Origin of the sequence: Lentisphaera araneosa HTCC2155 (assembly GCF_000170755.1) — a bacterium.
In the GTDB taxonomy this organism is placed as follows: domain Bacteria; phylum Verrucomicrobiota; class Lentisphaeria; order Lentisphaerales; family Lentisphaeraceae; genus Lentisphaera; species Lentisphaera araneosa.
The window spans coordinates 1-115,343 of the sequence record NZ_ABCK01000004.1 but is presented as its reverse complement, the minus strand read 5'-3'; the positions used below and the strand labels follow the sequence as shown (position 1 = coordinate 115,343).

The window sequence follows — 115,343 nt, the reverse complement described above, 5'->3', positions numbered from 1 at the left end:
TCGTTGCAAACCCAAGCGTGCTGCACTCAAAGCCTTTAAGGCTTGCAAAGCTTTATTGCTTTCGACTTCGTTTTTCATGAACGTATATCCTCCAAACCTTTATATAAAAAAGCGCTGTTTTTTAAAGGTAACAAATAGCCCTGCTCATCACATAAATTCATTTTAATTAACCATTGCTCAAACTCTGGCGCACGTTTAAGCCCCAAAACCTGCCTCAGGTAATTTGCATCGTGAAATGAAGTACTCTGATAATTGAGCATTATATCATCAGCACCTGGAACACCGATAATGAAATTAGTTCCCGCAAGTCCCAAGAGGCTCAAGAGATTATCCATATCATTTTGATCTGCCTCGGCATGATTCGTGTAACAAATGTCACAGCCCATTGGTAGCCCTAAGAGCTTCCCACAAAAATTATCCTCAAGTCCGGCACGTATAATTTGTTTACCATCATAGAGGTATTCGGGACCGATAAAACCCACTACGGTATTAACTAGTAAAGGTTTGAATTCACGCGCAAGTGCATAGGCTCGGGCTTCTACTGTCTGTTGATCTACACCATGATGAGCATTGGCTGACAGAGCACTGCCCTGCCCAGTTTCGAAATACATCACATTTTCACCAATGCTTCCACGTTTCAAACTTAGAGCGGCTTCGTAGGCCTCGCGCAATAAATTAATATTGATACCAAAACTCGAATTAGCTACTTCAGTCCCCGCAATTGATTGGAACACCAAATCTACAGGTCCATTTTTCTCCATTATCATCATCGCATTCGTGATGTGAGTCAATACACAGGATTGCATGGGGATCTGGTAGGCTTGGCGTAATTCATCTAATAGATTGAGTAGCATTGTCGCGGACTGAACATTATCAGTCGCTGGGTTAATGCCAATGACAGCATCCCCACTACCGTTGAGTAAACCATCTAAAACACCTGCTGCAATTGAACGTGGGTCATCTGTCGGATCATTTGGCTGAAGGCGTGTGGCCAAATGACCCTTTAAGCCAATACTAGTCCTGAAGCGACTAATGACTTCAATTTTTGAAGCAACTAAAACCAAGTCCTGGTTTCTCATTAGTTTTGAAACTGCGGCGGCCATTTCTGGAGTCAGTCCTCTAGAAACTTTCTTTAAGTCTTCCGCCCCCACTTCATACGACAAGAGCCAATCGCGAAAGCCTCCAACAGTCAGGTGACTTATAGTTTCAAAAGCAATTTCGTCATGTTGCTCCGCTATTAAGCGACTCACTTCATCTTCTTCAAAAGGAATGAGTTCTTCCTTTAAGAAAGTTTTTAAAGGTAAGTCTGCCAAAGCAAAGCGCGCCGCCATTCGTTCCTCTTCTGAACTCGCTCCCACGCCTGCTAAGTAATCCCCCGATTTAACAGCACTTGCCTTTGCCAAGAGTTCTTTTAAATCAGAAAAACAGTAAATGTGATTCGCTAAAGTGAACTTATATTGACTCAAAAGAAGCCCAGTGCTTTAGTTGAATAAGAAGTCAATATATTTTTAGTTTGTTGATAATGATCGAGCATCATTCTATGAGTTTCTCTACCAATACCTGACTTTTTATAACCACCGAAAGCCGCATGTGCTGGGTACAAATGATAACAATTGGTCCATACTCGTCCCGCTTGAATTGACGTCCGAAACGATAGGCACGATTCATATCCATTGTCCAAATACCTGCGCCTAAACCATATTCCGTATCATTGGCAATTCCCAAAGCTTCTTCTTCACTTTTAAATGTTGTTACTGAAAGAACTGGGCCAAAGATCTCGTCCTTAAAAATGCGCATGGAATTATCGCCTTTATAAAGAGTTGGTTTTATATAGAAGCCCTTGGCTAATTCATCATCCATATTGCGCTCACCTCCGATGAGGCACTGAGCCCCCTCTTCTTCCGCGACATTGGCGTAAAAGAGAATTTTATCCAACTGTTGCTGTGATGCCTGAGCACCCAACATGGTCTCTGTATCTAAGGGGTTTCCTTGAACAATTTTTCTAGCTCTAAGTATGACGCGTTGAATAAATTCATCATAAATACTTTCCTGTATTAGAATACGGGACGGACAAGTACAGACTTCGCCCTGATTAAAGAATCCTAAGAGCATACCTTCTATAGCTTTGTCAATAAAATCATCGCCATGATCCATAATGTCCTCAAAGAATATATTTGGGGATTTACCTCCCAATTCGAGAGTTATGGGGATAATATTTTCACTGGCATAAGACATAATTTGCTTGCCTACGGGGGTCGAACCCGTAAAGGCGACTTTGGCAATGCGTGAATTACTTGCTAGACTTTTTCCTGCTTCAGTACCAAAGCCATGCACCAAATTAAGGACTCCTGGGGGAATTAAATCTTCTATTAATTCAATGAGGACTGAAATCGATAAAGGCGTTTGCTCTGCAGGTTTTAGAACCACACAATTACCTGCGGCTAAAGCCGGCGCCAATTTCCACGCAGCCATCAACAAGGGGAAATTCCAAGGGATAATTTGGGCCACTACACCGATGGGTTCATGAAAATGATAAGCTACCGTATCGTGATCGATTTCCGAGATGCCGCCTTCTTGCGCTCGAATACAGCCAGCAAAATAGCGAAAATGATCGGCAGCCAAAGGGACATCTGCTGCTAGAGTTTCTCTGATGGGTTTGCCATTATCCCAAGTTTCTACGAGAGCCAACTTCTCTAGATTATCTTCTATACGATCAGCGATCTTTAGCAATATATTGGCTCTTTCGGTCACGGAACTTTGCTCCCAGGATGGGAAGGCATTATGCGCTGCGTCAAGAGCTTTCTCAACGTCTTTGTCAGATGAGCGTGCCACCTGGCAAAAAACTTCTCCATTGACGGGAGAGACATTATCAAAGTATTTTCCTTCTACTGGAGGTAAGTGCTCACCTCCGATAAAGTTTTCATATTGACTTTTGAGGCTTACAATGGAACTATCCTGTGTCGGTGCTGAATAAATCATTTTTCTACCTTTATTTGTATTAATATACTTCTTTAAATCGTACTCATTGATGAAAACTGGCTGAGGCAAGTTAAAACCAAATCGGCATGAGAAAGATCTTGGGGATTATCCTCATTTTTGAAGGCCACACAAAACATTTCCGAACTCTTAGCTGCGCTCACTCCTGCAGTGGAATCTTCAAAAACCACACAGTCTTTGGTATCTACTTTCATTTTAAGTGCTGCTTTCAAGTAACATTCTGGGTGGGGCTTACCTATTTTATAATCTTCATTCCCCAGATAAAAGTCTACCTCGTTTTTTATCTCAAGCTTATCAATAAAATGAGCTATGTGCTGGCGAGATGAACCCGAAACAATGCAAACTGGATTATCTTGAGCAAGCTCTTTGAGTAAAGACACTGAACTTGCTATAGCGGGGGTATAATTTTTTATATATTCATCAAAGTAAATTGCGCAATCTTTTTCCAATTCTTTACTCGATTCAAATAAATTGGGTTTTAATCCATCTACATCCTCAAATACACTGGTCCATGCCTTACCATAAACCATTTTACTTGATGAACTTAGATCAAGTTTAAAACCTCGAGCTCCACAGGCCTTCATGAGTGATTTCATATATAATCTCTCAGTATCAACTAAGGTTCCATCCATGTCGAAAATAAAAAGTTTAGTTTTGTCTATCAATTCGAGTTCCTTTTTTTTGAGTACAAACCGAGAGTAAAACCCCAGCGAAAATTGTTGAGAAAATTAAAAAATAAAATAGTGCTGACCAACCAAATCTTTGCGTAATCAAAGCTGGGATTACACCACCACAGACACCTCCTAATGAACCTATACCATTCACTATACCAACTGCCGATGCCGTCGCTTCTTTACCGCCAATATCCTGTGTCGCCGACGCCGAAAGAACCGAATCTCCACCAAAAAGCATAAAGCCAATAAGGGCGAGTAAAAGTACGTTGAGTAGCATGTCTGCCCCACCAAAAAGCTGATACAAGTAAAGCGCCCCTGCCATGGCCATAATGCATATCACAACAATCTTGGCACGGTTTTTACTGAAGTATTTATCTGATAGGACCCCTATTCCAATAACCCCAAAAAATCCGCCCATTTCGAACGCCACCGACACATAACCCGAATCACCTTTAGAAAAGCCTAAACGCTCGTATAAATACCAAGGAAGCCAAAAAGTGAAGCTGTAGCGCACGAACTTAATAAAGGCATAGGCAATGCCGTAAACAATCACTGTTGGATGAGTAATCATCTGCATAAATGGCGTTTTTGACTTCTCATTAATTTCCCTCGAAGGGGTCACTTCACTTGATTCAAACCCCGCTTTTTCTGGAGAATCGATCAGAAAGAAAAATACTAATGCCCCTACTGCCATAACCAAAATCCCAGGAATAATAAAGGCTGTTTGCCAACTGTAATTGACCAGCAAATAAGTTGCTGTTGCAGTGGCAATAATGGGACCTGCTGTATAACAAGTACACCAAAAACCGGTAACCTTCCCCCTACTTTCTTGATTAAACCAAGGAGTCATTGCCTTTAAATTATTAGCCCAACCCGTCGATTGAAAAAGCCCATTAAAAACCAAAGAAAAGGCAAAAATGCTATAGGCGACGCTTAGCCCCATGATAATTGAAGTAATGGCAGAGCCGAACATTCCAAAGGTTAATAATTTTCGCGGCCCCAACTTATCTCCTAAAGCTCCGGAAATAAATTGTCCTAACATATAGCTTCCCGCATAGAGGGTTTCTATTGTCCCTAATTGTACCATTGAGAAGCCGAGGTCCTCGTGAAGAGTTGACTTAACAACTGAAAAGTTTTTGCGACTCACATAGTAAAAAGCATAGGATAGCCAACTTAATGTAAAGATGCGAATTTGTAGTTTTTTGTAATTCATTAATAATCCATAATTAGTGATGTGAGTAAAATTAGTGCTTCACGTATAATCGACAAGGGTGTAAAGTGTTAGATATTTTCGACAGTAATTAATCTTACTGAAGGCTGCGATGCAAATTTTTCTTTTTATGTTCATGGAAGCCCAGTAGGCCCATGCATGAAATTAAATTTTTCATCACATAGGTCTTATTTATCGCGCCATGAACAAGGTGTGTACTGCAGTGTGTTCGTCATCAAAAGATATCGATGACTTCCTCGCCCTGATCTTTCCCTGGAGCTTCATGACTGACTTGACTCGCAATCGTAGACTTTTTCACAACTGAGGAAGGTAAATAACGATAATAAACGGTGAGCTACAGAGCGGAGAGTGTGGTCGAGTATATTTTATTATCTACATCAGACATGTCACAGCCGTGAGTTTCAACCCCTTGAATCGCTAGAGTTAACCAGTAGCCATCCGGATGCTGATTTTTCATGAGTAGGGATTGAAACTTTTTATTCCAAACTTTCCACTCTCTACCACCGCGCTGAAACATGACCTGAGTAGCATAATACATCCAGTACATAACAAAACGTGCATCACCTTTTTTATCACTCGTCCATTCTAAGAGTTTCAAATCATACTGAGCCGTAAGGTCGCCAAGCTTTTGAGCTGCGGCACTTGCTGCCGCTACTCGAGCTTTGCCTTTAAAAAGGCTCGCAATTATAATAAAAATGATATGTACAGTCGTCGAAATTATAGGACCTAATAGAGACTCCTTAAGTTTCTTTTTACGGTATTCACTCTGTATTCGAAGTAGCTCTTCATTTGGTGAAATTCCAAATTCATACGCCACTGCCTGATCGCCACATCCTTTATAGTCTATCATAAAATCTGAGTCTAATTATTTATAATTGTAAGCAAGCATACTATTAAGAACTAAAGCTAACAACGCCTAAGAATGTGGGTATATTTCAATACTTTATACTGAGGAAAGTTATTACAGCTATTCAAGTCAGATATAAAAACCAACACTAAAACTTTCTAAGTTCATTTAAATCTAACAAAAAACAACCCCACCCTCAGAACACGCAATGATGTATCAAAAAAACAAAGATAGGATCCTCCATACCCTAAAAGAAGATAAAATGGTGAAATACCCCCCATTTTTAAGAATTGTCAGATCATTAGCTTAAGCCTATTTTACTAAGGATCAACAATCATTAAAAAGCTCAAAGGAGATATGAAAACATGAAAAAATTCACCTTGTTAGAACTTTTAGCAGTCATAGCAATCATAGGCATTTTAGCATCACTTTTATTGCCAGCTTTAGGAAAAGCACGCAAAACTACCCTTAATGCGGACTGCATAAATAAACAGCGACAAAACGGCTATGCCTTAAAATGTATTTATGTCGATAACGATAATGATAATGATAATGATAACATCTACCCCCTACACAATAGTAGTCAAACACTTTGGGTCGGACAAAAAGGCACTGGTAGATACAATGCCGATAAATCTAGTATCTTAATCAAAGCACTTAATCAATACTTGGGCACTTTTCAAGAAGGCGACATAGTGGTCAGCTCTAAATGCAGTGCACCCAAAACGGATGATCCCTATCTCCTGAAAGACGGGACTGATTTCATGGCTAAGAAGTCATAATCGGAGCTCAAATCCTCTACAATATGACGACTTACAAAGCTTCGTCAAAGTGACATTTATAACCTTCAAGAATACTTACTTTTCATATAAATATTCATAAAAAAAAGACTCACATTCGTGAGCCCTATAAATCAGGATTTATTTTCGCCTAGCTATATATCGGCTCCAGACCGCTTCTCTTAAAATAAGCCGCTCGTGCCTTTTCAAAATTAAGCCTTAATCGTGAAAAGCTAAGCATAAGAAATAGTTCTAATCCTCTGCTACAGCCCAAATGATGTTCCAAACTGTTTTCATCAAAGACACCAGTTCAAAACTTTCAATAATAATACTATAACCTTCATTGAGAGATGAGATTATAAATACATGGCTATCAGTCACATATAAAGCAGCCAAATCTTCACTTATCGAACGAGGAAAGTACTTTACCCGCCGCAAATTTTTATCGTCCCCCTGCATAAAGTCTAGATCTGTTTCTTTACCGCGAATCCGAACCGCATTCGACCAAATCCCTAAAGAGACCCGCTTTTTCACAAATTTCTCTAAATAACGAGAACCAATAAGTCGAGTCATCTCTTCTACAGAACCAAAGTAATAATATTCTTTCTCTGTCACTTCCAAGAGCTTATCGTTGGCATAAACTATCCCCTCATAGCCCTCATGATACTCAATGCGGGACTTATGCATAGCTTTGTTATAGAGGCAGTTGAGTTCGGGCATAATCTCACCAATGACATCCAAAGCTTTGCGCGGCATTAAATTTAAACTCTCTGGGTGCTGAACCATAAAGACACGACGCTTGCCTTTATATGTTTGAGTCACTAAGCCCATCTTCTTTAGAGATTCTAAAATATCGTATACCGTGCAGCGATTCACTCCACTTTCATAAGAAAGTTCCATCACCGTTGATGAGCCCATTTTTAAAATGCTCAAATAGACTTCAACTTCCTTAGAGGATAAGCCCACTTCCATTAATTGCTTTTTTATTTCAATCATAACAAAGGTCCTATGAACAGTTATTTATTTTTTTTGAGCAAAAACATAGTCGATAATACCAAGACGAAAGCAAAGACTCCGATTGTGATCCACAAGGACTTAAAGGTAACTGGCTTTAAGACTTCTTGCTTTGTCACTGGTGATGTGACTTGAGGATCTAAGTCTTGACTTTCATTCGAAGTTTTAGAATCGAGTTCTTGCTTCTCCGGAGAATCATCTAACTCTAAGACACCACTTAGAGGAGGCAATATTTCACGTACCTGCATACTCCCCTCTGCAACATACTGATCCCAAGAAATATTCATCAAAAGATCCATGCCAGGGTTTTCAGATTTCACTGTACAAGAGCATCGACCACAGAGGTACTGGCACATCTCAACAACCCCTGCCTCATTTAATTTTGACTCAGGCACTCCATTAATGACTCGCCCTCGACCAAAAACGGGAAAGGCAAAAGCTTCATTGAGTCTTTCAGAGGGTGGCATTTTGGCAAATAGCATGCTCAAGAAAACTTCCTCTGCAGGATCGTCTTTGGAAATTCGGAGATAAGAAAAATCAATTTTTAAAGGTATTGATGACTTTATCATATTATCCAACTCTTTTTTGGTCGAAGCGGAGTCTATCTTTTCCTGATCATCCATCAAAATTATTTCATCGGATAAACTCAAAGCTTTTTGTGCCTTAGCAACATGAGCTCTTAATTGCTTTTCAAACTCAGCATCCCTCTCGCTATCACCCGACTCAACAATGACCCAAACAACTGAAGCTCCCGACAATAAATAGTCTGCTAACTTTTGCCTCGCAGGTGATTCGACCAAATGATTTAAGTTCTCATGATTAAAAAAACCTTCCCAAACTGCCTTAGCTTGTAACATTCCTTTATTTGGTTCATATAAGCTAAGAGAAGAAAACTGCTGATTAGATTTTTGACGAAGAATTTTTATGTTAGCTTTACTTTCGCCCAAGCTATTTAATTTATCGATAAGCTCAAGCCTTTTAGGATCTGTAGCTAGAGCTAAACCTTCATCAAATTGCAAAGTGTATTTATCCGCAGCCCAACGCTCTAGAGCAAAACGAAAAACAGGAACTTCACATGCATTCGAACTTAATACAATAAGGAAACATAGCCATATTTTTTTCATCATCATTCTTTTTTCCTAAACTTTTCTTTTTCAAACGATTATGTTTATAGCATTATTCAGACATCCGCTGAATGCAAACCCAAAAGACAAATAAAACTTCGTTAATATGTTGAAAAAAACCCACACTTTGCAAGCTTGAAGCGGTGTCTTCCAACAGCTAATATCTATATCAAATAACATTAAATAACAAATATCACCTAAGCCCTTGCTTGAATCAGCCTTATACAAACCAGGAATTTTCATGAAAATAAGCTACAAGTTTCTCACCCTCCTCCTCATTCCCTTAGCGGCTCAACTTCACTCGGAGGTAATTGAAGAGTTCTCCGTAAAGTTCAATAAAGAAATGATCAAAGGGAAAAGCATTATTTCTTCAAGCGCTAAGGAACAAGGAAAATTTGAAGAACTTCCCAATATTGATGGATATGGTTGGCAAGCTAGTGGGAATGTACTGAGTTTCCCGAAAATAACTCTTGAACGACTACCTAGGGAGAAAGTCAGTGCTCAAGCCATTGTCTCTTTAAAAGAAGGGACAAAGTGGGGTTCCATCATTGGCCATTTCCAAGATAACGGAAGTTACGAAAAAGGTTGGTTACTGGGTTATAACGAAGGCAACTTCAACTTTGCCGTGGCGACTTCAGGGCGACTCAGCTATGTACAAAGTAGTGAGAAGTTTAAGAAAAACACTCTTTATCATGTAGCGGGTGTCTATGATGGAAAAGAAATTAAAATCTATATCAATGGTAAGCTCACTGGTCGCAGAGACCTATCGGGTAGCATTCTCTATGCTGATTTTGGTGAGCTCATTGTAGGTGCTTATAAAGACAAAGATGAAAGAACTCCTCTAAATGGCTTAATGATCAGTGCTGGTTTTCAAAATAAAGCTTTAAATCAATCACAAATCCAGTCCCTTTCAGACGCATCTATCAAGGCTCTCCCCAAGGAACTTCCGTTTGACAGAACGCCCATTTTACAATTCCTTTCACCAAGTAGTGCCGAACTTAACTTCCACCTTTTTGAGCCAATGAATTGTCATGTCGAACTTTACCATCACTCCGGAACTAAGGAAATATATAAAGGCTCAAGCTCTAAGCAACAAAAATTCATTTTAAAAAACTTGAATAAAGGCTACAAATACAAATATAAAATCATTGCTAGCAACAAATCTGGCCAAGAGTTCAAAAACCCTTTATTCGAATTGGAGAGCAATGTTAATTACGCCCCTATTCCCCTAGAAACGAAAAGTTCTCTTGCACTTCAATCAGCTCAAGAAATCCTTAAGCTCAGTAAAAACTCCCATGGTCACCTAGCCATTTTTGGAAAAACCTCTGAGTCATTACTGCTGGCTCTTGCGGCGCAAAGCAAGATGCAGATCTCTTATTTCCACGATAATGATGCTCTAGTCAACAAACTGCGTCTCTCACTATACAAGAATAAACTTTATGGCTCACGTATAAACGCCTATTATTATAAAGACTTAAAAAACTTAAGTTTAAGCCAAAACATTTTCAACACCCTTTTACTGAGCGGCGTAAAATCATCCACCATTGAAAAGCTTGTGAAACATGTGAAACCATCTGGAGTCCTTATAAGCACGAGTAAAATCCCCCCTCATGCCGATTTCAAAACTATTGCCCATAAAAAGTTTTCAATTGCCAAGAAAATGGAACTTAAGGGCCAAGGGCAATGGCTTTCGCAATATGGATCAGGAAACAACAGTACATACTCTGGGGAAAGCTTAAATAATATGAGTAGTAGTGAAAACCTGAAACTGCAATGGATCGGACGACCTGGTGGCGATTTCGGAATTGATCGCAACCCGAGAATGCCCGCCCCCCTATCTGCCAATGGCCGACTATTCCACCAAGGCATGAATCGCATGGCCGCACTTGATGCCCATAACGGAAGTATTTTATGGACCCTAGAAATCCCCAAACTCCGTCGTGTCAACATCCCTCGCGATGCGTCAAACTGGTGTACGGATGGCGAAATCGTATACACCGCTATCAATGATCATATCTTATTAATTAATGCCAAAGATGGCAAGGTCATCAATCACTATAGCCTTGAGATGAAAGAGCGTATGAAGAACTACGAATGGGGCTTCATCGGTCAAGATAAAGATCGAATTTATGGCTCCTCTGTACGTCCTGAATCCATTTACAAAGAGTATTACGGCAACAATCAATGGTATGATAATCTCAATGATAAAAGCACTGGTAAAGTATGCAGTGAAAGCTTCTTTGCTTTAAGTAAAAAAGGAGAAAGGCTATGGACCTACAAGTTGGGTCTCATTATTAACACGAGTATCTGCTACCAAAATGAACTCATTTATTTTGTCGAGACTCGAAACCCTGAAGTCCTTCAGCTCGAAGATTCCAGAATTACTGAAGAACAACTTTGGAACAATCAATTCCTCGTTTGTCTCAACGCCAAAAGTGGTAAAGTTGTCTGGGAGAAGGACATTGACACCGTTGATGGAGATATTGTTTTTTACATGCAAAGCACAGATAAAAGTCTACTCATTAGTTTAAGTAACAGCAAAAATAAAAAGTATTATATCTATAATTTTGACATTAAAAACGGCAAGCCAGTATGGGAGGTGAATCACAATTGGCCAAGTAGTCACCATTCCGGTCATATGCTCCACCCCGTTATTGTCGATAATACTATTTACCAAGAGCCCATGGCCTATAATATCATTTCTGGTAAACAAATCCGCAAAGGAATCGGCAAACGAGAAGGCTGCCACAATTATGTGGGAATCAAACAGGGCCTTGTCTTTCGGGGCACTAGCCGCCAGATCTCTATATGGTCAAAAGAAACAGGTAAAACAAGTACCTGGTCTAGACTCAGACCGAGTTGCTGGTTAAGCATGATTCCGGCTTCTGGCATGCTTTTAGTACCGGAAGGTGGTGCTGGCTGCTCTTGCGGTGGATGGATTGAAACATCTTTGGGCTTTAGCCCTTGGGAGACAAAATAATGAAACTTTTATTCACCTTACTCTGCATCAGTAGCTTCATTCAAGCAAAAGACTGGCCTACCTACAAACACGATTATAGACGAAGTGGCGTGAGCTCCGACATAATATCCTCTCAACTCAAACCCATGTGGAAACGACTTTCAGAAACACGCCCACAAACAGCTTGGAGTGCTCCGGCAAAATGGGATGCCTGGGCGGCAAACACAGGGCTTCAATCACTACGTAATTTTGATCCCGCTTTTTTTGTCACGGGTCAAAATGGTAAAGTTTACTTTTCATCTTCCATTGATAATGCCGTACACTGCCTCGACCTTAAAACGGGAATAGAAGATTGGCTTTTCTTCACCAATGCCCCTGTTCGCTTCCCCCCTACTATTAGTCAAAACAAACTTTATTTTGGTTCTGATGATGGTTTTGTCTACTGCATCAATCTAAAGGGTGAACTGCTGTGGAAATATGCGGCTGTCAACAATGGACGTACCATCCCCAGCAATGGCAAATTCATCTCCATGTGGCCTTGCCGTACGGGAGTCATTGTGGAAAATGGCAAAGCATATTTTGCGAATTCCTTAGTCCCTTGGGAGACCTCTTATATATGCTGTGTAAACGCCGAAGATGGCTCTGAAATTTATAAAACAGAATATAGCAAGGCCACCCTCGAGGGCGCTATATTATCAGCCTCAGATCAACTCATCATCCCCCAGGGGAGAGCCTCCGCCCTTCTATTTAAACAAAATACGGGTCAACGCAATGGCTCCTTGGGAAATGCAGGTTCCACTTTCCTACTCGTGAGTGAAGATGACATGTTAATTTCTGGGCCCAGAAACCAAAAAAACAAAAATGATGTCGTGCTGATGACCAATACAAAGTCAAAAACCAATATGGTGACCTTAGATGGCACTGACCGCATGATCATTGATAAAGAAAAAGCCTTTTATCACAAGAATGGGCAACTGCATTGCATCAACCGAATAAACTATTCAAAACACACCATGCAGCGAGATAAATTAATCAAAGAAAAGAATTCATTTACGGCTAAAAAGCGCAAGCCTACTGCCGAAGATTTAGTACGCACAAAGGAAATTGATAAAGAACTTGTTGTCATTAATAAGAATATTCAGTCGACTACCCTCTGGAAAGTCGATGCAGAAACACCCATTTCATGGATTAAGGCCGGAGACTCCTTAATCGGTGGCAGTGATAACGCCGTCTTGATTATGGATGCACACAATGGGAAGCTCAAACAAAAACTACAAGTCAATGGTAGAGCTTACGGTTTAGCCATTATTGATCAGTCCTTGGTGGTTAGTACTGATGCAGGTCATATCTACTGCTTTAAATAAGCCCCTGTATCATGTCTTGTTTTAAAATCATTATTAGGGAAGTCATGTATCGTAAACTTGCCTTCCTAAGCTCAACTTTGCTCATGGCAACAGGATTATTCAGTCTGTTAATCAGTATCATTTCTTTAAGAAGCTTTGATAGCGAGACCAATTCGACACTGAGAATCAATGAAGAAACTTGGTACCAAACTAACAAAAAGCACCAAGAGGAAACTCAAGCCATCATTACAAAGCTCGAGGATCAAATACGCAAAAACATGAAAGGCTTGGGCTTTAACATTTTCATTTTTCCCGAAGGGCAAAACTTAGCTGATGTTCACGACCGTGGCTTCGCTAGTAAAACCATGCCTGAAAATTATGTGAATAAGTTAGCGCAAACAAAAAGCTTGGCCAAAATCAACCACCTACTGCCACGCCTGGTCAGAAAAATTGATTGGACTGAGCAAAAAAGAAATATCATTGTCATTGGTACACGTGGCGAAGTTCCCATTGCCCATCGCGGTTTAGTCACTGATGACAAGGGTAGGATCAAAGGAGCCTTGCTCGACCCAGTCACAAGTGGCGAAATTGTTTTAGGATACGAACTTCATCGACAGATCGGATTAAAAGTCAATTCAAAGATTAAGTTACAAGGGAAGGAGTTCACCATTGTAAAATGCCATGAGCAACGTGGATCAAAAGATGATATTTCTGTCTGGATCAACCTCAAAGATTGCCAAGAGCTCTTCAATCTCGAAGGTAGAATCAGTTCCATTCTCGCTCTGAACTGCAATTGTGCAAGCCTCGACCGTCTCGGTGAAGTACGGGCGGAAGTTCAAGCTATTTTACCTGGCACCAAGGTCATAGAAAAACAAAGTTCTGCATTGGCTCGAGCCGAAGCGCGCGTCAATGCCGCCAAGGCCCGTCAGGAACAATTAAGTTTATTAAAAGTGCAAGCAAGCGATGAGCTTAAGGGAATAAAAAACCAACGCCAAGTTTTACGTTCAGGCCTTAGAAAAAATTCTCTTATCATTATGAGTTCCTCGCTTTCTTTAGCTATTTTAACTATCCTTATCCTATCTATGCACAACCTTAGGGAACGGAGAAATGAGCTGGGAATTTACTCAGCCAACGGCTTTTCAAAGAGCAAGGTTTTTCTCATCTTCCTCAGTCGAAGTTGCCTATCAGGCCTTTTAGCCTCCTGCCTTTGCCTCTTCTTAGTCCTGAGCTGTTTCAACACTCCTTTCGATCCTGTACTCAATAGCCAGCATCCCCCGGTTTTATTCTTCCAAGAAATACTGTCTGTTTTTATCTTTGGTCCTCTTATCGCTTTAGTGGCCGCATTTCCGGCTAGTGCCAAAGCATTATCCACTGACCCCGCCACACTCTTAAAACAGGATTAATTATTATGATTGAAATCAAACAAATAAGTAAATCCTATGATGGGCAAAGTTCTTCAGTAAAGGCCGTTAAAGAGCTCAACCTCCATGCTCAATCTGGTGATTTTCTTTCTATCCACGGCCCTAGTGGTTGTGGCAAATCGACTTTGCTCATGATGGGTGCTGGCCTACTCACTCCCGATAGTGGTGAAGTCATCATCCAAAATCAAAACCTCTACGAAATGAACTCTGGTCAACGGACCCGCTTCCGAGCACTGCACTTAAACTTCATTTTCCAACAATTTCATTTAGTTCCCTATCTCAATATTTTAGAGAACATCACCCTACCTTCAGCTAATATTCAGATACCCAATATCAAGGCAAAGGCACTCAAACTCATTGATAGCTTTCAACTCAGCCATCGCCTCAAACATAAACCGTCTCAGCTCAGTGTTGGCGAGCAACAACGCGTCGCTGCAGCACGAGCTCTAGTGACTTCTCCATCACTTATTTTTGCAGATGAACCCACGGGCAATCTCGATGATGAAAACACCAAAATCCTTATGGATAACCTCAGTCAATTTTGTCAATCTGGCGGGGCGGTTCTCATGGTTACCCACGACCAGAGAATTCACTCATATAGTAATAAACAATACTCAATGAAAAACGGAGAACTCGTATAAGTTATGGCTAAAAAAATCAACACAGATAAAAATTTATTTCAACATTCTCAACAACATGGCTTACGAAACTTTTTCATCTCGGTAATCGTGGTCTTTGTTCTTGGTCTCGCCATTTTTAAAATGAATGATGAGAACACGGTTTCTCAAGATGATGAATTACTCGTTTACTGCGCAGCAGGGATACGAATGCCCATCAAAGAAATATGTCAAAACTATGAAAATGAGACCGGAGTGAAAGTTCAGATCGAGTATGGCTCTAGCGGGGAGCTAGAGAGTAAAATCCAACAAGATGCCCAATTCAACAAAAGCAGAACTGACCTCTACATCCCTGCTGACAATTCATTTACCGACAGGACTTTAGCCAAAAAACTAAGTGCTGAGCAGCTCCCCCTCGCGAGTTTTCGTCTCGTTCTTGCCCTTAAAAAAGATGACCCTATAAAGATCAATTCTTTTGATGATTTATTCAAAAAAAACATCAAGCTAGCTATTTGCAATGAACGCGCTGGAGCCGGAAAAAAAACGAAAGACACCCTCATGCCCCACGAGCTATGGGATAAGCTCAAAGCTAATGCCAAAGTTATTCATTCAAAAGTTACTGAATGCGCTGCCTCAATAAAAAGTTCCCAGGATATTCGTGCTGGCATTATATGGGATACCACCGCTAAACAATTTGATCTAAGAATCATTGACTTAGAGGAATTAAATAATTCACGCGCCGAGATTTCAGTAAATTTAATTAGTAATAATGCCAAACCCTCCACTGCCTTACACCTAGCTCGTTACCTATCTGCACCTGAGTCAGCACATATTTTCGAAAAGTATGCTTTCACTCCTAATTCGGGTGATTCATGGGCCAGTCAGCCGGCCCTGAACCTATATTGTGGAGGCGTTAATAAAAATGCCGTCAGTAAAACCATTAAAGAATTTGAAGAACGAGAGGGCGTAAAGATCAGTACTTCATATGCTGGTTGCGGCACCTTAGTCGCCTCTATCAAAGCCGACTCCCTGCAAGGGCCAGATGGGTTCATGACTTGTGATGCGAGCTATTACGACAAAGTCAAAAATGATTTCATCGCAGCCAAAGATGTTTCTTCCACAGAGATTGTCATCCTCGTTCGAAAAGGCAATCCAAAAAACATTAAAGCTTTAAGTGACCTACAAAATGAAGGGATAAAATTTGGCACCACTAATCCCAAAAAAAGTACTCTTGGCTACCTCAGCTGGAAAATGCTTAGAGAACTAAAAATAGAAGAACAAGCTAAACAAAATGCTATTGTCACGACTCCCACAGCACACGAGTTATTAACCGCATTTTCTGCCCACGACAAATTGGATGCTGCACTAGTTTATACCGCCAACTGTGCCCTACTCAACCAAGAATATGAGCTTATCCCCATTCAACATCCTTTAGCAACTGCAATACAAAATATTAGCATAAATAAAAAATCAAAATACCCCCTTCTCATGGGACGCTTAATAAGAACATTAAAGTCCGATAAGTCACGTCAGCGCTTTCTCAAAGCGGGCTTTCAATGGCAGGGTGAGCTTTGATCAATAAGCAACAAGTTGATAAAGTATTTAGGCTCAGTTTATGGACGATAAGTACTTTTTATTTTCTCATGCTTATCTTATTTATTGCTGCAGATTTCCTCTACCTTGTGAAAGAACCTCAAGGAAAAGCTGGCTTGATCAGTCGCCATGGAGGAAAGGTCACACTCAACTGGCTACATGGGGGAGATAATTCCATAGGTATCGAAAGCGAGGATAATCAAGAAACTTTTTTTATTGAGCGAAATCCTGAATCCCTACATTATGAAACAGTCATTGTTGAAGATGGCGACATGATAAGAAAGGGTGAGAGGTTGACGATGGCGGAACTTAGTGGAACCGACGCCTTTCTCAACATTTTTTATTCCCCGGAGATTCGCTATTCACTCATTTTGAGTCTCCTGAGCTGCTCGCTATCTTCTATCCTTTCTATTTGGGTTGCCATTCCCATTGCTTACATCATGTCGCACCATAAGTTCCCCGCTAAAAAGTTTGTTGATGCAGTCCTGGACATCCCCATTATCCTTCCGCCTTTGGTTATTGGTATCAGTCTATTAGCACTCTTTAATTTAGCGCCCTTCTCCTGGGTCAGTCAATGGATTGTTTTCGAGATCCCAGCCGTCATAATTGCTCAATTTACTGTAGCCTGCGCCTTTGCGGTCAGAACATTACGTGTCACATTTGAACGCATTCCAACTCGTTTTGAAAATGTCGCACTCACTCTAGGCTGTAATCGAACTCAAGCTTTTTTTCTCGTCATTTTACCCCAAGCTCGCTATGGTATAATCACCGCACTCACTTTAGCCTGGGCTAGGTCACTTGGAGAATTTGGCCCTATTCTCGTCTTTGCTGGTTCCACCTCATTTCGTACAGAAGTACTGCCCACTTCTGTCTTTCTCGAGCTCCAATCAGGTAGTTTAAAAGGGACTTTGGTCATCTCGCTAATGATGATTTTCTTATCCATTATTATATTGATCATTACACGCCTATTTGCTTCCGGGGAGAGTATTCGCAAATGATTAAAATGGAAGCAATACATATCCAACAAGGTGACTTTTCATTAGAGGACATCAACCTCACCATTCCATCACAAGCCTATGCGGTTCTGATGGGGGGCAGTGGAACGGGAAAAACATCTTTAATGGAAGCGCTTTGCGGACTGCGCAAAATAAGTTCAGGGGCCATTTTCATCAATGACAAAAATATAAGCCACATGGATCCCTGGGATCGAAAAATTGGCTATGTCCCCCAAGATGGGGCACTTTTTCCCCACTTAAGTGCTGGTGAACAAATTGCTTTTCCCCTCACCATTAAAAAAACACTTCGCAATGAAATCAATAAAACTGTTACTGAACTTGCCGAACTAATGGAAATCACTTCAGTCCTCAACTCTTATCCCAATACTTTAAGTGGTGGAGAGAAGCAACGCGTTGCCTTAGCTCGAGCTCTAGCTATGGGACCCGAAGTTTTATGTTTTGATGAACCCTTATCAGCTTTAGATGAAGAACTTCATGATGAAATCAGCCAGCTTCTTGCCAAATTAGTTAAGTTAAAAAAACTAACTGTCTTACACATCACTCATAGTATGCGAGAAGCGCAAAGTTTGGGCTCAATCATTTTTAAATTATCAAAAGGGAGAATTATTAATATCCCTAAGGAGAGTCATAAATCATATGAATTATAAAATTAAGTTATGGGGCCAGCTCAAGCAAAAAGCTGGGAAAGAATTTATTCATATGGAATCCATTGAAGAACTCAATATACAAGATATCGTCCTCCGTATATGTGAAATGGAGCCATCTCTCAGTGAAGTCCTTCTCAAGTCGTCCAGCTCTATCCATCCCTCGATATTAATTTTTGTGAATGATAATCAGTATGAACATGACAAGCAAAGCCCTATCAAGAAATCGGACCCGATCACTTTCATGAGCCCTATTGCTGGTGGCTAAGAAAGCTATGTTTTTTTAATTTTATTCCGACCATTAAATAATAACAAAGTAAAGCTTATAATCTTTATACTTGTTGAGATTTTCTTTCTTAAACTTAGTTAATAAGTAAATCAAAACTCAGCTTATTTTTAACCCTCACTGTGATAACTCGGTAAATCTATGAAACAATTTTCAGCTTTTCTCATTTTATGCTTAATTCTGAGCTCCTGTTCAAGCACGAACACAAAAAAACTCACTTTTGGTGCCGTGGCTGACTGCCAGTACTGTGATCAAAAAAGTCGCGGAGTTCGCAAATACTCGAGCTCTCATAAAAAGCTTGCTCAATGTGTAGAACACTTCAACAAAGAGGACTTAGATTTTGTCATTCATCTAGGCGATCTCATTGATAAAGATTTTAAAAGTTTTGACGTGGTCTTACCCATTTATAATAGTCTGAAAGCTGATCATTATCATGCCCTAGGCAATCACGACTTTGATGTTGCCGATGAACTCAAAAAAGATGTGCCCACAAAAATGGGGATGGACTCAAAATATCATTACTTCGATAAAGCGAACTGGCGCTTTATCATACTCGATGGTAACGATGTGAGCTTTCATGCCTACCCCAAAGAGAGTCCTGAATACAAATATGCCGCTGAGTATTACAAAACAAAAAAGATCACTAGCCCAAAATGGAATGGTGCGGTAGGTGAAGAACAAATGAAGTGGTTAGAAACCCTGCTTCAAGAATCACAAGAAGGCAATCAACAAGTCATTCTCTTTTCTCATTTCCCCGTTTATCCAAAAGACCCACATAATTTATGGAATGCAAAAGAACTCGTCGCTCTGTTAGAAGATTATCCTTGCGTCAAAGCTTATATCAACGGTCACAACCACAAGGGGAATTACGCAGAGAAACAAGGCATACATTACCTCACACTCAAGGGCATGGTGGATACTCCCGAGAATACCTACGCCATAATAAAATTGAATCAAGAAAGCATTCTGGTCCAAGGTTTTGGCAGAGAAAAGCAGCGTTCACTCTTTATAAAGTAAAGTTGGCAGAGTAAATAGTTTTTTGCTGGGAGCGCAGGCATCTTGCCTGCATTAATAACTTCCTTCTTATTCTGCCGGTCGATGGCTGGCAAGCCTCGTAGGGTCGGTGACGGCGTCCCTATATTTCCTATTTGAGTTCTTCGAGTTAGCCTTAGATTTTTCTCACGAAGGCGCCAAGACACTAAGTTTTTGATCCGTACTTATGTTTTAAGAAAAATTTTACCACGGAGTGCACAGAGAACACCGAGAAGTTAGAGGGTTAAGGGTTTGTTGTTGTAGGGCTTCGTAGGAATCTTGCCTATGGTATATTTCATATCACGCAGAGTCGCTGGGGCGCAGAGTTAAAACATCGCTTTTGACTTGTTTCATTCTGAAATAATTCAAATTGTCCTTCTTGGCGACTTAGCGTCTTGGCGTGATAATAATGTTTTTTGTGAACTAGCACATGGGAGTTATTCTTAGGTTTCCCTCGCGAAGGCGCCAAGACACTAAGTTTTTGATTAGTACTTATGTTTCAAGAAAAATTTCACCACAGATTGCACAGAGAACACCGAGAAGTTACAGGCTTAAGGGCTTGCTGTTTTAGGGCTCGTAGGAATCTTGCCTATGGTATATTTCATATCACACAGAGTCGCTGGGGCGCAGAGGATTAAAACTTTTAGTCTTGTTTTGAGTGCTGAAGGCACGCCATAACTAAGCCTAGTTCGTGAGAACTAGGTAAAAAAATCAATGAAAACATGAGTTCTGGAGGAACGACATAGGGCTCTATATCATACCTTCGGCATTCACAAAATATCATTATCCATTTCCACCAAGGCTTACGCCATTGGGCTATGTTATACCATGCCTTCGGCACTCAAAGACTCTTTTGTAGGCTCACTGCAGTTTAAAGAAGTTGCTAGAAACTATTTGGGTTGAACTAAACTCCAATCACGGTCGTAGAGTTTGAGCTGCTCCTTTTTCCAACGTGCACCTTCCATAAAAATCGGGTGTGGGAGTCGAACATCCCAATCACCTAATTCTTTCAGCATGCTTTCAAGACGGTCTCTTTCTTCAAACGCAAGGTTATTCTGTTCGGCAAGGTCATCTTTTAAATTGTAGAGCACGGGCAAACGATCAGGTAAGCGTACGAGTTTCCAGTCGCCACTCACCATGGCCGCACTGATGGTAAAACGCCATTTAAGCGATTCATGGGGCTGACCAGGTTTTTCTCCAGTGATATAGGGAATTAAGTTCACACCATCCATCTCTTCTGCTCTAAATTTAGCGCCTGCAAGCTCAGTGAAACTAGCGGCTAAATCTATTGAGCTCACAGCCTTATTGAAACTTGAACCCGCTTGGATTTTTGCTGGCCAGGTCATGGTAAAAGGAACGCGAATCCCTCCTTCTAACAAAATGCCTTTTCCACCGCGAAGAGGCGCATTCAAGGAAGCGTTGTTGGGCGTGGGCCCACCATTATCACTGAGAAAAACCACGACTGTATTATCATAAATATTCTGAGCTTTTAATTCCGCAACGATCTTACCGACATTCAGATCCAGATTATGAGTCATGGCACAATAAGCACGACGCTTCTCACCCTCTATATGTGAATAAAGCTTTAAATCTTCTTCCTTAGCGTGCATGGGGGCGTGGGGAGCATTGAAAGAGGCGAAAAGAAAAAAGGGCTCGTCCTTATGACGACGAATGAAGTCTACACACTCATCACCCTTATCGTCAGTGATATAGCTTATAGGCTGTGGAGTTTTATAATTGCATTCAATTGGACAATCATAGCCTTTGCCATTGGGTTTTGATCTAAAGTAATGGTGCCCACCTCCGAGGTAGCCCCAAAACTCATGAAAGCCACGCTTAAGTGGGTGATACTGCTCTTTATCTCCTAAGTGCCACTTACCTACTAAACCATTGACGTAACCCTTTTCTGCTAAACGTGTAGCGAGTGTTTTTTCACTTATAGGCAAACCGTGAAACTCATCTTTAAACTGCGGTAAATAGTTAGTTAAATTATTATCGAAACCAAAGCGAACTTGGTTCTTCCCCGTCATCAAACCTGCGCGTGAGGGACCACAAACTGACGAAGAAACATAGCCTTGAGAAAAAATCACTCCATCTTTTGCTAATCTATCAATATGAGGAGTCTTGATTTGACTACTTCCCGTAAATCCCACGTCTCCGTAGCCCAGGTCATCTGCCAAAATCAAAACAAAATTGAGACGGTTACTCGCCCACAGGCTCATATTGAAGAATAGACATAGGGTGAAATATAAAAAATTGCTTTTCCTTAACATAGAGAATCTCTTTTATTGTTTGTAAATAAAAAACCTTATCAGCTTTCATTACTAAACAGAACTGCAGTGGATGACATTAATGACAAATAAAAAAGATATTTATTATTTTAGACGATAATCTAATTTCACTGATTCCCCTCCATGCACAAAGTTAGCTCTCAAATATAAATACGTTTGTCTGTCTTTTTGATTTTTTGAACTTCAGGTTTTTGATGCTTTTCTAATTTAGGCGCAACATTTCCCGGTACTTTTATCGGAGAACTTGTAGAAGACACAACTTCGCTTGTGACCGAATCAGAATAAAGTTCAGTAAAGAATTTACAATTGAACTTAAGCTCATAGATAGAGGCCCCGTAACGAGTTCCTTTTTTCTATAAAATCAAAACGTAGGTACTTCACGGCTAGCGCCTCATTAAGTTCAATGAGTTTAGCATCTTTACTAGTTTTATTTTTCTCAACAAGAATGGTCTCCCAGTCTTTTCCATTTTCTGAGACTTTAACCGTGTAATACTTAGCAATAGCCCCTTCCCAAATTATCTCAAGACTCTTCAAATCTATATTTTGCGAGAGTTTAATATCCAAATTTTGGGGAAATTCAAATTTGGAACTCCAGCGTGAATTTAACTTTCCATCTAGTACATTGGCAGGATTAAATTTAGCAATTTCTCGCTGCATTGAACTCGCAGTTACAACAACTCCCTCAGCCAGCGCCCCCATAGCTAAAAGTGATAATAACCTAATAAAAAACTTCATATCAACAAACATATTTCATAATTTCCGACTGAGCGAAATCAAAACTTTTGTTGAACTCAAGCTAAGTAATGAAACGCTATACAAGTATAATTACGCAAACAGATGAAGTGCCTTAACGGTAGATTGATAAAAGAGTTTCAATTTTAAATTGATACCCTTATCGAAACATAAAAAAGCACGAAGACTCTTCTTCGTGCTTAGGATTTTTTTGATTATCTCTAAGAAATTTAACTCTGTAACTATTCAGGCAGATTCTTTAGCTTTACGGGGTTCGCGCGAATCTTTTGCTTTGCGAACGCGCTCTTTACCGACTTTAGCCTTATTTTCTTTCGCTGATTTTTCTTTCTTCGGCTTCTTTGTTTGACCGTTCTCGACAATATCCTTCATCTGGATATAGCTCTTCATGAATGATTTTTGCACATGCTTTTGTTTTTCTTCCCAGGCAAGTGTGCGATCAAGGAGTTTGCCGTATTCCGTGTAGCTGCGATCAGCCATGGCATGATCGCGAATGTGCTGAACCTGAGCATCAAAGAGCTGACGCATTTCTTCCAGTTTGAGAGCCATTTCAGGATTATTCACCAAGTTATTCATTTCTGCAGAGTCTTTATGACGGTGGTACAACTCTTCAGCCGCAACCATACCATCACCCTCAAAGTACCAATAAATATACTTGTAATCTTCCGTCACCATAGTCATTTCATGAGTTGCTGCTGAACCCCAAAAGTTAAATACCGGCATGGCTTTTCGAACCCGTATTTCACTATCTTTTAAAACGGGAAGCAAACTCTTGCCATCTACTTTTGCGGGTATCGCAATTCCTGCTAAGTCACAAATAGTTGGATGAATATCGACGTTGCCACTCACACCTTTTGAACGTTTTCCAGTTTGATCACTACGTGGATCCATAATAATCATGGGGCCTCGAGCCGGTCCTTCGTAAGGAAGAACTTTCCCTCCAAAACCGTGAGAACCACAGCTATAGCCATTATCAGTGGCATAGATTATTACCGTATTTTTTGAAAGTCCTGTTTGATCGAGTTTCTCAACTATTTTGCCCACTGCCTGATCAATACCGTAAATCAGTTGGTTATATTTGCGCATGGATTCTTGATACTTTTCTGGAGCGAAATCATCGATTGTCAGATACTGTCGGCCGAGCTTGGCTTGCGGTGGAAGCTTACGTGCGCCACCCTCATCGTAATTCGCACGCTTTTTCCAAACCGTATCTTTGTAAACATCATCATAAGCGGGGTCAGGACTGAAGGGTTTATGCGAAGCTTTAAAACTCAAAGAAAGACAAAAAGGCTTATCCTGTTTTTGCGCCTCATCAATAAACTCACAAGCCGCCTCTGCTGTTGCCAGCGTGACGTGAGGGTATTCTTTTGCAAATTTCACCATGTACTTATTTTTACTTGTATCAAAATATCCTTGACCAGTCCAACCATACCAACGGTCAAAACTATCGATAGGTAAATTTTCATACTCATGATAATTTTTAGCATTGACCGGAAAACCAAACTTCCCGATAAAACCCGTAAAGTAGCCATTGTTTCTCAGAATAACCGGGTAAGACATTTCATCCCAAAGTTCTTGACTCAAAAAGCCATGAGAAAAATTACAGCCGTTCGTATACTCATACATTCCCGTCATGGTACTCGCACGGCTGCCCAGACAAATCGGCGTATTAGTATAATGCGAGTCAAAAGTCACACCGCGTTCACTTAATTTATCAATATGGGGTGTTTTTACCTGATCATTGCCCATGCATCCCAAAGTATCGTAACGCTGATCATCCGTTAAGAGCATAATAATATTGGGGCGATCATCCGCTTTCGTATTTATGAGAAAAGCTAATACTAAAAGGCTAAAAATTCTTTTCATAATTGAGTTCCTGTTTTTAAATTATTTAATGAAACAAGTCAAAAGTTTATTTCTTTGATTAAATGTCTATACGCTCATTTTGAGCTAAGGGCTTATGCTTTTCACTCACTTGAGTCTCATTCGAATTCTTCTTGTTTTTCTTATTACGCTTCTTGCTTTTATCGGCACGTTTTTTGAGCTTATCTGACTTAGAATTCTCTACCGTCGCCTCCGCAATTCCTTTGACGCCTGACCAAGGATCTAAAGCCTTGTACTTAGCAAGACCATAATCAGCTCCCGCATGACTCTCTTTCATACTCAAGACAAAAGCCTCGAGTTCTTTGCTCATCTCTGCTACGATTTCCGGGTACTGCGAAGCAATATTATTTTCTTCCGACCAATCATTACTGAGTGCATAGAGTTCTTTCGGATAAACCAGCTTATAATCGCCGCGATTAAGCACTGCTTTACCACGATGGATAAAAGGAATTCCACGTTTTCTTTGTGACTCTTCACCCGTCAACAAAGCTAAGATATTCTCACCATCTAAAGGACGTTCATCGGGCATTTGATGATTTTGTAGAGCGATTACCGTGGGCAGGTAATCTAAAGTCGACATGGCCGCATCAATGACTGAACCAGCTTGAATTTTTCCTGGCCATTCGGCTAAAGCAGGAACGCGAACACCTCCGTCATAGAGACTGCGTTTACGGCCGCGAAGACCACTCGTTGTCCCCGCTTTGGCCCCTTTCGCTTTCTTGCCTTCTGGACCATTATCAGAACAAAAAAACAGAACTGTATTTTTCTCGACGCCCATTTCTCGAAGTTTGGCACGAATGCGTCCGACTTGCTCATCCATTTCTGTGAGGCAACCATAATAATGTGCTGCTTCACCATGTTCTTTATACATTTCTAAATACTTAGGTCCCGCTTTAATCGGTTCGTGAGGAGCATTAAACCACACTACGGCCAAAAAAGGATTGCCTTCACTGACGGCTCGTTCCATGAAGGGAATCGCCTTGTCCACGACCACGCGAGCCGCACCACCATAAAGGCTCTCCTCTGTGCCCTTCATCGGCACCCCATTGATATAAAAAGGATTTTTCTCACTAGCGGGATCCCAAGTCGAGACCGAGGACTCAACAACAAAACTTTCATCGTAATCACGTTCCCAAGGTGGAGCAAAGTTCTCCGTAGGCTTACGACTTTCACCTTTTGTCGAGTAGTCTTTATTAAGTGTACCCAAATGCCATTTACCGAAGTGCCCCGTAACATAGCCCTGTTGTTTTAAGACGCTTGCTAAAGTGATTTCCTCTTTGGGTAAATGACCCACATTGGCACCCCAAATACCATAACGATAATAATGACGACCAGTCAAGTAAGTGCCTCGTGTGGGGGAGCATACCGGCCCGCCGGCGTAAAACTGAGTGAGTTTTGCCCCCTCTTTGGCCATTTGATCAAGATGAGGTGTTTTAATGATTTTATGACCATTAAAGCCTGTGTCGCCATAGCCCTGATCATCTGTCATCATAAAAACGTAATTGAGTTTTTCTGAGCCATGGCAGATAAAAGCCAAGACAAGTATAAAGATAAATTGTTTCATAAATGTTTTCCTTAATTCATTCTAATCAGTTAAACAGTCAAAAACGAACAATCTTTGGCGCACACTAAAGAAATTTAAGTTTCAATAAATAAGTCCACCATTTCTATATTTTTTGGAAATTTCTGCGTAAGAATTTAAGTCTAATTCTATCATTTCGGTATTAAATGAGTTAAACTTTTAATGATTTATCGGTAGTACTTTAAAATTCATCATGATTTATTATCTTTCGGGGCTTACATGAACTCAAAAATCGACTTCAGCGATTTAGAAAACCAACTCATTGATTTGAGTCGTGAAGTCGATGACGAAGAACTTGCTCTTGAAGAAGTTTTTGCGGAAGTCGCCAACTTATTAAAAAATAGCGAGCGCTATGAACTCCTCGAAAAAATTGATACTGGTGGAGTTAAAAACATCTATAAGATGCTCGATAAGCATACTGGGCGTGAGTTGGCCATGGCTGAACTTAAAGTTGATGAGAGCTCCGCACTTGATCGAGCAAAAGTTATTAATGAAGCTCGTCTAACAGCTCGATTGGAGCACCCCAATATCGTGCCCATACACGACATAAGTTGTAGTCCCTCTGACGAACCTTTTTTCACCATGAAGTTACTCAAAGGTGAAAACCTCGCTGATATTTTGGCAAAGTTGAGCCAAGGCGATTCTCAGTATAAAAAATCCTACCCCCTCTTTCGTTTACTCGATATTTTCAGTAAAATTTGTTACGCTGTCGAATACGCTCACACTCAAAATGTTTTACATTTAGACCTCAAGCCCGAAAATATTCATATTGGAGAATTTGGCGAAGTCTTTGTCGTTGACTGGGGCTTAGCCGCTGAATTAAAAGATGGCAAGGAAGAACATGCTTTTGAGCAGTTAAACAAAATGCTCAAGCTCAGTGAAACCACACTTTGTGGAACTCCAGGTTACATGGCTCCCGAGCAAATCAGCGCAGGTCGAACTGAACTTAGGGCTTCATCCGATATCTATGCCCTTGGTGCCATCCTTTACTCAATGCTCACTTTAAAGCGTCCATGCTTAGCTACTGAGAGTGCAGAGATCATTAAAGAAACCCTGCTCCCTGCTTTTGTTTCACCACTTGAACGCTGCCCTAAGCTCCCTATTCCACTCGCACTTAACGCCGTTGTTTGTAAAGCCATGGCTAAAGATAAACAGCAACGTTATCCGAGTGTGCACAGTTTAATCAAGGAGATCCAGGCCTTTTTAGCGGGCTATGCCACTGAAGCTGAGCAAGCAAACCTTCTACAAAATCTCTACCTACTCTACAAGCGTAATCGTGGACGTTTTCAATTGGCTGGATTCTTCCTATTACTGATCATTGTCTTAAGTAGTCTTTTCATCATTCAGCTACAGGATAGTGAACAACAAGCTCGTGCCCATGAGCAAGAAGCTCGGGAACACGAAAAAGAGGCTGTGGGCAACTTAAAACGCTTTGAATCTGCCCGTGAGGAACGTCAGCAAGTACGTCGTGAAAAAAACAAACTCCTGCGAGAATCCGCTCCTATCATCCTCAATGGCCAGCACCTCTACCAAGTCGACTTGCAATATGAGACTGCACGTAAACTGCTCCACACTTTCTTGGAACTCACCCCAGAAGATCCCAAGGGCAATATGGAATTAGCTCGCTTATATATGAGTGAACTGCGTTTTGAAGAAGCCATTAAACATTTTGAAAAAAGCAAAGAATTTGGCTACCCCTTTCTCGAGCGCGAAAATGAGCTTTTAGAAGCTTCGAAAAGACTTCATGCTGATTTCAAACTTGAAAAGGCTAACATGGCAAAAAAGACTCAGCGCCTGATTGACTACGTCCCCTACGAACACATCATTGCTTATGCCAGTTTACGCTTCAATACGGGAGAAATAACTGGTTTTAATAAGCTACGTTTTGTGAATAAAGCTTTGGCTAAGATGAATGATTTAGAGCTCAATGATTCCCTCAAAGTTTTAGCCGATGGAACGTATGCAGCCGACTTCTCCCATACGAAGATCAAACGCTTGAGCCCCTTTACCGGCTTTCCCCTAAGTGAAATGAATTTGAACTCTAGTCAGGTCTTACATATTCGCTACCTTCGTCGCTGCCCTCTAAGGAAACTCGATATTTCGAATACTTTAGTCAATGACCTCACACCCCTGTATAATATTGGTTTGCAGCAACTCCGTATGAAGAATCTCTTTGTTATCGCTGACTTCAGAAAGCTCTCCACTCTGACTCATTTGGATATGGAAGGTTCGCAACTCAATAAAAAACACTTCCTCTCGAAAATGCCCAAACTAAAAGAGCTCAATATTGCCTTTTCAAATATCAATGATTTTCAGGCCATTAATAAACTCAAAAAACTAGAGGCACTCACTTTATCCCCAAAGACTTTTACTCAGGGGCAAATTAATCAACTCAGATCTCGAAATATCGAAGTTAAAGTACTGGAGCCTTCCCATGAATGAAGAATTTAATACCTGGTCAACACGCCACACACTCCTCCACCGCCTCAAGGATCAGCACGATGAAAAATCTTGGGAGGAATTTATGCTAACCTACCAAAAGTATATCTATAACATCTGTAAACGCAGTAAGCTTCAGCATAACGAAGCCGAGGAGTTCACCCAGGAAATTTTAGTTAAACTCTGGAAAAAGCTTCCTGATCTCGATATTCGCACTGTTAAAGGTTCCTTTCGTGCCTGGCTCAAAACCATGATCAAAAATCATATCACCAATTACTTTAATCGTCAAAAAATGATTCGAGAGAAACTTACGGTCAATAACAAAGAGAGCCTCCTGCCCTACATCGATAAAATCAGCAAATCAGACATCGATGAAATCATTGATAATGAATGGCATCTGCATATCACCAACCTCGCTTTAGACAAAGTAAAAGAGAGTCTGAGCTCTAGCACGGTCAACGCTTTCCTTATGAGCCTCGAGGGCCGCAGTACCGAAGAAATTGCCAAAGAACTCAGCATCACGGAATCCACCGTCTACGTCCACAAAAAAGCAGTTAAAGATGCCCTCCAAAAACATATCCGTCAGCTAAAAATCACTTTGTGATTTTTAGCTAGACCACTCACTGCGTTCATTGTACGATCGCTTCGCTTAAAGATCGGACTTCGTCCGGAAAGATTGCTTCGCTTAAAGATCGCTCATTTCATTCGCTGCAGATCGTTCGCAAGCTCACTGCAGTTAAGGGCTTTTTTTATGGGAGCGCATGGGGTAATTATCCCCTCTCATCAGCGTGCGTCCATAACTCCTTATCCGGGGAGCACCTGTGTACTCTGAGTTTTTACCTACCCTCAAAGCGACACGCGATGCTGATCTCATGAGTATTTGGTGAAAGCTGCCTGAACAAACTGAATTCATTTCTACGCAATTTATATGCAGAGTCCGCACATAGGCGTTGCCCTCATAGCCGCGATTATTGCCCTGATCATCGGTCATCATTATAATCACATTAGCTTATCGACAAATAAGCTTGTTCCTAAGAGGGTTTATCGAATATAGAGATAAAAGCTTGACGAGTAAATTCTTTGTTTAATGATTAAAATGGATATAAAATAAATAAACAGAAAAGTATTATTATTATATTATTTGATTTACCTATAAATATTTTGACGGTGTTATGTCTTTTCTGAAATAGAATTTTTTCACTTAAAAATGAATAAACCTTTGCCTTAAGTTAAATTTCCGAGAAATAAATGAAATATTTATTTAATTAATTGTATCAAGACTATTTTTTCTTTGTATATATATTTCTAATCATATATTAAATGATTATTTGAAGCGTGATTTTAATAAATCACATCAATACTACTTGGAGGATAAAACTGTGTATGGCTTAATTGGTGTAGGAATAAAAAAATTAGTAGAAATAGAGTTAGGTTCAAGTGCTTGGGATCGTATAAGCCAAAGAGCTGATTTTTCTGAAAGAGATTTCATAAAAACGGATTGCTATGACGACAGTATGATTTTTAAATTAGTTCATGAAATAAGTAATGAATTAGGAGTGAGTGTAGCGGATGTACTTATAAAATTCGGTCATTATTGGGTGGATTTTGCCATTTCTGAAGGATATGGCAATGCCTATAAATTAGGTGGGACTTCATTTGTAGATTTTCTTAAAAATTTAAACAAGCTGCATATGTATGTCGCAAGTTCTTTCCCAAAATTACAACCTCCTCATTTTCAAGTAGTCAATGATACCGGAGAAGAATTAGATTTAATTTACAGGTCTGCCAGAAGTGATTTAGAACCTATGGTTATTGGTTTAATTGAGGCATTAGGAATTAAATTTAACAAAAAAATTAGTATAACTGTTTTAAGTAAAGATGCTGAAAAAACCATTTTTAAAACTATCTACTCATAAATGATATGCAAAAAGATAAATATATTTCAACCTATGGTATAAGTTCCGAATGGTTAAATAAAATCTTTCCTTTTTACTTAATCATTTCTAAGGAAAATACAATTTTAGATATGGGTCCTGGTTTTGCTTGGATGCAGGTTTCAATTTCAAAAGGAGACATACCAGAAGCGTACTTTAAACCCTTGTACGTTTTTAAAAAGTTGACTTTTGAGTTCATCCAGAATGACTGCGATGATGAAACCATTTTTAAAGAAAAAAATGATTCTTTTACATTAAAGGGGAAGTCATATTTTTTTTCTGAACCAAGTCAACTACTTTTTTGTCCAAGTATTTCTGTTCATGACCCTGAAGTTGCTGAAAAAATAAAATTACAGAACTTTGAACCTTTCGATCAAACCCTAGATATGATTTTTTTAAAGGCTATACAGGAAGCCGATTCAAAGAAGAATTTAAATTTAATAAGAGCCTTACAAAAAGAAGCTAAAGAATTAGCAGAAGAAAACAAAATTATAACTAATGGAAGAGTGTATCTTGATGGAAATAAGATAAAAAAATTGAGAAATTCACATCTTATGAGTATGGATATGTTTGTGAGTAAAAGCCAAGACTCTAAATGTTATATTTCTAAATCGACCATCAAAAGAGCTGAAGCGGGTGTTAAAGTTTACTTTAGAACGGCTTTAGATATTGCTAAAATATTACAAGTTAATGTTAAGGAAATACTTGATCTGGAGAAGCAAGATTTTTGAATAATAAATATGCCTATACTTAATCCAGTCTATTTAATGGCAATAAAATATTTTTTATCTGCCATCTGAAACCTGATAACTGTCCACTTTCTTCTCACTGCAGTGAGCCTGCGAACGATCTGCAGGAGAATGAAATGAGCGATCTGATAACTACCAACTTTAATGATCATGCAGGCAGGATGCCTGCGCTCCCAGCAACAAAAATATTTTTTATCTGCCAACTGAAACCTGATAACTGTCCACTTTCTTCTCACTGCAGTGAGCCTGCGAACGATCTGCAGGCGAATGAAATGAGCGATCTGATAACTGCCAACTTTAATGATTATGCAGGCAGGATGCCTGCGCTCCCAGCAACAAAAACATTTTTTATCTGCCAACTGAAACCTGATAACTGTCCACTTTCACCTCACTGCAGTGAACCTGCGGACGATCTGCAGGCGAAGCAGGCCTACAGGCGAATGAAATAAGCGATCTGATAACTCTGAACCTAATAAAACTTGAAACTTCGTAAAAATAACGTACTTTAAAACGTACGCATTAGACAGGGGTTAAAAAACATGAAAACAATTTCAGTAACAAAAGCGAGAACTAATCTATATAAATTAGTTGATGCCGTTCACGAGTCACATGATCCCATTCATATAACGGGAAAAAGGCATTCCGCCGTATTAATTTCAGAAGAAGATTGGAGCTCAATTCAGGAAACATTAATGCTGACATCTATTGCGGGCATTACTGAATCCATAAAAGATGGTTTAGAAACTTCAGTCGCCGAGTGCAGCGAGGAACTTGATTGGTGAGCTGGGAAATTGTTTACACAAAACATGCTCAAAAAGACGCTAAAAAGGCCGCTAGCTCTGGACTAAAAGATAAAATTTTAAAACTCATTGATCTCATTAAAGAAGATCCCTATAAAACTCCCCCACCCTATGAAAAACTAATTGGGGATTTGAGTGGTGCTTATTCACGACGAATCAATATTCAACATCGCTTGGTCTACGAAGTCATCGAAAATCAACACACAATCAAAGTCCTACGTATGTGGACTCATTACGAATGAAAACATTTCAGATGATCTAGGAATCAAAAGAAATCTCTGATCAGAAGTCTAGGGACGCAGTCCCCTTCCCTGCGAGGCTTGCCAGCCATCGACGGGCATACTTAATTTGAATTATAAATTTTAAATTTTGAATGCTTTCAAAACTTCCCTTAACTGCAGTGAGCCTGCGAACGATCTGCAGGCGAAGCCGATCTGCAGCGAATGAAATGAGCGATCTTGTAACTTCCTTTCCTCTGCGCCCCAGCGACTCTGCGTGATAAACACCCACAAAATCCAAACAAAAACTTAATGTCTTGGCGCCTTAGCGAGAAAAGTTAGACTTAGACATAAATCTGAACTCTAAGGACGCAGTCCCCTTCCCTGCGAGGCTTGCCAGCCATCGCCGGGCATACTTAATTTTGAATTATAAACTTTAAATGGTTTCAAAACTTCCCTTAACTGCAGTGAGCCTGCGAACGATCTGCAGCAAATGAAATGAGCGATCTGATAACTGCCAACTTTAATGATTATGCAGGCAGGATGCCTGCGCTCCCAGCAACAAAAACATTTTTTATCTGCCAACTGAAACCTGATAACTGTCCACTTTCATCTCACTGCAGTGAGCTTGCGAACGATCTGCAGGCGTAGCCGATCTTACAAGGAACGAAGTGACTGGTCTTTCAGCGTAGCGATCTTGATAAAATTACAAATAAAAATTATTAGAATGTCTAATCCGAGTTAAAAGCTCCGTCTTTGCTTTGTATTGATTCATACATTAATCAAAATAAGGATTCACATGACAAAAAGTAAACTCAATCGTTTAGCTTTTGGCTTAATGGGGCTCGGCCTTTCAATTGGCCTACAAGCTAAAGACTACTTCATCTCGCCGCAGGGTTCAGATAGCAACCCAGGTACTTTAGCCAAACCTTTTGCCAGTTTAGAGCAAGCTCGAGATTCAATTCGCTCACTATCTCTCCAAGAAAAACAAGAGGATATCAATGTCTACCTGCGTGGGGGTCATTATAAGCTCTCCAAGACTTTTGTACTCAACACACAAGACAGTGCTTTGGATGGCTTCAAAACGACTTATGCCGCCTATAAAAACGAAGTCCCTGTACTGAGTTCAGCTACTGCAATCAGTGCATGGAAAAAAGCTTCCAATATTCCTCACCTCAATAAAAAGGCTCAGGGTAAAGTTTGGGTGGCAGATATTCCTGCAGGAATTAAAAACCCGCGCGTGCTCTTTGATGGTGATGTTTGGCAGCCGCGTTCCAATTCTGAGAGCTTCTTGGGTGAGCCTTATGATCACGAACGTGCCGATTCACTGGGTCCACTCCATGAAAAAGATCTTTGGACCTGCAAAAAAGTTCCTTGGGATGCCAAGTACGATCATATCTTCCGTCAATGGGAGAATGTTGAGGATATTGAATGTGCACTGGTTCCCGTGCCTTGGACCATGTCGCTGATTCAACTCAAAGAAATCAACGTCAAAGAACGCTACTTAACTATGACTTTCCATGCCAACGCAGCGGCCTACGGCAAAAAGAATTTCTGTACCAACTGGCTAGAAAATAGCGTCGACTTCATTTCCGAGCCAGGCAATTGGGCGACAAACACCAAGACGGGCAAAGTTTATTATTGGCCTAAGGGTGATAAGCCGGGCAAAATGACTTTCCCCTCACTCGATGTTCTCGTTAAAGTCGAGGGTGATATTGACTATGAAGGTCCGGTTGATACACCCGTTCGCAATATTGCTTTTAAAGGTATCACTTTTAAACACGCCAAGCGCGGAGATTGGTACAAAGATCGTAAGGGCTGGGGCATTCAACACGACTGGGATACTTTCGACTTCGATAATGCTCTCGTACGCTTCCGCGGCACAGAGAATTGCGATGTGAGCGAATGTCATTTCACTGCAACGGGTGGTTCAGCCCTGCGCCTCGACCTCCACGCGCAAAACAACGACATCAATAATAACCTTATTTCCTACACGGGTCACATGGGCATCCTACTCTGTGGTTACGGTCCCGGAACTAAAGATGTGAATCGCAACAACCTCATTCGCAATAATATCATTCATCACGTTGGCGAAATCATTTGGAATGGCCACGGCATTTTTGCTTGGCAATCAGGTAATAATAAAATTATTAATAACACCATTCACGATGTCCCACGCAAGGGTATTGGCCTCTGTGGTGTGCGCTGTCAAATGTTCATGGCTCCCGAAAAATGGTGGGATGAAGGCTGCCAAACAATTCGTTGGCATGAGATTAAAGACTTCCTCGGTGAAGATCTTAATCTAAATGATAATCGCGTCTATGCTGAACGCTGTGCGCCTTTCCTCCACGCTCGCAATAACCTCGTTGAAGATAACCTCATCATCAATGCACTCCGTCGCCTCAATGATGGCTCAGCACTCAATATATCTGGCGCGGGAAAAGGCAATATCGTTCGTCACAACATGGTTCGTGATCTCGTTCGTCACAATCTCGTGGGTATTCGTACTGATGACTGGCAACGCGATACACTGATCATGAATAACATTGTGATGAATAATGTTCACGGTCGTGCCTTCGTTCTTAAGGATCGCAATAACTTCATCAACAACATCGTTTATAATGTTGGGCAAATGATCACTAACCGTCCTTACCCCAAGCAAGAGAGCTTTGTAGACGCGCAGTTTATCCGCAATATTGTCGTCGATGCCAAACGCTATGGCGGTATTCTCGAGGAATCCACTTTTAAAGATAATGTCTACTTCTTTGCTGATGCTGAAAAAGGTATTGCGCGCCACAAAAAGAAGGGCGCCAATGATGAGAGCCTCATCGCCGACCCACTTTTTGCGGACCCCGCAAATGGCGACTTCACCCTCAGCCCAGATTCACCGGCACTCAAGTTGGGCTTCAAGCCCTTCGATACCCGCCGCGAGAGTTTTGGTATTCGCAAAGATAGCTACCCAGCTCGTTTGATGGAACTTGATTCAGATAAAGACCTAAACCTCATTCACGACCCTGCAGGTAAAATGATCCAAACCAAGAACCCACATAAACCCACAGACATTAAAAAGAAGTGATTCTTTAGATATAATTTAACGAGCATACGCTAGTTCATACGAGCGGGACACTGCCCCCTCGAGTTCCCCTGTAAGGATTTGCCAATCCTTAACCAGGCGACTCAATACCTTGCTATTTCATCAAAGCTTCAAAAGGCTGCCTTAATTGGCAGTCTTTTTTTATGCAACTTTTCTATGAAATAAAATAATGTATTTATTCAAATATGTTCTTTAATGGTAAATCCGCCAATTATATTTCTCGTCTCATCCCAGCTTAATTTTAAATATTTGTTAAAATTTTCGTGAAATACATTTGTTTTTTTATTGCATGCAAATATAATTAATTATTGCACGCAATAAATAACGAATAAGGATTGCACAAATGTCTCAGAAAGATCTCAGTAAATTATGCATTCATACCATGACCAATAAGCCATGGACTTTAGATGAATGTCTTAGCAATTATGAACAAGCTGGCATTGGTGGTATATCCGTCTGGCGCAACGTAATTGAAGGTAAAGATTTACAGCAAGTGAATCGCGACATCAAGAACTCGGGCTTAAAACCAGTTTCCTTAGTACGTGGTGGCTTTTTCACTGGTGAAAGTCAAGGTGATCGTCAAGCGGCGATTGATGAAAACAAAATCATTATTGATGAAGCGCAAGCAATTGACGCCCCACTCGTCGTTTTAGTCTGTGGTGCAAGTCCAGGCCAAACTGTTGAACAAAACATCCAACAAATTCGCGATGGAATTGCCGCCCTACTACCTCATGCTGAACAAGCTGGGGTCAAACTTGGTATTGAACCCCTTCACCCCATGTATGCAGATACGCGCTCCTCAATTAGTTCGATGCGTTCAGCTAATGAACTCGCTGAAGGCCTTAATCACTCTCACGTAGGCGTTACAGTCGATGTCTTTCACCTCTATTGGGAAGAGCACTTGAGAAGCGAATTATTGCGCTGTGGAAAAAACGGCAATCTCTTTTCTTACCATATCTGTGATTGGAAAACGAATGCCGAAGATATGCTCAATGACCGTGGGCTAATGGGAGAAGGCATTATTCCCGTTGATCGCATAAGTGAATGGGTTGGCGAAGCCGGATTTGATGGCTTCCACGAAGTCGAAATTTTCTCTAATCGCTATTGGGCAATGGATCAAAAAGAATATCTCAATAAGATCATCGAATCCTACAAGCAACTTAAATATTAAGAAAAGGTGACAGGTAAAAGCTTTCAGGTAACAGGTGAAAATTTCAGGTCATCTAATTAACTCACAGCTAAAATGGGAACGAAAACCCGGGAACGCCAAGCTCCTGCTTGGCACTCAAAAAGCAAAACTCACACTGAAATGTGAACTACATACAATTTTACTAAAGAATAAATAAAAAACTACAAGGATAACACCATGGAAATCAGAAAAATCGGAATCATCATGAACGGCGTCACTGGCCGTATGGGTACTAACCAACACTTAGAGCGTTCTATTCACGCTATTATGCAGGAAGGTGGTATCAAGATCAATAACGATCTCACTCTTATGCCTGATCCCGTTCTTACAGGTCGTAACGAAAACAAAATCAAAGCTCTAGCTGAAAAGTACGGCGTCGAAAAGTTCACAACTGATCTTCAGTCCGTTCTCGATGATCCCTACTACAAAATTTTCTTTGACTCTTCAGGAACTCAATTCCGTCGTAAGTTCGTTGAAATGGCTGTGAAAGCTGGCAAAGCAATCTACTGCGAAAAGCCAACGGCAATCACTACTGATGAAGCACTCTACCTCTACACACTTTGTACTGAAGCAGGACTTAAAAATGGCGTTGTTCAAGATAAACTTTGGTTGCCTGGACTCCGTAAGTTCTCTATGCTCAAAGAACAAGGTTTCTTTGGCGACATCCTCTCTATCAAAGGTGACTTCGGTTACTGGGTATTTGATGGTAAAGTAGAAGATCAGCCTGTTCAGCGTCCAAGCTGGAACTACCGCGAAGAAGATGGTGGTGGTATGATCATCGATATGCACTGTCATTGGCGTTATGTTTTCGACAATCTCTTTGGCGAAGTTAAATCAGTATCTTGTCGCGCAGCTACCATTCTTGACGAGCGTGTGGATGAAAATGGTGAGACCTACAAATGTACGGCGGATGATACTGCTTATGCAACTTTCGAACTCGAAAATGGCATGCACATTCAAATGATCTCGAGCTGGAACACTCGCGTTCGCAAAGACGACTTACTCACGATCCAAGTCGATGGCACACACGGCTCAGCAATTGTTGGTCTTCGTAAATGTCTCGTTCAGCCTCACTCAATCACTCCTAAAGCCGTTTGGAACCCAGATATTGATTCTCCAATTAACTACCTCGACCAATGGCATGAAGTCCCTGACGCAGGTTTCTACGATAACGCTTTCAAAATCCAATGGGAAAAATTCATCCGTCACGTTGAACTCGACGAAGATTTCCGCTGGTCACTTCTCGAAGGTGCCAAAGGTGTTCAACTCGCTGAGCTCAGCCTTGATTCCCACAAAGAAAGACGTTGGGTTGACGTCCCAGAGTTAGGTTAAGGTCAGAAGATGAGCGAAGCAGCTGTTGTATTAGTAACTGGTGCAAGCCGTGGCCTCGGCCGCGGTATAGCCATCGAACTCGCCGCTAGTGGTTACTCAGTAGCCATTAACTACGCAGGCAATCAGGTCGCAGCCGAAGAGGCTGCTGAGCTCTGTCGCCAAGCGGCGCCAAACGATAATCAAGAATTCTTCCCTGTACGTGGTGATATTTCCTGTTCAGAATCGCGTTCGGCGATGCTTAAAGCCGTCCTCGATAAATTTGGACGCTTGGATTCACTGGTAAATAATGCGGGGATCGCACCAAGTGTACGCGCCGATATTACTGAGGCGAGTGAAGAATCTTTCGAATCATTGATCAAAACTAACCTTATGGGGCCCTACTTCTTGACTCAGGAAGTTGCCAATTACTGGCTCAAGGAAAAGCCAGAAGCACTCAAAGGTGGTTTCCGCATCGTATTTGTTACCTCAATATCTTCTCACACCGCTTCCATTAGTCGAGGCGATTATTGTATCTCGAAAGCGGGTCTCTCGATGGCCGTCCAGCTTTGGGCTCAGCGCTTAGCAGATGAGAATATCCAAGTGTACGAATTGCGCCCTGGTATCATGAAGACAGATATGACTGCAGGCGTTACTTCGAAGTATGACGCTTTAATTGAAGATGGCCTCGTGCCTCAAAAACGCTGGGGTACGGCAAAAGACCTCGGCCTCGCCACTAGATCACTCATCGACGGAGATTTCCCCTTCTCTACTGGTACCGTCATTGATGTTGATGGTGGCTTCCAAATCAGACACCTCTAGGAGAATTTTATGAGCCAAAGTATCCCACAACACATCCTCGATTCACTCACACGGGTCAAAATGCCTGGTGGCGCCAGTGAACGTCAGAGTCATCAAATTATTGAAATTGCTGGCATGCAAGTTCCCGTTTACACGACAAGTTCACTTGTACTTGGTAGTGGTGCTGCCGGCTTGCGAGCTGCCGTAGAACTCAAACGCAAAAATGTTGATGTCACGGTAGCTAGTAGTGCAATGTTTGGTGGTACTTCGGCATGTTCTGGCTCAGATAAACAAACTCTCCATACAGCTGGAACGAGTAATCGCGGCGATGACTTTGTTAAGCTCGGGCAAGATATTAGTTCTGGCGGTGGCATGGACAAAGATACCGCCTATATCGAGGGGGTGGATTCACTCCGCGCTTTCAATAGCCTGCAATACATGGGTCTCCCGCTTCCTCAGGACCGTTTTGGTGCGGTTTTGCGTTATCAAACGGATCACGATGAAGTGGGTCGTGCGACGAGTTGCGGACCTCGCACATCGCGTCTCATGGTTAAAGTTCTCTGTGAGGAAGCGATTCGTTTAGGTGTCGACTTTCTCAAAGGCACCACGGGTGTGCAAATTCTCAAGAGTCAGAAAAATGGTGAAGAAGTCTGCTCAGGCTTAATTGCGATTAATCGTACTGATGAGACGAATGAATTTGGTCTCATTGTTATTCTCTGTGACAAACTCATTCTCGCCACTGGCGGGCCTGGTGAACTCTATCGCGATAGCGTTTACCCAAAAAACTGTTTTGGTTCTTTAGGCATGGCTTTAGAAGCCGGTGTCGAAGCTACTAACCTTACTGAGAGTCAATTCGGTATTGGCACGAGACGAACTGAGTTTCCTTGGAATCTTTCAGGCACTTACGTTCAAGTCTTGCCCTACATCTATTCTTTAGATAAAGATGGCAATGAACATAATTTCTTAGCTGAGTACTACCGTACGACTCAAGAACTCGTGTCAAATGTTTTCCGCAAGGGTTATCAATGGCCCTTCCATGCAACGCGCATGTTAGATTATGGCTCCAGCTTAGTTGACTTAGCCATTTATATCGAGAGTCAAAAGGGGCGTACAATCCTCATGGACTTCAATAGAAATCCTGAAGCCGTTCCCAATGAACAAGATTTTAGTCTCGAAAGGCTCGATGATGATGTTCGTGATTACCTCGTAAATAATGAAGCTCTACAGGAACTCCCAATTGACCGCTTGCGTCAAATGAATCCACTTGCAATTGAACTCTATAAAATGCATGGTCACGACATTGGCAAAGATCCCCTTCCCTTCAATGTTTCTAACCAACACATGAATGGCGGCGTTGACGTAGATATTTGGTCACAAAGTTCACTCAATTCTTGTTATGCTATAGGTGAGGTTGCCGGCACACATGGTGTCACTCGTCCAGGTGGCGCGGCTCTCAACGCAGGTCAAGTTTTTGGCACGCGGTGTGCAGAACATATTGCGAGCCAAGGTGCGGAAACACCTGAGATCAGCAACTTAGATCAACACCAAGAAACAATTACTAGTGTCTTTGCTGAACTTAAAAAAGCTGTCGAAGATGATTCACAACCGAGTTGCGAAGAAGTTCGCGATATCATTCAAAATAGAATGAGTGATAAAGCCGGATTCATTTGTCAGCGCGATGATGTTCTCAAAGCTTTGCTCGATACGCAAACTCTCAATCGCAAGCTCGAAAAGGGATTAAGTATCAAAACTTCACGTCACGCTGCAAGTTATTTCCAATGGCGCCAAACGGCACTCTCTGCAGAAGCAGTATTGAACTGTCTCACACTTTACATCAAAAATGGTGGCGGCAGTCGCGGTGCGCGTGCACTCTGTGCCAAGGATGGACAAGATGTACCTGAAACACGCCTCGGCGAGCTCAATGAATACCGTTTCATCACTGAAAAGGAAGAGCACAAAGAGGAGAAAATTGTCATTGGTCTCGATCCAAAAACTAATGACTTTGTAACGCGTATTGATGCCCTTCGTGAGATGGAAGACCCTGGAAAAATTTTCTTTGAAAAGAACTGGGCGCCTTACCTAACAGAAGCCATCTACCAAGACGGTTTTAAACACTAATTTATTACCCTGGCTCAGTCTTTCGAACTTAGTTTTAGTTATCTGAGTCAGGGTTTTAATAATCACGATTAACTAGAAAAAGGACATGATGTACTCCATCATACGAGAGGGACGCTGTCCCCTCGAACTCCCCTGCTAGGAAATGCCTTTCCTTGACCAGGCGATAAAGAGCTCCTCCCTCTTTACGAATAATCCATATAACATTTGAAGGTGAATTCATGCATCCCATCAAAGAAATGACGCGAAGCAATAAAACTAATCTCAATCATCACATGTGGAATAATAATGGTGTTTGGTTTTTACAATACACAGTTTATCCCACTCCAGTGACAAAAGAACGTGTCCGTCGCTCGCTTCGAACTCGTTCATTCACAGAAGCCAGAAAATTACGAGATGAAATTTTGAAAGACTACTTTAACGATCTATATAGATCAACAAGTTAATTTGAACTGAATAAAATAGGAATATGAATCATGAAAAAACTCGATACGAAAAGCGAAATTGATTTCCTAAATGAATTACATTCCGACCCCAAGCTAGAAAAAACATACGCCCTCCTGCGCGAGAGCTTTAATGTCTTACAAACTCGTTCACAAATGCTCATTGGTCTGGTTACCATTTGTTTGACTATAACAGGTTTTTCTGGCATCAAGATCGCCGAATCCGGTTTAGCTGCTAAAATTAGTATTTTCCTTGGAGTTTTCTCCACCCTTATTACCGCCCTCTTACTCATTTCTGGCCCTCTGAATTTACAGTGGTTGAGCCAATACCGAGCCGACACCCTTGAAGAAACACTTCAAGAACTCATTCGACGTCGCGATCAAAGAACCAAGACCTACCACTATGCCTCCATTTGCCTCATCATTGGCCTCGGCGGCTACACAATGAGCTTAGCCTTCTACCTGCTTTTAGGCAAGTAATGAGCTAAGCAGTAGATTTTGTAGCTCTTAGTCGACCATCATCAAGATGGGGCTAATGAGATCTTTTACGAAACTTATATTGCTTCTACTGTTTAGATCTCCCCACTATGATTGAGTTTAAAACATACAGAATCAATCATTAATGAAAGAGCCCTTCTATGTATAAATTACTTCTTTTTCTCTTAATCAGTCTAAGTCTTTGCGCACAAGATAAGCCTAATATTATTATCATTCTCGCCGATGACTTAGGTTATGCCGATGTGGGTTTTCATGACTATACTGAAGCTGATGTCAAAACTCCTGAGCTCGATAAATTAGCCAGCAGTGGCACATGGTTTAGCAATGCTTACTCAACTTCACCAATTTGTAGCGCATCGCGCTTGGGCCTTTCTACTGGGCGCTATCAGCAACGCTGGGGAGCCTATTATTATGGCGAGGGAGGTTTACCCAAAGAAGAACAAACTATTGCCGAAGCTTTAAAATCTATTGGCTATAAAACCATGAAAGTCGGTAAAACACATATGAATAAGGGTTTTAAACAACACCCTATGGATCACGGCTTTGATGATTTTCTTGGATTTATTGATCATTCTTGGGATTTCTTTATGTTGAGCCAAGAACATTTGGATGCTTACAAAAAAAGAGCGAAAAAGGCTGGTCATAAAGGCAATATAAAATTCCTTGGACCTCTCATGCGTGGATATGAGAAGAATGCTTCATTTAAAGACACAAATATCACCGACGTTTTCACCGTGGAAGCTCAGAAGTTTATTGTTGAAAATAAGGATGAGCCTTTTTATCTGAGGCTTTCTTTCAATGCCGTTCATACACCACTGCATTTAGTTCCCGAAGAGCTGGCGAAAAAGCACGGTATTAAGCAGCCCAAATGGGATCCCAATGCCAGCACCTGGGAGTATCCTTTGTGGGATCCTAAAACTTTGAAGTATAATGAGTGGTACAAACAAGTTTGCCATTTACAAAATCCTGACCCCTATGGTCGTCTCAAGTACTTAATCCATTTAGAAATGATAGATCAAGCCATTGGCAAGATTTTGAAGACTTTAGATGAACAGCAAATTAGAGATAATACCTTGATTTTCTTTTCTTCAGACAATGGTGGCTCTCATCAATCCTACGCTAACAATGGTCATTTAAATGCCTTTAAGTATTCGGTGATGGATGGAGCTCTTCATGTGCCTTTCCTTGTTTCTTATCCCGCTAAGCTCCCTAAGGCCAACAAATCTGATGCGCTCGTATCTCACATGGATATCTTTGCGACTATCGCAGATCTTACTGGCTTGAGTCCTAAGAATAAACTCGATGGGCTCTCCCTCATACCGCATCTCAAAGGTGCGCAAGCCGACGTTCACGATTATCTGATTTGGGATATGGGAAAAAAGAAAAGTTGGGCCATTCGTCAAAAAGATCATAAACTCGTTCTCCCCGAAGCCAAGCAATATCAAAAATATCAACTTGATGAACAAGGACTCGTTAAAGATCAGTTTCAACTGCTTACTCTAAAGAATAAACTCCAACTCTTCGACCTCGTGAATGATTCAGGTGAAACTAAAGACCTAATTTCGCAAATGCCAGAAAAAGCCGAGGCGATGAAACAAGTCTACGCAAAGTGGCGTTCTCAAATGAAAGAACCCGTGAAAGGTGCGACACCAAAATATTATTCAACAACCAAGAAATAAGTTAGCTTTAAGCATGATTTTTTGCTTATTCATCTTTATCAGAATCATGCACATTGAACTTACAGAACCTAAGATATAAACTTCCTCAAGAAAATTTAGCAAATCCATACTTTCACGAAGTTTCATAACAATCATAGGTTTCACGATAATGACAGACCCATTAACATCGTCTAGCAAAGAAAATATCACATCCTTCGACGACTTTATTCGTTTAGCAGACTACTCCCTCATGGATAAGTTAAATGCCGATCCTGATGCCAAGCCAAATGGCGAAAACCACCATGCTCGTGAAGTCTTTTCAGGACACTATGTACCGGTCACTCCTACCCCACTCCCAAACCCCGAATATATAAGTCATAGCTCTACTTTGTTTGAAGAACTCGGACTCAGTAATGACATGGCCCACAATAAAGAGTTCTGTCAAATGTTTTCTGGTGATCTATCTGTAGCTCGAGCACCTATGCGCCCATATGGTTGGGCAACGGGCTATGCCCTTTCGATCTATGGCAGAGAATACACACATCAATGCCCCTTTCGTACTGGCAATGGCTATGGTGATGGGCGAGCCACCTCAATCATTGAGTTAGTTTCTAAGGGCAAGCGCTGGAAAATGCAGTTAAAAGGCAGTGGAACGACACCTTATTGCCGTGGTGGTGATGGTCGTGCGGTCTTGCGTTCAAGTGTACGCGAGTTCCTCGCCCAAGAATACATGCATGCACTAGGCATTCCCACATCCCGTTCTTTAAGCCTCTATGTATCGAAATCAGAAACGGTTAGTCGTCCCTGGTATTCCGAGGATTCTGGTTCCGTCAACCCAGATATACATGTGGATAATCCAGTGGCAATTTCTACTCGTGTGGCACCCTCTTTTCTGCGCGTTGGTCAAGTGGAACTCTTTGCTCGCCGTGCTCGAAGCCATGCCCATCCCGAGGTCCTCGAAGAGTTACGCATGATTGTCACTCATTTGATTGACAGAGAATATAAGCAAGAAATCGATCAATCAGACCCCTTGGCAGATCAAGTCCTTGAATTAGCCAAACTCTTTAGCCTTCGTCTCAGCTCCTTAGTAGCCAATTGGCTCCGCGTTGGTTTTTGCCAGGGCAATTTCAATAGTGATAACTGCCCCGTAGGTGGCTACACACTCGACTATGGCCCCTTTGGTTTTTGTGAAGTTTTTGATCCCGAATTCCAGCCGTGGACTGGTGGGGGTAATCACTTTGAATTCTTCAACCAACACGCAGCTGCAGAAAAGAACTTCCACATGTTTTACACAGCTCTTTGTACCCTTCTTGGAGATGATCCCCAAGCACTCGAGAAACTCGAACAAGTCCGTGCCGACTTCTCGGAACTCATTAAAAATGAGATCAAGAAGATGTGGGAAGCCAAACTCGGCCTTAAGACCTTCAATGCCGAATTATTTAGTCAGTTAATGGCACTGATGATGAATACTAAAGTCGATTACACAATCTTTTTCAGAGAACTCTGCCACATCCCCGAGGACGTTTCTACCTTAGAAAAAAGTTTTTATATTCCCGCATCGAAAGACCTTCTTGAGCAATGGCAAACTTGGCTCAAAACTTGGCGTAAACTTGTTTCTGAGAATGGTGAGCTGAGTGAAATCTCCGAACAAATGAAAGGAGTGAACCCCAAGTACGCTTGGCGTGAATGGTTAGTGGTTCCAGCCTACGAACAAGCGGCAAAAGGTGATTACTCCTTAGTTAAAGAGCTTCAAGAAGTCTTGCTCAAACCATATGAAGAGCAATCCAAAGAAATTGAAGATAAGTACTACCGCCTCAAACCTAAAGAATTCTTCAATACCGGTGGAGTCTCGCACTACAGCTGCTCATCGTAAAAGACCGGTGAACAACCCTGTCTATTTAGAAAGTGCGGGGAATTAAACTCCCCCCTTAATCATAGCTACGCAAGAACTTTCTTAATCAGGTGAGCTTCTTCCACACCTGTGAGGCGATTATCGAGACCTTGGAAACGTACCGTGAGCTTTTTGTGGTTGATACCGAGTAGATGAAGCATTGTGGCATGCATATCGCGAATATGATGAGCATCCTCAACTGGCTTGTAACCGAGTTCATCTGTTTCACCAACAGAAACCCCGCCTTTAATCCCGCCACCACACATAAAGTATGACATTGATTTCATGTGGTGATCACGACCAGCATGACCCGTCTTTTTTGTCGTTTGCGACATGGGCGTACGCCCAAATTCTCCCGCAAAGACAATGAGTGTATCTTTCAACATATCTCTCTGTTTGAGGTCTTTAATTAATGCGGCTGTACCCTGATCCACTGCTTCTGCACAAATTGGCATATACTTGCGAATGCCATCATGATGATCCCAACCACGGTGGTTTAGCTGCTAAAATTAGTATTTTCCTTGGAGTTTTCTCCACCCTTATTACCGCCCTCTTACTCATTTCTGGCCCTCTGAATTTGCTAGTGTTAGAAAAAAATATTTATACGTCTAAATCAAAGAATCTCTAAGCATATAACATAAATTTAAATACATTCTTTATTAATAAGGGTGTTTCATTGTTCAGACAAACCTGTAAAGTAATCCGCACAACAGGATCATTGAAAAAATATATAAAAAATTTAAATCATTATAATTTATATGTTTATATAAAATCATACCAATAATATCCTCAATATTGCTTTAGACTTTCTAACTTAAAATATATAGAAATCGAGTGGTGTGATGATAAAGAAAAAATATTTAGTGATTGTATCAATAAGTTTAGTAGCTATGTGCTGCTATTTGGTTCACAGTCAATTAAAACAAAAAGAAATTCAAAAACCAAAAACTTTTGAAGACCATGTTAATGATTATGATAAATTTACTGATTTGGGTCATTATCATCATGCACACAGAGCAATAAAAGCAGCCATTAAAATCAAACCGGATGACTCAAAATTATTATGGCAAGCTAGTTCCACTGCTCAAATAATTTCTAATAATGCCGAAAGCATATCGTTTGCTAAAAAAGCTTGGGATAATGGTCTAAAGACTCGAGATATCATACTCAGGATTTACTCATTAAGAAAGAGCTATGCTCGTTCAAATTTTAGTGAACAAGATAAACTACTAAAAATGGCTTATCAGCTAAGTTCAAATGAAGACAGAGTTTTGACTCATGGCGATCTACTAATTCAATTTAATAAATTCAATGAAGCGTGGGATTTATGGAGAAAATATTTTGAAAACAAACCAAGCTCTATAATCGCTCAACGAATTGCCAACTGTTACATTATAAAAAAAGATTATTTAGGAGGTATTAATTTCCTGGCGGATTGTTATCGCAAAGAACTACTAAAAGAGAAAGGTCTTCTCACATACTCTAGGTTATATTTTTTAGCCGGACGCTACGATGCTGCTAAAATCGTTTTATCAAAAGCAAGAATCATTTATCCTGAATCAAAAAACGTATTACTTGAAAGTGCATACTGTGATTTTTTAATGAATAATTATGCTCAAAGTCTCAAGACATTAAAGTTAATGGATGATTTTAACCTACAGGATAATGATAATCACTTAATAAACAAAAGGTTATTACAAGCAAATATTTATTACATTCAAAAAGATTTAAAATCCATCGAACAATTAATTGACGAAGTTTATTCAGATGACCCAAAAATAGAGGGCGAAATTTTACTCTATAATTATTTATCAAACAATATCCTCAAACACGATCTTCCAGTAAATAAAATCTCGCGGTTATTGCCTAAGTTACCTTTAAGTCAATTACTCATAGTACAGTTTTATCACTCTCAAAATAAACATAACAAGGTATTAGAGTATTCTAATACCATTGCAGATTCTACAATAAAACTGAGTCCCCTACTTACTAAACTTTGGATAAGTTCCGCACTAATTGAGAACCAGCACCTCATTGCTGAGGAGTTGATCAAGAGACAATTTGCAAGAGGATTATACACAAAAGCTTATTTCGATCAGTTAGCCATGATTTACACTCTCAATAAAAAACCTCAGAGCCTTAGGAGGATTAAGGAACTAAAAATAAAATATTTCCCCTCAGATAAAAATGCTTTAGAAGACCTTATCCTTGTGCATTTAAAAGCTAAAGATTTTGAATTAGCAAAAAAACTTTTAGATGAGAAAACAAGTTATTTTAATCCACAAGAAGTAAACCTCTATGAGGAAATAATTAATCAAAATTTTTCGAAGGTATTAAAATTATTTGAAGTAGTGGAATTAAATACAAATAGACTTGATCAACTAAAACTTTTGGTCATTGATCAGATTGAAGTAAATGACATAAGCTCAGAGTTCAAAAAAGCCTGTCTAGAAAATAATCTACTTGCCATTGCAATTGCCTATCGTTATTTGGATTCTAATAACATAAATGTTGCATCAGAAATCTTTAAAAACTTAAGTCAAAACAAAGATTTATTTGAAGAAGCGACTATTGGACTTTGCATAGCAAAATTACAAAGTGATAAATTTGCTGACGCAAAAGTTTTGTATGAAAAAATTAAATATAATGACCCAAAATCAATTAACTTTAATATTCTTAAAATTACATTTGCCTTAAATGATGAAGGTGGTGATAAAGCCATGAGCCTTATAAATTCGCTCCCATTATATTTTAGGTCCAATCGAGACATCAACATACTCACTATAAAAGCATTGATGTTACAAAAAAAATGGACTCAAGCGACAAACCTTCTTCATTACAATAATAATCAACTTTGCAAGACCAGGCGAGAAAAACTTCTACTTGCAGAATGCTATATCCGCTTAAAACAATTTAATATGGCGATGTCCTATATTGAGGACAATGAACTCGAGTTTAATTCTCCACCAATAGTAAGCTACATGGCCATACAAAATTCCATAAAAAATAATAAGCCCAGTAAAGCCAAAGCAATAATTAAATCTAGTCTAGGGAGTAGTGATGATATTCAGTTGCTTCTTGCCCAAGTTGCCATTGATAGACATTTAGAAAAGCATTCAAATATCATAAAAATCTTAAATAATAAACTAGATAATCCTAATGCTCTCTACTATTGGTCAGAGGCTATGATAAAAACTGGACGTTTTGATGATTTTGAGAAAAAAATAAATCTATTAAATATTGACGTAAATGACCTTACTCGTTTAGCCATAATTTGTGAATCTTTAAAACTTCATAGTGAAGCAGTAAAACTTTACAGAATTACACTTAATAAGCAAGAAAAAAACGCTCAAATTCATAATAATATCGCATGGAATTTATATCTAGACGGTCAATTTGATGCTGCCATCAAAGATGCTCGAATAGCCTATGATATATCACCTCATAATGATAAAATATTACATACCTACAGTTCAATTTTAAATGCTAATAAACTTTACGAGCAAACTATTAGTTTGTTGAAACAAAATGAGTTTTTTAAAAAATCAAATAGTCCTAAATTACTATTTAATTTAGCTGAAAGTTATAGAAACTTAAATCGTAATGATGAAGCACTCTCTACTTATAAAGCTTGTTTAGGCCACATATCAGAAAGTGATTTAAATACAAATATTGTTTCTATACAAAATGTAAAAAACTATATCGCAAGTATTGAGGCTGATTAAATGATTAAGAGGAACTCAAAACTATTAAGTGCATTAACATGTGGCGTGTTAATGTATTTATTTATGAGTGTTTTTGAACCACTTATAAACTTTCCTCTAAGACAATTCTCAAGTAATTTCTCATACGCTTTCTTGCAGTTATTTATCTCAGATATAGAAATAAATGGCACCATCATTATCTCTCATGGAATTAAATTTGATGTAGTCCCAGCTTGCAGTGGTTCTTCCACTCTAAAATATATTTTATCTTTTGGCACCATTCTATGTGTACTCTCCAATTGTCTATCAATTAGAAAATTCTCTTACTGTTTCATATCACTTGTCTTTATGGCGGTATGTTTTAATTCTTTAAGAATTTCAACACTAATTATTATGGGAATTATTACTTCCAATCCCATAGAAGGTTTAAGTCACAGTATTGTTGGAATGATTTGGTTTACAATAAGTATGATGAGCATCCACTTATTCCTTCGATTTAGTAATAAGCAGAAATTGACACCACAAAATGAAGGAAATAGAAAAGAGATTTGTCTCGGAATCATCTACTTCATAATCTTTTCATCTTTTTTAATAGATACTTTAGAGGCATGGGTAAATTCTCCTTTAGATAAACATTCATGGATATTTTTTATCATGTCTTGCTTCTTAATCAAAACAACCTTGGTGAGAGTGAAGTACAAAAAAAACAAAAAAAATGTACCAAGCGTAGCTTTCCTAATTGTTCAAATTTTAATCGTCAATTCTTTATTTTTTGATATTAACGCTATCTGGTTCATGGCATTTATTATGCTCATATGTACTTATATCATTCAGTTAAAAGGTCTCGTTAATTTACACCTTTTCTTGCCCGCTTTAATGGTTTTATTTTGTGCCTTCCCTGTAAGCTCATACTTAATTACTACCTATGGGCCACTCCCGTCAAATTTACAATCAGACCCTTTGGTGGTTAAATTTGCTCTATGTATATTGATGACCATCAGCTATTTATTCCTTCCGTTAAACTTACATAAACAATTGCCCCTAAGACAAAATTTAAAGAGGATTAAACATTCTTACTTAGTTATTCTAATATTTGCAGTTTCAAGCTTAATTCTTCACAATGGTGTGAATGAAAAAACTCAAATAAAACCAAGCTATGTAATAGGACCTTGGACAGGTGAAAAACAACAAATACCATTATATCTCAGCAATTTTTTTGAAAATGGCCAAGTTATCTGTCGCGAATACAAATCGGGGGAAGAAGCTGTGCAGCTCATGATCTCTGTTCATAATAATGAACGTCACAGCATGCACTCCCCAGAATATTGTTTAAAAGGTGCCAACTGGAAAATAACTCAATCTGAAATATTAACCTTGAATAATAAATCTAATATAAAACTCATTAATGTAAGTCGTGGAACTCAAACAAGATATTATGCATATTGGTTTGCGCAAAACGAAGAGTTTTATACGGATATGATAGATGTTTTGAGCAAAGACATATCATTAAGGCTCAGAGGTCAACCAAGGAATTGGCAACTCACAAGAATTAAAGGTCAGAATAAAGAACAAATAATGAATTTCATCAATCATTATATTTATCAAAATGATTATATAAATCTCACAGAATCTATAAAAACAAACTTGAAGGAGTTCGATCATGAAAGTTAAAAAAATATCATTAAGCTGGATGATAATTATAAGCCTTTGTTTATCTTTTTACGGCTATGCTGAAGCGACAATTTCACCTGTACAGGCAAATGCAAGACCTTTTGGACTAGATATAGTTGATTTTGTTTACATGGCAGATTCAGACACTAAATCTACAGATTTTTATGAAAATTATTTACCTGAACTCAACCAAATAATCGATTCTAACCTTAATGAACGCTTAAGTTTAAATACTGATTATTTAAATAGTGTTGCACTTGATTCGTCTAAACTTTCTTTATCGAATGATTCTGATCTTAGAATTTATTTTGTCGGAGAAGGTGCAGGTTATCACAATACCTTAGGTTTTAACACGGAAGGTGGAGGTGTCACCTCTGGAGATCCACAATTAATTTTCCCTGACGCATCTACTTCATCAGACTATTTAAACCCAAACACTCCAACAGTTAGAACTAGTGGTACTCCGCTAGCACAAGGTGATTTTGCTAATTTAGGTACAATTTCTGCAGGTACTGAACTCGACTTTTTTTTAATTGCTAATGGTGCATATGGTGGTCAATACGTTTACTCAACTGATGAAGATGTTAACCCTGATGGCATTCAACATGTTGTAAGTTTTGCCATCGAAAACTCATCATATTTACTAATAGGTTTTGAAGATCTCTACAATGGTGGGGATATGGATTTTAATGATTTACTTTTCGCAGTCGATATTGGTACTGCAAATGTTCAAGAATTAATTGAAAACTCTGCTTTGGTTCCCGAAGCTCAAGAAATAGTTCTTATTGTGATATTTTTATTATTTTTGATTCGGCACCTTGCCCTTTCATTTCAAGAAAACAAAAAACAAATAAATTACTGAGAAAGTAGTTTTGGAGAAGGAAAAATGCAAAATAAAATAAAGGTAAGCTTACTTATCTTATCATCAATTATAGCTGGAAACGCCCAAGCAGAGGGAACTATATCTCCCTATCAATCAATTGACAGACCTTTTGGCTTAGATATTGTGGGTCAAGTATATACTGCTGCTTCAGATACCGACTCAATTGATTTTCAAACTAATTATTTGCCTGAAATCCAGGAAATAGTACAAAACAACCTAGCTTCCGGTGTTGCTTTAAGTACAGACGCAGTTACAAGCTTGGCTCTGGATCCGACAAAACTTAATTTGAATTATGATTCCGACATACGTGTTTATTTTGTTAGTGAAGGTGCTGGATACCATAATAGTCTAGGTTATAACCCTGATGGCAATGGAATAAATACAGGTAATCCACAACTCATATTCCCAGATGCTAGTAGCTTAAATTGGCATAATAGCGAAGCTTATCCATTAAATGTAGGTGACTATGTAGAATTAGGTAATTTTAGCGCAGGTACAGATTTGGATTTTTTCTTGATTGGTAATGGTGCAAATGGTGGTTCTCACATCTACTCAACAGATACGGACACTAATCCAGATGGATTACAACATGTTGTAAGTTTTGCATTAGAAGATTCGTCCTATCTTTTTCTTGGTTTTGAAGATCTATATAATGGTGGTGACAAAGATTATGATGATTTACTTTTTGCCGTTGATATTGGTACCGCTAACGTACAAGAATTAATTGAAAACTCTGCTTTAGTTCCTGAGCCAGAAGAGGTTTTAATCATGTGCATATTCTTGATTTTTCTTGGGAAGTATTTAATTCAAAACCATAGAGACATTTTATTTAAAAATATGCAATACTCCTAAGTCACCAATAAAGTATAGTTTATTCTTAAACTCCATTTTTTACTTTAGCTTAGTTAATGTATAAGGATTAATTATTAAGATTACTCGCTGATGTATTTTGTATGGAATATGATATTGGAATTTTTCAAAAGACTTAACTAACTCCCTTATCATAGTTGCTATAAACTTACATAATTATTGAGCTCCCATACGCTTATTTTGTAGTAAATTCATCCTATAAAATAACATGCTCTTTGTAAAACAAACTATATTTACTATTCATTTGACTAAATACCTTTCTCTACTTATTCATGGATAATAAAAAAGCACATTGAACTTACAGAACCTAAGATATAAACTTCCTCAAGAAAATTTAGCAAATCCATACTTCCACGAAGTTTCATAACAATCATAGGTTTCACGAGAATGACAGACCCATTAACATCGTCTAGCAAAGAAAATATCACATCCTTCGACGACTTTATTCGTTTAGCAGACTACTCCCTCATGGATAAGTTAAATGCCGATCCTGATGCCAAGCCAAATGGCGAAAACCACCATGCTCGTGAAGTCTTTTCAGGACACTATGTACCGGTCACTCCTACCCCACTCCCAAACCCCGAATATATAAGTCATAGTTCTACTTTGTTTGAAGAACTCGGACTCAGTAATGACATGGCCCACAATAAAGAGTTCTGTCAAATGTTTTCTGGTGATCTATCTGTAGCTCGTGAACCTATGCGTCCATATGGCTGGGCAACGGGCTATGCCCTTTCGATCTATGGCAGAGAATACACACATCAATGCCCCTTTCGTACTGGCAATGGCTATGGCGATGGGCGAGCCATCTCAATCATTGAGTTAGTTTCTAAGGGCAAGCGCTGGGAAATGCAGTTAAAAGGCAGTGGAACGACACCTTATTGCCGTGGTGGTGATGGTCGTGCGGTCTTGCGTTCAAGTGTACGCGAGTTCCTCGCCCAAGAATACATGCATGCACTAGGCATTCCCACATCCCGTTCTTTAAGCCTCTATGTATCGAAATCAGAAACGGTTAGTCGTCCTTGGTATTCCGAGGATTCTGGTTCCATCAACCCCGATATACATGTGGATAATCCAGTAGCGATTTCTACTCGTGTGGCACCCTCTTTTCTACGCGTTGGTCAAGTGGAACTCTTTGCCCGTCGTGCTCGAAGCCATGCCCATCCCGAGGTCCTCGAAGAGTTACGCATGATTGTCACTCATTTGATTGACAGAGAATATAAGCAAGAAATCGATCAATCAGACCCCTTTGCAGATCAAGTTCTTGAATTAGCCAAACTCTTTAGCCTTCGTCTCAGCTCCTTAGTGGCCCATTGGCTCCGCATTGGTTTTTGCCAGGGCAATTTCAATAGTGATAATTGCCCCGCTGGTGGCTACACACTCGACTATGGTCCCTTTGGTTTTTGTGAAGTTTTTGATCCCGAATTCCAGCCTTGGACTGGTGGTGGTAATCACTTTGAATTCTTCAACCAACACGCCGCTGCAGAAAAGAATTTCCACATGTTTTACACGGCTCTTTGTACCCTTCTTGGCGATGATCCCCAAGCACTCGAGAAACTCGAACAAGTCCGTGCCGACTTCTCGGAACTCATTAAAAATGAGATCAAGAAGATGTGGGAAGCCAAACTCGGCCTTAAGACCTTCAATGCTGAATTGTTTAGCCAGTTAATGGCACTGATGATGAATACTAAAGTCGATTACACAATCTTTTTCAGAGAACTCTCCCATATCCCCGAGGACGTTTCTGCCTTAGAAAAAAGCTTCTATATTCCCGCGTCTAAAGATCTTCTTGAGCAATGGCAGACTTGGCTCAAAACTTGGCGTGAACTTGTTTCTGAGAATGGTGACCTAAGTGAAATCTCCGAACAAATGAAAGGAGTGAACCCCAAGTACGCTTGGCGTGAATGGTTAGTCGTGCCAGCCTACGAACAAGCGGCGAAAGGGGATTACTCCTTAGTTAAAGAGCTTCAAGAAGTCTTGCTCAAGCCTTATGAAGAGCAATCTAAAGAAATTGAAGAGAAGTACTACCGCCTCAAACCGAAAGAATTCTTCAATACCGGTGGAGTCTCGCACTACAGCTGCTCATCGTAAAAGACCGGTGAACAACCCTGTCTATTTAGAAAGTGCGGGGAATTAAACTCCCCCCTTAATCATAGCTACGCAAGAACTTTCTTAATCAGGTGAGCTTCTTCCACACCTGTGAGGCGATTATCGAGACCTTGGAAACGTACCGTGAGCTTTTTGTGGTTGATACCGAGTAGATGAAGCATTGTGGCATGCATATCGCGAATATGATGAGCATCCTCAACTGGCTTGTAACCGAGTTCATCTGTTTCACCAACAGAAACCCCGCCTTTAATCCCGCCACCACACATAAAGTATGACATTGATTTCATGTGGTGATCACGACCAGCATGACCCGTCTTTTTTGTCGTTTGCGACATGGGCGTACGCCCAAATTCTCCCGCAAAGACAATGAGTGTATCTTTCAACATATCTCTCTGTTTGAGGTCTTTAATTAATGCGGCTGTACCCTGATCCACTGCTTCTGCACAAATTGGCATATACTTGCGAATGCCATCATGATGATCCCAACCACGGTGGTAGAGCTGTATAAAACGAACCCCACGTTCGGCGAGCTTGCGAGCCATGAGGCAATTCGAAGCGAAGGAACCATCACCTGGCTTGCAACCGTAAATATCGGCAATTTGAGCAGGCTCTTTACTCATGTCCATGAGATCGGGAATACTACTTTGCATTCTATGAGCCATTTCGTATTGTTGGATTCGAGTGGAGATTTCGTCGTCATCCATGTGACTTGAAGAAAAACGATTGAGTTTATTAATCGTTTTAATCAATTGTCCCTGACGCACGCGATCGACTCCATTGGGATTCTTAACGTAATAAACCGTATCTCCTTTTGAGTTGAACTTCACCCCCTGAAAAACGCTATCGAGGAAGCCATTGTTCCACAGACGAGCATAGAGGGGTTGTGGGTTACGTCCTTTGACTGATTCAAGAACGACAAAACCTGGAAGATCTTTGGACCCACTTCCTAAAGCATAATTAACCCAAGCGCCCATGCTCGGACGACCATTGAGAAAAGTCCCCGCATTGAGCATACTAATGGCAGGATCGTGATTGATTTGTTCTGTATACGCTGATTTTACAATGGCTAATTCATCGGCAACAGAACCCAAATGAGGAAAGAGCTCAGAGATTTCTAGGCCCGATTGGCCGTGCTTATTGAATTTGAACTGAGGTCCATAGCAGAGGATTTCTTTCTGCGCCTGAAGCTGAGCTAATTGCTGCCCTTTTAAGTACTCCATAGGCATTTTTTTGCCATCATATTTTTTGAGAACGGGTTTATTATCAAAACTTTCAAATTGAGACATGCCACCGGACATCGTCAGGAAAATTACTCTTTTGGCTTTCGCACTCTTCAGTAAAAATTCTGGATTAGGAGTTCCTGCTGCAGTCAAAGGTGAACTCATCATCGTGGCTCCAGCAAAGCCGGTATATTTTAAAAACTGTCTTCTATCCATGATTATCTCCTTACAATAAATTCGTGCATATTTAAAACTCCGCGAGCTACTTGAGTCCAAGCAGCCAATTCCGCCGCATTTAAATGAGGCGCTACTTTTTTGTTGCCTACATTTAAAAGACTCTTAGCTTGTTCAGGGCTCGATTGATAAAACTTCAGCTGTTGCTCATAGAAGCTGACTAAAGTGGCGATTTCCTCTGCATCAGCCTCACGACTCAAGGCATTAAGGTAAAGCCACGTGATTTTTTCTTTTGAACTCTTGCCACCTTCTTTAATTAATCGTTGAGCTAATATTTTTGCGGCTTCCACAAAAGTAGGATCATTGAGGAGTGTTAAAGCTTGAAGTGGCGTGTTTGAAGGAGTTCTCGAACACTGGGCAATCTCACGACTAGGCGTATCAAAATTTAAGAGAAAAGGATGAAGAAAGGTTCTCTGAAAATGCATGTAAACGGCTTTTCTATACTGCTCTTCCCCTTTTTCAGCTTTGTACCTAAAAGGATTGTGATTCATAGAGGAATAATAACCTTGGGGTTGGTATGGCATAATGTTACGCCCCCCTATTTTCGTATTCAATAAACCACTGATTTGTAAGCTAGAATCACGAATAAACTCTGCATCCAATCGCAAGATAGACTGTCGCGCTAAGTAGCGATTATAGGGGTCTTGCTCTTTCATTTGTTCAGAACTTTTGGTACTTAAGCTATAAGTCTCACTCATGACAATTGCTTTAATCACTTTCTTAATATCCCAATCTTTGGCAAAGTGACTCGCTAAGTAATCTAATAATTCGGGGTTATCTGGGAATTCGCCCTGCGAGCCCAAGTCATGGGTATTGCCAGAAATACCTCGGCCAAAGTAAAGTTCCCAAATGCGATTCACAAAAGCTCGTGCTGCCATGGGGTTCGCATCAGAACAGAGCCAATTTGCTAAATCCAAACGATTCGCACGGCCTTCCTTATCAATCTGCTTTAAGAAGTGTGGTACGGCGGGCTGAACAACCTCACCTGAAGTATCCATCCAATTACCTCTTGGAAAGACACGTGTGACACGAGGCTTCTGTCTTTCGGTAATAACACAAACAGTCCCCTTAGCTTTAAGTTCTTTTACTAGCTTTTCCTGTTTCTTATATTCTGGCGACTTCTTTTTGAACTTTTTAAGCTGAGCTAAAGCTTTCTTGTAATTACCCTCATCCTCACCATTAAAAAGTATGATTTCGGGTTTAAACTTATTGTTATTCCCTCCCGAATAGACACCCTCTTGCTTAATATCAGCGAAAAAGGCTGACATGGTATAAAAATCTTTAGCCGTAAAAGGATCGTATTTATGGTTATGGCATTCCGCACATTCTAAAGTTGAGCCCAACCAAACAGCGGATAAATTACTGACGCGATCTGCTGCGTACTTCGCAAGATATTCACCTGCTTGTGCACCTCCTTCTTTTGTGACTTTATTGAGGCGATTATAAGCTGAGGCAATTAATTGATCTTGACTGGGATTGGGCAGTAAATCACCTGCTAATTGTTCACGAGTAAATTGATCGTAAGGCATATTATCGTTTAAAGCTTTGATCACATAGTCGCGATAGGGTGCGGATTTAAGTTCTTGGTCACCATGAAAACCCACTGAATTCGAGTAGCGCACTAAATCAAACCAGTGAACAGCTAAACGTTCACCATAAGCTGATGAGGCTAAAAAACTCTCAACTAATTTTCCCCATGCATTAGCTGATTGATCATTTTCAAAAGCTTTTAATTCTGCAACAGTCGGAAGCATCCCACGCAAATCGAGACTCAAACGACGGATAAGGACGTTTTTCTCATCCATTTCATTGCGCTTGGCAAAACCTTTTTCATGGATCTTTTTGACAACTAATTTATCTATATGAGATGGCTCAATTTCGCCTTCTGTCTTTTCCACAGCTTCATAGGCCCAATGATCTTGATATTCTGCGCCCTGCTCAATCCATTTTTTCACCAATGCTTTGTCACGATCAGTTAAAGTATGATGAAAGTCTGCAGGAGGCATAACTTCATCTTCATCATCTGAAATGATCCGCTCCCAAACCATAGATTCGTCAGGTTTACCCGGAATGATTGCGGGGTACGCAGATTTCTTCTTTCCTGAGCGTGAGGTATAATGCCGTTCTTGAGTAGCGGCTTCAAAACTGTGCAACTGTAAATGGGCTTTAGCTTCATGTTCGTCTGGCCCATGACAATTGAAGCAAGTACTCGAAAAGATGGGACGGATGTGTTCATTAAAGGAAACTTTTTCAGGCAGTTTGTCGCCAGCGAAAATCGCCGTCGAAGACAGCACGGCAATAACAAGTGTATTTTTCTTAAGCATTAAGGGCTCCGTAATTATTCTTTACCCTATCTCCCCAAACTTGAAGTTTTTTCCCAGTGAAAAACATTATTTTTTGAAACTATTTCACCTGAGCTTCAAAATGCCCCTTAATTTGATCAGCTTCCAAGGGGTAGTTGTAAATAGCCAGTTCATCCAATTGCCCAATATAATATCTCATACTTCTTTCAGAGTCGATTCGCCCAAAACATAGTTGGTAAGCTTGATTATCTGAACCCAAGCTTGTTTTAACCGTATTAGCTAATTCACCGTTTATATAAATTGAAAGGTTTTGAGAGTCTTTCACAAAAACATAATGACTCCACTGCCGAGTCATAAAAGCTTGATTAGAAAAACAATTCACCCCGGAACCATTATTAGCTGGGAAGCGGCTGGACATTCGAACATTAAAAGGTGAGTGTTTCAAGCCGTCTTTTTCACCCGTCAGAGAGGTGTAAAGTAAATGCCAGGTAGGTTGATCAGGGAGAACAAAAGATAATAATGACATTTGACTTCTGTACTCATCTGGGTTAAGCCAAAATTCAACCGTATAGCCATTTGCATTGATGCCATGAATGGGAGAATTTACCTGGAAGTAATGATCAGAACCCTCTTTAAAACTCAAGACGCCATTTTCTGGAGCCAGACTATTTTCAAAACTTAGGGGAAATAATTCACTAGCTTCGTTCACATGCTCTCTTCCTTCTTCAAAACGCCAGTAAGCTACAGGTTGATCATTTTTTACCTCTTCCACATATTTATCTAAAATCCCAATAGTGGGGTTTTCTCCAGTATTAATTCGCACAAAACTTGAAGTTTTTGACTGATCTTTTATCAAACTCAAATCATCATTTATCACGACACCTTCGTTTGCACTAAGTCGCGCATTTTTAAAAGTGTTGCCATCTTCGCCAATGAGGGATGTTTCAACTTCTCCCTCAAAAACAAAAACTTGGGTTTCGCCATTTTTATCCACTTTCATTGAGAATTCAGTTCCTAAATCAACAACTGATGCTCGCGGAGAATCAACTGTAAAGCCCTGAGCAGCTTGCGGAATCCTGGCAGCTAAATCACCATAGTCAATCTTTGCATAGCTCAATGACCTAAGCTCATAACTTACGGGTGCCTCAAGTTTGATTTCTGCACCATTCTCATATTTTATAAGTACTGAACCTTCAGTCAAAACAAGTTTCTCAGCAAATAAGTCATCGCCAATTAAGTACGGCTCGCTCTGCCAATTCACATTAGAACTCATTTCAATAATTCGTGCCAAAACAATTTCTTCAGTTTTTACTGTTTGTGGAATGCTTTTAGCTACTTCTCTTTTATCCACTTCTGGTGATGATTCAGTAAAGGTAATGACTAAAGCTATGAGCAAACTGGCTGCAATAGCCTGAAAAACATGCAACTGAAAGCGTGTGGCTCTGAATTTTTCCGGCATTTCTTCTGGCTGAGGTAAGTCCTTAAATGGAGCTTCAAATTCAGATGTTTCCTGAAGGGCGATATCCATATCCACCATGCGACGATAAATCTTCCTAGCTTCTTCGCTTTCCTGAAGGAGTTTATCCAGTTGCTCGCCCTCTTCTCTTGTGATCTTATCATCCAGAAGGGCTGAAACTAGATGTTTAACTTTTGTTTCGAAATTCATTTTAAGCCCTCTGTTTCAAGATGCTTATCAATACAGGCATAAAGTTTAAAACGGATTCTTTCTAAAGCTCGGTAAATCTTCTTACCCGTTTCTCCAAAGTACTGATTTATTTTGACCACAGTCATTTTTTGCGAATAGCGCATTTTGACGAGCTTTTTTTCTTTGTCATCTAGTTTAGCCACACAGCCACTCAAAAAGCGTTCGTGATCTTTTTTGATATCTTGATCTTTCTGACATTCTTCTGACAAGAGCTTAAGAGTTTCTTCGGATAAAATCTGTCGTTTTTTTGCCTTTTCTCTAAATTTCATCACTTCAAAATAGGCAAAACGAAAGGCCCAATTGAGAAAAGGCTGAGATTTGTCATAGCTATCAAACTTTCGCCATAGAGCTAATGAGGTTTCTTGAAAAATATCTTCCGTATCCCCCGTATTATGGCAGAGTGAATAGATATACCGCCTCAAGTCGGGCTGTACCTGGCCGAGCAGTATAACAAATCTCTCTTGACTATCATTATCCATAAACACCTGCGCCTTTTTCAATTTCAGCCTATTTAACTACCCCATTGCCATTTTTCAAAAAAAAAAAATCAATGAGCCCTAATTAAATAGGCTTTTACACTACTTCCCCAATCCCCCAGCTTTTTCCCATCCTTATTTAGAAATAATCTGATTTTTTTTTAAAAAGGACAGAATTATATACTTCTCACAACAGTTTTTAATTCTTAATGACTTCGGCAAAGTTTCGTCTTGATTCATCAAACTTTTATTTATTATTTACATAAATCAGAAATTCATTGTCACATCTTCTTTGTTTCAGCGGTATTCCCTTACAAATATCAAGGAGATTATTAAGTTGAAAATTAACATTTGCGACAATAAAACAATGGCTGAAAAAGCCTGTTCTGATTTATTTATACAATAATTGAGCAAGAAAGCTGACTCGAATCTTGGCTTAGCTATTGGTGGCACACCCGTTATCGTCTACAATTGCTTGGTTTAAGCTTATCGCTATCACAAAAATGACGATGGACCTCCTCGCTCCATTCAACTTAAATAAAGTGGCTGTTTCTCGCTCACTCAGCGAAACGGGCTGCGCAAAGTACGATGTGAGTAAAGTGACTATGGAAGAAGCTTTTGAGAACGCCTGTATTATTTCTAATCACCTTCACGATCATGAAGATAACAAAGGTGTGATCAATTACGACTTGCTCGTCAAAATGCGCTATGGTGTCACTATATTTAATGAAAACAACATTATTCAAATATGATTTAGGATTTTTAAATGTCAATTTTGGTTAGCGCTTATGGGGCTCCGCACCCTTCCCGGCAAGGTGTAGCGCTGCCACACAGGCTGTTCCAAAATGCTTAACAAGCGGGTGAAAAGATTAAAACATAAAATATTTCCTTACACTAGATAAAGCAGTAGCTAATAAAAATAAGTCTTTCTTTATAAAAACAGCTATTTTATACTTGTAATTTAGTTTTTTAGTCAATAACTTATTTTAACTAACTAATATAAGGTACTTTACTATGAAAGGCTTAACTGATCGTCAACAAGAAACACTCGACTTCATCGAAGACTTCACTGCTCGCGAAGGCATGGCACCGACAATATATGAAATTGCTGAACGCTTCAATATTAAATCCGCAACGAGTTTTGCTCACGTGCGTGCACTGCAAAGAAAGGGTTATTTAACTCGTAGTAGTAAAGCACGAAGCATGACCGTGACTAATACAACTACTCGTCCGCGCAACTTATCTTTTATGCTGAGCATTCCCATGCTCGGTCGCATTTCTGCAGGCATGCCACTTATGGCAGAAGAGAATGTGGAAAGAGAAATCCAAATTGACCCCGCCTCCTTCCAGGGCTTACGTGCAGATGGTCGCCTTTTTGCTCTCTTGGTCAATGGCGAGAGTATGCGCGATGCGGGCATTCTCGATGGTGACTCAATTATTGTCAAACAGCAGGACAATGCCAATGCAGGTGACATAGTGGTTGCTATGGTTCATGGTGATACCACTGTAAAGCAACTCTTTTTCACCAATGGTAAAATTGAATTACGTCCTTGCAACGATGAGTTCCAAACGCAGTTCTATGAGCCTGCAGAAGTTTATATCCAAGGTAAAGTTGTGGCGCTACAACGCACGCTATAAGCTTTATTGATTGTCATTTTAAAAGGGACTCAAACCGAGTCCCTTTTTTTGTTCCCTAGCCTCGTTAATTTAAAAACTAGAGGAAACTATGATTGAAACAATTTTGTAAAACATTTAAAAAGTATTATTAATCTCTCTAATTTAATAATAGATAAAGAGTTTTACATGTCCTTCGAGCAACTGAATTTCCCTGACTACCTAAGCCGAGCAGTCGACAATCTTAATTTTAGTGAAGCTACTGATATACAGGCGAAAGCCATACCTCTCATTCAAGAAGGCAAGGATCTTTTAGCTGAATCTCAAACAGGTACAGGCAAAACATTGGCCTTCTCTTTTCCTTTAATCGAACGCATCAATACGCTTCCTCCCAAAAAGAAAAAGATCTCCATTTTAGGTTTAGTTTTAGTTCCGACGCGTGAACTAGCACTTCAAGTGGAAAAAGCTTTCACGAACTATGCTGAATTTTCTCTGCGTCCCATTAAAACTGCCACGCTGATTGGTGGTGAGAATATTGATGGTCAAATCCGCAAGTTGCGCATGGGCTTAGATGTTCTCATTGCGACTCCAGGTCGCATTATTGAATTGATTAACTTAGGCGAAGTTAGACTCGTTGAACTCGAGATGCTCATTCTCGATGAAGCCGATAAAATGCTTGACTTGGGCTTTGCAGATGAATTAAAAGAACTCTTAGAGGCCCTACCGAAAAAGCGTCAAAACTTACTTTTTTCTGCAACACTACCGCAAAAGGTTCAGCAGCTCGCCGAAGAATTTCTTAACGCAGCTGTAGAACTTCGCATAAGTCGAGATCAGATCACTGGTGATAATATTGAACAACGCGTCATTGAAGTGGATGCCAATTTACGTCGTCAAGTTTTACAGAAACTCTTTAAAGATGAGCAATGGAAACACACCATCATTTTTGTTTCGAGTAAACGCTCGGCTTTTAACTTGGCCAACAAACTCAAAAAAGCGGGTATCCAAGCGCAAGACTTTCATGGTGACCTCACTCAGGATGAGCGCATCAAAGTCTTGAAACGTTTTCAAAACAAGGACTTCCCTATTCTCATTGCCACTGATATTGCTGCTAGAGGTATTGATATCAGCAAATTGAGCCACGTGATTAATTACGATTTGCCGCGTTCACCCATGGATTATGTTCACCGTATTGGTCGTACGGGACGCGCTGGGCAAAAAGGCGTGGCGATTTCATTTATTAATCCAGCAACTGAAGATCACTTTAAAACTATCCAGAAGCAAGCTGGAATTAAATTAGAGAAAGAACGCATTGAAGGATTTGATCAAATCACTCCTGTTGAAGTGAAGCAAGCTAAAGGTCCTATTAAGGGTAAACGCAAAAGCAAAAAAGATAAACTCAGAGAGAAGAAAGATAAGTCCTCATCATGAAAAAATGCCGACATATAAGTCGGCATTGAGATCTTTTATTTTTTCATAATCACCACATAACAAGATGCACGATGCGACTCATACGAGAAGGACGCTGTCCCTCTCAAGCTCTCCCTGCAAGATACTGCCGTATGGGCTAATACTTTTTGTCCGCCTGTCTGGCAAGACCCTTGACCAGGCGACTAGGGGCTTTGCCTCACATCATTAACATTATTACTTTCTCTTTTTTTTGGGCTTTTGAGGCACTTCGACAACTTCATACTTGTCTCTTAAATTTTGAAGTTCTTTTTTAAGCTTTGCGATTTCCGCAGCGTACTCAGGGTTACTGTACTGACTTTGCATTTCATCAGGGTCATTTTTTAGGTCAAAAAACTCCCATTCCTCACCATTTGGGACGTCGATTCCATAAAAACGGATGAGTTTAAAACGTTTGCCAGTCACACCTTCATGACGACGAACACTATGTGATCCGTGCGGGTATTCATAATAATGATAATAGAGGTGCTTTCTCCAGTTTGCAGGATTTTCTCCCTTGAGTAAAGGAACTAGACTTTCGCCCTGCATATCTTTTGGAGCTTCAACCCCCGCCATATCTAAGAAAGTCTCGGCATAATCAATGTTCTGTACGAGGTCTGAGTTACGTGAACCAGGCTTGGTTTGTCCAGGCCATTTTGCTATGAGTGGTGTACTAAAGGATTCTTCATACATAAAGCGTTTATCAAACCAACCATGCTCGCCTAAGTAAAAACCCTGGTCAGAACCGTAGATTACAATCGTATTTTCTTCGAGCCCCGCTTTTTCTAGGTAATCCATGACTTCACCCACACAATCATCGATACTTTTCGCGGTTCTGAGGTAATCCTTCACATAACGCTGATAAGCCCAACGAATCCATTCATCTGAACCCTTTTCAATATTTTGTGCGTAGAACTTATCATTACGAGGATCATAAGAGGCATCCCAGATTTTTCTTTGCTCATCATTCATGCGGTAATAGGCACCATGCTCACCACGTGGTTTGCCTTTCATTTTTGAAAATTTCTCAGTCCACTCTTTCTTTTCGGCTTCATTGCGAATTTTTAAATCTCCAGCATGCCTCATGGTTATCTTGAGTGACATATCCTGCTTATTAGCCGCTGTACCACGGCCTTTGTAGTCATCAAATAAATTACTCGGTTGTGGCAGAGTCACATCATCATAAAGTCCCACATGACGTGGAGCTCCCATCCAAGTACGGTGTGTACCTTTGTGATGAACCATGAGCATAAAGGGCTTTTCTTTATCACGCTTATTCTTTAGCCAATCAATAGATTTTTCTGTGACAATATCCGCCACATACCCAGTGTAACTGGTCTTGCCATTCTCAGTAATGAAATCTGGATTATAATAGCTCCCCTGCCCGGGCAAGACTTCCCAATAATCAAAGCCCTGCATTTTTCCTGCTAAGTGAATTTTGCCGATCATTGCCGTTTGATAACCATTCTTCTGAAGGATCTTTTGAAACTGTTGTTGATCGTGATTAAAGGGGCCCATATTATCAACTTTGCCATTGATATGGCTGTGCTTGCCCGTGAGCAAAGTAGCTCGTGATGGAGCGCAAATTGAATTCGCCACATAGCTTCGTTCAAAAAGCATACCTTCTTTTGCCAAACGATCTAGATTAGGCGTGGGATTGACTGATTTTAAAATACTTCCATAAGCACCAATAGCTTTTTGGGTGTGATCGTCCGAAAAGATCCAAACAATATTAGGACTTGAGTTTTCAGCCCAAAGTGGGCTGAAAATAAATAAAAAGATTAAGGCATTTAAAAGTTTCGACATTCAGGACTCCTTTATAGTTGATTATTAGTGTTCCAAAGAACTACGCTATGAAAGCCTAAAAGTTACATGAGCAAAGCAGCTAAGTAAATAAATTAAGGTAATAGAACTTAAAAAGTTTGCGAAAATGATCTAAGAAGAAACTCTTGTGCCGAGAATTATCTCGACACTAAGTGTTTTATTATTTCTTCTTCTTTTTACGACTGCCCAAGTTTTGCGGGACGTCGACAACTTCATACTTATCTCTTAAGTTTTGAAGCTCATTTTTAAGCTTTGCTATTTCCACAGCGTACTCGGGGTTATTGTACTGACTCGTCATTTCTTTAGGATCATTCTTAAGATCAAAAAATTCCCATTCTTCACCATTAGGAACATCTTTACCGTAGAAACGAATGAGTTTAAAACGCTTGCCTGAAACACCTTCATGACGACGAACACTATGGGCACCTGGGTATTCATAATAGTGGTAATAGAGATGCTTTCTCCAATCTTCAGGTGTTTTACCTTTAAATAAAGGAACTAAACTTTCTCCCTGCATATCGTCCGGAGCTTCAACACCCGCAATATCTAAAAAGGTTTCTGCAAAGTCAATGTTTTGGACCAAGTCTGAATTACGCGTTCCAGCTTGAGTGACTCCTGGCCAATTCACCAATAAGGGTGTTCGAAAACTCTCTTCATACATGAGACGTTTATCAAACCAACCATGTTCACCTAAGTAAAATCCTTGATCCGATGAGTACATCACTATCGTATTTTTATCGAGACCCCTTGCTTTTAAGTGATCTAGAATGAAACCAATATTTTCATCAACTCCTGCAATGCAAGCCAAATAATCGCGCATGTACCATTGATATTTTAAACGGATAAGACCTTTTTTATCATTGGGATCGAGTTTAGCGAGTTCTACTTGACGTTCGGGTTGCTCAGCTTTCACGTCTTGCTTCATGCGCATAGTAATATCTATACTCATATCTTGTTCGTTGGCCGCAGCACCGCGTCCCTTGTAGTCATCAAACAAAGTATCTGGTTCGGGGAAAGTCATGTGTTTGAATTTTTCTTTCCAGCGAGTGGTGGGTTGCCACGCTCTATGAGGTGCTTTATAGTGAACCATGAGCATAAAGGGTTTGTCTGCCGAGCGATCATTTTTTAACCAGCTTAAAGCCCGTTTTGTAATTACATCAGTCGAATGTTCATCTTTATAAATAGTTTTTCCCTCTTCGGTAACAAAAGAAGGATTCCAATATTCCCCTTGACCAGGCAATACTTCCCAATAATCAAAGCCCTGCATATTACCACTAAGGTGAATTTTACCGATCATTGCTGTTTCGTAACCGCTCTTTTGTAAGATTTTCTGAAACTGCTGTTGATCGTGGTTAAAAGGGCCACGGTTATCAATTTTCCCATTGAGGTGACTATGCTTACCTGTGAGTAACGTAGCTCGGCTAGGGGCACAGATTGAATTCCCTACATAAGCACGGTCGAATACTAAACCTTCTTTGGCAATGCTATCGAGGTTCGGGGTTAAATTAATGTTTTCAAAACGCCCTCCGTAAGCTCCAATAGCTTGAAAGGCATGATCATCTGAAAAAAGCCATAAGATATTAGGCTTAGCACTTTGAGCAAAAATAGGACTTACTAAAAGCCCTAGTATTAAAGTGTAGATTAATTTTGTCATTGAGTTCTCCGTAGAATTTAATTGTAGTTAATATGAACTACTGCGCCAAAATGATAAAATTACTCTTTTATACAATTTTTAAGAAAAAATAAATTCTAAGTGGCAGAATTTCTGATAAACTGTGGTGTAGTGTAAAGAAAAAAAGGTTTTTAATGAAAATTTTTAGCTTGTTCATCTGCAGTTTACCCCTATTTATCTGTGCGAATGATAAACCAAACATTGTTCTCATCATGGCTGATGATGTCAGCTGGGAAGCCTTTGGCTCCTATGGTGCTGAAGATTATAAAACGCCCGTCTTAGACAAAATGGCTAAGGAAGGTGTGCAGTTTAATCATTGTTACTCAACACCAATTTGTACAACTTCTCGAGTGATGATTATGACCGGTAAATATAACTTTCGTAACTACACTCACTTTGGTTACCTCAAGCCAAAAGAAAAAACCTTTGGTCATCTGATGCAGGAAAACGGTTATAAAACCGCTATCGCAGGAAAGTGGCAACTCAATGGACTCTATAATAAACTCCCAGGCCATGATGATAACAGTCGACCTCACAAAGCTGGCTTTGATGAATACTGCTTGTGGCAGCTCACAAAACAAAAAAGTCAGGGTGGTGAACGTTTCTGGAGTCCTATGATTGAAAAAAATGGTGAAGTCATCGACCAAGGAACCAATAAAGATCTTTTTGGTCCCGACTTGTTTATGGACTTCATTTGCGACTTCATGGATAAAAATAAAAACGAGCCCTTTTTTGTTTATTACCCCATGGTTCTCGTTCATGATCCCTTTATCCCCTCGCCTGCTAGTGTAGGAGATGCGAGTCGTGGTTCAGAAAGAAACAAAGAACCCAAGGATAAAAATATTAAAAAAGAGAACTTCTTCTCGATGGTTGAGTATACAGATAAATTAGTGGGACGAATCCAAGCGAAGCTCAAAGAAATTGGTCAGCTCGAAAACACCATCATACTTTTTACTGCGGATAATGGCACTCACCCAAAAATCACCTCGAATTGGAACGGTCAGAGCGTCAAAGGAGCCAAAGGTAGCATGCTCGATGCAGGAACTCATGTCCCACTTATCGTTTCGTGGCCAGGAAAAATTTCAAAAGGACTCAAAAGTAATTCCCTCGTCGACTTCACGGATTTTTATCCAACTTTTGCGGACCTTGCAAAGATTTCATTAAATGAAACTGACCCTGTTGATGGTTACAGTCTTCTCCCCCATCTATTAGGGAATTCAACTCAAGGTCGCGAATTCGCCTTTTGTCATTACCAACCTTATTGGAACAAGAAACCTGGACAATTTGCGAGAAGCGCTAAGTATAAACTCTACCGCGATGGTCGTTTTTATGAAACAAAGAATGATCTAGAAGAAAAAAATGACCTTAGTAAAAATATCACTTCTGAAGAAATGATGACGGCACATAAAAAACTCAAATCTTTCTTAGACCGTTGCCCTCCAGCACCGCAAAATGAAATATTGGGAAGGTCAGCTAGTGAACGCCCAACTTATCCTAATTGGGAAAAGCTCTAAGAGACAATTACTAATTTCAAAAAAAATGGCAGCCTTAATAAGACTGCCGTTTTTAAAAACTCTGTGGTGAAACTACCAGCTACCGTCAGTTTGCTGACGATCGACTTCCTTATCTAAGAAAGGTGCGGGATCTTGCCAGCATTCAGGTTTCATGATTTTTCCGTCATCACGACGAATCACTTTACCATCAACAACTTTTTGCATATTGGCTCGGTGCACAATATCGAAAAGCGGATCTAAATTCATACCGTGACGTACTGCGGTGTCGCAGATATAATAGATTGCATCTACTAGGGCGTCAGATTGTTCTGTGATATTTGTCGCTTCTTCGAGTTCATCTAACTCGTCGTTTACCATGCTACGAATAAAGGCGATCGCATCCTTAGTCATTTCAATTGGCTTTGCAGGATTTGCCTCGTTACAGGCATCTGAAAATTCTTTAACTTTTGTACAGTACATTTTTTTCCTAACTAATGTTTAATGTTGAAAGTGTTTTTCTTCTTTGTAAGACGCGTGGATCAGTCGATTTAGTCTGTTTCATATTCTCTAAAATTTCTACTGCTTTTCCCATGGCTGTCGTGTAATAATCATAGCGTTCATCTCTTTCAATACGAATGAGTGTATCGACAAAAACTTGAACATCTTCAGGTATACCTGACATTTTACTACTCGTTTGCAAACGCATGTTTTTAATCTGACTTTTTACAATATTCATAATATCTTTGGCACTAAAGTAAGCCTCACCTTTGATGAGGTGGTAAAGAACCATACCTAAGGAATACATGTCCGCTCGAATGTCTTCGCCCTGCCCCTTAATTCTCTCGGGTGGCATATAGAGTGGTGAACCTAGAATCTGGTCCCCATCAAACTGCCAAGCTTCAATTAGCTCCATGCAAAGACCGTAGTCAACCAAGACAATACGGTTATCTGGTGAAACGATTATATTCTCAGGTTTAAGATCTCTATAAAGATAGCCCTTAGTATACATGTGTTGAAGGCCGATCAGTATATCTAATGCGTAATACATAGCTAATTCAACGTTAAAGCCACCAGGAACACCAATAAGCTGATCGAGACGAATACCCTCAACCATTTCCATAACCATGTATACATTACCATCATCACGGCCGTAGGCAAAAACTTGAGCAAGATTGGAGTGTTCACCAAATTGATAACCAATTTTGGCTTCAGCTAAAAGTAAATCAATAATATTTTGACGGGTTTCATTGGCTTGCAGGACTTTAACTGCGCCTTTAACGTCTGGGTCTTCAATATGACGGGCTTGGTAAACAGCTCCCATGCCGCCGCCACCTATGGGTTTGTAAACCCACCATTGGTCGAGCTTGAGTGGAATAAGGTTTAAATCGTCGCATTTAGGGCAGTTAACCATGTTCAAAGGGATGTGTTCTGCTAATGGGATTTTTTTATGACATTTACCACAGGGTAAGTAGCCTTTCTCAAACTTAGCCATGTTTGATTTTTCATCATCTCCCAGTCCAAACATTCCCATTAGGCCCATAAGTCAATCCTTAGCGTCGGTTTACATCACTTTAAATTTCGGTAGATCTTGAATATCTATCACTCCACATACTTTATCATCTTGATCAACAACGGGTATAGCATTAATATTTTTTTCTCGTAAAATATCTAAAATATCTACTGCCATTTGGCTTTTATTGAGCTTTATTGGACTTTTCACCATGATTTCTGAGACTTTTCGTTTGAGGAAATCTAAATCTTTCGCGATGCCGCGCTTCAAATCGCCCGTGGTAAAAATCCCTAAAAGATCTTTGTCCTGATTGGAGATAATTGACATACCTCCTTTGCTTTTGCACATCGCTAAAACAGCTTCTTGCACCAAAGTATCGGGCTCGATCACCGCAACGCGGTCACCTGTTCTCATGAGATCATCCACTGTTAAAGTAATCGCACGACCGATGGCACCTGAAGGGTGCAATTTACCGTAATCATTGATTTTAAATTCATGGATATCCATCAAAACCATGGCAATGGCATCGCCTAAGGCCAACATTGCTGTGGTCGTGGTTGTGGGGGCTAAATTGAAGGGGCATGCCTCTGAGTCAATTTTACAGGGCAGAGAAATAGATGAACTCTTACCTAAACTCGAATCTACATTGCCCGTTAAAGAGAGTACCTCTAAGCCCAAGCGTTTGACAGCAGGAATCACTTTGAGAAGTTCATCTGTTTCACCGCTATAACTTAGGCCAATAAAAACATCATCGTCATACATCATGCCCAAGTCGCCATGCATGGCTTCCACTGGGTGAATAAATACGGCACGTGAACCTGTACTCGAGAGTGTCGAAGCCATTTTCTGAGCGATTTGGCCACTCTTGCCAATACCTGACAAAACGAGTTTATTTTTATTTTTTAATGCTTTTAAGCAAATACTGATAAATTGGTTGAAGCGTTCATCGAGTTGATCCGCAATGCTTTGGATCCCTTTAGATTCAATATCTAAAACTTGTCGAGCTTGGGGTAGATAATCCATGGTCTCTCTTTAGTCAATTAAGTTTTTCCTAAGCTAGCAAAGCCTTGCTAAAAAGAAAGTTCACACGAGCTGATTAAAGACTATTTTTATGACAGAAGCTTAGGAGAGCATTTCTACTTTTGCGCTCAGCGCAAATTTAGCAGCCTAGCTAAAACCCTCATCATCAGGTCAAAAGCTTCAATTCGGCGATACTCAGCTTGTTCGGGATTCATTTCTATCGAGGGATTGGCTCCCACAAAAGATTGAGCCGCAATAATCGCCCAGTCCCATAGTAAGGATTCGTGAGCGTCGATTAATGTATCTTCAAAATCATGAGGCATGCGAATGTATTTCACAAAGCTTTTGGTTTTATTATTCCATTCTTGAAAGAGAATCTGACGGTCTTCCCCCTCTAGAACATTAATTTTATCTAAAACGGCCTCACCATAATAAAGTAAACTCTGTACAAGTAACTCAAGTAAATAATTGAGGCGCTCGGGATCATTTTGGGAGTTATTCAGATCTATCGCCTCAGCAGAAGCGGTCAAAATAAGTTCTTTTAATTCTGGAATACTGAGGAGTGCCACTTGATCAAGGGCTTTCCTCAGTTCGAGTTCAAGAATATTAGGCATAATCTAAGAGTTCGTGATCAGGGTTTTCTTTACGCGCATAGTCTTTTTCCCAAGGATTGGAAAAAAGTATCATGGGACGATCAAAACAATCTTGAACGAGTTTGGAGTTAAAGGGAACTTTAAAAGTAGAAGCATCACCTTTAATCCACGCCGAACAAGTATAAGGAAGTGTATCTAAACGCGTATCCACTTTATATTCGTCGCGTAAACGGTGTTGGAGAACTTCGAACTGCAAACGACCCACAGCCGCGAGGAAAGGGTAAGAGAAGGTATCATTGAATTCATACATGAGCTGAATAGTACCCTCGGCCGAAAGTTGTGCGAGACCTTTATCAATGGCTTTACGTTTACCCAAGTCTTTTGGTACTACACGAGCAAAGAGTTCGGGCTGGAAGTAAGGGAGTTTTTTATATTCAAAACCACCCTTATGTGATACGGTATCGCCGATTGCGAGTCCCGCAGTATTCACGATACCTATAACATCACCAGGATAAGCATTCTCAAGTGTTTCACGGCTCGCCGCCATCAAAACCTGTGGAGCTGCCAAACGAACTTTTTTCTTTGTTCTATGGTGAAGAACAGACATATCTTTTTCGTAAACGCCAGAGTTAACGCGCATAAACGCAATACAGTCGCGGTGCTTCGGGTTCATATTAGCTTGAAGTTTAAATACGTAAGCTGAGAACTCATCACTTGGGTCGATTTCGATTTCGTCGCCAGAATTGGCATCGGCTGGACGAGGTGCTGGTGAAGGAGCCAGTTCTACCAAGGCATCAAAGAGTGGTTCTACACCATAGTTGTATATTGCCGAGCCAAAATAAACGGGGGTTACTTTACAATCGAGGTAAAGTTCACGAGAAAATTCATTGCCCGCCATTTCTAAAAGTTCGAGGTCTTCACGTAAATCATCGAGTTCTTGATCTGAGATTTTTTCGTTACCCGTTCCGGTTGCTACATCAATGTAGTCCACATGTGGCTTGGCTGCTCCACCCGCTTCTGACTTGGTATAAAGGTTGAGTTCATTTTTTGCGCGATCAGCAATCCCTTTAAATTCTTTACCTGCACCCACAGGCCAGTTTTGAGCTGAAGCTGGAATACCTAAAACACTTTCAACTTCTTCCATGAGTTCGATGGGGCCTTTACCGTAAGCATCCATCTTATTCACAAAAGTAATGACGGGAATGCCGCGAAGGCGACAAGCTTCGAAAAGTTTGCGAGTTTGGGCTTCCACACCTTTCGCGCAGTCAATAACCATGATCACTGAGTCAGCTGCTGTGAGTGTACGATAAGTATCTTCAGAGAAATCTTGGTGACCGGGTGTATCCAGGATGTTGATCTTGCAATCTTTGTATTCAAACTGCATCGCAGATGCGGTAATTGAAATACCACGCTCTTGTTCCATACTCATCCAGTCAGATGATGCTGCTTTTTGCCCCTTACGTGAGCCCACCATACCTGCGGTACGGATCATACCTGAATAAAGCAAAAGCTTCTCTGTCAGGGTCGTTTTACCCGCATCCGGGTGAGAAATAATTGCGAAAGTTCGACGTCGAGTAATTTCGTTCTTGAGGTCCATGTTTTCATTCCATATAAATTTAATTCGCACAAAGTAAGCTAAAAAGCATCTCTTGCACGGTCTGAAGAAAATTTTTCTAAGACTTCTTAATTCTAATATTAAAGAATACCAAATTTGAAGGGTCTATAATGACTCAACACCTTTCCAACTTCCCCCCAAGACAGCGATATCATTACTAGGGTGAACGAGATAGGATTTATTTTTATCGCGGTATAAACTGGGGCTCATGCCCGTCATTTTACGAAATTGTTTATTGAAGTACTGAGGATCATCAATACCCGCCAGTTCCCCGACTTCACTAATGGTCATATTACTAGTGGTGAGCATAGATTTAGCTGCATCGATTCGTTTTTTCAAAATATATTGAGCTACTGTACAGCCAAATTCTTTTTTAAACTTCTTCGCCAATGTAACAGAAGTAATATTGAGTCGACCTGCTAACCAAGATGTGGTCATATAGTTATTTAGATTATCATCAATGAGTTTGATAAGTTCAGTCCAATGAAAGTTACTCGCACTTCGACTCTGAGATTTGGGCCGACTTAAACGAGCCAATGAAAGTAGTAAAGCTTGAAGACGAAATGAAGCTTCAATTTTATCCTGCGGCCCAAGTGCCGTATTAAATAAGCGACTGATTAATTTGATTTGCTCGAGAACTACCAGCTTATTTGTACCCAATTTATGAAAGCAATTTACATCAAAACTATCGCCATAAGCTGCCCAATAAAAATGTATGCACCAATGGCGACCCGGTTCGTCTGCGGCAAAGGAATAAATCGTTTCAGGAGGCTCTAAAGTTAAATCGCCATGATGAATAATAAATTCTTCTTCTGCCAACTTCATATGTGCATCATACTCATAAAAATGCAGGGAATAAGTCTGCTGCGTGTAAGTAAAATCAAATCCCGCATTCAAGAGAGGGTATTCACCTGCGCGATCTATTTCAGGAAGTGATACCAGAGGATAAGAAACATTCATTTTATACCATAAACTATTATTTTATACCAGTTAAAATATACCAAATAAGTAATTATATCACATTGGAAGCTATAAACAAAGCCATTATATTTACCATGACTAAAAAATATAATAATTCATTTTGGAGACAAAGTATGATTGCAGTAATTGATCTTGGTGGCACAAACACAAAGTATGGCCTCGTTGAGAGTGGAAAAATAATTGTAGCAAATAGCACTCCCGCTGAACCTCAAGATGGTTTAGAAAAACACCTTAATAAAGTGGTTAAATTAATTAATGATCTTTGCAAAGATTTTGGTAAAAAAATCAGTAATTGTCAAGGCATAGGCCTTTTGAGTACAGGTACCGTCAATAGCAAAGATATGCTAGTTCTCTCTACCAATGAAAAGTACGACGATGCCAAAGGTTTTAACTTTAAGAATTGGGCACTTGAAAAGACCGGGCTCGAATTGCGTATAGAAAATGATGCCAAAGGCGCACTTCTCGGTGAATATCATTATGGCGCAGGCCAAGGTAGCGATAATGTAATGATGATTACTTTTGGGACTGGTATTGGCACTGCTGTTATCTCTGAAGGGCAGCTTTTAACTGGCTCAAATTTCTTTGGCGGCAATTTAGGCGGCCATATGATTGTTAAAACTGGAGGTCGCAAGTGCACTTGCGGTGCTAGAGGCTGCCTTGAAGCAGAAGCCTCTGGCTGGGCTCTTCCGATTATTGCCAAGGAACACCCACTATTTAGCAGTAGTTCATTAAAGAATGAAACAGTTATTGGCTTCAAAGAAATGCTTGAGCACGCCGAGAAAGGTGATGAGTGTGCTATTGATATACGCCGTCATTGTTTCCAAATTTGGGGAGAAGCTATCGTTTCCTATATTCATTTATTTGACCCTGAACGAATTATTCTTGGTGGTGGCCTAATGAACTCTGCAGACTTAGTCTTACCTCTCTTTGAAAAAACGATTAAAGAAATGGCCTGGAGTCAAGGTAAGGGACTCCAGTTAGTCAAAGCTGAACATCCTGACAATGCGGGAATCCTTGGTGCAGCGGCTCTATTTAAAAATGAAGACAAAGCTTATTACCCCCTCACTTTCGAACAAGTTTATAAACCCACTATTTGGGGTGGTGAACTCTTGCAAAAATTACCAAGAACTCTACCTGAAAGCTCTATGCCAATTGGAGAGAGTTGGGAAATCGTTGATCGCCCTGATGATCAAAGTCGTGTAGTAACAGGTGAGCTTGCAGGAAAATCACTTCGCGAGCTTATCCAATCAGATCCTGAAGGCATTGTCGGTGATGGTCACCAAGCCAATCAGCCCTTCCCACTGCTCATGAAAATCATTGACGCCGGCCAGGATCTTTCCCTACAGGTTCACCCTGACGAAGAGACTTGTAAATATATTGAGGGTGCAGAACCAAAAACTGAAATGTGGTACGTTTTGGATCACAAACCCGAAGCGGAGATCCTCACAGGAATACAAGAAGGCGTTTCAGCAGAGCAATTTCGCAAGAGCGTTAACGATCCAAATATTAAAGATTTGATGCACTCCTATACTTCTGAACAAGGACAATCTTTTTTCATTAAGGCAACGACCATGCACGCTATCGGTGGTGGAAACCTCATTTACGAGGTGCAGCAAAACAGCGACACTACTTATCGCGTCAGTGATTGGGGCCGAGTTGATAAAGAAGGCAATCCTCGTGAGCTTCACGTCGATCAAGCCATGGCTTGTCTAGAGCATACTTTAGGTAATAAGAAGCCAGGTGCCCACAGAATCATGCCTTTGGCTTTCACACCGCTCACTCATAACTCTGAACTCAAACGTCGTCAGCTTGCTCTATGTGAACATTTCCACGTAGAAGAAATTGAGTTTGAAGGTGCCATTACACTTCCAGTTAATACGGGAACTTTCCAGACGGTGTATGCGGTAGATTCTGATCTGCGTATTGAATGTGGTGGCAAATCATACGCCGTTAAACACGGGCAAACCTGCCTCATTCCTGCAAAATGTGGTGAATGCACTGTTTACGCTCCCGTAAAAAGTCGCGTAGTTAGCGCCAAGACACCAGCATAAAAAGATCTATTTTTCGGAAGGTATCACTATCCCCTTCATGATTATTTTTTGACAACTCATAAAAATAATCAAGGTGGGGATAGCTGCCACGAGTAAGCTTGCAAAAATAACTGGTTGCGAGGCTTCAGTCTGCAATTTAAAAAGGTAGACCATAATCGTCCACATCGATTCATCTTGGCAAATCAAAAGAGCGTACATAAAATTGCCATAGGCCGCAGTAAAACTATTGAGGGCAATGAGGGCCAACACGGGTTTTGAAAGGTTGAGGGTCAGCTGCCAGAACATCTTAAACTCACCTGCTCCATCAATTTGAGCCGCTTCATAAAGTTCAGAAGGAAGAGAGTCGAAAAATCCTTTTAGGATAAAAATTGAGTAACCATTGGCCATGCCAGGCAAGACCAAGGCCCAAAAAGTATTCAACATTCCCAAGTCTTTGAGAAGAAGAAAAGAAGGGATTTGAGTCACAGCTGCAGGAAAGGCCATTGTTGCCATAAAAAACATCAGTACTTTATAAGTGGATGGCAGTTGATAGCGACTCAAAGCATAAGCAGCAAGTGGATTAATCAGCAATGAACTGACAATAGTCAAAAAGCAGAAGACAAACGTTACCCAGCCTGCTCGCCCCTGAGTCGTGAGATAATTAAAAATGAAACGAACATTAATTGTGCCGAGATCCCAGCGAAGTCTTGTTTTGTTAGTTAAAACATACTGGTAATCCATAGAGCTTTGAGGCATTGCGATCTCCGCAAACGAACGATAGTCCGTCGACCAAGAATCATTTAAAGCACTTAGCTTGCCATATTTTTGTTCTAAAAAATTCTGAAACGCTATGTCGGGGCCTAATAAGTTTAAGTCTTTTATAGCCGCAACTTGTTCAATATATGCTGAGTAAAGCACCGCTTGTGCAGGCTCTTTGGGTATTGAACTTACAAAACTTATCTCATCAAAATTGTCGATGAGTCCATAAATTTCTTGCGCTGCTTTGAGCTCACCTTTAAAGTTTTCTTTTAGAAAATCTCTAAACTTCGTTCTTTGCTGATCAGAATCTTTTAGTTTGAGATAGCGAGCGTTAACAAAGTCTTTGATAAAAGAACTTCGCTGTTGTTGAAACCAAGCATTTCCATCTTTACGCCCCAAATGAACTTCTGACAATTTATTCAATTTCAATCCTGTGAGCTCACTCAATGAAGACAAATCAGGTGAGCTAAAGGGTAAAATCATTCGACTGCGAAATTGACCGTGAACTCCTGGGTAATAAAAGTCTAAGGTATTTGCGGAATTCGCAAAGGCATAAAATTCATCCATAAGCTTGGATTCATTTTTTACAAAGCTGCGCTGAAAGACTCGTTGTTGGAGAACTGCGCCGGCAAGGGATTGCCAGTTAGGCATATTCAGCTCAAGTTCACGGTTGGCATTCTCCAAACCTGCAAATTTCTCATCGAGGTATTGGATAAAGGCAAGGTTATTCTCTGGGAGATTTTGATTGGAAGTTGTCACATGTCCCAAGACTCTTTCATGCACCTTCCTTTGCTGCGAAGCTAGGAAAACTTCATAATCTATAATCGCATGATCATTAATTATTGGCTTATCTAATTCAGAAAAATCACTGATTGCGACTTCTGCAATAGAGTTATATTTATCAACTCGGATGTACTTACTCTCTGACCACGCCCTGTAGAGTTCTAAATCATCATAGAGGTAACGAGGAAGCAGATTGAAACGTCCCGAATTATACTGACCTTTCATCGCTCCTGAAGTCATGAAGACAAAAGGTAAGAGCATCACCAAAGCGCCAATAGAGAGACAGGAATAAAACATTAAAAGCAAGCCCTTACCTTTCGAACTTTTTTGAGCGATTTCATTAAGTATGGGCATCAGTCATCTCCCGCGGTTTTAAACTCTAAACGAGATAGCATTTTCAGTTGATAAATCGTAAAGCCAATGAGCAGTAAACTCATGAGCCAAGCCATAGCGGTAGCAGGACCAAACTCCGTGTAAACAAAAGCTTTTTTAAAGATCAATAAACCCGTCACAGTGGTGGCACCACGAGGTCCTCCACCCGTCATTGCTAAAACATTTTCTGCTGCATTAAAACTTAAAATCACCTGACCAACGAGGTTAATAATCAGCAATGGCCACAATTTTGGAATCACAATAAAACGGACTTTATGCCAATAACCTGCCCCATCGATATCAGCTGCTTCGTAAAGATCTGGGGCTACACCTTTTAAGGCCGCCAAATAAATCAAACACCAGGGCCTAACTCGCCCAAGCCAAGGGAATGATTAGGCAGATCATCGCCAAATGCGGATCCTCAAACCAATACTGTTGACCAAAACCTAAGAAATTCATAGCCTGATTCATTAAGCCTTCTGGCCCAGGATCAAAAAACTGTTTCCAAAGAAAAATCACCACAAGTCCAGAAATGAGTGCGGGAAGATAAAACAGAACTCGAAATAAGACAGAAAAACGGGGAACTTCATCCAACATCAATGCCAATAACAAGGGCGGTAGCCAGGTGAGTAAAATCACCAAAAAGGAATAATAGAAAGAGAGCCATAGAGAGTACCAAAAATCCGAGTTATAAAGGACGTCCGCAAAGTTATCAAACCCTACCCAATTGACCACGGGAACGGCCACTTTGTAATCTTGGAAAGCCATCGCCGAGCCTCTTAACAAGGGGTAATACTGCCATACGGCAATCGTTAAAACTGCGGGAATCAAAACTAAGTAAGCTTGCCAATAACGCTTTAAATCCCAGCCTTTCCTTAGCGTGTTTTGCGGACTAAGCACTTTGTAGACACGATAAAAGGCCCAGCCAAAAAGCGAAAACAAACAAATCGTTGCCAGCATAGCCACTCGCCTTCTCGTCTGGCGTTCTTCTGGAGGAAGAATCTTAAGCATCTCTTTTTCTAAATTTTTCTGTCCCTCATCTAGAAAGTATTTCATTTGTTTTTCAATTTCAGCGGGTGATTGAGTTTCCAAATGACCTTCACGTGCCCAGAGAATGGCTTCTTGGACTGGCTTATCTAGGTAATCATAAACGAGGTCACAGTTAGTTCCATAGGGTTCTGGCTTTGCTGTTTGGATCAACTGCCCATAGAGTTTCTTTAGATCATCATTAATAAAGGCCGCATACTTATGATACCCTGGCCCCAAGCGATCCAAAAGCGTGGGGTTGAGCGCTGAGATTTCATTGGATTCTATGTAGGTATCAACACGGATTTTAACCGCTTCTTGGGATTTGCGAAAGGCCAACCACTGAAAAGCCGCATCACGAACACGCTTGTCTTTTTGACCTCGAAAAATGCCCCACATACGAGCATTGATTTCCGCACTACTAATGCCATCGGGTCCGGCTGGCACGGGAGCAAAGCCCCATTTCGAGCCCGAAGTATCGACTTTTGCCATTTCTTCACCACCAAGGTAAGTCATGGCCATGGCAACCCTACCCTCGGCTAAATAATTTTTATTCCCCGTTGCATAACCACGCGTTTTGCCATCGGGACGCAAACCCGCATGTAACCACGAATAAAAGCTCAATGCCTTTGCTGCATTTTGATTTGCGAAGACCGCCCGCCAAGAATCATCCGCTTGTTGCTCGAGAACTGAGCTGCCGCTGCTACTGAGGTAAGGCATGAAATTCCAAGACGTCCCATCACGTGCCGTTGCGAGCACCGCAAAATTTGATGGTTGATGTTCGACAATTTTACGGCTAATTTCTTTCATCTCCTCCCAATTGCTTGGCGGTTTTCGAGGATCGAGCCCCGCTCGCGCAAAGATATCTTTACGGTAAATCATGGTCATCACTAGTGGGTCTGCGGGGATCATCCAAGTTCTCACCTGCCTTTCTCCATCAACTGGACCAGGCCTGTACACGACTTTTTTTAAGGCTGGGTGAATCAGGTCTTTAACAAGCTCCTCACCCTGCTCTTTTGCGAAGTCCGCAATATATTCGTCTAAAGGGTAGAGAAATTCATTATCTATATACGAAGCCGATTTCCTGAAATTCACATAAAGAATATCGGGAGCCACACCACCCGAAATAGCTAATAAGGGGCCCACATCATTTTCGTTGCCGACACCAGGTAAATTGAGCCCATTCGCACTATGTAAACGTATTTTAGGATAGTTTTGTTCAAAAGCTTTGAGAATTCGCCAGTCAGCTCTTTCAGCCGTTGTGCTTCCCGGTCCTTGTGGCAAGCCCCAAACTCGAACATGACTTACACCGCTGGAATCCACCCCACTTTTTATTTCGACCGCCCCAAGGTAACTCATCAAAAAACTCAAACATATTAAGAAGTATTTTGTCAGAGTCATATTTTTTCTAAGTGCCATGAATTAAGGGAGTGAGGGTGATAATAAAAAGATGCCTGCAAAGTAGTTCAATGGAGGACTTGAGTAAAGCCTTTAAACCTTACTTTTTCTATGAGGATTAAATTAATTGAAAATTTAATTTATAGATAGAACAATATGTTAGGGATTGTATCGTTATATTAAAGAGTATTAATTAGTGTGTAATCTTTAACTTTTCGGATACAAGTAATGAAAAAAGCTAGAATCAAAACGAAAATCCCTCTCATTCCAGAGAAAAAAGATGGAAGACGATTCTCTCTTCTCGTGCTACTTCTTTTTTTATCACTGCTCAAGTTTGCAGTTGTTTCCTACGGAACTCAAGAAGAGCAAGTTGATGAAACGCTCTACGTAGAAGACCCCTTAGTAGGCCAATGGGTTAATGAAAAACGTGCTTACCACCCTGTTACATTCTACTCCAATGGTGTTTGTGAAACGCTCAATAATTATCTTGATTATCGCAAAATCAATCATAACACCTACTACCTCTATGGACGTAGTGGTCAAGTTGCCTTTGAAATCCACCTCAAAAGCCCCTCGATAATTAATATTAAGTCGAGCTTCGAGGATCAAGACCCTCGCGTTTACAGTAAGAAATAGCCAAACCTTATTTCTTTTATCTACGCGACTCTCTTATGAGAGTCGCTTTTTTGTGTTTGTAAGTGATTAATGGATGCAATAATTAGCCGATTACTTTACGCTGACTCAGATTATGCTAAAGTCGGGACTGAAAATTTGGAGTCCCATGAAAAAAGTCCTCGTCACCCTAAAAAGCTCAGTCATCTATTTGCCTGCCTGTTTAATATTTGCTTTGTCTATCAATTTTACATGGCAGCCAACGGCATATTTAGTGAGTTTCCCTCGGCTCTTTACTCTCATACCTTTAAGTCTAATCACTTTATATCTTTTCCATCTCCACCTTTTAAAAAAGGATGAAGATAACGCATTGAAAAGAAGTTTATTTTGGCTTTGGACAGGGTTCGGCTTCCCCCTATTTTTCTTAACCTCTCTACTTAAAAAGAAGTATTCATTTAAATACAAGCCAAATTCATGGTCCTATTTCTTGAGTGATTGCTTGGTGTTTTTCCTTTATATTTTCTGTGTCATTTCCCTTACCTTAGTGAATTATAAGCCCGTGACTCACGAGATGCTTTTTCAATATAAAAAGAAGCATATTGCCAAGGGCCTTATGTACTACAAAGAGAATTGGGGTTGGGTAGATAAAATCCATTATCGCCCAGATCACTTCAAAAAAATCTCACATGCCTTAGAAGACAATAAAAAAGAAATCAGCTTGAGTGATGGCTGGGTAACTCCAATGCGTTTTCGCGTTCACTATAAATGCACTTATGAATTTGAAGCTGCTAAAACAGCTATAGGTCGATGGGCACAAGCCACTGCAATGAGCATTCACTTTATGGCCTTAAATGAGCAAGTCCAAGAGGATTCACCTTGGTTTCATGGCAACCAACTGTCAGCTTGGCAGTTTGATGACCTTAGTAGTGGCCTTCTTGCCTGTTTAGAACAATGTCCAGAAGAAAATTTACGACCAAAAGGAACTGAGGTTTTTGATACTGATGAAGTCTTAAAAATCTGGAAAAAAGAGGGTCAAAGTCAAATCCGTATAAAAATGGATGTCGATCGCAGTTGGAGCTTAGTTGCGAAAGCAGAACTACGCCCCATAATAGATAAGGCTGAATGGAAAGTTAAAAAACTCACTATTCAGCATTAATTTTCTGGTTCCCTTCCGGATCATCAACCCAATCCATGAAGATACGATAGGCCACCGCTAGAAGTGTCGCCCCAAGAAATAAACCTATTAATCCACTTGCCATCATCCCACCTAAAGCACCTATTAGCACGACTGGCATTGGAGCGTCAACTCCACGACCCAAGAGCATGGGTTTGAGAATATTGTCAGACAGGCTACCCACGATAAAGTAAATCGTAAAGAAAATATTAGCCGCTAAGGATGAACCTGTACTGGACCACATATAAATAATAACTGGTAGTAAGATAATGACTGCAGGCAATTGCAGGATTCCTAAAAACATGACCACTAAAGATAGTATTGCTGCTGCAGGTATATCCGCCAATATCAGACCAACGCCAATAATTAGAGCTTGAATGAAGGCTACGCCAATAACTCCCGTTGTAACTGAGCGTACGGTCATAACTGAAAGCTTAGTTAACTTTTCACCTCTTTCTGGTCCAGTTATACGATTAGCAATCTTTAGCATTGCCACACTTCCCCTATCTCCAAAAGCCATCATAAAGCCAGAGATTACTAGAGCGCCCATAAACATGGCCACTGAGCCCATAGCCCCGCCTGCGGCGCCAAGCATTTTCTTAAAAAAAGATGTTATGGGTTCTTTGTAATCAACAAGAAAAGCCGAGAAGTCTGCCGAAGCATCAGTCCAAAGCTGATGCGCTTTTCTACCAATAATCGGCCATTCTTTTACACTTTCTTTTGGCTCTTTTATCTGTACATTGCCCGATTCGTAAGCTCTGTAAAGATCTTGAACATGATCAACCATAGAGAAACCTAAAACGACTACAGGTGTACCTATAATTAAACAGCCCAACAAGACGATGACCGTAGCGGCACGCCCTTGTTTTCCATTAAATTTTTTTGCTAATTTTTGGTGTAAAGGAAAAAGCACAATAGCAATTATTAAAGCCCATAACATGAGTAAGGCAAAAGGAGCAAAGACCTTAAGGCAGAGATAAGATAAATAAAGAATTAAAGTCATACGAATCAGGAGATCCATCATCGTTTTTTTATTTAATGGTGCCGTATCATCATTCATGATTTTCTCGATTTTTGTTTAAGTTTACTTATTAAAACACATTTATTTCTGATAGTGATGAAGTTTGTATGAATTTTTGATTACTTATTGAGTAAACTCTCAAAATTCAACTCTTCTACATAGTACCAAGACAAAGTCGGGATTTGACTAAAACCAATGAGTTTTGTCTGCTCATTACTTTCTATTTTAACTTGTCCCGATTTTTGAGTTCTAATCGTTTGCAATAACTGTGGATAAGGGAATTCCTTAAACAGAATTTCTGACTTTAACTTCTTTGCTTCTTCTAAATTTGACATGGCTTTAATATTACTCAGAATCACTTTCCCATCATTGTTAATTAAGTAACGGTTTTTTATAATGCCGGCTTTTTTATCTTCTGCAGCAGCCATAATGGTATTATAGGCATAATCAAAAGTGATATCGATTGCGGACACACCTAAGAAATCACCTTCTTTTGTGTATAAGGGTTGAACAGCAGAAACAACTAAGCCCTGTCCAAATAAATCGATATAGGGTGAACTCCAAAACAAGTCTTTTTGAGTTTGAGAGTGCTTAAACCAAAAACGAGTTCGAACATCATAATCTTCTGTTAACTTCCCCATCCCTGGATAGTTAACCAGCAGTCCATTTTTCAAGCCTGAGTATACCCATCGAATAGCAAAACCTTGATTTAAGGCCAACCCTTCAAGTTCTTCTTGATTTAAGGAATTGTCATAATTTGAACTACTCTCGGCCATATAGATGAGCGTATCATCAATGATTGGTGATAAAGCTAAAAGCTCGTTTTTTGTCTCCTCTAATCTCAAACCTGGCGCCAATTTATAATTACCAGATTTCACACTGACTTTATGACCGTATAAATCTGATGGAACTAAGCCCTTCACATATTCCGCTTCATTTTTAAAATCTTTATAATCAAAAAAACGCTGCTCCTGTTTATTGTTTAACGGCGCCTGCAATAAGTAAGAGACTTTATCTGCATAACGTTGTAATACATTGGACAGCTTAGAGAAGTGACTATCAATCTGATTGGCTCTCTGCTCCAAACCACTTTGAAAGTTTATAAGCGTTAATTCTCTTTCTTTTGCTAATTCAGAAGTCTGCTGTTGTTTGACTAAAGAAGTAATTGTAATTGACGCAAAAATCAGCAAAACACTTAATATAGAAAGAACAGTTGCTACCTTGTATTTATACAAAGATCGAATGACTGCGCGCGTTAAGTTATCCTTGTATGCAATTGTTTCTCGACCTTGTAAAAAATTATTAATATCTTCTGCAAGTAAAGCCACATCATCATAACGATCTTTGGGGTCATGAGACATTGATTTTGCGATTATGGCTCTTAGGGATTTAGGGATTTTGATTGCATTTTTCAAGTGTTGAATACACTCCAGTTGTCCCTTCAGTGTCTTCTGTAAAAGTACTTTTTCATTATCTCCTGAAATATGCCCTTGTAGAGTAACCAGCTGAAAGAGGATGGCTCCCAAGGCATACTGATCCGATGCAAACTGCACATTACCAGTTAGGATGTATTCGGGAGCTACAAATCCTGGCGTGCCTGATATTGATTTTTTCTTACTACTATCATAACTCTCCATTTGCTGATTCTCTTGCTCTTCAGTCATGATCTTCGCAATCCCCCAGTCCATTAAATAAACTTCGCGAAAGGACCCCACCATGATGTTCTCGGGTTTTAAATCACGATGAATGACGCGACGGTCATGGGCATAAGATATTGCCTCACAAATCTTGATAAAATAGGACAAACGTTCACTTAAAGATTTTTGTTCAAAGAGAAACAGAGCTTTGCCACGTAATTTTTTGCACTCTAAAATGTGATCATCAATAATTTCTTGTAGAGTCATGCCCTGAACTAATTTCATTGCCATATGGACATAAGAATTTTGCTCACGAATGATTCCATACATGGGAATAATTGACGGGTGATCCAACTGCGCCGTTATGCGGGCTTCCATAATGAAGTTATTGACGATGGACTGATTGGATAAAAAATCTTTTTTCAGGGATTTTAAGGCGACATAACGATGAAGTTTTTTATCTTTGGCCGTTTTGATTTCTCCTTGACCACCTTCACTGAATTTTTCGATTTCTTCAAATAATGATTCTAGCTCATCGTAAAATTCTAAGCTTCCATCATCATGATCATCTAGGTACTCTGTGTTTGAAACAATCGTATTGAAGCGACTATTAAACTTTGATTTAATCAGCCCCTGATCATTCTGATTTAAATCATCTTCAGATACAATTGTTTTCTGTAGCATGATAACTCCCATAAAATTACCGAGTTCAAAAAACACTCAATAAATGAACTCTTCGCTAAGATACCACGCGATTCAAAGTTCCTAGTAAAAATAAACTCATAAAGTCACATTTACCTCAAATTATAATAGAAAATTAACGCTACTGAAAACAATACTTATTAGTAGTTCGCGGCAAAGCCCTCAATATCTTCACCTAATAAGACAACATTCGTCGGTTTTTTGATATCACTTTCTTGACTACGCTCAAGTTTCCAAATGATTTCTTTATCTCTATTAATCTCAAAGAGAGGATAGGAACTGTGGTAGGCTGCGACGACCATATTGCCATTTTCTTTTACTTGAAAACCTCCCACATATTTCAAATTAACATCAGGAATATCAGCTGGATTCAAAGACCAAACGACTTGATCTTTAGTGTCGACTTCAATTAGGCAAGCTCCATATCCCGTACCAATTAAAACATTGCCATTGGCAAGCATTTTAACACCGTGTATACGATCTGCCTTGAGGGGTGCTTCAAGTGTATTTAAATCAATAGTTCTTTTTACGGCACCTTTTGCATTGAGGATGTAAACTTTATTTTCACCAGATGCAGATATAATATAGCCTCCATCCTCTAACTTCCTCACCATTTTCATTTGACTACGGACCTGAGATTTGAGGTAAGGAAGTTTTATCATTTTTCTGATTTTTCCCTCAGAACTTATTTCTAAAATCACTTTTGGTCCGTTAACTGCAATGAGTACATAACCGTCATCTAATGGTTGGCATGAATGAATTTCTAGGGGGCGTTTTTTTGGTTCGAATAATAACTTTCGTGTATTATTTTTATCATAATGCCAAACACCATTGACACCGGATACCAACATACTGTTATCATCAAGTTTCCACGCATCTTGGCATTTGCCATAAGAAGCCCAAGTTTGATCAACAATACCTTTTTTCAAAAATTTAACTTGTCCAAAAACAAACTCTGTCACTAGCATATTAGGTAAGTTTTCTATGGGATATTGTTCACCATCTTGCGTTAACGCTTTAACTTTTTTCTGCTCTGCATAGAGAGCCCCAATTAATAGTACAGACACGAAAAATAGATATTTAATTTTATTCAAACTATTACTCCTTATAATTTTATATATTTAAATTACTTTATGTTTAAAAACAGCCATTCTAAATTGGCCATCCTATTACATTAATTATTATCCACAGACAAAAACTAGTTCTTAACACCCTTCATTGGATTAATGCTTTTAATTAATATGTTTTTAATACAAGCTGTGACATAAAAGCGATAAGTCATGATAATTAATGACTTGTGGATATAGACGACTCTAGGAGTCGGTGTTTTTGATTTTCAGCTAAAACGCCATACAATCTAATTATGACTTATCCAAGATTTACTTTTATACTCATCTCTTTGTTGATATGCGGCTGTACACCTAAAGATGAAACGACGCTCATGGTTTCTTCTGGTTGTTTCTGGAAGGTGCAGGGTTTCTTTGATGAAAATAAAAATGTAATTTCATCGACCTGTGGATATACCGGCGGTAAAAGCCAAAACCCCACTTATGAAAATGCCAAAAAGAATGGTCATGTGGAAGCCGTAAGAATTCAAATAAAGGAAGCTGATTACGAGAGTGTGTTAAAACACTTTTTTGAAAATTTTCCCGCCAAGCGCATAAAAGCAAAAAATGAGATGCATGGAAAAATGTTTCGTGCGAGGATTTATTATTTTGATGATAAACAAAAAAAACTTTTAGCGAAGTTGAGTGCACAGTATGATGATGAAGAAACTATTACAGTCATCCTAGCTGCTCAAGAGTTCTACACAGCTGAAGACGATCATCAGGATTGGTACAAGAAACGCTGTAAGATCAATTAGTGTTCATTTAATAAGCATTTGTTTGCGTCGTACTTTTCTACATAATACCAATTTAAAGTCGGTATATGATTAACGGCATAAATATAATGTCCTGTGTTTTCCTCTACGGAAAAAACAGTACTCTTCTTTTTCTTAATCACTGCTAAGACTTCTTTATTTGAGTAATGAACACGCTTTATCGATGAGTTAATCATTGCGCTTGTTTTTTTATTCTTTTTCAAAAGAGAACTACTCACCATGACTTCACCCACATCATTGAGAATTACTGACTCAAGTAATGCTTTGTGTCGATATTCTGAATCAGTCAGCATCATTTGGCTGGCTATATAATCGATGGTTAAATCAAAGGCTAAAACTCCTCGAAATTCATCTTCTTGATTGTATAGGCTTATTGTACATGGCATAACGAGACCTAGTCCATTTATATCATAATAAGGCTTTGCCCAAACAATGCCTCGTCTTCCTTTTGATTCTTTATACCAAGGCCGTTTGCGATGATCATATTTATCTGGATAACCGCCTTTACCTGGGTAAGAAACAAAGACACCGTTTTCTAAACCACAGTAAATCCATCTTACTGGTAAAGGTTTAAGCAATACCTTTTCTTCATTAATATCTTTTTTACTTATATGACTCGGACTATTGAGTTCACTCTTGAGCATAATCTGTAGAAATTCATCTTTGAAAGAAAACAAATAAGATAGGTAGTTTTCAACTTCATCAAAATCTGTCTTTGGAGCTAAATGATAGACTATTGAATTCACACTAACCTCTTTACCAAATATCGATGAGTATATCGTATCTTTAGGCTTGGTATTGGAGTTCAAAAAATCTGCTGATGAATAAAGTTTTACACCTTCATTTCGCATTTCGGGTACACTCAGTATACTGGCACTTAAACGGCTCAAAAGCTGCTCTAGTTTCGTCAATTGATTATCGATAATGTGAGCCTTATTTGCCACACGACTCTGGATGTCTGCAAAGGTATTTTCTCGGGCTCTAGCTTCAGTTATAACCTTATTCTGTTGAACTAAACTAAAAATAGCTGTAGAGGATAAACTGATGATTATCGTCAGCATTATCACTGTCATAGGATAGGGGTTTTTTTGCGCCCATCGCATAACCTTTCGCGCTGGTTTATCGGGTAAACTCGAAACTTCATCATTGCGTAAATAGCGACGAATATCCTCGGAAAGTTCTTCCACGGACCTATAGCGAAAGAGTAAATTAGGATTTCTAGCTTTCTCAATAATCGACTTTAATTCTGGCGCAATCACACCTTTAGAGAAACGGTGCTTTACCTCTGGAAACTGATTACGAATTGCTTGCTCAAAGAGTTCATTCGTATTAAAACCACTAAATCCTCGCTGGAGAGTGCAAACTTCATGCAAAATCATTCCAAGTGAATAAACATCTGTGGGTTCATCTGGAAATGGATTACAAACAAGCTGAGGATCTATATAACCTGGAGACCCACATATATTATGTTTCATGTGTTCAATGACTTCTGGTCGTTGATTTTCGGGATCATCGAAACAATAGGCAATCCCCCAATCCATCACGTACACTTCTCGCGATTCCCCAATCATGACATTATCTGGTTTTAAATCGCGATGAATTACCTTCTTTAAATGCGCGTACTGAACTGCTTCACATATTTTTATAAAGTGTTCAAGTCGTGTGTTGAGTGAGGATTTTTCTACTTTTTGATCAAAGCCTTTAAAATAATAATGATCACTCACTCGATCTAAATATTCACGCAAAGTTATGCCATTTACTTTTTTCATGGCGAAGTAAATGTCGTTCTGATTTGAAGAATTGAGACTATAAATAGGAATAATGGCCGGATGGTCCAGTTGGGCTGTGAGTTGTGCTTCCTTGATGAAAGGTCGGCGCATTGTGTTTTCTTTGAGTTTTTTAACTACTACATCACGCAGCAAGTGCTTATCTCTTGCCTTGTGAATAGCACCTTGCGCTCCTTCGGCAAAAGCTTCTTTAACTTCATATATCAAAGTAACATCAACGTGATCTTCATCATCAGCTGAATAAGGATCTAATTCAGTAAATGCGAGCTTACACGTTGTAATTTGCTGAGCGAACACATGTGTATCAACTTTATCCTCGTTCTTTACTGAACTTGTTGCCGTCTTAGGAAGTGAGTTTGGTAATAGCTTGACTGAAACCTTTATAGACTCACGTTCCATTTGTATGGTCGGACTCTCAACTATTGTTTTATTTCTCTCTTCGTTCACAAAGTGCCTCTAATAATTCCTTCAATATACGCTTTGCCTTCAAATAAAAATAAAAAAATTGCGCAAGAGGCAAAGAATTCTTCATAAATTTAAGTAAATCATTTTCTATAGAAGATCATAAGCATATTTTAAGTTTAATAAAGGAAGCATAATGATCAATTACTTTTGGTTCAGGCGCGATTTGAGGCTTGAAGACAACTGCGGTTTATACGCCGCACTAGAAGCTGGCGAAAAAGTTCGTCCAATTTTTATTTTTGATACGAAGATACTCAAAAAGTTGACATCGAAAAATGACCCTCGAGTGAGCTTTATTCATCAAAAAATCAAAGAACTCGACCACCAAATTAAAGCTAAAGGTGGCTCTGGAATTTGGGTTTATTATGGTGACGTCAAAGAAACCTGGAAAGAAATACTACAAAGCCAAACTGGTGACGTCTACTGCAACAGAGATTACGAACCCGCTGCGATTGATCGTGATCATGAAGTGGAACAAATCCTACGCTCTCATGGTCAAAACCTGCACTCCTTTAAAGACCAAGTCATTTTCGAAGAAGATGAGGTCCTCAAAAAAGATGGTACGCCCTACACAGTTTACACTCCTTACCGCAAGGCATGGGAGCTTAAGTTCTCACCAGAAATGTTAAAGCCTTTTCCGTCGGACCTTAAAAACAATTACGATACAAGTCCTTCGAAAGCTATTCCGTCTTTAGAAGAAATGGGCTTCGAAGAGAAAAAAGCTCATGAGGGAAATAAAAATCTTAACACTCAATTACTTCTCAACTATAGTGTCGATCGCGATTTTCCTGCGCTCAATGCCACAAGTTTACTCTCAGTTCAATTAAGGTTTGGTGCAATTAGTATTCGCCATTTAGCTAAACAAGCCCTAAACTTAGACTCGACTTACCTTCACGAGTTGATCTGGCGCGAATTTTTTATGATGATTCTATATCATTTCCCACACTCGGCAAAGCAAGAATTTAAGGAACAGTACTCTCGAGTTCCATGGCGTTATGATCATGAAGACTTTAAAAGATGGTGTTTCGGTAAAACGGGGTATCCCTTGGTTGATGCCGGGATGCGCGAACTCAATGAAACTGGCTATATGCACAACCGTGTCCGCATGGTCACTGCTAGTTTTCTCGTCAAACACCTTCTCATTGATTGGCGTTGGGGCGAAGAATATTTTGCTCGTAAATTAATGGATTATGATATGTCCGCCAATGTGGGCAATTGGCAATGGGCAGCTGGTTGTGGTTGTGATGCAGCCCCCTACTTTAGAGTTTTTAATCCAACAGCACAGAAAGAGCGTTTTGATAAACAAGAAGAATATATAAAAAAATGGATACCCGAGTACAACACAATGCTTTACCCTGAACCCATGATTGATCACAAATTCGCTCGTGAACGCGCCATTGAAACTTATAAAAAAGCTCTCAAATAAATGTCTAAACTCTGTTTATTATTAGGTGATCAATTAGATCTTCAACTCAGCTCATTGCGGCAACTCAATAAAGATTCGGATTGGGTTGTAATGATGGAGGTATGTAGCGAAACTAACTATGTCCAACATCACTCAAGAAAAATGCTGTTTTTGTTTTCCGCTATGCGTCACTTTCATAAAACGCTCCTACAAAAAGGCTACAGATCTATATATATTACTTTAGATGCGCCAGATAATCAGCAAAACTTCCAAGAAAACCTTAGAATCATCATTAATGAAAAAAATATTAACACCCTTATCGTATGTGAACCCGGTGAATGGCGGCTAGAAAATGAAATGTATCATTGGGAGGAAAAACTAGAGATACCTGTAGTTATAACTGAAGATGATCGTTTCTTAATGAGTCGACAAGAGTTCAAAAACTATGCTCACGGCCGTAAATCATTGCTTATGGAAGATTTTTATCACATGATGAGAAAGCGCTATTCCTATCTTATGGAAAATAATAAACCAACTGGGGGTAAATGGAATTATGATAAAAATAATCGTTCAAAATATGATTATAAAACTGAGATTCCTAAGCGCTTAGAATTCCCTCCAGACTCAATTACCCTAAACATAAAAGAACTAATTGAACAATGGTTCCCAAATCGTTTTGGTTCGATGGAAAAATTTACCGAAGCCTGTACTCGAGAAGATGCCTTGAAGTGTTTAAAACACTTCATAGAGACAAGCCTAGAAAATTATGGTAAATATCAAGACGCTATGTTAGATGATCATCATTTGCTCTTCCATAGTCGTCTATCCCACCTGATTAATTCCGGTTTACTCAATCCAAAAGAAGTTTGTGAATACGCTCTTGAAAATTTTAAAGTTAATAATCAAGAAGACCTTAATTCAATAGAAGCTTTTATACGTCAAATCATTGGTTGGAGAGAGTTTATTCGTGGGATTTATTGGTTAAAAATGCCCGACTACTTAGAGAGCAATGCTCTTGACGCTCATCAATCTTTACCGAACTTTTATTGGACTGGTGACTGCAAAATGAATTGTGTCAGCAAGGTCATTAAAGACACCCAGAAATATGCCTATTCACATCACATACAACGCTTAATGATAACTGGTAACTTAGCCCTATTAATGGGTATAGAACCAAAAGAGATCCATGAATGGTATTTAGCTGTTTACGATGATGCTTATGAATGGGTTGAGTTACCCAATACATACGGCATGGGCATATATGCCGACGGTGGCATCTTGGCTACAAAACCCTACGCAGCTAGTGGGAATTATATTAACAAAATGTCAAATTTTTGCAAGAATTGTCAATATAAAGTCTCAGTAAAAACAGGCCCAGATGCTTGTCCTTTTAATTATCTTTACTGGAATTTTTTATATCGAAATAAAAACAAACTATCCAAAAACCATCGACTATCAATGCCATACAGAAATCTAGAAAGAATGGATACAACAAAGCTTGAGCAAATCAATAAGGACTCTGAAGATTTTATTGATTCGCATTGTAGCCGAAACTTAAGTGAACAATAATTTATTAATTGGAAATATTATTTTATCATTTAATTAACTTACGCTTATAAAATTTCTTCGCTTTTTAACTACTTGATTTTTCTGCTTTATTGATTAGAATTCATTAGATAATTGACGGAGACAACAATGAAACTAGAAACGCTCGAAGGCGTCATAATTGAACTGGATAAAAGCACCCAAGTGAGCGGTACTGATAGACGTTCAGGCCTTACGCATAAAGCGCGATTTAAAGTCGGGGATGAGAGAATTTTGCTAAAGACCACTTCCGAAGCCAATATGCAGAATGGCGATAGGATAAAAATCGTCGGTCTACCCGATGCTGGTGACTTCAAAGCTATTGTTTACAAAAACTTGAGCAATTCTTGGCAAAGTGATCAACCCAAACTTGGTTTTGCTCCTTTCATGTTGAGTCTTTTTATCTTTTTTACAGCTACCATGAGTGCCTTTGCTCGTCCCTTCATTATTCTTTGTTTAATTGTTGGAGTTGTCCTATTCAATTTACTCAAAGTTTATAAAACGAATAAAGAAGCTTACAGTATCATGATGAGCGAGGAATCTTAACGGTAAATAACTTTATCTAAGAGCTTGAGACCTTCGAGAAGCTTTTCCGAGTAAACATTATTAGGGAGTTCTAATGCCTCTAAAGATTTACAATGTTTTAATACTTTAATATCTAAAGGGCTATCACCTAAAACTAAATGTTTGATTTGCGTATCTCGCAAAGGTGACAAATCAAAAACATTCGTATCGCAAAGATTTAAATATTCTATTTTAGTTTCTTTTAATGAACTAATAGAACTAACGGCTGTATTAGAAATATCTAAAGATCTCAAAGACATGCCTCTTAAACCTTCTAATTGTTTTACTCCTGACCCACTTAAATTTAATGAAGTAATGGGAAGCTCAAAAAGAACAATTGTCATACGAGTCCCTTTGTTTCCACTAGCATCTATACTGTAATATTCCCCTAGTTTTTGAAGCTTAAAATTAGCATCATCCTGACGTCCCGCGAAAAACTTATGATTATCGCGATAGCTTTGTTCCGCAAACATTAAACGCTCTTCAATGTTATAGTTTTTCACCATGTTGTAGAACATCAGTGCGTGTAAACCACTAAAACGAAATTCTCCACGGACTATCTCACGACGAACATCATAAATTTGTTTCGCACTCGGCTTCGTTTCACCTTCCTTGGTTAAACCTTTATCTGCAAGCTCCATTAACCACTCTTGTTTTGGACTTAAACTTCCTTTCTGTAAACTTTTTTTTGCCGCACTGAAACGTAAATAGCCAAATTCAAGTTTCCCTCTCAAATCCCAAGCTTCTTTAATTTTAGCATCAAGTTTTAGGGATTCTTTTACTGCATTTAAAGAAGCTTCATACTTCCCTCTTTGATAATCATCCTTGGCAAGCTGCAAGAAGGCCTTGGCAGAAGATTCTGAAATAGCTTGGCGTATTTCTTGTTCAAGTTTGAGCTCTCCAAACAAAACTCGGGTTTTACGTTCAGATATTTCCGCTATTTCTTGCGCTTCTTGAGCTATATTTCTTTCATTATTAATTTTGATAAAAGACAAAACACCTAGTACCGAGATTAAGATCAGGGAACTTAGCATAACGAAACTTAGAGTTTTATGTCGAGCCACGGCTTTTTGTATCAGTGTAAAAGCACTCGGATTTTCTGCACTTGTTGCGAAGCCCGCAATGTAAGCTCGAATTTCTTTTGATACGTCACTCACTACCTTATAACGATCTTGGATATCGCTTTCCATAGCTTTAAGTACAACTGCTTTAATTCCCAATGGAATTTGATTAAGCTTTGCCAACATGTCGTCAATAGGTTTTAACTCTGGAGCCTTCATCCTTTCCTGACAGTCGCTTGATGAATAAGAAGATTCTCCAATAAATAAGGCATAAAGAATCCCACCCAGGGCATAAATATCACTCTCTATCCCAATGCCTTCACCCTTAATTTGTTCAGGAGCCATGTAAGCAAGACTTCCTCGAATAGATTTTTTATCTGATGCTTGAAGTTCTTTAAGGTTTTGCGCCAAGCCCCAATCACAAACTAAAACCTGCCCAAAACTATCGACTTGGATATTTTCTGGTTTTAAATCTAAATGAACAATTCCTTGGGAATGGGCATAGGCCATGGCGTCACAAACTTTAAGAAAAATTTCTAAACTTTCATTTACGCTTAAACTCTGGCCCTCAATAATTTTCTGAAGATTTTCACCACTCAATAATTTCATTGTGAAATAAGGTTTATTATCTTCGTCTAAACCTAGATCATACAGAGGAACTATATTTGGGTGTTCCAAATGAGCAGAAATTCTAGCCTCATTAATAAAGGCCTCATTATTAGATAGCTTTTGAGATTCTTTGAGCATTGCCATAGCGACTTTTCTTTGAGTAAAGCTATCTTTGCAGGCTAATATGTGTTTTTGTCCACCTTCACCTAAAGACTCCCCCAATTCATAGCGAGCACCCAAGTTTTGGATTTTCCTCACTAGCTCAGAATCTTTGAGCAAAGCCTGGTCATCGTCTAAAGCTTGATCAAAACTGTCCATTAGCCAAGACCTATTGCTATCCTTTGGCACTAACTCAGTTCCTCATTCAAACGTCTAATTTCTTTGTGAAAGGCTTCTTGAACTCGTTTACGGTTCACAAATACTGAATTCACTTTTAAATCGAGCTCTTCGGCTAGCTCAGAAGCTTTTTTCCCCTTGGCTAAATCTTCGAAGCATTTAAGCGCACTCATGGAAAACTCCTTACTCAAATTCTCCCAAGCCAAATTAGCCACGTGAATTTTCCATTCTTGTTCATAGACCTGATAGATTTCCGCTTCATTACTTTTCTGCTCATTGCGTTGGCTAAATTCCGCGCGCTCTAGATCATTTTTATAGCGTTTTTGTTTTTCAAAATAATGGCTCACTTTATTGCGAATAATGCGGCTCATCCAAGTGCGGAATTTACAATTCTGAGGTTGGTAATCGAAATCTGGAAGTTTTTCCCATAGAGCCAAAAGAACTTTTTGGGCCTGATCTTCGATATCTGAATTCTGCACTCCCAGCCTATAAAGAATGGCATTGATATACTGTTTGTAAAAGAAGACAAACTCCTGCCATGCCGACTCATCGTGCTTATTTCGCAAACGCCCTAAGAGGGTCATTCGAGTGTTGAAATCTTCAGGCATACAACTCCGTTTATGGTTATTTACACACTAATTTTCAGTCGACACAATACAAACTCTACAAAAAAATTATAAGCTGAGTCAATTATTTTTTCTTTGTTCGTATTGAGCTTGTACAGTCAATTAAACTACAAAGGAGTAATCCATGCTTAAACATATCAGTCTACTGATTTTTTCTCTCTTCTGTCTGTCGCTCAGCGCTCAGGATAAACCCAATATAATCTTTATCCTCGCCGATGACATGGGCTATGGCGACATGAGCAATGAAGGTGGCCTTATCCCCACTCCACACCTCGACCGCATGGCGGATGAAGGTATGAAATTTACCGACGCACACACGTCTAGTTCCGTTTGTACTCCCACGCGCTACGGCATTCTAACGGGGCGTTACAACTGGCGCTCGAGTAAAAAGAAAGGTGTATTAAGTGGTACTTCCGCACCACTCATCCCACAAGATCGCGTCACCATCGCCAACTTCCTCAAAGATCAAGGCTACCATACGGGCATGGTGGGAAAATGGCATCTTGGGATTGGCTGGCAAATGCTTGATGAAGCAAAAAAACCGGAAAAATCCTTCCTCAAAGAAGGTTATAAAATGAAAAACAATAAGCAAGCTGCATCATGGAAGGTGGATTACAGTAAACCAGCTATCACTCCCATTCATAATGGTTTTGATTACTTCTACGGTATTGCTGCATCACTCGACATGTCCCCTTACGTTTATATTGAAAACGACAAAGCCGTAGAAATGGCCACACACGAACGCGGCTTTGCTACTCCATATCGCCCTGGTGCAACAGGCCCAAGTTTTGATGCCACCTACTGCCTCATGACTTTTGCTGATAAATCAAGAAAGTACATTGCTCAGCAAGCGGCAGATAAATCCAAGCCCTTTTTCCTCTACCTTCCGCTCACTTCTCCACATACGCCTATTATGCCTTCGGAGAAATTCTTAGGTAAATCACCAACAAAAACCATCTACGGTGACTTTGTCATGGAGACTGACTGGGTTGTAGGTGAAGTTATGGCTGAACTCGACAAGCAAGGCATTGCCGATAACACACTCATTGTGTTTACGGCTGATAATGGTTGCTCTCCAACGGGTAGTATTCCTGAACACATCAAAATTGGTCATAGTCCCAATGGTCAATGGCGTGGTCACAAAGCTGATATTTTTGAAGGCGGACACCGCGTCCCTTTCCTCGTTCGCTGGCCCGCTCAAGTACAAACGAAAACACAGTCTGATTCCACAATCTGTACCACAGACTTTTTTGCGACCGCCGCAGATGCGGCCAAGCTATCAGCTTCAATCGAAGACACTATGGCTGAAGACAGCTACTCTTTTTACGCTGATCTCACTCAATCTGGTAAAACAAAACGCCCTTTCACTATTCACCATTCCATAAATGGAAGTTTTGCCATTCGCCAAGGGAAATGGAAGCTCAACCTCTGCCCAGGATCTGGTGGTTGGAGTGCCCCACGTCCAGGAAAAGCAACGAAAGGTTTACCCCTTATTCAACTCTATGACCTAGATGGTGATCCAGCTGAGAAAAACAACTTACAGGACGCGCATCCGGAAATCGTCGATAACCTCGTCAATCAGTTGGCTAAAGAAATTAAAGCAGGTCGTTCAACTCCTGGTGCTCCACAAACTAATGAAGGCGCCATTCCTTTTGGAAAGCCAATCTTAGCTAAGTTCCCTCAACTTAAACAGGATTAATCATGACTAAATTTCTTCTCTCTTTATTACTCTGCCTACCAATTTTTGCGGACTCCGCAAAACCCAATATTATTGTCATTATGGTTGACGATATGGGCTGGGCAGGAATTAGTAGTTTTGATAATAAGTACTATAAAACACCAGGTATCGACCGTATGGCAGTTGAGGGAATGAAACTCACCGACTTCCACTCCAATGGCGTCGTCTGTAGCCCTACCCGTGCCGCACTCATGACGGGACGTTATCAACAGCGCAGTGGATGTGATGTGGTTATTAATGCCGACCCAAAACACCCCGATCATGTGCGGGGTATTCGAGACGAAGAATGGACGTTCCCCGAAGCCATGAAATCTGCGGATTACGCAACCGCAGTCTTCGGTAAATGGCATATAGGCTATAAAGCTGAGTTTCACCCAATGAATCATGGCTTTGATGAATTCGTTGGCTTCATTAGTGGTAATATTGATGCTCAATCCCACTACGATCGCATGAGTACTTTTGACTGGTGGCAAGCAAGGGAACTCAAAGATGAGAAAGGTCATCATTCCGATCTCATTACTGAACATTCACTCGATTTCATTGAACGCAACAAAGAGAAACCCTTTTTTCTCTATGTGGCTCACGGCACTCCCCACTCGCCTTTCCAAGCCCGTGGCTCAAAAATTCAACGTGGCCCTAATAAAGGGCAAGTCCCCGCTTGGGCCCCAAAAATTGAATATAGCAAAACTCCAGGCGATGATAATTGGCTGATGAAACACTTCACTCTCCCCGTTGACGAAGGCGTCAATCGTATTCTCGATAAACTTGTTGAACTCAAGATCGATAAAAATACCATCGTTTGGTTTCTCAGTGATAATGGTGCTGCCAAAGGAAATCACTCCCATAGTGAAAATACTCGTGGCGCTAAAGGTAGCATGTACGAAGGTGGACACAGAGTCCCCGCACTCGTATGGGCCCCAGGGCGTATCAAAGCTGGATCTGTTTCCGACCAAACAATGATGACTTTTGATATCACGGCGAGCTCAATAAAAGCGGCTGGTGTTGCGATTCCCGCAAATCATCAACTCGATGGAGTCGATATTCACCCAACCGTTTTCAACAATAAAAAACTCAATGAGCGCACACTCATTTGGGAAAATGGTAAAGGCTCTGGCGCCCTCCGCAAAGGTCCTTGGAAACTCGTCGTCAACAAAAAGAAGCAAGAGCTCTATAATTTGGCTGATGATCACAAGGAAAGTAAAAACTTAGCTCAATCCATGCCCGAACTCATTAAAGAATTATCCGAAGAGTATCAGACCATTCTTAATGAAATTTCAAAAAACGCCCCTTATTCAGAAATAAAATAGATTTTTTTATAAAATAAATCAAAAGTCGTAAGTCTCCGAATATATATTTAAAACCCGGAGACTTTTTATGAAAACATTCAGCGTAATTGAATTGCTCGTTGTTTTCGCGATCATTTGAATGCTCGCCTCCCTCGTTTTGCCAGCCCTCAGCAATGCTCGCGAAACCAGTCGACGCAGGACATGCCTCAATGGATTGAAACAAATTGGGGTTGCCGGTACCATGTTTCAAGATGACAACGATGGATACGTTCTACACAATTACCAAAGCAATGTCCATTCTGCTTTAGATTGGCTCTTTGGACTCAACCCCTACCTCGGTGGCAAATCCGAGATTGGTGTTACAGCAGAATCGCAATTTAAGAATGAAGCTACATCCGTATTTTATAATTGTCCCACATCAAATGATGATGCAGGCTGGGTTTTTGCCATCGACTATGGTGCACCAAATCGTGGTAATAATCCTTGGACTTTTGTGGGTTATAAAATTGAAGATATTAATAGCACAAGTGACTCCCTATTTTTAGCCGATATATATAAAGCGAGTGATAAAACTAAGGGGCGTAGCGCTTTTAATTTAAAAGATAATTATCTGGAACTTACAGGTACTGACACTGGCGAGTTTAAGCATAATCACCTCGTCTAATTATTCATTTTTTGATGGTCATGTAGAAACGATCAAATGGCTTCCAGAAAACACCTTTATAGCTCGTTACACAGTTGAACTTGATGCTTTAAGTAGTATACCTGGCCGAGGTAATGCTACTACAGTTCCCTGATTTTTTTTGGATTTATAGCTCCTTAGCTTTATATTAAACTATAAAGATAGGAGGCTGAGGGGCGAGACTCAATTTGAGCTCGTCAAAACTTGGTGAGCTCTACAAATTAGGAGCACACTATGAAACACCTCGAAGATTATGAAAATAGCCCCCTAAGATCCGCTGATACCATTATCGCTGGCCTTAGAATTTATCTTGGATTTATCCTTCTCTGGAAAGCGCTAGATTTCTTTTTTAACCAAACCGTTTTCTTACAGTACTTTGAAAGTATGGGTCAATTTTGGTTTGCTCCTGTTGCTTGGCTTCACTTTGTTTTTCTCGTTCATATCTTTGGGGGAATTTGCCTTATTGGTGGCATGGGAACTCGCTGGGCATCGATGCTCCAACTACCTGTTGTCGGTTCTGCCGTCTTCCTGATTCACCTCCCCGCCCTGCTGAGTTCAGCCATAATCGTCAATGGCGCTGAAGCCACCATAGCCATCTTTAGTCTTATATTACTCTTGTTCTTTTCTATCAGAGGTTCGGGGACTTACTCCATAGACTACAGAACTGTATATAATGATGAACACTTAGATGATACAGATTCTATCGATTACAGTCATAGTGCATAGAAAAAACCAAGTCATATTTCGTTTAGTTAACGTTACAAAGTATTAACTTATATTTTTACGACTAATAAGAATTTTTATCTTTATGAGGGGGATTTCTTAATTTTTTGACTGGCTGTATTTTTCATTTAAAATACTATTTTAATCTAAAGTTGCTATAGGAATCCTCTCAATGGTATTCACAGAAATTCTTAACCATAAAACTATTGATTTTTTCTTTCTCATCATGAATCACCGCAGGAAATAGCTTTATAATTCTAAATCAAAAAATAATATCTTTAGAAGGTTGAAGCTCTCAATTAACCTTCTGGATATTGTCGACAATATTCATAGACCGCCAATGATGTGGCTGAAGCAACATTATATGAATAAGGCAAGCCCCATACGGGAATTTCAACCGTATAATCTAGACAATCTAAACAATCTTGGGATAGGCCCTCACGTTCAGCACCGACAACCAAGACACATTTATGAGGGAAGTCAAAATCGTGAAGGTTATTGGAGTTGGTTGTTTGTTCCAAGCCCACAAGTGTATAACCATCCTGTTTAAGCTTTTTCAAAACTGGTGGAAGACTGTTTTTTGTGACTAAGTTAACCTGCTCGGCTCCATCTCTCGCAATCTTTGAATTGACCTTGGCATTACCGGTTGCAATAACTTGACTTACCCCCGAACACCCCGCCATCCTCATGATGGTTGACAAATTCACATGACTCCGCAAAGGTGAACAGGCAATAATGAACGGACGTTCTTGCTTCAGTTCAGTAGGTGGTTTGTGGCGTACATGTTCAAATTTGGGCATAATTAGGAATCTCTTTTAAAAATTAAATCAAAGCTAACACTTTAGGCTTCACTTTAAAGCTCTTCAGTACACTTTAGTTTTTGCTCCAATAACGGTTGATTGGCTTTAATATAAAAGTCTTCATAGGCATTTTTTTGATCCAAACCTAGCAATTCATACTCATCTATAAAAAGACCATGATTTATATTATTCTCGTAGAGTTTTTTAATTAAAATGAGTTCTTCATCAGTCTTATAGTTTAAAGCTGGCAAATCATAATTTGTGTCATCTAAGACTTGTGAAAGCAAAAAATGAATCCTCTTATTATCAAAGCCTAAAAAACCCAAAAGATAAGAAAACTTAAATGCAAGACAATCATAGCCATGACCTATAGCTTTCCTTAAACTCCAACTCAACAATTTTGGTATGACTAAAATAATTGCTAAAACAAGCAATCCCTCAATAGGTGCAATAAGATGAATTAAGAGCGTCACAAAAAACAAGAGACAAAAATATCGCTTACTCAATTTTTTCAGGGGTGAAAAAACTAATAATAGATAAAATATTGCGTAAAGAAGATGGATCATCTTTAAGTTCCAGTTTTTCTGCTTAAGATATACTCAATGCTATTTGAGCAAGCTTAAATCATATAAACAAAAAGAAAAGATGAAAAAAGACGAAAAATCACAGATGGTTCTGGTGAACCCATCAAACAGAATTGTATCAGGCCTCGGGCTCTGTATACTCGGTTTAATTTTAGTTCAGTTTTGGCGCGATAGAAACATGGAGTTAGTGGGTGCCGACTTTATTTTATTCTTGGTCATTGCCTTTTTCTTTATCACAGCGGCTTACTGCCTCTTTTCCTGGTCAAAAACAACTTTTGAAAAAGGCTCAAACAGTTTTAATCAAGAGACCTATCATTTTGGTTTTCTTAAAAAAGTTCGTAAAGATGAATGCTCAAGCGTTTTCTTTCAGCAAACTCCTCAGTTACGCTCCTCTTACACCCTTTTCCTATCAATTAAGGATGCCGATGACGTAATTATCCGCGAAGGTCTTAAACGTTCGGAAGCTCGTAAAATCGGCAATAAGGTTGCCTCTATCTGTGGTCTCAACACGATTCCTGAAGATCCCGTGAAAGAAGAGAAAAAAACTATTCATAACTTTGATCAAGACATCGAAGAAGATGAGTTGGACGAAGACGAGTTAAACAATTAATTTTCAAGATAAACAAATTTAGGAACAAAGATGAGAAAAAATATATTAATTTTCGCCCTTTTGAGTGCACTAAGTTTCAGTTGTATTAACACTCCTGCCAACTTAAAGAATGAAGAAGGTCAATATGTTGCCCGTAACGGCAAAGTGATTGTCCACCTCGACAAACAAGCTACTGACTTATTTTACCCTTCACTAAAATATCTCGCGGATGATTTAGGTGCACAAATCACTTATAGCTCTAAAACCAAATTGGCGATGCAGGGCAAACTTGATAAAGGCTATGAAGTAAGTATTGAGCTCGAACAAAAGCTCAAGAGCGTTTGCGAAGTTCGCGTTTACTCAAGTCGACATAAAAAACCAAACGACATACTAAGTAATCAAGTTATATCTGAGCTTTTACCCCTCCTTCAGTAGGACTCAATGGAAGAAGGTCAAACCATCTATCACAAAGAACTTGCAGAGGACGACTTCCACAGCAGTTCTCAAGATCATGACTACTTAGATGTATTTGACACTCTTCCTGAACTTAATGATCGCTACCGCGTTCGCAAAATCATTGGGCGTGGTGGCAATTCTACTATTGTAAAAGCCCGAGACCTTCAACTTGGCCGTAGTGTTGCTTTAAAGATCCTCAAAGATCAGTACAAAAAAAAAGTCAAAGTCTCTCAGCGTTTTATCAATGAAGCCTTGATCATGGCCTATATGCAGCACCCAGGTATCATCCCCGTCTATAACCTGGGCAAAATCGGTAACAACGACGTTTTTTATTCTATGCCAATTATCACGGGTAAAACACTGCGTGAACTCTATGAAGATCATAATCTAAAAGACCTCTTAAAGATATTTAAAACGACTTGTCATACTTTGGCATACGCCCACGAACACAATATTATTCATCGTGATATCAAACCGGAAAACATTATGATGGATGAATATCAACGTGTCCTCTTACTCGATTGGGGCTTAGCTCGAAACCTCAATGAACAAGAACCACAGCACGACCCCATGCCCGAGGAAAAAGAAATGAGTCGCTTTGAGGATAAAGGCGACATTCGTTTAACGATGAACGGAGAAATAAGTGGAACGCCTGCTTATATGGCTCCAGAGCAAACACTCGGTTTAGGTCGAAGTACGAGTCGAGGTACAGATGTTTTTGCAATGGGAATCATTCTCTACGAAATCCTCTATGGCACACACCCCTTCACAAGGGAAGATTCCACCAACTTTAGACAAATCTTTAACGAGATAAAAAATACCACACCTCACTTTCCAAAGCGCGGTAGAGGAGGAAGTCTTATCCACCCTTCGCTCGTGAAAATTTGTCGCCGTTGCCTAGATAAAATCCCCGACCAACGTTATCAAGATGCGATACATTTAAGCGAAGAACTCGACTCTTTTCATAAAAAAATTAAAAAGAATGCTCTGATAAAAGCCCTCCTGCTTATATGTCTATTTGCGCTTTGCTCATCCGTGACTATTTTCCTTTACCTTAATAACTACAAAACTGAAGTAGTGAAGAAGGATATACAAATGTGTTGTATGATGTTAAACCGAACAAAACCTTCTGAAGAGGCACTTAATGCGGTGAGATTGAAGTTGCAAATGCATAAAAACGATTTACATAAAGCTGATAAAAAGAACTTAAAATTTATTGTTGGCCGACTGCAAGACCTAAAATCTAGAGGTCATCAGTTTGAGTCATCTTTAGAAATACTGCAAAAAGGAGCCTTGTTGCCGTGAAACACTTTCTCTTGTTGACCTTAATGAGCTATTCGGTCTTAGCTCTCACAGTCAATAAAAAAATTGAAGAAAACTTAGCCTTCGAAAAATATGATCAAGTCATCATTGATGCTAATCAAGCTTTGTTAACTGAGACTAATCGAAAGCAAATAGCCTCAATCATGTATTACAAGGCAAAAGCTCTCTATCACCAAGGTGAACTGGAAGATGCCTTTGAGATCCTTAAAGAACTTGTTGAAGATTATAACTTTGAAATTGATTATGAAAAGGTTTTAAATCTTCAATTTGAAATATCTAATGCGCGCTATGAAAAAAGTGGTAGTTCTAATTTCTTCGGTTCATCTGAGGAAGCGATTGAATTTTATGAAGCTCTCATTGCTCAAGCACCCTATTCAAAAGGTGCATCAACATCTATGCTGAGAATTGGCATGCTTCAACAAGATGATAATGATGATATTGCGGCAATGAGCACTTACCACAAACTCATAGCCACCTACCCAAAGTCTGATGAAGCGGGGTATGCAAGAATCTATATTGCACAATTTAATATTTTCAGTATGAGAGGTATTCACGGTAATTTAGAATTAATGCGTGAAGCTAAAACTCAATTAAGGCTTTTCATCAATCAGTACAACAAGCACCCCCTTCTTTCTGAAGCAAAAGATCAGCTTGCTAGCCTTGAAGAAGTTGAAGCCGAACGAACTTATAACTTAGCCCTCTTCTATCTCGATCCAGTACATTCCCGCCCTGCCGCAGCAAAACGCTACCTCTATAAAGTCGTTGTCGACTACCCTGACACTGAAGCCGCTGTAGTTGCAGAAGCTAAGCTGGAAAAACTCGACAAAAGCTACAAGGGCGAGATAAAAACTCGACAAATCAGCAAAAAGAAGAACGACGATCTACAGAAGAAATTAGAACAACAAATTTTTACCCCCTTAGCCCCTCAGGCAAGAGACCGTTCGACTCGTCGAATTATTGTTCGTCCTGAAGATAGTAAAGGTAAATTCCTAGTCCCAGTTGAAGATTTAGGACTTGATTTGGTTCCATTAGAAAATACTGACACAGTCAATAAAGAAGAAGGCGAAAAATAATGATCAAAAAACTTCTCATCAGTTCATTAATGGCTTTAGTCCTAGTTTCCTGTGCCGGTTACCAAGTCGGCAATATGGGCCACCCACAGATCAAACGCGTCAGCGTCGGCAAAATTAAAAACTTAAGTGATGAACCTCGCCTAGCCTTAATCGTCATGGACAAACTCAAAGAAGCTATTCGCCAAGACGGAACATACGAACTCGTCAATGCTGGAGAAGGTAAAGCAGATGCCATCATCCAAGGTACTCTTCCACAGTTTTCCTTTCGTAAAGTCGGCTTTTCTAAAAATGATGATGATGATAAAAAATACCGTGTCGACAACTATAGAGCTACAGTAAAATTCACTTATGAAGTTGTCACTCCAAAAAAACTTGTCATCCAAAAATTCACCATGACGGGTAATGGTGATTTCTCTGATGGTGTAAGTATCGAACAAAACCGAAGAGAAGGTTTGGAAAGAGCTTCCTACAGCATGGCCACCAAAGTTGTGACTCAACTCGCAGAAGGTTGGTAATGCTCAGGGTTGGAACTGGCTTTGACGTTCACCAACTCGTTAGTGGGCGTGATTTAATCATGGGGGGGGTAAAGGTTCCTCACAACAAAGGTCTCCTTGGACATTCTGATGCGGATGTCTTGCTGCATGCGATAACAGACGCCGTCTTAGGTGCTTTAGCCCTAGGAGATATTGGACAATGGTTTCCCGATACAAAAGAAGAGTTTAAAGGGGCAAATAGCGTCAAACTCTTACAGCATGTTCTTGACTCTAAATACTTGAAAGACTGGCATTTGGTTAACCTTGATTGCACAATAATTGCTCAAGAACCCAAATTAGCGGCCTACCTCCCTTCTATGCGCCAAGTTATAGCAAAGCTTTTTAATGTCACAATTAATGAAGTATCGATCAAAGCCACAACCTTTGAAAAAATGGGTTCTTTAGGACGCTCAGAGGGGATAGCTGCTCAAGCGAACCTTATGCTACAAAATACAACTTTAGAGAAATAATCGTGCAGGAATGGTGGACGATTTACCTTGGCGCAATGGTGCTTTCATTGGTCTTATCTCTTGTTTTTACGCCTATCTGCCGAAAGCTAGCATGGAAATTCAATATTCTAGATAAGCCTCATTCAGAAGGCCATAAAATGCATAGTGATGCTACGCCTCTTTTAGGTGGTACCGCAGTTTGTCTCGCTTGGTTAAGTACTTTACTGATAGGCTTATTTGTAGCTCGTAATAAAATCGATCTCCTACCCACAAGTTATGCTGACATATTCTCAAAAGGCAACCCCGCTCTAAACCAGTTTTTCGTCATTGCTTTCTGCGCTGTCAGTTTTGTCGTCCTTGGACTCGCTGATGATCGCAAACCCATGTCGGCCAAATTGAAAATGTTTTTACAAGCCCTCTTATGCTTTGGAACTGCCTTTGCAGGAGTGCGAATTTCTTTTATAGCCGACCCAACTTTAGCAAGTATAACCACGGGTTTCATACTTTTAACAATTCTTAATGCTGTAAACTTTTTAGATAATATGGATGGCCTGTGTTGCGGTGTCGGGGCCATTTGTGCAGGTGCATTTGCCATATCTGCAGGCTTACAAGATCAATACTTAGTCTCTGTGTTAGCCACTGTTACATGTGGTGCTTGTGCGGGATTCTATGTTTATAACTGTAACCCTGCAAGTATATTCCTAGGAGATTCAGGAAGTCATTTCGTAGGTTATATGCTTGGTATATGTGGTGTTTTAGTCACTTATACATCAGGTGAAGCTCACCAAAGTGGTTACCCCTTCATCATCCCTATACTTATTTTAGCTATTCCTTTTTTTGATCTCGCTTCAGTTATAGTCATTCGTACACGACAAGGCAAACCTATCTATATTGGTGATCACAATCACATATCACATCGTTTTGTAAAAATGGGCTTCTCACGTCGAGCCTCAGTATTTTTAGTTCATTCTTTATGTTTAATTATTTGCCTCTCTGGCATAGCTTTGATAAAAGCTAACATTGCTGTCATGATTCTCATTTTGACTCAAGTCATTGCGCTTCTCATTTTTATGACTATTTTGCACAGCAGACAAAAATTCAGGAAATAAATATGATCACTGACAAGCTAAAAATTGAAATTCAGACAGCTGTTAAAACAGCTCTTTTCGAAGATGTGGGTAGTGGTGATGCCACAACTCTAGGTTGCATACCAACCGACCTTCAATGCACTGCTAACTTTCTTGCTAAACAAGACTGTACTGTTGCTGGACTTACTGTTGCAGAAACCGTATTAAAAGAGCTAGACCCCAAGTCGACTTTTGAAATTTTAATTGGCGATGGCTCCCCATGTAAAAAAGGGGACGTCATGGCGATCGCCAAAGGCAATGCTCGAGCCATTATCACAGGAGAACGAGTTGCACTCAACTTCCTGCAACACCTCTGTGCTATAGCAACTACCACTTCGACTTTCGTGAAAGAAACTGAAGGGACAAAAGCAGAAGTTCTTGACACTCGTAAAACTACTCCAGGCCTAAGAGCACTCGAGAAATATGCCGTACTATGTGGTGGCGGAACTAATCATCGCTTTGGCCTTTACGACCGTATCATGATTAAAGATAATCATCGTGAGCTCGCTGCCGCAGAAGGCTCGGGAGGTATTTTACGTTCCGTTCGCTCTTGTCGAATGGCCTTTCCTCAAATTGAAATCGAAGTTGAAGCCGACACCTTGGAAGAAGTCCAAGAAGCTCTTGATGCAGAAGCTGACTATATCTTGCTCGACAATATGTCCAATGACGAAATGTCACAGGCAGTTAGTATGACTGGAAGTAAGTGTCTGCTTGAAGCTAGCGGGGGGATTACAATCGACCGAGTTGCGGAGATCGCAAAAACGGGAGTCGATTACATTTCTGTTGGTGCATTGACTCACTCTGCTGGATCAATTGATATTTCTTTAGAAATTAAACCTGGCGTATAAATTGCTCTACATCACCGAGATTTACAAAAGTCTACAAGGCGAATCTACATGGTCAGGTTTGGCCTGTATCTTTATACGTTTATCTGGATGTAATTTACGTTGCTCTTGGTGCGACACAGAGTATAGCTTTACTAGTGGTGACAAACTTTCAATCGACAACATCCTTGATCGCGTCGAACAACTCAACTGTGATCTAGTCGAAGTTACTGGTGGCGAACCTTTAGCACAGGACAAGGTTGGTGAACTCGTTCAAAAACTACTTGATCTCGGCAAAACAGTTTTAGTTGAAACCGGCGGACACATGGACATCAATTTAGTTTCGAAGGAATCTATACGCATAATGGACATCAAATGCCCAGCCAGTAAGATGTCTCATAAAAATGATCTTAAGAACATAGCAAAACTCACTCCCAAAGACGAAGTGAAGTTCGTAATCCAAAATAAAGAGGATTTTTTGTGGGCAGAGAAAACAATTCGAGAATACAAACTTGAAAAAAAATGTACAGTAATCATGTCCACAGTTTTTGGTCTTATGGACCGTGAGGAACTGGCGGGTTTGATTTTGCAATCTGGCCTAAATATTCGTATGCAAATTCAACTTCACAAACTTATTTGGAGTGAAGACACAAAGGGCGTATAACAGTAAAGAGGGATTCATGAGTACCTTAAAAGAGAATTTAGTTAAAATCGGATTTAAGGCCGATGAAGCCGATACTATTCTAGAAAAAATGCCTGGCACTGATCAGCAGAACTACAGTAATTTCTCTATGCCAGAGCTCGCGTTAAAGGCGGGTAATTTTCGCAACCAGTATTTAAAAAAAGCTGCCGTCCTTAAAAATAAGCTCACGATCCCTGGTGCTTCTGATGAAGATACCAATACCATGACTTTTAAACGATCTGCTCTTCCTGGCTCTGCAGTTGATGCCAATTCAGCAACAGGCTCTTCAAAACCAGTGCTCGACATGGAAGCAAGTGGAGTTGTCTCCCCTTCTCCTGGATTACAAAAGCCTGGTGCTTCAATCAATCTACAAAAACCTGGTGGGTCTCTCCTTGACTCAAATATCGCTCCTGCCAAACCAGCACCAACTTTAAATAAAACTGGTTCCACTCTAAAAAAACCCGCCCCCCCCCCTTCTGTAGAAGATGCAGATATGGGTATCCCCACAATGAGCTTTAAGCGTTCTACTTTACCTGGCGCTGCACAAGAAGTTAATCACTCAAGTTCTTTATCAAAAACACCCGGCAGTAGTTTATCCGCTCTTAACAACGCAAGTCCTGCTCCCAATCCCCCTGAAGCTAATAGTGCGTTTAAACTCAAGGGAAACACACTTAAAAAACCAAGTGAGAATAAAACATCCTCTAATGATGAGCTAGCTGGCATGAACCTCAACACAATGACCATGTCAAAAAGTGCTATCTTAGGTAATGCAGTAGATATATCTTCTGATCAAAATGCGAAAAAGCCAGGAAGTAGTTTACCTAGCACCGAAACGGCAAAAACTGAAGAAAGCCCTGCTCCACCTTCCGAGCAAGCCCCCAAAGTTGTCCCTCCTAAAACTAAACCTAAATTAGCTCTCAAAGGCAACAAAGGAATGATTACTCCACCTGGTTCAGGTTTAGAATTACCGAAACCAGGTTCTTCAAGTAAAGCTCCTGGCATTACGACTCCAGGCAGTGGCATAGCTCCACCACCAACGAGCTCTTCTGTTGGTGGACTCAAAGCTCCGGGAGGACTACAGCCCCCCTTTGGCGGACTTAAACCTCCGGGTGGACTTCAAGCCCCTGGTGGTGGACTCAAAGCTCCCGCTGGACTTCAAGCCCCTGGTGGCCAAGCCCCTCCCCCACCTCCTCCCCCTAGTGGATTATCACTTAAATCAGGTGAAGGTTTACATTCCCCTGGAGATATAGCTGAAGGTCACGATAAAAAACTCTCCCTCAACTCTCCAGCAGAAGACATAAATAAAACTCCCCATGAAGATGTCAATGAAACCGTCACAACGAGTCTCAATAAACTTAAAAAGGGCAAGCCCTCTAAAGCTGGAAAGAAGCCACTAATTGTTATGGTTGCCATTGGAGTTCTCCTTCTTGGTGGAATTGCTTTCTTAGTCACAACACTCTTAGGCGGATCTGATGAAGCGGAAGTAGCAAAAAAAGATGAAGTAGCCCCTGTAAAAGCTGCACCAGAAAAGAAGGTTGCACCAAAAGCTGAAGAAAAATTTAAAACTTTTGATATATCCGAAACCAGAGAATGGGCTTACAGAACTGCATCCTCCTTGAAGTTCGATTTAAAAAATGAGATTAAGGAAGCTTGGAGTCTCGAGTTGTGGATTAATACACCAGAATCTAACTCTGAAGGAAACCCACGCATTCTAAGCTTAAAATCTAAAGATGATATTGTCTTATTACTTAAACTAGATCAAGACAATCTATGCTCTATCAAAGTTGGAGAAGAAACTCACAAAGCTCCGAAAGCTTTTCGTTCTGGCAAAGCTCAATACCACTTGGCTTTGACTTGCGAAAATAAAGAAGTCCTCTTTCACATCAATGGCCGATATATTGCTAAACTACCATTTGAGCAAGTTTTTGACAACATTGTATTGGGTAGCGATAAAACAGTGGCCATCTTTGATGAGCTTATACTTAATTCGAGTACTTTTTATCTAGCAGATGAGAATTTTGTGCCTACTCGAACAGCTGAGCGAAATGAAGACACAATTCTCTACGTTCCTTTCGAAGCCACTAAAGATTCGGCTAAATTAAATATCTATCATCCAAAAGAAATAGCTACAGTCGCCATTGATTCTGAAGCTTGGCTTAATATAAAGCAATCTGTTTTAGATATCAGTGCTCTTTTAAGTGAACTTGATAGTGAAATAATTGACGATATTGAAGACGAAGGCACAGCTGTTCGTTAAAGCACAACACTTATAAAAAAAGGGATTAAATCAATTGATTTAATCCCTTTGTCTTTCAGTTTACACTCAGAGTATAAACTGATGGCTTCAGTAAAAGCTTAGTGAGCAACCTCAACTTTAGCACCTTTAGTCTGACCAATACCCGCAAGTACTTCGTCAAACCAAGCTTCATCGATATTGAATGGCTTACCACCAGCAATACGTGGGAACTCAATTGCGCGAAGCTCGTCATTTTGATCTTCGTCATGACCAACAACGCCACCGATACCTGCAAGAGCTGCTTCAACTGCTTTATCAGCACATTCTTTAATCAATGCTAAATCTTCACTATTTGATGCAGCGGCACGTGAATAATAACCCGACTTCTGAATGAGTACTTTTTCAGCGTTGAGAAGCTTTGCAAATTGACTGCCGAACCATTTACCTGGGTTAACTGCATCAAGTTTTGCGTGACCGAAAGCATCGCGAGGAACTTCTTCGCCGGCAGCTTCCATTTCTGCAATAATTTCTTCTAGACCAGCACCTTCAGAAATAAAGATATTTACATTATCCTGTTCATCCATCACTTTACTTAAACGTGCTGCTTCAGCTTTTATATCAACTGACATCTCTGGTACATAAATACCGTGAACATCGAGACGTTCTTTGCGAAGACCAAGTCCAGGTAGAAAATTACGCTTGGCTAGATTATCACGGTAAACTTTCGCCGTATAGCCCGTTAACCAACCACAGCTACGTCCCATAACTTCGTGAACGATAAGCATGCGAGGGTTAGCATTGTGCTCAGAAACAACATTAGCAAAGTATTCTGCACCCTCTTCTGCAGCCGTATAGGCACCAAGAGACTGTTTAATGGGAAATACATCATTGTCAATCGTCTTAGGAAGACCAACAACAATAAGCTTATAATCATTATCCGCGAGATAAGCCGCAAGGTCAGCCGCCGTCGTATTCGTATCATCACCACCAATTGTATGAAGAACATCAACTTTATCAGTAACGAGTTGTTGCGCTGCGACTTCAAGGGGGTTTTGACCCGGCTGAACAAGACCGCGCTTTTCACAGTCAGCAAGGTTAGTAAGCTTTACACGGCTATTACCAATTGGACTACCACCATGCTCATAAAGCACAGCTGCATTATCGCGAATATCTTGTGTAACTTCAAGTTTTTCACCGAGGAGCAAACCTTTATATCCACTAGTGTAGCAGATGATTTCAATTTCGGGTGCAATCTCAGTGTAACGTTCAATTAAACGACCGATCGCCGTTGATAAACAAGGTGCTAAACCACCTGCTGTTAAAATACCGACTCTTTTTACAGACATCTATTATTCTCCTGTGTTTCGTTAATTATTTGCGCCCTGCGCAATTTCTGTACATCAGACTAAATCAAGCGAGAAATAAATCAAGACTAAGTCATTAACACACGGTCGACAAACACAGTTTATGACCTACAAAAATCAACAAGCATTCATTCCTCGTCACTCGCTTCACAAGATAAAATCTAAGTCGCTGAATGAGTCAGTTGCCAATAAAAAAGAAATAGATGGAGAGCTACGATCAACCAAAAAACTAATTGGTAAGTAAACTTGGATGTTTTATGACGAAAGAACAATTGCCCGAGAATCGCACCTGGCCAACCGCCGAAAAACTCACTCAAATGCAAAACTTTCTCAGGGATTCGCTGAGACGATTTTTTCGCTTTCCATTTATCGAGGCCGTAAAGACTAAAAGTAATGATACTCATCGCTAAATAGAGGTAGACGATAAAAATCGGTACCTGCACTTCACCTTCTCCAAAAGTTGGGAACGAATACAATAATCACCGTAAATATCTCTAAACGGCCCAAGAACATGGCTCCGCATAAAATCCATTTATTCCAATCAGGCAACCAGGCAAAAGTTTCTGCAGGCCCTAACATCGCAAAACCTGGACCCATATTGCCCAAGCATGCGATTGCCCCACTCAAAGCAGTCGTTATATCGATCCCTGGTGCAAAGCTCAATGAAAAGGCCGTTAAGGCATAGAGAAAGATAAAAGCAAAAAAGAAGGCCAAGGATTTTTGGATCATTTCATCGTTCACTCGCTTACCGTTGAAGTGTAAGTTAATTAAACTATGGGGTAAAATCATCTGTTTAATTTTTATAAATGTGTATTTAACTAAAAGCACAATTCGCGCGACTTTTAAACCACCCGTAGTCGAACCTCCACAGCCTCCCATAAACATTATTAAGAATAAAATGATCTTTGATGGCGTTGACCACAGATTAAAATCATCCGAAGCAAAGCCACAAGAAGTTTCTAAACTTGCGACCTGGAAAGTCGAATGAGCAAAGCTTTGCGCCCAAGTATAACCCGCGTCAGTATGTAAGAAAAAAGCGATCACGGTCAAAGCAAAAAGGAATGTTGCTAAATACCAACGAAATTCTTCATCGCGAAAGTAACAAAAAATATCACCTTTTAAGGCTTTAATATGCAGCGTAAAGTTTGTCGCGGCCATCATCATAAAAAAAGTACTGACGTAAAGAATTGGAGAGGGCATCCCTACAAAACTTGAACTTAAAGGAGAGTAACCACCTGTAGAAAGTGTACTTAAACCGTGACAGACCGCTTCGAAAATCGGCATATCCAAATAGCGATAAATCACAATACATAAAATGGTTAAGCCCACATAGATCGCCCACAAAATTTTCGCTGTATCAATTGCTCGTGAAGTCACTTGTTCTGATTGAGGCCCTGTGGCTTCCGCTTTAAATAGCTGATACGCCCCAGAACCTAAAAAAGGCAAAATAGCCATGGATAAAATAACGATCCCTAAACCACCTAACCAGTTACAGAAACAACGCCAAAACAAGAGCCCCTTGGGCAGTGACTCTATATCAGTTAAAACTGTGGCTCCTGTTGTCGTCAGCCCACTCATGACTTCAAAATAACTATCAGTAAAACTCATGTTGGTTAGAGTCACAAAGGGTATAGCGGCGATTAAACAAACTGATAACCAGCCAACAGTTACAATGGCGTACACTTCTCGGGGATTCACTTCATGATTACGATCACGAGTCTTAAGGTGTAAAATAAGCCCTCCGAGTATGGAGAAAGCCGAACACTGAAATATCCCTTGGGTATCAGCTAAACTATCCTGCATGATCCAAGATGCGATCCCCGCAAAAGAAACGGCGGCGCCCATCACCATAATCAGTACTGACACAACACTGATAACTGCTTTGACTTTCATTCACACATCCTTAAATTTAGCCATGAATATACTTCATCTCATGATATAAACTAGTTTTTTACTTATGCTTGTAGAGTCTTTCATAACTCAGCCACTTGATTCTGAGTCATATAATTGCGCTAATCGCAAAGTTACGCATCCCACAATCAGCTCAAGTCCTGAGTAGACAAAAAAAAAGACGTCTCGAGGACGTCTAGATGCTTAATTGCTGAATTATACGATAGTAACGGGGTAATAAGTCTTGTAAAAAAGTACTCTTTTTCGGCCGAAGCCTTAAAGAGGTTAGTCTTTTTCATTCCTTAAAAAGGAGGTGATCCAGCCGCTGGTTCCCCAACGGCTACCTTGTTACGACTTCATCCCAGTCACTAAGCCCACCTTCGGCGTCTGCCTCCTGCAAGCAGGTTGGCGCAACGACTTCGGGTGAACTCAGCTCCCATGATGTGACGGGCGGTGTGTACAAGGCCCGGGAACGTATTCAATGAGCCGTAGCTGATGCCCATTTACTAGCGATTCCATCTTCATGGAGTCGAGTTGCAGACTCCAATCCGTACTGAGACCGGTTTTGGGGATTCGCTCCATATCACTATGTCGCTGCCCTTTGTACCGGCCATTGTAGCACGTGTGCAGCCCCGGGTGTAAGGGCCATACTGACTTGACGTCGTCCACACCTTCCTCCCGCTTAACACGGGCAGTCTCCTTAAGGTTCTCAGCATTACCTGTTAGCAAGTAAGGATATGGGTTGCGCTCGTTGCCGGACTTAACCGAACACTTCACAGCACGAGCTGACGACAGCCATGCAGCACCTGTTTTTGCGCCCCGAAGGGAATTCGACTTTCACCGAACGTCGCTCAATGTCAAACCCGGGTAAGGTTCTTCGCGTTGCCTCGAATTAAGCCACATGCTCCACCGCTTGTGCGGGCCCCCGTCAATTCCTTTGAGTTTTAGTCTTGCGACCGTACTTCCCCAGGCGGTACACTTATCGCGTTAGCT

94 protein-coding genes, 1 rRNA gene and 2 pseudogenes (1 of these 97 running past the window's edge) are annotated in these 115,343 nt (G+C 40.1%); 56 read left to right on the top strand and 41 right to left on the bottom strand.

Annotated elements, in window-relative coordinates:
- From eutC to LNTAR_RS04910, 6 genes and pseudogenes are all read right to left on the bottom strand, one after another.
- A protein-coding gene (gene eutC, locus LNTAR_RS04935; protein ID WP_007277538.1) for an ethanolamine ammonia-lyase subunit EutC crosses the window boundary here: on the bottom strand, positions 1 to 78 show its start. Its footprint begins 708 nt before the window's first position; the window shows 78 of its 786 coding nt (coding positions 1-78); it begins with the start codon at positions 76 to 78; its stop codon lies beyond the left edge, outside the window.
- Positions 75 to 1,466, bottom strand: a complete 1,392-nt coding sequence (locus LNTAR_RS04930) for an ethanolamine ammonia-lyase subunit EutB (RefSeq protein WP_007277537.1) — start codon at positions 1,464 to 1,466, stop codon at positions 75 to 77. Before LNTAR_RS04930 ends, eutC begins: the two co-directional genes overlap by 4 nt.
- A pseudogene (locus tag LNTAR_RS04925) lies at positions 1,463 to 2,832 on the bottom strand (aldehyde dehydrogenase family protein). The gene LNTAR_RS04930 and the pseudogene LNTAR_RS04925 overlap by 4 nt, the downstream one beginning before the upstream one ends.
- A 179-nt stretch (positions 2,833 to 3,011) precedes the next feature.
- A complete protein-coding gene (locus LNTAR_RS04920; protein ID WP_007277534.1) occupies positions 3,012 to 3,662 on the bottom strand; it encodes an HAD family hydrolase in 651 nt (216 codons plus the stop codon).
- Entirely contained in the window at positions 3,646 to 4,884 is a 1,239-nt protein-coding gene (locus tag LNTAR_RS04915) for an MFS transporter (protein ID WP_007277533.1), read from the bottom strand. Before LNTAR_RS04915 ends, LNTAR_RS04920 begins: the two co-directional genes overlap by 17 nt.
- A 352-nt stretch (positions 4,885 to 5,236) precedes the next feature.
- On the bottom strand, positions 5,237 to 5,752 hold the full coding sequence (locus LNTAR_RS04910; protein WP_007277532.1) for a hypothetical protein: 516 nt from the start codon (positions 5,750 to 5,752) through the stop codon (positions 5,237 to 5,239).
- 362 nt (positions 5,753 to 6,114) lie between these two features.
- Between LNTAR_RS04910 and LNTAR_RS28350 the strand changes: the two genes are divergently transcribed.
- A complete protein-coding gene (locus LNTAR_RS28350; RefSeq protein ID WP_007277531.1) occupies positions 6,115 to 6,531 on the top strand; it encodes a type II secretion system protein in 417 nt (138 codons plus the stop codon).
- A 249-nt stretch (positions 6,532 to 6,780) separates the two neighbouring features.
- Here LNTAR_RS28350 and LNTAR_RS04900 read toward each other — a convergent pair whose 3' ends face one another.
- The gene (locus tag LNTAR_RS04900) at positions 6,781 to 7,524 is read right to left on the bottom strand and encodes a TrmB family transcriptional regulator (protein ID WP_007277530.1); all 744 of its coding nucleotides are present in this window, start codon (positions 7,522 to 7,524) and stop codon (positions 6,781 to 6,783) included.
- A 20-nt stretch (positions 7,525 to 7,544) separates the two neighbouring features.
- Positions 7,545 to 8,672 (bottom strand): hypothetical protein, encoded by a 1,128-nt coding sequence (locus LNTAR_RS04895; RefSeq protein ID WP_007277529.1) that lies wholly within the window; start codon positions 8,670 to 8,672, stop codon positions 7,545 to 7,547.
- Positions 8,673 to 8,907: 235 nt separating this feature from the next.
- On the opposite strand from LNTAR_RS04895, the gene LNTAR_RS04885 reads away from it, so the two are divergent.
- The 9 genes from LNTAR_RS04885 to LNTAR_RS04845 all read left to right on the top strand — a co-directional run bounded on the left by LNTAR_RS04885 (position 8,908) and on the right by LNTAR_RS04845 (position 19,562).
- Positions 8,908 to 11,646 carry a LamG-like jellyroll fold domain-containing protein gene (locus LNTAR_RS04885; protein ID WP_007277527.1) on the top strand — a complete coding sequence of 913 codons (2,739 nt, stop codon included), beginning with the start codon at positions 8,908 to 8,910 and terminating at the stop codon, positions 11,644 to 11,646.
- Positions 11,646 to 12,989: an outer membrane protein assembly factor BamB family protein gene (locus LNTAR_RS04880; RefSeq protein ID WP_007277526.1), complete on the top strand. Its 1,344-nt coding sequence runs from the start codon at positions 11,646 to 11,648 to the stop codon at positions 12,987 to 12,989. The genes LNTAR_RS04885 and LNTAR_RS04880 overlap by 1 nt, the downstream gene beginning before the upstream one ends.
- Positions 12,990 to 13,033: 44 nt before the next feature.
- Complete coding sequence (locus tag LNTAR_RS04875; RefSeq protein WP_007277525.1) at positions 13,034 to 14,371, top strand: ABC transporter permease; 1,338 nt, start codon at positions 13,034 to 13,036, stop codon at positions 14,369 to 14,371.
- Positions 14,372 to 14,376: 5 nt separating this feature from the next.
- Positions 14,377 to 15,030 carry an ABC transporter ATP-binding protein gene (locus LNTAR_RS04870; RefSeq protein ID WP_007277524.1) on the top strand — a complete coding sequence of 218 codons (654 nt, stop codon included), beginning with the start codon at positions 14,377 to 14,379 and terminating at the stop codon, positions 15,028 to 15,030.
- A gap of 3 nt (positions 15,031 to 15,033) precedes the next feature.
- On the top strand, positions 15,034 to 16,581 hold the full coding sequence (gene modA, locus LNTAR_RS04865; RefSeq protein ID WP_007277523.1) for a molybdate ABC transporter substrate-binding protein: 1,548 nt from the start codon (positions 15,034 to 15,036) through the stop codon (positions 16,579 to 16,581).
- Positions 16,578 to 17,597 carry an ABC transporter permease gene (locus tag LNTAR_RS25170; protein WP_007277522.1) on the top strand — a complete coding sequence of 340 codons (1,020 nt, stop codon included), beginning with the start codon at positions 16,578 to 16,580 and terminating at the stop codon, positions 17,595 to 17,597. The genes modA and LNTAR_RS25170 overlap by 4 nt, the downstream gene beginning before the upstream one ends.
- Positions 17,594 to 18,262, top strand: a complete 669-nt coding sequence (locus LNTAR_RS04855) for an ATP-binding cassette domain-containing protein (RefSeq protein ID WP_007277521.1) — start codon at positions 17,594 to 17,596, stop codon at positions 18,260 to 18,262. Before LNTAR_RS25170 ends, LNTAR_RS04855 begins: the two co-directional genes overlap by 4 nt.
- A complete protein-coding gene (locus LNTAR_RS04850; protein WP_007277520.1) occupies positions 18,252 to 18,527 on the top strand; it encodes a MoaD/ThiS family protein in 276 nt (91 codons plus the stop codon). Before LNTAR_RS04855 ends, LNTAR_RS04850 begins: the two co-directional genes overlap by 11 nt.
- Before the next feature lie 159 nt (positions 18,528 to 18,686).
- Complete coding sequence (locus tag LNTAR_RS04845) at positions 18,687 to 19,562, top strand: metallophosphoesterase (protein WP_007277519.1); 876 nt, start codon at positions 18,687 to 18,689, stop codon at positions 19,560 to 19,562.
- 905 nt (positions 19,563 to 20,467) lie between these two features.
- On the opposite strand, the gene LNTAR_RS04840 is transcribed toward LNTAR_RS04845, so the two are convergent.
- From LNTAR_RS04840 to LNTAR_RS04825, 4 genes are all read right to left on the bottom strand, one after another.
- Complete coding sequence (locus LNTAR_RS04840; RefSeq protein ID WP_157473241.1) at positions 20,468 to 21,850, bottom strand: sulfatase-like hydrolase/transferase; 1,383 nt, start codon at positions 21,848 to 21,850, stop codon at positions 20,468 to 20,470.
- Between the two features lie 336 nt (positions 21,851 to 22,186).
- The gene (locus LNTAR_RS04835; RefSeq protein ID WP_007277517.1) at positions 22,187 to 22,615 is read right to left on the bottom strand and encodes a discoidin domain-containing protein; all 429 of its coding nucleotides are present in this window, start codon (positions 22,613 to 22,615) and stop codon (positions 22,187 to 22,189) included.
- A 231-nt stretch (positions 22,616 to 22,846) separates the two neighbouring features.
- On the bottom strand, positions 22,847 to 24,484 hold the full coding sequence (locus tag LNTAR_RS04830) for a sulfatase family protein (RefSeq protein ID WP_007277516.1): 1,638 nt from the start codon (positions 24,482 to 24,484) through the stop codon (positions 22,847 to 22,849).
- 58 nt (positions 24,485 to 24,542) lie between these two features.
- Positions 24,543 to 26,066, bottom strand: coding sequence for a sulfatase-like hydrolase/transferase (locus tag LNTAR_RS04825; protein WP_007277515.1), 1,524 nt, complete (start codon positions 26,064 to 26,066; stop codon positions 24,543 to 24,545).
- A gap of 237 nt (positions 26,067 to 26,303) precedes the next feature.
- Here LNTAR_RS04825 and LNTAR_RS04820 point away from each other — a divergent pair, with 237 nt between their 5' ends.
- Both LNTAR_RS04820 and LNTAR_RS04815 read left to right on the top strand, forming a co-directional pair.
- Positions 26,304 to 28,526, top strand: coding sequence for a serine/threonine-protein kinase (locus LNTAR_RS04820; protein ID WP_007277514.1), 2,223 nt, complete (start codon positions 26,304 to 26,306; stop codon positions 28,524 to 28,526).
- Positions 28,519 to 29,127 (top strand): RNA polymerase sigma factor, encoded by a 609-nt coding sequence (locus tag LNTAR_RS04815; protein WP_007277513.1) that lies wholly within the window; start codon positions 28,519 to 28,521, stop codon positions 29,125 to 29,127. Before LNTAR_RS04820 ends, LNTAR_RS04815 begins: the two co-directional genes overlap by 8 nt.
- 132 nt (positions 29,128 to 29,259) lie before the next feature.
- Here LNTAR_RS04815 and LNTAR_RS27065 read toward each other — a convergent pair whose 3' ends face one another.
- Positions 29,260 to 29,517 carry a hypothetical protein gene (locus LNTAR_RS27065; protein WP_157473238.1) on the bottom strand — a complete coding sequence of 86 codons (258 nt, stop codon included), beginning with the start codon at positions 29,515 to 29,517 and terminating at the stop codon, positions 29,260 to 29,262.
- A 385-nt stretch (positions 29,518 to 29,902) separates the two neighbouring features.
- On the opposite strand from LNTAR_RS27065, the gene LNTAR_RS04810 reads away from it, so the two are divergent.
- The 14 genes from LNTAR_RS04810 (at position 29,903) to LNTAR_RS04740 (ending at position 45,203) form a co-directional block, all read left to right on the top strand.
- Positions 29,903 to 30,439, top strand: coding sequence for a heme NO-binding domain-containing protein (locus LNTAR_RS04810; RefSeq protein WP_007277512.1), 537 nt, complete (start codon positions 29,903 to 29,905; stop codon positions 30,437 to 30,439).
- Between the two features lie 5 nt (positions 30,440 to 30,444).
- Entirely contained in the window at positions 30,445 to 31,188 is a 744-nt protein-coding gene (locus LNTAR_RS25165) for a hypothetical protein (RefSeq protein ID WP_007277511.1), read from the top strand.
- Positions 31,189 to 31,322: 134 nt separating this feature from the next.
- Positions 31,323 to 31,655: a hypothetical protein gene (locus tag LNTAR_RS04800; RefSeq protein WP_007277510.1), complete on the top strand. Its 333-nt coding sequence runs from the start codon at positions 31,323 to 31,325 to the stop codon at positions 31,653 to 31,655.
- 90 nt (positions 31,656 to 31,745) lie between these two features.
- Complete coding sequence (locus tag LNTAR_RS04795; RefSeq protein ID WP_007277509.1) at positions 31,746 to 31,988, top strand: type II toxin-antitoxin system Phd/YefM family antitoxin; 243 nt, start codon at positions 31,746 to 31,748, stop codon at positions 31,986 to 31,988.
- Positions 31,985 to 32,248 carry a Txe/YoeB family addiction module toxin gene (locus LNTAR_RS04790; protein WP_007277508.1) on the top strand — a complete coding sequence of 88 codons (264 nt, stop codon included), beginning with the start codon at positions 31,985 to 31,987 and terminating at the stop codon, positions 32,246 to 32,248. The genes LNTAR_RS04795 and LNTAR_RS04790 overlap by 4 nt, the downstream gene beginning before the upstream one ends.
- Positions 32,249 to 33,023: 775 nt before the next feature.
- Positions 33,024 to 35,300, top strand: coding sequence for a right-handed parallel beta-helix repeat-containing protein (locus LNTAR_RS04780; protein ID WP_007277506.1), 2,277 nt, complete (start codon positions 33,024 to 33,026; stop codon positions 35,298 to 35,300).
- A 361-nt stretch (positions 35,301 to 35,661) separates the two neighbouring features.
- On the top strand, positions 35,662 to 36,489 hold the full coding sequence (locus tag LNTAR_RS04775; RefSeq protein ID WP_007277505.1) for a sugar phosphate isomerase/epimerase family protein: 828 nt from the start codon (positions 35,662 to 35,664) through the stop codon (positions 36,487 to 36,489).
- A 195-nt stretch (positions 36,490 to 36,684) separates the two neighbouring features.
- Complete coding sequence (locus tag LNTAR_RS04770) at positions 36,685 to 37,839, top strand: Gfo/Idh/MocA family protein (protein WP_007277504.1); 1,155 nt, start codon at positions 36,685 to 36,687, stop codon at positions 37,837 to 37,839.
- A gap of 9 nt (positions 37,840 to 37,848) precedes the next feature.
- Positions 37,849 to 38,637: a 3-ketoacyl-ACP reductase gene (locus LNTAR_RS04765; RefSeq protein ID WP_007277503.1), complete on the top strand. Its 789-nt coding sequence runs from the start codon at positions 37,849 to 37,851 to the stop codon at positions 38,635 to 38,637.
- 9 nt (positions 38,638 to 38,646) lie between these two features.
- A complete protein-coding gene (locus tag LNTAR_RS04760) occupies positions 38,647 to 40,734 on the top strand; it encodes an FAD-dependent oxidoreductase (RefSeq protein ID WP_007277502.1) in 2,088 nt (695 codons plus the stop codon).
- 218 nt (positions 40,735 to 40,952) lie between these two features.
- Positions 40,953 to 41,177 (top strand): hypothetical protein, encoded by a 225-nt coding sequence (locus LNTAR_RS04755; protein WP_007277501.1) that lies wholly within the window; start codon positions 40,953 to 40,955, stop codon positions 41,175 to 41,177.
- 30 nt (positions 41,178 to 41,207) lie between these two features.
- Positions 41,208 to 41,654: a hypothetical protein gene (locus LNTAR_RS04750; RefSeq protein WP_007277500.1), complete on the top strand. Its 447-nt coding sequence runs from the start codon at positions 41,208 to 41,210 to the stop codon at positions 41,652 to 41,654.
- A gap of 158 nt (positions 41,655 to 41,812) precedes the next feature.
- Positions 41,813 to 43,351 carry a sulfatase family protein gene (locus tag LNTAR_RS04745; RefSeq protein WP_007277499.1) on the top strand — a complete coding sequence of 513 codons (1,539 nt, stop codon included), beginning with the start codon at positions 41,813 to 41,815 and terminating at the stop codon, positions 43,349 to 43,351.
- A 148-nt stretch (positions 43,352 to 43,499) separates the two neighbouring features.
- Complete coding sequence (locus LNTAR_RS04740; protein WP_007277498.1) at positions 43,500 to 45,203, top strand: protein adenylyltransferase SelO; 1,704 nt, start codon at positions 43,500 to 43,502, stop codon at positions 45,201 to 45,203.
- Between the two features lie 65 nt (positions 45,204 to 45,268).
- Here LNTAR_RS04740 and LNTAR_RS04735 read toward each other — a convergent pair.
- Positions 45,269 to 45,724 (bottom strand): annotated as a pseudogene (locus tag LNTAR_RS04735) (DUF1501 domain-containing protein); the annotation flags it as partial.
- 339 nt (positions 45,725 to 46,063) lie between these two features.
- Between LNTAR_RS04735 and LNTAR_RS04730 the strand changes: the two are divergent.
- The 5 genes from LNTAR_RS04730 (at position 46,064) to LNTAR_RS04705 (ending at position 54,440) form a co-directional block, all read left to right on the top strand.
- Positions 46,064 to 48,946, top strand: a complete 2,883-nt coding sequence (locus LNTAR_RS04730; protein WP_157473235.1) for a tetratricopeptide repeat protein — start codon at positions 46,064 to 46,066, stop codon at positions 48,944 to 48,946.
- Positions 48,947 to 50,596: an exosortase C-terminal domain/associated protein EpsI gene (locus tag LNTAR_RS04720; protein ID WP_083799948.1), complete on the top strand. Its 1,650-nt coding sequence runs from the start codon at positions 48,947 to 48,949 to the stop codon at positions 50,594 to 50,596.
- Positions 50,586 to 51,458: a DUF4114 domain-containing protein gene (locus LNTAR_RS25160; protein WP_007277493.1), complete on the top strand. Its 873-nt coding sequence runs from the start codon at positions 50,586 to 50,588 to the stop codon at positions 51,456 to 51,458. The genes LNTAR_RS04720 and LNTAR_RS25160 overlap by 11 nt, the downstream gene beginning before the upstream one ends.
- Before the next feature lie 24 nt (positions 51,459 to 51,482).
- Positions 51,483 to 52,331: a DUF4114 domain-containing protein gene (locus tag LNTAR_RS25155; RefSeq protein ID WP_007277492.1), complete on the top strand. Its 849-nt coding sequence runs from the start codon at positions 51,483 to 51,485 to the stop codon at positions 52,329 to 52,331.
- Positions 52,332 to 52,736: 405 nt separating this feature from the next.
- Positions 52,737 to 54,440 carry a protein adenylyltransferase SelO gene (locus tag LNTAR_RS04705; protein ID WP_007277491.1) on the top strand — a complete coding sequence of 568 codons (1,704 nt, stop codon included), beginning with the start codon at positions 52,737 to 52,739 and terminating at the stop codon, positions 54,438 to 54,440.
- 65 nt (positions 54,441 to 54,505) lie between these two features.
- On the opposite strand, the gene LNTAR_RS04700 is transcribed toward LNTAR_RS04705, so the two are convergent.
- The 4 genes from LNTAR_RS04700 to LNTAR_RS04685 form a co-directional block, all read right to left on the bottom strand.
- A complete protein-coding gene (locus tag LNTAR_RS04700; protein WP_007277490.1) occupies positions 54,506 to 55,894 on the bottom strand; it encodes a DUF1501 domain-containing protein in 1,389 nt (462 codons plus the stop codon).
- A gap of 2 nt (positions 55,895 to 55,896) precedes the next feature.
- Entirely contained in the window at positions 55,897 to 58,236 is a 2,340-nt protein-coding gene (locus tag LNTAR_RS04695) for a PSD1 and planctomycete cytochrome C domain-containing protein (RefSeq protein ID WP_007277489.1), read from the bottom strand.
- Between the two features lie 79 nt (positions 58,237 to 58,315).
- On the bottom strand, positions 58,316 to 59,881 hold the full coding sequence (locus LNTAR_RS04690; RefSeq protein WP_007277488.1) for a LamG-like jellyroll fold domain-containing protein: 1,566 nt from the start codon (positions 59,879 to 59,881) through the stop codon (positions 58,316 to 58,318).
- Complete coding sequence (locus LNTAR_RS04685) at positions 59,878 to 60,399, bottom strand: sigma-70 family RNA polymerase sigma factor (RefSeq protein WP_007277487.1); 522 nt, start codon at positions 60,397 to 60,399, stop codon at positions 59,878 to 59,880. Before LNTAR_RS04685 ends, LNTAR_RS04690 begins: the two co-directional genes overlap by 4 nt.
- A gap of 443 nt (positions 60,400 to 60,842) precedes the next feature.
- On the opposite strand from LNTAR_RS04685, the gene LNTAR_RS04680 reads away from it, so the two are divergent.
- The 3 genes from LNTAR_RS04680 (at position 60,843) to LNTAR_RS04670 (ending at position 63,438) form a co-directional block, all read left to right on the top strand.
- Positions 60,843 to 61,148, top strand: a complete 306-nt coding sequence (locus LNTAR_RS04680) for an NAD(P)-dependent oxidoreductase (protein ID WP_157473232.1) — start codon at positions 60,843 to 60,845, stop codon at positions 61,146 to 61,148.
- Positions 61,149 to 61,410: 262 nt separating this feature from the next.
- Positions 61,411 to 62,034 (top strand): transcriptional repressor LexA, encoded by a 624-nt coding sequence (lexA, locus tag LNTAR_RS04675; protein ID WP_007277485.1) that lies wholly within the window; start codon positions 61,411 to 61,413, stop codon positions 62,032 to 62,034.
- Between the two features lie 165 nt (positions 62,035 to 62,199).
- Positions 62,200 to 63,438 carry a DEAD/DEAH box helicase gene (locus tag LNTAR_RS04670; protein ID WP_007277484.1) on the top strand — a complete coding sequence of 413 codons (1,239 nt, stop codon included), beginning with the start codon at positions 62,200 to 62,202 and terminating at the stop codon, positions 63,436 to 63,438.
- Positions 63,439 to 63,651: 213 nt separating this feature from the next.
- On the opposite strand, the gene LNTAR_RS04665 is transcribed toward LNTAR_RS04670, so the two are convergent.
- Positions 63,652 to 65,259, bottom strand: a complete 1,608-nt coding sequence (locus LNTAR_RS04665) for a sulfatase family protein (RefSeq protein ID WP_007277483.1) — start codon at positions 65,257 to 65,259, stop codon at positions 63,652 to 63,654.
- 178 nt (positions 65,260 to 65,437) lie between these two features.
- Positions 65,438 to 66,931 carry a sulfatase family protein gene (locus LNTAR_RS04660; RefSeq protein ID WP_007277482.1) on the bottom strand — a complete coding sequence of 498 codons (1,494 nt, stop codon included), beginning with the start codon at positions 66,929 to 66,931 and terminating at the stop codon, positions 65,438 to 65,440.
- 152 nt (positions 66,932 to 67,083) lie between these two features.
- Here LNTAR_RS04660 and LNTAR_RS04655 point away from each other — a divergent pair, with 152 nt between their 5' ends.
- Positions 67,084 to 68,463: a sulfatase family protein gene (locus tag LNTAR_RS04655; protein WP_007277481.1), complete on the top strand. Its 1,380-nt coding sequence runs from the start codon at positions 67,084 to 67,086 to the stop codon at positions 68,461 to 68,463.
- Between the two features lie 72 nt (positions 68,464 to 68,535).
- On the opposite strand, the gene LNTAR_RS04650 is transcribed toward LNTAR_RS04655, so the two are convergent.
- From LNTAR_RS04650 to LNTAR_RS25150, 6 genes are all read right to left on the bottom strand, one after another.
- A complete protein-coding gene (locus LNTAR_RS04650; protein WP_007277480.1) occupies positions 68,536 to 68,922 on the bottom strand; it encodes a nucleoside triphosphate pyrophosphohydrolase family protein in 387 nt (128 codons plus the stop codon).
- Positions 68,923 to 68,929: 7 nt separating this feature from the next.
- Complete coding sequence (locus LNTAR_RS04645) at positions 68,930 to 69,982, bottom strand: serine/threonine protein kinase (protein ID WP_007277479.1); 1,053 nt, start codon at positions 69,980 to 69,982, stop codon at positions 68,930 to 68,932.
- A gap of 21 nt (positions 69,983 to 70,003) precedes the next feature.
- Positions 70,004 to 70,975 carry a KpsF/GutQ family sugar-phosphate isomerase gene (locus LNTAR_RS04640; RefSeq protein ID WP_007277478.1) on the bottom strand — a complete coding sequence of 324 codons (972 nt, stop codon included), beginning with the start codon at positions 70,973 to 70,975 and terminating at the stop codon, positions 70,004 to 70,006.
- A 125-nt stretch (positions 70,976 to 71,100) separates the two neighbouring features.
- On the bottom strand, positions 71,101 to 71,586 hold the full coding sequence (locus tag LNTAR_RS04635) for a hypothetical protein (protein WP_007277477.1): 486 nt from the start codon (positions 71,584 to 71,586) through the stop codon (positions 71,101 to 71,103).
- The gene (locus tag LNTAR_RS04630) at positions 71,579 to 73,162 is read right to left on the bottom strand and encodes a peptide chain release factor 3 (RefSeq protein WP_007277476.1); all 1,584 of its coding nucleotides are present in this window, start codon (positions 73,160 to 73,162) and stop codon (positions 71,579 to 71,581) included. Before LNTAR_RS04630 ends, LNTAR_RS04635 begins: the two co-directional genes overlap by 8 nt.
- Before the next feature lie 123 nt (positions 73,163 to 73,285).
- Positions 73,286 to 74,140, bottom strand: coding sequence for a helix-turn-helix domain-containing protein (locus tag LNTAR_RS25150; RefSeq protein ID WP_007277475.1), 855 nt, complete (start codon positions 74,138 to 74,140; stop codon positions 73,286 to 73,288).
- A gap of 134 nt (positions 74,141 to 74,274) precedes the next feature.
- On the opposite strand from LNTAR_RS25150, the gene LNTAR_RS25145 reads away from it, so the two are divergent.
- Entirely contained in the window at positions 74,275 to 76,212 is a 1,938-nt protein-coding gene (locus LNTAR_RS25145; protein WP_007277474.1) for a type I phosphomannose isomerase catalytic subunit, read from the top strand.
- Between the two features lie 6 nt (positions 76,213 to 76,218).
- Here LNTAR_RS25145 and LNTAR_RS04615 read toward each other — a convergent pair whose 3' ends face one another.
- The 3 genes from LNTAR_RS04615 to LNTAR_RS04605 are packed head-to-tail and all read right to left on the bottom strand — an operon-like array spanning position 76,219 to position 80,490.
- Complete coding sequence (locus LNTAR_RS04615) at positions 76,219 to 78,087, bottom strand: carbohydrate ABC transporter permease (protein WP_007277473.1); 1,869 nt, start codon at positions 78,085 to 78,087, stop codon at positions 76,219 to 76,221.
- Complete coding sequence (locus LNTAR_RS04610; RefSeq protein ID WP_007277472.1) at positions 78,087 to 78,461, bottom strand: carbohydrate ABC transporter permease; 375 nt, start codon at positions 78,459 to 78,461, stop codon at positions 78,087 to 78,089. The genes LNTAR_RS04615 and LNTAR_RS04610 overlap by 1 nt, the downstream gene beginning before the upstream one ends.
- A 10-nt stretch (positions 78,462 to 78,471) precedes the next feature.
- The gene (locus tag LNTAR_RS04605; protein WP_007277471.1) at positions 78,472 to 80,490 is read right to left on the bottom strand and encodes an extracellular solute-binding protein; all 2,019 of its coding nucleotides are present in this window, start codon (positions 80,488 to 80,490) and stop codon (positions 78,472 to 78,474) included.
- Positions 80,491 to 80,757: 267 nt separating this feature from the next.
- Between LNTAR_RS04605 and LNTAR_RS04600 the strand changes: the two genes are divergently transcribed.
- The gene (locus LNTAR_RS04600) at positions 80,758 to 81,165 is read left to right on the top strand and encodes a hypothetical protein (protein WP_007277470.1); all 408 of its coding nucleotides are present in this window, start codon (positions 80,758 to 80,760) and stop codon (positions 81,163 to 81,165) included.
- Between the two features lie 346 nt (positions 81,166 to 81,511).
- Complete coding sequence (locus LNTAR_RS04595) at positions 81,512 to 82,297, top strand: hypothetical protein (protein ID WP_162026351.1); 786 nt, start codon at positions 81,512 to 81,514, stop codon at positions 82,295 to 82,297.
- Here the strand turns inward: LNTAR_RS04595 and LNTAR_RS04590 are convergent.
- The 3 genes from LNTAR_RS04590 to LNTAR_RS04580 all read right to left on the bottom strand — a co-directional run bounded on the left by LNTAR_RS04590 (position 82,284) and on the right by LNTAR_RS04580 (position 86,769).
- Complete coding sequence (locus LNTAR_RS04590) at positions 82,284 to 83,375, bottom strand: AI-2E family transporter (RefSeq protein WP_007277468.1); 1,092 nt, start codon at positions 83,373 to 83,375, stop codon at positions 82,284 to 82,286. The genes LNTAR_RS04595 and LNTAR_RS04590 overlap by 14 nt on opposite strands.
- A gap of 80 nt (positions 83,376 to 83,455) precedes the next feature.
- Positions 83,456 to 85,657 (bottom strand): protein kinase domain-containing protein, encoded by a 2,202-nt coding sequence (locus LNTAR_RS04585; RefSeq protein ID WP_040914273.1) that lies wholly within the window; start codon positions 85,655 to 85,657, stop codon positions 83,456 to 83,458.
- Between the two features lie 158 nt (positions 85,658 to 85,815).
- Positions 85,816 to 86,769 carry a beta-propeller domain-containing protein gene (locus LNTAR_RS04580; RefSeq protein WP_007277466.1) on the bottom strand — a complete coding sequence of 318 codons (954 nt, stop codon included), beginning with the start codon at positions 86,767 to 86,769 and terminating at the stop codon, positions 85,816 to 85,818.
- 269 nt (positions 86,770 to 87,038) lie between these two features.
- On the opposite strand from LNTAR_RS04580, the gene LNTAR_RS04575 reads away from it, so the two are divergent.
- A complete protein-coding gene (locus tag LNTAR_RS04575; RefSeq protein ID WP_007277465.1) occupies positions 87,039 to 87,539 on the top strand; it encodes a peptide-methionine (S)-S-oxide reductase in 501 nt (166 codons plus the stop codon).
- Here the strand turns inward: LNTAR_RS04575 and LNTAR_RS04570 are convergent.
- Positions 87,536 to 89,791, bottom strand: coding sequence for a protein kinase domain-containing protein (locus LNTAR_RS04570; RefSeq protein WP_007277464.1), 2,256 nt, complete (start codon positions 89,789 to 89,791; stop codon positions 87,536 to 87,538). The two genes, LNTAR_RS04575 and LNTAR_RS04570, sit on opposite strands and share 4 nt — an antisense overlap.
- A 151-nt stretch (positions 89,792 to 89,942) precedes the next feature.
- Between LNTAR_RS04570 and LNTAR_RS04565 the strand changes: the two genes are divergently transcribed.
- From LNTAR_RS04565 to LNTAR_RS04555, 3 genes are all read left to right on the top strand, one after another.
- A complete protein-coding gene (locus tag LNTAR_RS04565; RefSeq protein ID WP_007277463.1) occupies positions 89,943 to 91,232 on the top strand; it encodes a cryptochrome/photolyase family protein in 1,290 nt (429 codons plus the stop codon).
- On the top strand, positions 91,233 to 92,780 hold the full coding sequence (locus LNTAR_RS04560) for a cryptochrome/photolyase family protein (protein ID WP_007277462.1): 1,548 nt from the start codon (positions 91,233 to 91,235) through the stop codon (positions 92,778 to 92,780).
- 126 nt (positions 92,781 to 92,906) lie between these two features.
- Complete coding sequence (locus tag LNTAR_RS04555; protein WP_007277461.1) at positions 92,907 to 93,341, top strand: hypothetical protein; 435 nt, start codon at positions 92,907 to 92,909, stop codon at positions 93,339 to 93,341.
- On the opposite strand, the gene LNTAR_RS04550 is transcribed toward LNTAR_RS04555, so the two are convergent.
- Entirely contained in the window at positions 93,338 to 95,347 is a 2,010-nt protein-coding gene (locus LNTAR_RS04550; RefSeq protein WP_007277460.1) for a serine/threonine-protein kinase, read from the bottom strand. The genes LNTAR_RS04555 and LNTAR_RS04550 overlap by 4 nt on opposite strands.
- A 29-nt stretch (positions 95,348 to 95,376) precedes the next feature.
- The gene (locus LNTAR_RS04545; RefSeq protein WP_007277459.1) at positions 95,377 to 95,973 is read right to left on the bottom strand and encodes an RNA polymerase sigma factor; all 597 of its coding nucleotides are present in this window, start codon (positions 95,971 to 95,973) and stop codon (positions 95,377 to 95,379) included.
- Between the two features lie 142 nt (positions 95,974 to 96,115).
- Between LNTAR_RS04545 and LNTAR_RS04540 the strand changes: the two genes are divergently transcribed.
- From LNTAR_RS04540 to LNTAR_RS04520, 4 genes are all read left to right on the top strand, one after another.
- On the top strand, positions 96,116 to 97,690 hold the full coding sequence (locus LNTAR_RS04540) for a sulfatase family protein (RefSeq protein WP_007277458.1): 1,575 nt from the start codon (positions 96,116 to 96,118) through the stop codon (positions 97,688 to 97,690).
- 2 nt (positions 97,691 to 97,692) lie between these two features.
- Positions 97,693 to 99,036: a sulfatase-like hydrolase/transferase gene (locus LNTAR_RS04535; RefSeq protein WP_007277457.1), complete on the top strand. Its 1,344-nt coding sequence runs from the start codon at positions 97,693 to 97,695 to the stop codon at positions 99,034 to 99,036.
- A gap of 118 nt (positions 99,037 to 99,154) precedes the next feature.
- Positions 99,155 to 99,679 carry a DUF1559 domain-containing protein gene (locus LNTAR_RS04525; RefSeq protein WP_007277456.1) on the top strand — a complete coding sequence of 175 codons (525 nt, stop codon included), beginning with the start codon at positions 99,155 to 99,157 and terminating at the stop codon, positions 99,677 to 99,679.
- Between the two features lie 252 nt (positions 99,680 to 99,931).
- Entirely contained in the window at positions 99,932 to 100,423 is a 492-nt protein-coding gene (locus LNTAR_RS04520; RefSeq protein ID WP_007277455.1) for a DoxX family protein, read from the top strand.
- A gap of 296 nt (positions 100,424 to 100,719) precedes the next feature.
- Here the strand turns inward: LNTAR_RS04520 and LNTAR_RS04515 are convergent, their stop codons facing one another.
- Together LNTAR_RS04515 and LNTAR_RS04510 are read right to left on the bottom strand one after the other, a co-directional pair.
- On the bottom strand, positions 100,720 to 101,220 hold the full coding sequence (locus tag LNTAR_RS04515) for a TrmH family RNA methyltransferase (RefSeq protein ID WP_007277454.1): 501 nt from the start codon (positions 101,218 to 101,220) through the stop codon (positions 100,720 to 100,722).
- Between the two features lie 53 nt (positions 101,221 to 101,273).
- Positions 101,274 to 101,786, bottom strand: a complete 513-nt coding sequence (locus LNTAR_RS04510) for a hypothetical protein (RefSeq protein ID WP_007277453.1) — start codon at positions 101,784 to 101,786, stop codon at positions 101,274 to 101,276.
- 79 nt (positions 101,787 to 101,865) lie between these two features.
- Between LNTAR_RS04510 and LNTAR_RS04505 the strand changes: the two genes are divergently transcribed.
- From LNTAR_RS04505 to LNTAR_RS04460, 10 genes are read left to right on the top strand one after another with little or no spacing between them, the layout of a single operon-like run.
- Entirely contained in the window at positions 101,866 to 102,414 is a 549-nt protein-coding gene (locus tag LNTAR_RS04505) for a hypothetical protein (RefSeq protein WP_007277452.1), read from the top strand.
- Positions 102,415 to 102,444: 30 nt separating this feature from the next.
- Positions 102,445 to 102,828, top strand: a complete 384-nt coding sequence (locus tag LNTAR_RS04500) for a hypothetical protein (protein ID WP_007277451.1) — start codon at positions 102,445 to 102,447, stop codon at positions 102,826 to 102,828.
- Between the two features lie 6 nt (positions 102,829 to 102,834).
- Positions 102,835 to 104,154, top strand: a complete 1,320-nt coding sequence (locus LNTAR_RS04495) for a serine/threonine protein kinase (protein ID WP_007277450.1) — start codon at positions 102,835 to 102,837, stop codon at positions 104,152 to 104,154.
- Entirely contained in the window at positions 104,151 to 105,245 is a 1,095-nt protein-coding gene (locus LNTAR_RS04490; protein WP_007277449.1) for a tetratricopeptide repeat protein, read from the top strand. Before LNTAR_RS04495 ends, LNTAR_RS04490 begins: the two co-directional genes overlap by 4 nt.
- The gene (lptE, locus tag LNTAR_RS04485) at positions 105,245 to 105,760 is read left to right on the top strand and encodes an LPS assembly lipoprotein LptE (RefSeq protein WP_007277448.1); all 516 of its coding nucleotides are present in this window, start codon (positions 105,245 to 105,247) and stop codon (positions 105,758 to 105,760) included. The genes LNTAR_RS04490 and lptE overlap by 1 nt, the downstream gene beginning before the upstream one ends.
- Complete coding sequence (ispF, locus tag LNTAR_RS04480) at positions 105,760 to 106,248, top strand: 2-C-methyl-D-erythritol 2,4-cyclodiphosphate synthase (RefSeq protein ID WP_007277447.1); 489 nt, start codon at positions 105,760 to 105,762, stop codon at positions 106,246 to 106,248. Before lptE ends, ispF begins: the two co-directional genes overlap by 1 nt.
- A gap of 2 nt (positions 106,249 to 106,250) precedes the next feature.
- Positions 106,251 to 107,336, top strand: a complete 1,086-nt coding sequence (locus LNTAR_RS04475; protein ID WP_007277446.1) for an MraY family glycosyltransferase — start codon at positions 106,251 to 106,253, stop codon at positions 107,334 to 107,336.
- Positions 107,337 to 107,338: 2 nt separating this feature from the next.
- Positions 107,339 to 108,202: a carboxylating nicotinate-nucleotide diphosphorylase gene (gene nadC, locus LNTAR_RS04470; protein ID WP_007277445.1), complete on the top strand. Its 864-nt coding sequence runs from the start codon at positions 107,339 to 107,341 to the stop codon at positions 108,200 to 108,202.
- Position 108,203: 1 nt separating this feature from the next.
- Entirely contained in the window at positions 108,204 to 108,842 is a 639-nt protein-coding gene (locus LNTAR_RS04465) for a radical SAM protein (protein ID WP_007277444.1), read from the top strand.
- Positions 108,843 to 108,858: 16 nt separating this feature from the next.
- A complete protein-coding gene (locus tag LNTAR_RS04460; RefSeq protein WP_007277443.1) occupies positions 108,859 to 111,117 on the top strand; it encodes a flagellar basal body-associated FliL family protein in 2,259 nt (752 codons plus the stop codon).
- Positions 111,118 to 111,215: 98 nt separating this feature from the next.
- Here the strand turns inward: LNTAR_RS04460 and LNTAR_RS04455 are convergent, their stop codons facing one another.
- The 4 genes from LNTAR_RS04455 to LNTAR_RS04440 form a co-directional block, all read right to left on the bottom strand.
- Positions 111,216 to 112,442: a pyrophosphate--fructose-6-phosphate 1-phosphotransferase gene (locus tag LNTAR_RS04455; RefSeq protein ID WP_007277442.1), complete on the bottom strand. Its 1,227-nt coding sequence runs from the start codon at positions 112,440 to 112,442 to the stop codon at positions 111,216 to 111,218.
- Positions 112,443 to 112,621: 179 nt separating this feature from the next.
- The gene (locus LNTAR_RS04450; RefSeq protein ID WP_007277441.1) at positions 112,622 to 112,903 is read right to left on the bottom strand and encodes a DUF1294 domain-containing protein; all 282 of its coding nucleotides are present in this window, start codon (positions 112,901 to 112,903) and stop codon (positions 112,622 to 112,624) included.
- A 1-nt stretch (position 112,904) separates the two neighbouring features.
- Positions 112,905 to 114,353 (bottom strand): TrkH family potassium uptake protein, encoded by a 1,449-nt coding sequence (locus LNTAR_RS04445; RefSeq protein ID WP_007277440.1) that lies wholly within the window; start codon positions 114,351 to 114,353, stop codon positions 112,905 to 112,907.
- Between the two features lie 303 nt (positions 114,354 to 114,656).
- Positions 114,657 to 115,343 (bottom strand): 16S ribosomal RNA (locus LNTAR_RS04440); the annotation flags it as partial.

Excerpts from the sequence above, each read along its gene's own strand:
- LNTAR_RS04775 (WP_007277505.1), top strand. The coding sequence starts at position 35,662 with ATGTCTCAGAAAGATCTCAGTAAATTATGCATTCATACCATGACCAAT.
- LNTAR_RS04515 (WP_007277454.1), bottom strand. The coding sequence starts at position 101,220 with ATGCCCAAATTTGAACATGTACGCCACAAACCACCTACTGAACTGAAG.
- LNTAR_RS04770 (WP_007277504.1), top strand. The coding sequence starts at position 36,685 with ATGGAAATCAGAAAAATCGGAATCATCATGAACGGCGTCACTGGCCGT.
- LNTAR_RS04875 (WP_007277525.1), top strand. The coding sequence starts at position 13,034 with ATGTATCGTAAACTTGCCTTCCTAAGCTCAACTTTGCTCATGGCAACA.
- LNTAR_RS04915 (WP_007277533.1), bottom strand. The coding sequence starts at position 4,884 with ATGAATTACAAAAAACTACAAATTCGCATCTTTACATTAAGTTGGCTA.
- modA (WP_007277523.1), top strand. The coding sequence starts at position 15,034 with ATGGCTAAAAAAATCAACACAGATAAAAATTTATTTCAACATTCTCAA.
- LNTAR_RS04730 (WP_157473235.1), top strand. The coding sequence starts at position 46,064 with ATGATAAAGAAAAAATATTTAGTGATTGTATCAATAAGTTTAGTAGCT.
- LNTAR_RS04585 (WP_040914273.1), bottom strand. The coding sequence starts at position 85,657 with ATGCTACAGAAAACAATTGTATCTGAAGATGATTTAAATCAGAATGAT.
- LNTAR_RS04765 (WP_007277503.1), top strand. The coding sequence starts at position 37,849 with ATGAGCGAAGCAGCTGTTGTATTAGTAACTGGTGCAAGCCGTGGCCTC.
- LNTAR_RS04720 (WP_083799948.1), top strand. The coding sequence starts at position 48,947 with ATGATTAAGAGGAACTCAAAACTATTAAGTGCATTAACATGTGGCGTG.
- LNTAR_RS27065 (WP_157473238.1), bottom strand. The coding sequence starts at position 29,517 with ATGATGACCGATGATCAGGGCAATAATCGCGGCTATGAGGGCAACGCC.
- LNTAR_RS04850 (WP_007277520.1), top strand. The coding sequence starts at position 18,252 with ATGAATTATAAAATTAAGTTATGGGGCCAGCTCAAGCAAAAAGCTGGG.
- LNTAR_RS25155 (WP_007277492.1), top strand. The coding sequence starts at position 51,483 with ATGCAAAATAAAATAAAGGTAAGCTTACTTATCTTATCATCAATTATA.
- LNTAR_RS04575 (WP_007277465.1), top strand. The coding sequence starts at position 87,039 with ATGACTTATCCAAGATTTACTTTTATACTCATCTCTTTGTTGATATGC.
- LNTAR_RS04645 (WP_007277479.1), bottom strand. The coding sequence starts at position 69,982 with ATGGGCCTAATGGGAATGTTTGGACTGGGAGATGATGAAAAATCAAAC.
- LNTAR_RS04555 (WP_007277461.1), top strand. The coding sequence starts at position 92,907 with ATGAAACTAGAAACGCTCGAAGGCGTCATAATTGAACTGGATAAAAGC.
- LNTAR_RS25145 (WP_007277474.1), top strand. The coding sequence starts at position 74,275 with ATGATTGCAGTAATTGATCTTGGTGGCACAAACACAAAGTATGGCCTC.
- LNTAR_RS04660 (WP_007277482.1), bottom strand. The coding sequence starts at position 66,931 with ATGACAAAATTAATCTACACTTTAATACTAGGGCTTTTAGTAAGTCCT.
- LNTAR_RS04500 (WP_007277451.1), top strand. The coding sequence starts at position 102,445 with ATGAGAAAAAATATATTAATTTTCGCCCTTTTGAGTGCACTAAGTTTC.
- lexA (WP_007277485.1), top strand. The coding sequence starts at position 61,411 with ATGAAAGGCTTAACTGATCGTCAACAAGAAACACTCGACTTCATCGAA.
- LNTAR_RS04510 (WP_007277453.1), bottom strand. The coding sequence starts at position 101,786 with ATGATCCATCTTCTTTACGCAATATTTTATCTATTATTAGTTTTTTCA.
- LNTAR_RS04820 (WP_007277514.1), top strand. The coding sequence starts at position 26,304 with ATGAACTCAAAAATCGACTTCAGCGATTTAGAAAACCAACTCATTGAT.
- LNTAR_RS04605 (WP_007277471.1), bottom strand. The coding sequence starts at position 80,490 with ATGAGTTACCTTGGGGCGGTCGAAATAAAAAGTGGGGTGGATTCCAGC.
- LNTAR_RS04895 (WP_007277529.1), bottom strand. The coding sequence starts at position 8,672 with ATGATGATGAAAAAAATATGGCTATGTTTCCTTATTGTATTAAGTTCG.
- LNTAR_RS04640 (WP_007277478.1), bottom strand. The coding sequence starts at position 70,975 with ATGGATTATCTACCCCAAGCTCGACAAGTTTTAGATATTGAATCTAAA.
- LNTAR_RS04750 (WP_007277500.1), top strand. The coding sequence starts at position 41,208 with ATGAAAAAACTCGATACGAAAAGCGAAATTGATTTCCTAAATGAATTA.
- LNTAR_RS04650 (WP_007277480.1), bottom strand. The coding sequence starts at position 68,922 with ATGTACTGTACAAAAGTTAAAGAATTTTCAGATGCCTGTAACGAGGCA.
- LNTAR_RS25150 (WP_007277475.1), bottom strand. The coding sequence starts at position 74,140 with ATGAATGTTTCTTATCCTCTGGTATCACTTCCTGAAATAGATCGCGCA.
- nadC (WP_007277445.1), top strand. The coding sequence starts at position 107,339 with ATGATCACTGACAAGCTAAAAATTGAAATTCAGACAGCTGTTAAAACA.
- ispF (WP_007277447.1), top strand. The coding sequence starts at position 105,760 with ATGCTCAGGGTTGGAACTGGCTTTGACGTTCACCAACTCGTTAGTGGG.
- LNTAR_RS04560 (WP_007277462.1), top strand. The coding sequence starts at position 91,233 with ATGTCTAAACTCTGTTTATTATTAGGTGATCAATTAGATCTTCAACTC.
- LNTAR_RS04665 (WP_007277483.1), bottom strand. The coding sequence starts at position 65,259 with ATGTCGAAACTTTTAAATGCCTTAATCTTTTTATTTATTTTCAGCCCA.
- LNTAR_RS04845 (WP_007277519.1), top strand. The coding sequence starts at position 18,687 with ATGAAACAATTTTCAGCTTTTCTCATTTTATGCTTAATTCTGAGCTCC.
- LNTAR_RS04885 (WP_007277527.1), top strand. The coding sequence starts at position 8,908 with ATGAAAATAAGCTACAAGTTTCTCACCCTCCTCCTCATTCCCTTAGCG.
- LNTAR_RS28350 (WP_007277531.1), top strand. The coding sequence starts at position 6,115 with ATGAAAAAATTCACCTTGTTAGAACTTTTAGCAGTCATAGCAATCATA.
- LNTAR_RS04835 (WP_007277517.1), bottom strand. The coding sequence starts at position 22,615 with ATGTTTGTTGATATGAAGTTTTTTATTAGGTTATTATCACTTTTAGCT.
- LNTAR_RS04800 (WP_007277510.1), top strand. The coding sequence starts at position 31,323 with ATGAGCGATCTGATAACTACCAACTTTAATGATCATGCAGGCAGGATG.
- LNTAR_RS04795 (WP_007277509.1), top strand. The coding sequence starts at position 31,746 with ATGAAAACAATTTCAGTAACAAAAGCGAGAACTAATCTATATAAATTA.
- LNTAR_RS04700 (WP_007277490.1), bottom strand. The coding sequence starts at position 55,894 with ATGGATAGAAGACAGTTTTTAAAATATACCGGCTTTGCTGGAGCCACG.
- LNTAR_RS04685 (WP_007277487.1), bottom strand. The coding sequence starts at position 60,399 with ATGGATAATGATAGTCAAGAGAGATTTGTTATACTGCTCGGCCAGGTA.
- LNTAR_RS04840 (WP_157473241.1), bottom strand. The coding sequence starts at position 21,850 with ATGTTAAGGAAAAGCAATTTTTTATATTTCACCCTATGTCTATTCTTC.
- LNTAR_RS04445 (WP_007277440.1), bottom strand. The coding sequence starts at position 114,353 with ATGAAAGTCAAAGCAGTTATCAGTGTTGTGTCAGTACTGATTATGGTG.
- LNTAR_RS04855 (WP_007277521.1), top strand. The coding sequence starts at position 17,594 with ATGATTAAAATGGAAGCAATACATATCCAACAAGGTGACTTTTCATTA.
- LNTAR_RS04880 (WP_007277526.1), top strand. The coding sequence starts at position 11,646 with ATGAAACTTTTATTCACCTTACTCTGCATCAGTAGCTTCATTCAAGCA.
- LNTAR_RS04830 (WP_007277516.1), bottom strand. The coding sequence starts at position 24,484 with ATGAAAAGAATTTTTAGCCTTTTAGTATTAGCTTTTCTCATAAATACG.
- LNTAR_RS04520 (WP_007277455.1), top strand. The coding sequence starts at position 99,932 with ATGAAACACCTCGAAGATTATGAAAATAGCCCCCTAAGATCCGCTGAT.
- LNTAR_RS04540 (WP_007277458.1), top strand. The coding sequence starts at position 96,116 with ATGCTTAAACATATCAGTCTACTGATTTTTTCTCTCTTCTGTCTGTCG.
- LNTAR_RS04495 (WP_007277450.1), top strand. The coding sequence starts at position 102,835 with ATGGAAGAAGGTCAAACCATCTATCACAAAGAACTTGCAGAGGACGAC.
- LNTAR_RS04635 (WP_007277477.1), bottom strand. The coding sequence starts at position 71,586 with ATGCCTAATATTCTTGAACTCGAACTGAGGAAAGCCCTTGATCAAGTG.
- LNTAR_RS04600 (WP_007277470.1), top strand. The coding sequence starts at position 80,758 with ATGAAAAAAGCTAGAATCAAAACGAAAATCCCTCTCATTCCAGAGAAA.
- LNTAR_RS04815 (WP_007277513.1), top strand. The coding sequence starts at position 28,519 with ATGAATGAAGAATTTAATACCTGGTCAACACGCCACACACTCCTCCAC.
- lptE (WP_007277448.1), top strand. The coding sequence starts at position 105,245 with ATGATCAAAAAACTTCTCATCAGTTCATTAATGGCTTTAGTCCTAGTT.
- LNTAR_RS04910 (WP_007277532.1), bottom strand. The coding sequence starts at position 5,752 with ATGATAGACTATAAAGGATGTGGCGATCAGGCAGTGGCGTATGAATTT.
- LNTAR_RS04870 (WP_007277524.1), top strand. The coding sequence starts at position 14,377 with ATGATTGAAATCAAACAAATAAGTAAATCCTATGATGGGCAAAGTTCT.
- LNTAR_RS04670 (WP_007277484.1), top strand. The coding sequence starts at position 62,200 with ATGTCCTTCGAGCAACTGAATTTCCCTGACTACCTAAGCCGAGCAGTC.
- LNTAR_RS04825 (WP_007277515.1), bottom strand. The coding sequence starts at position 26,066 with ATGAAACAATTTATCTTTATACTTGTCTTGGCTTTTATCTGCCATGGC.
- LNTAR_RS04550 (WP_007277460.1), bottom strand. The coding sequence starts at position 95,347 with ATGGACAGTTTTGATCAAGCTTTAGACGATGACCAGGCTTTGCTCAAA.
- LNTAR_RS04740 (WP_007277498.1), top strand. The coding sequence starts at position 43,500 with ATGACAGACCCATTAACATCGTCTAGCAAAGAAAATATCACATCCTTC.
- LNTAR_RS04535 (WP_007277457.1), top strand. The coding sequence starts at position 97,693 with ATGACTAAATTTCTTCTCTCTTTATTACTCTGCCTACCAATTTTTGCG.
- LNTAR_RS04630 (WP_007277476.1), bottom strand. The coding sequence starts at position 73,162 with ATGGACCTCAAGAACGAAATTACTCGACGTCGAACTTTCGCAATTATT.
- LNTAR_RS04755 (WP_007277501.1), top strand. The coding sequence starts at position 40,953 with ATGCATCCCATCAAAGAAATGACGCGAAGCAATAAAACTAATCTCAAT.
- LNTAR_RS04505 (WP_007277452.1), top strand. The coding sequence starts at position 101,866 with ATGAAAAAAGACGAAAAATCACAGATGGTTCTGGTGAACCCATCAAAC.
- LNTAR_RS04615 (WP_007277473.1), bottom strand. The coding sequence starts at position 78,087 with ATGCCCATACTTAATGAAATCGCTCAAAAAAGTTCGAAAGGTAAGGGC.
- LNTAR_RS25165 (WP_007277511.1), top strand. The coding sequence starts at position 30,445 with ATGCAAAAAGATAAATATATTTCAACCTATGGTATAAGTTCCGAATGG.
- LNTAR_RS25160 (WP_007277493.1), top strand. The coding sequence starts at position 50,586 with ATGAAAGTTAAAAAAATATCATTAAGCTGGATGATAATTATAAGCCTT.
- LNTAR_RS04655 (WP_007277481.1), top strand. The coding sequence starts at position 67,084 with ATGAAAATTTTTAGCTTGTTCATCTGCAGTTTACCCCTATTTATCTGT.
- LNTAR_RS04760 (WP_007277502.1), top strand. The coding sequence starts at position 38,647 with ATGAGCCAAAGTATCCCACAACACATCCTCGATTCACTCACACGGGTC.
- LNTAR_RS04525 (WP_007277456.1), top strand. The coding sequence starts at position 99,155 with ATGCTCGCCTCCCTCGTTTTGCCAGCCCTCAGCAATGCTCGCGAAACC.
- LNTAR_RS04780 (WP_007277506.1), top strand. The coding sequence starts at position 33,024 with ATGACAAAAAGTAAACTCAATCGTTTAGCTTTTGGCTTAATGGGGCTC.
- LNTAR_RS04455 (WP_007277442.1), bottom strand. The coding sequence starts at position 112,442 with ATGTCTGTAAAAAGAGTCGGTATTTTAACAGCAGGTGGTTTAGCACCT.
- LNTAR_RS04565 (WP_007277463.1), top strand. The coding sequence starts at position 89,943 with ATGATCAATTACTTTTGGTTCAGGCGCGATTTGAGGCTTGAAGACAAC.
- LNTAR_RS04745 (WP_007277499.1), top strand. The coding sequence starts at position 41,813 with ATGTATAAATTACTTCTTTTTCTCTTAATCAGTCTAAGTCTTTGCGCA.
- LNTAR_RS04900 (WP_007277530.1), bottom strand. The coding sequence starts at position 7,524 with ATGATTGAAATAAAAAAGCAATTAATGGAAGTGGGCTTATCCTCTAAG.
- LNTAR_RS04705 (WP_007277491.1), top strand. The coding sequence starts at position 52,737 with ATGACAGACCCATTAACATCGTCTAGCAAAGAAAATATCACATCCTTC.
- LNTAR_RS04460 (WP_007277443.1), top strand. The coding sequence starts at position 108,859 with ATGAGTACCTTAAAAGAGAATTTAGTTAAAATCGGATTTAAGGCCGAT.
- LNTAR_RS04690 (WP_007277488.1), bottom strand. The coding sequence starts at position 59,881 with ATGAATTTCGAAACAAAAGTTAAACATCTAGTTTCAGCCCTTCTGGAT.
- LNTAR_RS04695 (WP_007277489.1), bottom strand. The coding sequence starts at position 58,236 with ATGCTTAAGAAAAATACACTTGTTATTGCCGTGCTGTCTTCGACGGCG.
- LNTAR_RS04590 (WP_007277468.1), bottom strand. The coding sequence starts at position 83,375 with ATGAATGATGATACGGCACCATTAAATAAAAAAACGATGATGGATCTC.
- LNTAR_RS04545 (WP_007277459.1), bottom strand. The coding sequence starts at position 95,973 with ATGCCTGAAGATTTCAACACTCGAATGACCCTCTTAGGGCGTTTGCGA.